Annotated in this window: 105 protein-coding genes, 1 pseudogene and 2 riboswitches (2 of these 108 cut by a window edge); of the genes and pseudogenes, 67 read left to right on the top strand and 39 right to left on the bottom strand. The window is 72.2% G+C overall.

From position 1 onward, the window contains the following. From BJ981_RS11990 to BJ981_RS37985, 10 genes and pseudogenes are all read left to right on the top strand, one after another. A protein-coding gene (locus tag BJ981_RS11990) for an ABC transporter permease (RefSeq protein ID WP_184610815.1) crosses the window boundary here: on the top strand, positions 1-1,596 show its 3' portion. 207 nt of this gene lie to the left of the window's left edge; 1,596 of the gene's 1,803 nt are visible here — the last part of the coding sequence; its start codon lies off the left edge, out of view; its stop codon occupies positions 1,594-1,596. Continuing rightward, entirely contained in the window at positions 1,593-2,666 is a 1,074-nt protein-coding gene (locus tag BJ981_RS11995) for an arginase family protein (protein ID WP_184610818.1), read from the top strand. Before BJ981_RS11990 ends, BJ981_RS11995 begins: the two co-directional genes overlap by 4 nt. Continuing rightward, the gene (locus BJ981_RS12000) at positions 2,645-3,736 is read left to right on the top strand and encodes an alcohol dehydrogenase catalytic domain-containing protein (protein ID WP_184610820.1); all 1,092 of its coding nucleotides are present in this window, start codon (positions 2,645-2,647) and stop codon (positions 3,734-3,736) included. The genes BJ981_RS11995 and BJ981_RS12000 overlap by 22 nt, the downstream gene beginning before the upstream one ends. A gap of 76 nt (positions 3,737-3,812) precedes the next feature. Beyond that, the gene (locus BJ981_RS12005) at positions 3,813-4,691 is read left to right on the top strand and encodes a sugar phosphate isomerase/epimerase family protein (protein ID WP_184610821.1); all 879 of its coding nucleotides are present in this window, start codon (positions 3,813-3,815) and stop codon (positions 4,689-4,691) included. After that, complete coding sequence (locus BJ981_RS12010; protein WP_184610823.1) at positions 4,688-5,710, top strand: Gfo/Idh/MocA family protein; 1,023 nt, start codon at positions 4,688-4,690, stop codon at positions 5,708-5,710. Before BJ981_RS12005 ends, BJ981_RS12010 begins: the two co-directional genes overlap by 4 nt. Positions 5,711-5,768: 58 nt before the next feature. Further along, positions 5,769-6,647 (top strand): beta-keto acid cleavage family enzyme, encoded by an 879-nt coding sequence (locus BJ981_RS12015; protein ID WP_184610825.1) that lies wholly within the window; start codon positions 5,769-5,771, stop codon positions 6,645-6,647. Further along, on the top strand, positions 6,644-7,534 hold the full coding sequence (locus tag BJ981_RS12020; protein WP_204070391.1) for a fumarylacetoacetate hydrolase family protein: 891 nt from the start codon (positions 6,644-6,646) through the stop codon (positions 7,532-7,534). Before BJ981_RS12015 ends, BJ981_RS12020 begins: the two co-directional genes overlap by 4 nt. 47 nt (positions 7,535-7,581) lie before the next feature. Further along, positions 7,582-8,751, top strand: a complete 1,170-nt coding sequence (locus BJ981_RS12025) for a glycerate kinase (protein WP_184610827.1) — start codon at positions 7,582-7,584, stop codon at positions 8,749-8,751. A 130-nt stretch (positions 8,752-8,881) separates the two neighbouring features. After that, the gene (locus BJ981_RS12030; RefSeq protein WP_184610829.1) at positions 8,882-9,529 is read left to right on the top strand and encodes a S1 family peptidase; all 648 of its coding nucleotides are present in this window, start codon (positions 8,882-8,884) and stop codon (positions 9,527-9,529) included. Between the two features lie 159 nt (positions 9,530-9,688). After that, positions 9,689-10,729 (top strand): annotated as a pseudogene (locus tag BJ981_RS37985) (AfsR/SARP family transcriptional regulator); the annotation flags it as partial. A 2,034-nt stretch (positions 10,730-12,763) separates the two neighbouring features. On the opposite strand, the gene BJ981_RS12040 reads toward BJ981_RS37985, so the two are convergent. From BJ981_RS12040 to BJ981_RS12070, 7 genes are all read right to left on the bottom strand, one after another. Continuing rightward, positions 12,764-13,600, bottom strand: coding sequence for an ABC transporter permease (locus BJ981_RS12040; protein ID WP_184610831.1), 837 nt, complete (start codon positions 13,598-13,600; stop codon positions 12,764-12,766). After that, positions 13,597-14,622 carry an ATP-binding cassette domain-containing protein gene (locus tag BJ981_RS12045; RefSeq protein ID WP_184610833.1) on the bottom strand — a complete coding sequence of 342 codons (1,026 nt, stop codon included), beginning with the start codon at positions 14,620-14,622 and terminating at the stop codon, positions 13,597-13,599. The genes BJ981_RS12040 and BJ981_RS12045 overlap by 4 nt, the downstream gene beginning before the upstream one ends. A gap of 92 nt (positions 14,623-14,714) precedes the next feature. Beyond that, positions 14,715-15,047, bottom strand: coding sequence for a YnfA family protein (locus BJ981_RS12050; RefSeq protein WP_184610835.1), 333 nt, complete (start codon positions 15,045-15,047; stop codon positions 14,715-14,717). Between the two features lie 93 nt (positions 15,048-15,140). Continuing rightward, on the bottom strand, positions 15,141-16,175 hold the full coding sequence (locus BJ981_RS12055; protein ID WP_443729009.1) for a cation efflux transmembrane domain-containing protein: 1,035 nt from the start codon (positions 16,173-16,175) through the stop codon (positions 15,141-15,143). Further along, positions 16,172-16,504, bottom strand: coding sequence for a Cd(II)/Pb(II)-sensing metalloregulatory transcriptional regulator CmtR (cmtR, locus tag BJ981_RS12060; protein WP_275422311.1), 333 nt, complete (start codon positions 16,502-16,504; stop codon positions 16,172-16,174). The genes BJ981_RS12055 and cmtR overlap by 4 nt, the downstream gene beginning before the upstream one ends. Before the next feature lie 193 nt (positions 16,505-16,697). After that, a complete protein-coding gene (locus tag BJ981_RS12065) occupies positions 16,698-17,477 on the bottom strand; it encodes a hypothetical protein (RefSeq protein ID WP_184610837.1) in 780 nt (259 codons plus the stop codon). After that, positions 17,474-17,989 (bottom strand): sigma-70 family RNA polymerase sigma factor, encoded by a 516-nt coding sequence (locus tag BJ981_RS12070; protein ID WP_184610839.1) that lies wholly within the window; start codon positions 17,987-17,989, stop codon positions 17,474-17,476. The genes BJ981_RS12065 and BJ981_RS12070 overlap by 4 nt, the downstream gene beginning before the upstream one ends. Before the next feature lie 616 nt (positions 17,990-18,605). Between BJ981_RS12070 and BJ981_RS12075 the strand changes: the two genes are divergently transcribed. Continuing rightward, positions 18,606-20,744 (top strand): prolyl oligopeptidase family serine peptidase, encoded by a 2,139-nt coding sequence (locus tag BJ981_RS12075; protein WP_275422312.1) that lies wholly within the window; start codon positions 18,606-18,608, stop codon positions 20,742-20,744. Positions 20,745-20,768: 24 nt separating this feature from the next. Here BJ981_RS12075 and BJ981_RS12080 read toward each other — a convergent pair whose 3' ends face one another. The 3 genes from BJ981_RS12080 to BJ981_RS12090 all read right to left on the bottom strand — a co-directional run bounded on the left by BJ981_RS12080 (position 20,769) and on the right by BJ981_RS12090 (position 24,223). After that, on the bottom strand, positions 20,769-21,290 hold the full coding sequence (locus BJ981_RS12080) for a hypothetical protein (protein WP_184610843.1): 522 nt from the start codon (positions 21,288-21,290) through the stop codon (positions 20,769-20,771). 120 nt (positions 21,291-21,410) lie between these two features. Continuing rightward, positions 21,411-22,250, bottom strand: coding sequence for an SMP-30/gluconolactonase/LRE family protein (locus BJ981_RS12085; protein ID WP_184610845.1), 840 nt, complete (start codon positions 22,248-22,250; stop codon positions 21,411-21,413). A gap of 131 nt (positions 22,251-22,381) precedes the next feature. Further along, positions 22,382-24,223, bottom strand: coding sequence for an asparagine synthase-related protein (locus BJ981_RS12090; protein ID WP_184610847.1), 1,842 nt, complete (start codon positions 24,221-24,223; stop codon positions 22,382-22,384). A gap of 275 nt (positions 24,224-24,498) precedes the next feature. On the opposite strand from BJ981_RS12090, the gene BJ981_RS12095 reads away from it, so the two are divergent. From BJ981_RS12095 to BJ981_RS12135, 9 genes are all read left to right on the top strand, one after another. Beyond that, on the top strand, positions 24,499-25,644 hold the full coding sequence (locus tag BJ981_RS12095; RefSeq protein ID WP_184610849.1) for a sensor histidine kinase: 1,146 nt from the start codon (positions 24,499-24,501) through the stop codon (positions 25,642-25,644). After that, a complete protein-coding gene (locus tag BJ981_RS12100; RefSeq protein ID WP_184610851.1) occupies positions 25,641-26,312 on the top strand; it encodes a response regulator in 672 nt (223 codons plus the stop codon). Before BJ981_RS12095 ends, BJ981_RS12100 begins: the two co-directional genes overlap by 4 nt. An 81-nt stretch (positions 26,313-26,393) precedes the next feature. Further along, positions 26,394-27,110: an ABC transporter ATP-binding protein gene (locus BJ981_RS12105; protein ID WP_184610853.1), complete on the top strand. Its 717-nt coding sequence runs from the start codon at positions 26,394-26,396 to the stop codon at positions 27,108-27,110. Further along, positions 27,107-27,907 (top strand): ABC transporter permease, encoded by an 801-nt coding sequence (locus BJ981_RS12110; protein WP_184610855.1) that lies wholly within the window; start codon positions 27,107-27,109, stop codon positions 27,905-27,907. The genes BJ981_RS12105 and BJ981_RS12110 overlap by 4 nt, the downstream gene beginning before the upstream one ends. Next, positions 27,904-28,656, top strand: a complete 753-nt coding sequence (locus BJ981_RS12115; protein ID WP_184610858.1) for an ABC transporter — start codon at positions 27,904-27,906, stop codon at positions 28,654-28,656. The genes BJ981_RS12110 and BJ981_RS12115 overlap by 4 nt, the downstream gene beginning before the upstream one ends. Positions 28,657-28,721: 65 nt before the next feature. Then, positions 28,722-29,873: a phosphotriesterase family protein gene (locus BJ981_RS12120; RefSeq protein ID WP_184610860.1), complete on the top strand. Its 1,152-nt coding sequence runs from the start codon at positions 28,722-28,724 to the stop codon at positions 29,871-29,873. Next, on the top strand, positions 29,870-30,940 hold the full coding sequence (locus BJ981_RS12125) for a phosphotriesterase family protein (RefSeq protein ID WP_184610862.1): 1,071 nt from the start codon (positions 29,870-29,872) through the stop codon (positions 30,938-30,940). The genes BJ981_RS12120 and BJ981_RS12125 overlap by 4 nt, the downstream gene beginning before the upstream one ends. Positions 30,941-31,072: 132 nt before the next feature. Continuing rightward, positions 31,073-31,429 (top strand): hypothetical protein, encoded by a 357-nt coding sequence (locus BJ981_RS12130; protein ID WP_184610864.1) that lies wholly within the window; start codon positions 31,073-31,075, stop codon positions 31,427-31,429. A gap of 113 nt (positions 31,430-31,542) precedes the next feature. Beyond that, positions 31,543-33,132, top strand: coding sequence for a choice-of-anchor I family protein (locus tag BJ981_RS12135; RefSeq protein WP_184610866.1), 1,590 nt, complete (start codon positions 31,543-31,545; stop codon positions 33,130-33,132). Positions 33,133-33,145: 13 nt separating this feature from the next. On the opposite strand, the gene BJ981_RS12140 is transcribed toward BJ981_RS12135, so the two are convergent. Further along, positions 33,146-35,620 (bottom strand): ATP-binding protein, encoded by a 2,475-nt coding sequence (locus BJ981_RS12140; protein ID WP_184610868.1) that lies wholly within the window; start codon positions 35,618-35,620, stop codon positions 33,146-33,148. A gap of 253 nt (positions 35,621-35,873) precedes the next feature. On the opposite strand from BJ981_RS12140, the gene BJ981_RS12145 reads away from it, so the two are divergent. Together BJ981_RS12145 and BJ981_RS12150 are read left to right on the top strand one after the other, a co-directional pair. Beyond that, positions 35,874-36,278 carry a hypothetical protein gene (locus BJ981_RS12145; protein ID WP_184610870.1) on the top strand — a complete coding sequence of 135 codons (405 nt, stop codon included), beginning with the start codon at positions 35,874-35,876 and terminating at the stop codon, positions 36,276-36,278. A gap of 170 nt (positions 36,279-36,448) precedes the next feature. Next, positions 36,449-37,222 (top strand): isocitrate lyase/PEP mutase family protein, encoded by a 774-nt coding sequence (locus tag BJ981_RS12150; protein WP_184610872.1) that lies wholly within the window; start codon positions 36,449-36,451, stop codon positions 37,220-37,222. A gap of 23 nt (positions 37,223-37,245) precedes the next feature. Here BJ981_RS12150 and proS read toward each other — a convergent pair whose 3' ends face one another. Continuing rightward, positions 37,246-38,667, bottom strand: coding sequence for a proline--tRNA ligase (gene proS / locus BJ981_RS12155; protein ID WP_204070394.1), 1,422 nt, complete (start codon positions 38,665-38,667; stop codon positions 37,246-37,248). A gap of 256 nt (positions 38,668-38,923) precedes the next feature. Between proS and BJ981_RS12160 the strand changes: the two genes are divergently transcribed. Continuing rightward, positions 38,924-39,880, top strand: a complete 957-nt coding sequence (locus BJ981_RS12160; protein WP_184610877.1) for a DUF2218 domain-containing protein — start codon at positions 38,924-38,926, stop codon at positions 39,878-39,880. Positions 39,881-40,022: 142 nt separating this feature from the next. On the opposite strand, the gene BJ981_RS12165 is transcribed toward BJ981_RS12160, so the two are convergent. Genes BJ981_RS12165 through BJ981_RS12175 form a run of 3 tightly spaced genes read right to left on the bottom strand, consistent with a single transcriptional unit; the run spans position 40,023 to position 43,230 of the window. Continuing rightward, positions 40,023-41,630: an ABC transporter permease gene (locus BJ981_RS12165; protein ID WP_184610879.1), complete on the bottom strand. Its 1,608-nt coding sequence runs from the start codon at positions 41,628-41,630 to the stop codon at positions 40,023-40,025. Further along, complete coding sequence (locus BJ981_RS12170) at positions 41,627-42,535, bottom strand: ABC transporter ATP-binding protein (protein ID WP_184610881.1); 909 nt, start codon at positions 42,533-42,535, stop codon at positions 41,627-41,629. The genes BJ981_RS12165 and BJ981_RS12170 overlap by 4 nt, the downstream gene beginning before the upstream one ends. Continuing rightward, on the bottom strand, positions 42,532-43,230 hold the full coding sequence (locus tag BJ981_RS12175) for a TetR/AcrR family transcriptional regulator (protein WP_184610883.1): 699 nt from the start codon (positions 43,228-43,230) through the stop codon (positions 42,532-42,534). The genes BJ981_RS12170 and BJ981_RS12175 overlap by 4 nt, the downstream gene beginning before the upstream one ends. Positions 43,231-43,447: 217 nt before the next feature. Between BJ981_RS12175 and BJ981_RS12180 the strand changes: the two genes are divergently transcribed. Beyond that, the gene (locus BJ981_RS12180) at positions 43,448-43,978 is read left to right on the top strand and encodes a DUF1697 domain-containing protein (RefSeq protein WP_184610885.1); all 531 of its coding nucleotides are present in this window, start codon (positions 43,448-43,450) and stop codon (positions 43,976-43,978) included. A 224-nt stretch (positions 43,979-44,202) separates the two neighbouring features. Here BJ981_RS12180 and BJ981_RS12185 read toward each other — a convergent pair whose 3' ends face one another. After that, positions 44,203-44,583, bottom strand: a complete 381-nt coding sequence (locus BJ981_RS12185; protein ID WP_184610887.1) for a hypothetical protein — start codon at positions 44,581-44,583, stop codon at positions 44,203-44,205. Positions 44,584-45,001: 418 nt separating this feature from the next. On the opposite strand from BJ981_RS12185, the gene BJ981_RS12190 reads away from it, so the two are divergent. After that, a complete protein-coding gene (locus BJ981_RS12190) occupies positions 45,002-47,416 on the top strand; it encodes a terpene synthase family protein (RefSeq protein WP_221314695.1) in 2,415 nt (804 codons plus the stop codon). A 4-nt stretch (positions 47,417-47,420) separates the two neighbouring features. Here the strand turns inward: BJ981_RS12190 and BJ981_RS12195 are convergent, their stop codons facing one another. Then, a complete protein-coding gene (locus BJ981_RS12195) occupies positions 47,421-47,789 on the bottom strand; it encodes a winged helix-turn-helix transcriptional regulator (protein WP_239139389.1) in 369 nt (122 codons plus the stop codon). Between the two features lie 109 nt (positions 47,790-47,898). Here BJ981_RS12195 and BJ981_RS12200 point away from each other — a divergent pair, with 109 nt between their 5' ends. Both BJ981_RS12200 and BJ981_RS12205 read left to right on the top strand, forming a co-directional pair. After that, positions 47,899-48,729: an NAD(P)-dependent oxidoreductase gene (locus BJ981_RS12200; RefSeq protein ID WP_184610889.1), complete on the top strand. Its 831-nt coding sequence runs from the start codon at positions 47,899-47,901 to the stop codon at positions 48,727-48,729. A 253-nt stretch (positions 48,730-48,982) separates the two neighbouring features. Continuing rightward, positions 48,983-49,690 carry an MBL fold metallo-hydrolase gene (locus BJ981_RS12205; RefSeq protein ID WP_184610891.1) on the top strand — a complete coding sequence of 236 codons (708 nt, stop codon included), beginning with the start codon at positions 48,983-48,985 and terminating at the stop codon, positions 49,688-49,690. A gap of 23 nt (positions 49,691-49,713) precedes the next feature. On the opposite strand, the gene BJ981_RS37475 is transcribed toward BJ981_RS12205, so the two are convergent. Then, positions 49,714-50,655, bottom strand: coding sequence for a LysR family transcriptional regulator (locus BJ981_RS37475; RefSeq protein ID WP_307837836.1), 942 nt, complete (start codon positions 50,653-50,655; stop codon positions 49,714-49,716). Positions 50,656-50,742: 87 nt separating this feature from the next. On the opposite strand from BJ981_RS37475, the gene metE reads away from it, so the two are divergent. Beyond that, positions 50,743-53,010, top strand: coding sequence for a 5-methyltetrahydropteroyltriglutamate--homocysteine S-methyltransferase (gene metE, locus BJ981_RS12215; RefSeq protein ID WP_184610893.1), 2,268 nt, complete (start codon positions 50,743-50,745; stop codon positions 53,008-53,010). Here metE and BJ981_RS12220 read toward each other — a convergent pair. Beyond that, positions 52,980-53,237, bottom strand: a complete 258-nt coding sequence (locus tag BJ981_RS12220) for a hypothetical protein (protein WP_184610895.1) — start codon at positions 53,235-53,237, stop codon at positions 52,980-52,982. The two genes, metE and BJ981_RS12220, sit on opposite strands and share 31 nt — an antisense overlap. 110 nt (positions 53,238-53,347) lie before the next feature. On the opposite strand from BJ981_RS12220, the gene BJ981_RS12225 reads away from it, so the two are divergent. The 6 genes from BJ981_RS12225 to BJ981_RS12250 all read left to right on the top strand — a co-directional run bounded on the left by BJ981_RS12225 (position 53,348) and on the right by BJ981_RS12250 (position 60,271). Next, entirely contained in the window at positions 53,348-53,959 is a 612-nt protein-coding gene (locus BJ981_RS12225) for a TetR/AcrR family transcriptional regulator (protein ID WP_184610897.1), read from the top strand. A 69-nt stretch (positions 53,960-54,028) separates the two neighbouring features. After that, complete coding sequence (locus BJ981_RS12230; RefSeq protein ID WP_184610899.1) at positions 54,029-55,639, top strand: ABC-F family ATP-binding cassette domain-containing protein; 1,611 nt, start codon at positions 54,029-54,031, stop codon at positions 55,637-55,639. A gap of 92 nt (positions 55,640-55,731) precedes the next feature. Then, complete coding sequence (locus tag BJ981_RS12235) at positions 55,732-56,556, top strand: hypothetical protein (protein WP_239139390.1); 825 nt, start codon at positions 55,732-55,734, stop codon at positions 56,554-56,556. 98 nt (positions 56,557-56,654) lie between these two features. Further along, complete coding sequence (locus BJ981_RS12240) at positions 56,655-57,761, top strand: saccharopine dehydrogenase family protein (RefSeq protein ID WP_184610901.1); 1,107 nt, start codon at positions 56,655-56,657, stop codon at positions 57,759-57,761. 281 nt (positions 57,762-58,042) lie between these two features. Beyond that, positions 58,043-59,605 (top strand): RNA polymerase sigma factor, encoded by a 1,563-nt coding sequence (locus BJ981_RS12245; RefSeq protein ID WP_184610904.1) that lies wholly within the window; start codon positions 58,043-58,045, stop codon positions 59,603-59,605. A 15-nt stretch (positions 59,606-59,620) separates the two neighbouring features. Next, the gene (locus BJ981_RS12250; protein ID WP_184610906.1) at positions 59,621-60,271 is read left to right on the top strand and encodes a hypothetical protein; all 651 of its coding nucleotides are present in this window, start codon (positions 59,621-59,623) and stop codon (positions 60,269-60,271) included. A 60-nt stretch (positions 60,272-60,331) separates the two neighbouring features. On the opposite strand, the gene BJ981_RS12255 is transcribed toward BJ981_RS12250, so the two are convergent. Beyond that, positions 60,332-60,877, bottom strand: a complete 546-nt coding sequence (locus tag BJ981_RS12255; protein ID WP_184610908.1) for an inorganic diphosphatase — start codon at positions 60,875-60,877, stop codon at positions 60,332-60,334. Positions 60,878-60,975: 98 nt separating this feature from the next. On the opposite strand from BJ981_RS12255, the gene dacB reads away from it, so the two are divergent. The 11 genes from dacB (at position 60,976) to BJ981_RS12310 (ending at position 71,024) form a co-directional block, all read left to right on the top strand. After that, positions 60,976-62,385, top strand: coding sequence for a D-alanyl-D-alanine carboxypeptidase/D-alanyl-D-alanine endopeptidase (gene dacB / locus BJ981_RS12260; protein WP_184610910.1), 1,410 nt, complete (start codon positions 60,976-60,978; stop codon positions 62,383-62,385). A gap of 28 nt (positions 62,386-62,413) precedes the next feature. Further along, a complete protein-coding gene (locus BJ981_RS12265; protein WP_184610912.1) occupies positions 62,414-63,505 on the top strand; it encodes an Rv3626c family coenzyme F420 biosynthesis-associated protein in 1,092 nt (363 codons plus the stop codon). A gap of 53 nt (positions 63,506-63,558) precedes the next feature. Next, positions 63,559-64,545 carry a tRNA lysidine(34) synthetase TilS gene (tilS, locus tag BJ981_RS12270; protein WP_184610914.1) on the top strand — a complete coding sequence of 329 codons (987 nt, stop codon included), beginning with the start codon at positions 63,559-63,561 and terminating at the stop codon, positions 64,543-64,545. A 13-nt stretch (positions 64,546-64,558) separates the two neighbouring features. Next, entirely contained in the window at positions 64,559-65,116 is a 558-nt protein-coding gene (gene hpt / locus BJ981_RS12275; RefSeq protein WP_184610916.1) for a hypoxanthine phosphoribosyltransferase, read from the top strand. Positions 65,117-65,390: 274 nt separating this feature from the next. Continuing rightward, positions 65,391-67,406, top strand: a complete 2,016-nt coding sequence (gene ftsH / locus BJ981_RS12280) for an ATP-dependent zinc metalloprotease FtsH (RefSeq protein ID WP_184610918.1) — start codon at positions 65,391-65,393, stop codon at positions 67,404-67,406. Positions 67,407-67,409: 3 nt separating this feature from the next. After that, the gene (folE, locus tag BJ981_RS12285; protein WP_184610921.1) at positions 67,410-67,997 is read left to right on the top strand and encodes a GTP cyclohydrolase I FolE; all 588 of its coding nucleotides are present in this window, start codon (positions 67,410-67,412) and stop codon (positions 67,995-67,997) included. Between the two features lie 155 nt (positions 67,998-68,152). Then, positions 68,153-69,004 carry a dihydropteroate synthase gene (folP, locus tag BJ981_RS12290; RefSeq protein ID WP_239139391.1) on the top strand — a complete coding sequence of 284 codons (852 nt, stop codon included), beginning with the start codon at positions 68,153-68,155 and terminating at the stop codon, positions 69,002-69,004. Then, complete coding sequence (locus tag BJ981_RS12295; protein WP_184610923.1) at positions 69,001-69,438, top strand: nuclear transport factor 2 family protein; 438 nt, start codon at positions 69,001-69,003, stop codon at positions 69,436-69,438. Before folP ends, BJ981_RS12295 begins: the two co-directional genes overlap by 4 nt. A gap of 109 nt (positions 69,439-69,547) precedes the next feature. Then, positions 69,548-69,916 carry a dihydroneopterin aldolase gene (folB, locus tag BJ981_RS12300; RefSeq protein WP_184610925.1) on the top strand — a complete coding sequence of 123 codons (369 nt, stop codon included), beginning with the start codon at positions 69,548-69,550 and terminating at the stop codon, positions 69,914-69,916. Then, on the top strand, positions 69,913-70,419 hold the full coding sequence (gene folK, locus BJ981_RS12305; RefSeq protein ID WP_184610927.1) for a 2-amino-4-hydroxy-6-hydroxymethyldihydropteridine diphosphokinase: 507 nt from the start codon (positions 69,913-69,915) through the stop codon (positions 70,417-70,419). Before folB ends, folK begins: the two co-directional genes overlap by 4 nt. 146 nt (positions 70,420-70,565) lie before the next feature. Then, positions 70,566-71,024 (top strand): DUF3180 domain-containing protein, encoded by a 459-nt coding sequence (locus tag BJ981_RS12310; protein ID WP_184610928.1) that lies wholly within the window; start codon positions 70,566-70,568, stop codon positions 71,022-71,024. Positions 71,025-71,176: 152 nt separating this feature from the next. Here the strand turns inward: BJ981_RS12310 and BJ981_RS12315 are convergent, their stop codons facing one another. Continuing rightward, positions 71,177-72,349 (bottom strand): NADH-quinone oxidoreductase subunit D, encoded by a 1,173-nt coding sequence (locus BJ981_RS12315; protein ID WP_184610930.1) that lies wholly within the window; start codon positions 72,347-72,349, stop codon positions 71,177-71,179. Between the two features lie 18 nt (positions 72,350-72,367). Continuing rightward, positions 72,368-73,609, bottom strand: coding sequence for an aminotransferase class V-fold PLP-dependent enzyme (locus BJ981_RS12320; protein ID WP_239139395.1), 1,242 nt, complete (start codon positions 73,607-73,609; stop codon positions 72,368-72,370). Between the two features lie 155 nt (positions 73,610-73,764). Next, positions 73,765-73,880, bottom strand: a riboswitch (SAM riboswitch). Positions 73,881-74,051: 171 nt separating this feature from the next. On the opposite strand from BJ981_RS12320, the gene BJ981_RS12325 reads away from it, so the two are divergent. Together BJ981_RS12325 and BJ981_RS39105 are read left to right on the top strand one after the other, a co-directional pair. Further along, positions 74,052-74,819, top strand: coding sequence for a TerC family protein (locus tag BJ981_RS12325; RefSeq protein WP_184610935.1), 768 nt, complete (start codon positions 74,052-74,054; stop codon positions 74,817-74,819). 75 nt (positions 74,820-74,894) lie between these two features. Next, positions 74,895-76,097 (top strand): cytochrome P450, encoded by a 1,203-nt coding sequence (locus BJ981_RS39105; protein ID WP_184610937.1) that lies wholly within the window; start codon positions 74,895-74,897, stop codon positions 76,095-76,097. 69 nt (positions 76,098-76,166) lie between these two features. On the opposite strand, the gene BJ981_RS12335 is transcribed toward BJ981_RS39105, so the two are convergent. Continuing rightward, a complete protein-coding gene (locus BJ981_RS12335) occupies positions 76,167-77,126 on the bottom strand; it encodes an SAM-dependent methyltransferase (RefSeq protein WP_307837837.1) in 960 nt (319 codons plus the stop codon). A 144-nt stretch (positions 77,127-77,270) separates the two neighbouring features. Here BJ981_RS12335 and BJ981_RS12340 point away from each other — a divergent pair, with 144 nt between their 5' ends. From BJ981_RS12340 to BJ981_RS12360, 5 genes are all read left to right on the top strand, one after another. Then, positions 77,271-78,161: a Rossmann-like and DUF2520 domain-containing protein gene (locus BJ981_RS12340; RefSeq protein ID WP_184610939.1), complete on the top strand. Its 891-nt coding sequence runs from the start codon at positions 77,271-77,273 to the stop codon at positions 78,159-78,161. A gap of 43 nt (positions 78,162-78,204) precedes the next feature. Next, positions 78,205-79,092: a pantoate--beta-alanine ligase gene (gene panC, locus BJ981_RS12345; RefSeq protein ID WP_184610941.1), complete on the top strand. Its 888-nt coding sequence runs from the start codon at positions 78,205-78,207 to the stop codon at positions 79,090-79,092. Positions 79,093-79,216: 124 nt separating this feature from the next. Further along, on the top strand, positions 79,217-81,757 hold the full coding sequence (locus BJ981_RS12350; RefSeq protein ID WP_184610943.1) for an L-aspartate oxidase: 2,541 nt from the start codon (positions 79,217-79,219) through the stop codon (positions 81,755-81,757). Next, positions 81,757-82,539, top strand: a complete 783-nt coding sequence (locus BJ981_RS12355) for a type III pantothenate kinase (protein ID WP_184610945.1) — start codon at positions 81,757-81,759, stop codon at positions 82,537-82,539. Before BJ981_RS12350 ends, BJ981_RS12355 begins: the two co-directional genes overlap by 1 nt. Positions 82,540-83,244: 705 nt before the next feature. Then, complete coding sequence (locus BJ981_RS12360) at positions 83,245-83,409, top strand: helix-turn-helix domain-containing protein (protein ID WP_307837838.1); 165 nt, start codon at positions 83,245-83,247, stop codon at positions 83,407-83,409. 47 nt (positions 83,410-83,456) lie between these two features. On the opposite strand, the gene BJ981_RS12365 is transcribed toward BJ981_RS12360, so the two are convergent. Beyond that, on the bottom strand, positions 83,457-84,530 hold the full coding sequence (locus tag BJ981_RS12365; protein ID WP_184615967.1) for a C40 family peptidase: 1,074 nt from the start codon (positions 84,528-84,530) through the stop codon (positions 83,457-83,459). Positions 84,531-84,535: 5 nt separating this feature from the next. Further along, positions 84,536-84,730: riboswitch (cyclic di-AMP (ydaO/yuaA leader) on the bottom strand. Positions 84,731-85,112: 382 nt separating this feature from the next. Between BJ981_RS12365 and BJ981_RS12370 the strand changes: the two genes are divergently transcribed. The 6 genes from BJ981_RS12370 (at position 85,113) to BJ981_RS12395 (ending at position 93,135) form a co-directional block, all read left to right on the top strand. Next, complete coding sequence (locus BJ981_RS12370) at positions 85,113-85,685, top strand: amino-acid N-acetyltransferase (protein ID WP_184610950.1); 573 nt, start codon at positions 85,113-85,115, stop codon at positions 85,683-85,685. Positions 85,686-85,887: 202 nt separating this feature from the next. Further along, positions 85,888-87,177, top strand: coding sequence for an RDD family protein (locus BJ981_RS39110; RefSeq protein ID WP_184610953.1), 1,290 nt, complete (start codon positions 85,888-85,890; stop codon positions 87,175-87,177). A gap of 1,163 nt (positions 87,178-88,340) precedes the next feature. Next, entirely contained in the window at positions 88,341-88,484 is a 144-nt protein-coding gene (locus BJ981_RS12380) for a hypothetical protein (protein ID WP_184610956.1), read from the top strand. 119 nt (positions 88,485-88,603) lie between these two features. Further along, a complete protein-coding gene (locus tag BJ981_RS12385) occupies positions 88,604-88,936 on the top strand; it encodes a histone-like nucleoid-structuring protein Lsr2 (protein ID WP_184610958.1) in 333 nt (110 codons plus the stop codon). 306 nt (positions 88,937-89,242) lie between these two features. Beyond that, entirely contained in the window at positions 89,243-91,798 is a 2,556-nt protein-coding gene (locus BJ981_RS12390) for an ATP-dependent Clp protease ATP-binding subunit (protein WP_184610961.1), read from the top strand. Positions 91,799-92,190: 392 nt separating this feature from the next. Further along, positions 92,191-93,135 carry a sugar phosphate isomerase/epimerase family protein gene (locus BJ981_RS12395; protein ID WP_184610963.1) on the top strand — a complete coding sequence of 315 codons (945 nt, stop codon included), beginning with the start codon at positions 92,191-92,193 and terminating at the stop codon, positions 93,133-93,135. Between the two features lie 58 nt (positions 93,136-93,193). Here BJ981_RS12395 and BJ981_RS12400 read toward each other — a convergent pair whose 3' ends face one another. After that, a complete protein-coding gene (locus BJ981_RS12400; protein WP_204070397.1) occupies positions 93,194-94,060 on the bottom strand; it encodes an HhH-GPD family protein in 867 nt (288 codons plus the stop codon). A 155-nt stretch (positions 94,061-94,215) separates the two neighbouring features. Between BJ981_RS12400 and BJ981_RS12405 the strand changes: the two genes are divergently transcribed. After that, positions 94,216-94,914 carry a hypothetical protein gene (locus BJ981_RS12405; protein WP_184610964.1) on the top strand — a complete coding sequence of 233 codons (699 nt, stop codon included), beginning with the start codon at positions 94,216-94,218 and terminating at the stop codon, positions 94,912-94,914. A 29-nt stretch (positions 94,915-94,943) separates the two neighbouring features. On the opposite strand, the gene disA is transcribed toward BJ981_RS12405, so the two are convergent. The 5 genes from disA to BJ981_RS12430 all read right to left on the bottom strand — a co-directional run bounded on the left by disA (position 94,944) and on the right by BJ981_RS12430 (position 99,083). Continuing rightward, positions 94,944-96,032: a DNA integrity scanning diadenylate cyclase DisA gene (disA, locus tag BJ981_RS12410; RefSeq protein ID WP_184610965.1), complete on the bottom strand. Its 1,089-nt coding sequence runs from the start codon at positions 96,030-96,032 to the stop codon at positions 94,944-94,946. Between the two features lie 77 nt (positions 96,033-96,109). Then, complete coding sequence (radA, locus tag BJ981_RS12415; RefSeq protein WP_184610967.1) at positions 96,110-97,540, bottom strand: DNA repair protein RadA; 1,431 nt, start codon at positions 97,538-97,540, stop codon at positions 96,110-96,112. A gap of 58 nt (positions 97,541-97,598) precedes the next feature. Continuing rightward, complete coding sequence (trxA, locus tag BJ981_RS12420) at positions 97,599-97,913, bottom strand: thioredoxin (RefSeq protein ID WP_184610969.1); 315 nt, start codon at positions 97,911-97,913, stop codon at positions 97,599-97,601. After that, entirely contained in the window at positions 97,910-98,290 is a 381-nt protein-coding gene (locus BJ981_RS12425) for a MerR family transcriptional regulator (RefSeq protein WP_184610971.1), read from the bottom strand. Before BJ981_RS12425 ends, trxA begins: the two co-directional genes overlap by 4 nt. Before the next feature lie 94 nt (positions 98,291-98,384). Then, positions 98,385-99,083: a class I SAM-dependent methyltransferase gene (locus BJ981_RS12430; protein WP_184610973.1), complete on the bottom strand. Its 699-nt coding sequence runs from the start codon at positions 99,081-99,083 to the stop codon at positions 98,385-98,387. A 106-nt stretch (positions 99,084-99,189) separates the two neighbouring features. Between BJ981_RS12430 and BJ981_RS12435 the strand changes: the two genes are divergently transcribed. The 6 genes from BJ981_RS12435 to BJ981_RS12460 all read left to right on the top strand — a co-directional run bounded on the left by BJ981_RS12435 (position 99,190) and on the right by BJ981_RS12460 (position 105,447). After that, positions 99,190-100,005 (top strand): sugar phosphate isomerase/epimerase family protein, encoded by an 816-nt coding sequence (locus BJ981_RS12435; protein WP_184610975.1) that lies wholly within the window; start codon positions 99,190-99,192, stop codon positions 100,003-100,005. Between the two features lie 57 nt (positions 100,006-100,062). Then, positions 100,063-100,650: a TetR/AcrR family transcriptional regulator gene (locus BJ981_RS12440; RefSeq protein WP_239139393.1), complete on the top strand. Its 588-nt coding sequence runs from the start codon at positions 100,063-100,065 to the stop codon at positions 100,648-100,650. A 174-nt stretch (positions 100,651-100,824) separates the two neighbouring features. Then, a complete protein-coding gene (locus BJ981_RS12445) occupies positions 100,825-102,999 on the top strand; it encodes a (Fe-S)-binding protein (protein ID WP_184610979.1) in 2,175 nt (724 codons plus the stop codon). A gap of 138 nt (positions 103,000-103,137) precedes the next feature. Next, entirely contained in the window at positions 103,138-104,001 is an 864-nt protein-coding gene (locus tag BJ981_RS12450) for a hypothetical protein (RefSeq protein ID WP_184610981.1), read from the top strand. Then, positions 103,998-105,101, top strand: a complete 1,104-nt coding sequence (locus tag BJ981_RS12455) for a glycosyltransferase (protein ID WP_184610983.1) — start codon at positions 103,998-104,000, stop codon at positions 105,099-105,101. The genes BJ981_RS12450 and BJ981_RS12455 overlap by 4 nt, the downstream gene beginning before the upstream one ends. Before the next feature lie 64 nt (positions 105,102-105,165). Beyond that, positions 105,166-105,447 carry a metal-sensitive transcriptional regulator gene (locus BJ981_RS12460; protein ID WP_184610985.1) on the top strand — a complete coding sequence of 94 codons (282 nt, stop codon included), beginning with the start codon at positions 105,166-105,168 and terminating at the stop codon, positions 105,445-105,447. A 129-nt stretch (positions 105,448-105,576) separates the two neighbouring features. Here the strand turns inward: BJ981_RS12460 and BJ981_RS12465 are convergent, their stop codons facing one another. The 3 genes from BJ981_RS12465 to BJ981_RS12475 all read right to left on the bottom strand — a co-directional run bounded on the left by BJ981_RS12465 (position 105,577) and on the right by BJ981_RS12475 (position 107,951). Next, positions 105,577-105,738, bottom strand: a complete 162-nt coding sequence (locus BJ981_RS12465) for a hypothetical protein (RefSeq protein ID WP_184610987.1) — start codon at positions 105,736-105,738, stop codon at positions 105,577-105,579. Between the two features lie 230 nt (positions 105,739-105,968). After that, on the bottom strand, positions 105,969-107,354 hold the full coding sequence (locus BJ981_RS12470; RefSeq protein WP_239139803.1) for a hypothetical protein: 1,386 nt from the start codon (positions 107,352-107,354) through the stop codon (positions 105,969-105,971). 48 nt (positions 107,355-107,402) lie between these two features. Beyond that, entirely contained in the window at positions 107,403-107,951 is a 549-nt protein-coding gene (locus BJ981_RS12475; RefSeq protein WP_184610992.1) for a gamma carbonic anhydrase family protein, read from the bottom strand. A gap of 180 nt (positions 107,952-108,131) precedes the next feature. Between BJ981_RS12475 and BJ981_RS12480 the strand changes: the two genes are divergently transcribed. After that, positions 108,132-109,469, top strand: a complete 1,338-nt coding sequence (locus BJ981_RS12480) for a coiled-coil domain-containing protein (RefSeq protein WP_184610994.1) — start codon at positions 108,132-108,134, stop codon at positions 109,467-109,469. A gap of 150 nt (positions 109,470-109,619) precedes the next feature. Here BJ981_RS12480 and BJ981_RS12485 read toward each other — a convergent pair whose 3' ends face one another. The 6 genes from BJ981_RS12485 to BJ981_RS12510 form a co-directional block, all read right to left on the bottom strand. After that, the gene (locus BJ981_RS12485; protein WP_239139802.1) at positions 109,620-109,904 is read right to left on the bottom strand and encodes a hypothetical protein; all 285 of its coding nucleotides are present in this window, start codon (positions 109,902-109,904) and stop codon (positions 109,620-109,622) included. 119 nt (positions 109,905-110,023) lie between these two features. Beyond that, a complete protein-coding gene (locus tag BJ981_RS12490) occupies positions 110,024-110,776 on the bottom strand; it encodes a GntR family transcriptional regulator (protein ID WP_184615972.1) in 753 nt (250 codons plus the stop codon). A 151-nt stretch (positions 110,777-110,927) separates the two neighbouring features. Further along, on the bottom strand, positions 110,928-111,407 hold the full coding sequence (locus tag BJ981_RS12495; protein WP_204070771.1) for a VanZ family protein: 480 nt from the start codon (positions 111,405-111,407) through the stop codon (positions 110,928-110,930). A gap of 142 nt (positions 111,408-111,549) precedes the next feature. Beyond that, positions 111,550-112,104 (bottom strand): hypothetical protein, encoded by a 555-nt coding sequence (locus BJ981_RS12500; RefSeq protein ID WP_184610998.1) that lies wholly within the window; start codon positions 112,102-112,104, stop codon positions 111,550-111,552. Positions 112,105-112,132: 28 nt separating this feature from the next. Continuing rightward, positions 112,133-112,510, bottom strand: a complete 378-nt coding sequence (locus tag BJ981_RS12505) for an MmcQ/YjbR family DNA-binding protein (RefSeq protein ID WP_184610999.1) — start codon at positions 112,508-112,510, stop codon at positions 112,133-112,135. Between the two features lie 5 nt (positions 112,511-112,515). Then, positions 112,516-113,160 carry a hypothetical protein gene (locus BJ981_RS12510; protein WP_184611001.1) on the bottom strand — a complete coding sequence of 215 codons (645 nt, stop codon included), beginning with the start codon at positions 113,158-113,160 and terminating at the stop codon, positions 112,516-112,518. Between the two features lie 179 nt (positions 113,161-113,339). Between BJ981_RS12510 and BJ981_RS12515 the strand changes: the two genes are divergently transcribed. Beyond that, a protein-coding gene (locus tag BJ981_RS12515; protein ID WP_239139801.1) for an MSMEG_6728 family protein crosses the window boundary here: on the top strand, positions 113,340-113,589 show its 5' portion. It continues 185 nt past the right edge of the window; only the first 250 of its 435 coding nucleotides appear in the window; it begins with the start codon at positions 113,340-113,342; its stop codon lies beyond the right edge, outside the window.

Consider the following 113,589-nt stretch of genomic DNA (forward strand, 5'->3'; position numbering starts at 1 on the left):
CCGGTCTTCTGGCGCGCGATACGCCGCACTCTGGTCATCGCCGCGCTGTCGACCGCCATCTGTGTCGCGCTCGGGTACTGCATGGCCTACGCGCTCACCCGTATGCCGAAGCGTCTGCGCGGCGTGCTGATGGTCGTGGTGCTCGTGCCGTACTTCACGAGCATCCTGATCCGCTCCTATGCGTGGATCGCGATCCTCGCGCCGAGCGGGCTCGTCGCGCGGGCGTTGGAGCTGGTCGGCGTCGGCACTCCTCCCGACCTGGTGTTCAACCAGACCGGCATGCTGATCGGCACCGTGCAGATCCTGCTGCCGCTGGCGCTGCTGCCGATCTACAGCGTGATGAGCGGCATCGACCGCGCCGCGGTACGGGCCGCGCAGAGCCTCGGGGCCTCGCCCGCCGTCGCGCACTGGCACGTGTACCGGCCCGCCACGTCGTCGGCGGTCCTGGCGGCCGCCGCCCTGGTCTTCATCAGCACGCTCGGCTTCTACGTGACGCCCGCGCTGCTCGGCGGCCCCGGCGACACGCTGATCGCGCAGTCCATCCTCGTGCAGTTCTCCAACCTCGTCGATCCGGCCGGGGCCGCGGCGCAGGCCGCGCTGCTCCTGCTGATCGTCCTGGCGTTGTTCGCCGTCCTGTTCCGCTACCTCGCGCCCTCGCTGTCGGTGGGGGCGGCGGACACCGTACGGCCTGGTCGGCGTCGCGGCGGCGCGGACCCCGCCGGACGGGGCGAGGCGCTGCGCGACGCGCGGGCGCGGACGCTGGACACCGGCCTCGACATCCTCGGGCGGCTGCGCCTGCCCGCCCTGGTGGGCGGCTGGGTCGTGGGCGCGGCGCTGCTCGTCACGCCGCTGATCGTCGTGGCCATCTGGTCCTTCAGCGACGCGACGTACCTGACGTTCCCGCCGGGGGAGTACTCCACCCGGTGGTTCGCCGACTACTTCGCCGACGAGACGTGGATCGGCTCCACGTTCCTCAGCCTGGGCATCGCCTCGGCCTCGGCCGCGATCGGCGTCGTCATCGGCGGCTTCGGGGCCTTCGGCCTGGTGCGGGGCCCGCGGCGCCTTCGGGGGCCGGTCGCGATCCTGGTCGCGATGCCGATGATCGTCCCTCCGATGATCTACAGCCTCGGATTCTTCCTGCTGGTGGCGCCGCACGGCCTCGTCGGCACGAGTGTGGGCCTGATCCTGCCCTACCTGGTCCTGGGACTGCCCTTCTCGGTGTCCATCACGGCGGCGGCGCTGCGCAACCTGGACGTGCGGCTGGAGAACGCCGCGCGCAGCCTGGGGGCGGGGCCGTTCTCCGTGCTCCGGCACGTGCTGCTCCCCGCGCTTCGCCCGGCGCTGGTCAGCGGCTTCGTGTTCGCCTTCCTCGCCGCGTTCGACGACGTCGTCGTCGCCACCTTCATGTCCGGGCCGACGGCGGTGACGCTGCCGCTGCGCATGTTCCAGGACATCAAACTCGAAGTGAGCCCGAGGACGGCCGTGGTCGCCGTCGTCCTGCTGGCAGCAGGCGCGGCCGCGGTACTCCTTCGGTTCGTAACGGCTTGGCTCGTGCGCGCCGTACGGGTGGCGCTGAGCCGACAGGGGGCCTCATGAACAGCACAGAGAACAGCACACAGAACAGCACAGAGAACAGCACGGTGAACGACGACGCGGTCATCGCGGAGATGACCGACCCCTATGTGGAGACGCAGGAGTTCCCCGGCATCATCTACCCGACCTCGGTCACGGCCACGCTGGCGGCCTTCCGGCGGGCGTTCCCGGCCGCGGCGCGGCTCGTGCCGGAGGAGGACGACGGGGCGGCGGCGCTCAGCGTGCACAGCCGCGACTACGTCGACTTCGTCAAGGAGGGCACCCGGCGGCCGGAGGGCGCCACCAAGTTCCCCCTGAACGTCATCGCGCTCCCCGAACTGCGGGTCTCCGAGCCGCGCACCTTCGAGGGCCGGCACGCGGGGTACTTCTTCGACGAGGTCACGCAGGCCAGGCCCGCGGTGTGCGAGGGCGCGCTGCGGAGCGCGGCGGCCTCGCGGCAAGGGGCCCGCAGGCTCGCCGGCACGGTGGCGCGTGACGCCGGGCGGCCGGCGCTGGTGCTCGTGCCGTCCCGTCCCCCGGGACACCACGCCCTGCCCGGCGTGGGCGGCGGTCTCTGCCTGTTCGCCAACGCCGCCATCGCGGCGCGCGAGCTTTCTCGCGGCGGCCGGGTCGCCGTGCTCGACATCGACCAGGACCACGGCAACGGCACCCAGGCGGTGTTCTACGACGACCCCTCCGTCCTGACGGTCTCGATTCACGCCGAGGGCTGGCCGCACGTCGCCGGGTTCGCCGAGGAGACCGGAGGCCCCGGCGCGCCCGGGAGCAACCTCAACCTCCCGCTGCCCACCGGCTCGGGGTTCGACGCCTACGAGCCGGCGCTGGAGACCGCGCTGGAGGCGATCGTCCGCTTCGACCCTGCCTACCTCGTCCTCGCCCTCGGCTATGACGCCCAGCGGGAGCAGGGGTTCGGCGCGCTGCGCCTGGAGTCGGAGCACTTCGGTGTCCTCGGGCGCCGTATCGCCGGGCTGCGCCTGCCGACGCTCGTGACCACCGAGGGGTGCTACGGGTACTACGAGTCGACCGCCGAGGCGGCGGGGTTCTTCTTCGATGCGTGGGCGGAGCAGTGGCGGTGACCGCCACCATGCGCGCCGCGCTGCTGACCGGGATCGGCCGGCCGCTGGAGATCCGGGAGGTGCCCGTCCCGCGGATCGGACCCGACGAGGTGCTGCTCCGGACGCTGTCCAGCGGCGTGTGCCGGACGGACCTGCACATCCAGGACGGCCTGGCGTACGTGCCCGGACTGCCGCACATCATGGGCCACGAACCCGCGGGCGTCGTGGTGGAACGGGGTTCGGCGGTGTCCGAGGTGGACGTCGGCGACGTGGTCGTACCGCATCTGTTCGTCGCGGACGCCGATTGCCGCTTCACCCGGGCCGGCGCGGCCGCGCAGGCGCTGCACCTGCGGGGGATCATCGGCGTGACGCTGCCCGGCGGCTTCGCGGAGTACTTCAGCGCACCCGCCCGGAACCTGCTGAAGGTTCCGGAGGGGCTCGATCCGAGGATCGCCGGGCTGTCGAGCTGCGCGGTCGTCACCGCCGTGCACGCCTACCGGCGCGGCACGGTGACCCCGGCGGGGACCGCCGTCGTGATCGGCGCGGGCGGCATCGGGCAGATGGTCGTCCAGCTTCTGGCGGGCGCCGGCGTGCCGGCCGCGGTCGTCGACGTGTCGGCGGACAACCTGGCGCTCGCGGCCCGCAACGGGGCCGGCCTCACTGCCCTGGCGTCCGCGGCGGACCGCGTGCCGGCTGTTCGCGCCTGGGCCGAGTCCCGGGCCGGCGGCGACGGCGCCGACGGCGTGGACCTGGTGATCGACCTGGTGGGCACCTCGGCGACGCTGGCCGACGCCGCGGGATACGTGCGCCGCCGGGGGCGGATCGTCGTCGTGGGCGAGGAACCCGACTTCCCCGGCATCAGTTCGACGACCATCGCCCAGCGTGAGCTGGAGATCGTCGGCTCGCGCAACGGCGACCGCGGTGACCAGCAGGACGCGCTGCGGCTGCTCGCCGAGGGGGTCGTCACGCCGCCGCTGGACGAGGAGTACCCGCTGGAGCGTGCCAACGAGGCGCTCGCCCGTCTGCGGAGCGGTGAGGCGCGCGGCCGGGTCCTCATCACGCACGAGGCGCTGCGCCGGGGCGGCCGGTGAGCGTCCGGCGGCGCCGTGCGAGACCCGCGGGACCGACAAGCCTTCGTAGCCAGAACAACGATCGAAGAGGAGCAGAATGAAGATCGCGACCGATACGTGGATGCTGCGTCCGCAGCCCATCGACAAGGTGTTCTCGACCGTACGGGAGGCGGGCTTCGAGTACCTGGAGCTGTCGCCGAGGCCCGACGTGATGCCGAGCTACGGGGGCAGGCGGGCGTCCAAGGGCAAGATCGCCGAGATCGCGGCGGCGTCGAAGGCCCACGGCGTCGAGATCGCGTCCATCTTCATCGAGCAGGCGTGGGGAAGCTCGGAGGAGGACATCCGGCGGGCGGCGGTCGGCTACTGGAAGCAGACCGTCCAGCTGGCCGTCGACCTCGGCTGCGACCGGATCAACTCCGAGTTCACCGGGCACCCGAGCGCCCCGCAGGCCGGCGAGGCCGCGATGCGCCGCTCCCTGGAGGAGGTGCTGCCGCTGGCGGAGTCCGAGGGCGTCACGCTGGCGCTGGAACCGCATCCGGGCGACTGGGTGGAGTCGGGCGTCGAGGCCGTCGACTTCATCCGGGGCCTGCAGAGCGACCACGTCACCTACCTGCACTGTGTGCCGCACACCTACTACCTCACCGGGGTGGAGGACGAGCGCGGCCACCTGGAGGGCGTCAACCGCGACATCATCACCTACGCGGGCGACACCATGGAGCACATCCACCTGGCCGACACGCTGCTGCCCGGACGTACCTTCCTCAACCCCTCCAGCCCCGGGGTGCGCAACCACCAGCACCTGGACATCGGCCAGGGCGACATCGACTGGGACGAGGTCTTCGCCGTGCTGCGCGAGGTCCGGTTCGACGGGATCGTGTCGGTGGCCGTCTTCCGGCACGAGTCGCGGGTGCTGGACTCGCTCACCCACAACCGGCGCGTCATCCGCGAACGCCTCGAAGGGGGCGGTGACCAGTGACCGGATCGGTACGCTTCGGCGTCGTCGGTCTCGGAGAGATCTACCAGCTCGCCCACCACCTCGCCTACCAGCGGGCGGACGGCCTGGAGGCCACGGTCGTCTGCGACCTGGACCAGGACGTCGCCGCGCGGACGGCGGAGTCGCTCGGCGCGGAGGCGTGCACCGACTACCGCCGGCTGCTGGAGGACGAGCGGATCCAGGCCGTCGACCTGGTGCTCCCCCACAACGTGCACTACAAGGTCGCCCGCGAGTTCCTGGAGGCGGGCAAGCACGTCCTGATCGAGAAGCCCATGACCGTCGACGCCGCGCACGCCCGCGAACTCGTGGACCTCGCGGCCGCCAAGGGTCTCAAGTTCACCGTCAACGAGAACACGCGGTTCATCCCCGCCTATCAGGCGGCGCTCGACGTCATCCTCCGCGGCGAGATCGGGGACGTGACGCTGGTCCGCACCCTGATCAGCGGAAACGAGTTCGAGCGGCTCGGCAACCCCAAGCTGTGGAAGGGACGCCAGGACGGCTCGGGCGGCGGCACCATCATCGACGCCGGCGCGCACTCCTTCTACCTGCTGAAGTGGATGTTCGGCGAGATCGCCTCGTTGCGCGCCCTGTCCGACCGCCTCGTCGACGTCAGCCAGGTCGAGGACTGGTCGATCGTGTGCGGCCGGACGCGCTCGGGTGCGCTCTTCTCCGTGGAGTCCAGCTTCACCTCCGGGGGGCCGTGGAACGAGCGCCTGGAAGTGCACGGCACCGAAGGGCTCATCGTCGTCGACCAGCACCAGAACCCTCCGGCCATGCTGTTCCGGGGCAAGCGCGACCATGAGGGATCGCCGCTGCCCGGCACGGCCTACGAGCCGCGCACCTGGAAGTACAACTCGATCGCGGCCGGGATCGAGAGCTTCGCCCGTTCGATCGCGAACGACGAGCCGACCGCCGTCGCGCCCGAGGACGGCGCGTACGCGGTGCGCGTCATCGAGCTCGCCTACGAGTCGGTGGCGACGGGCTCGCCCGTCACGCTCTGAGCCCACCATCACCCCTGAGCAACACCTCACCCTGCACATGAAGCGACTAGGAGACCTCATGGATCCGCTCATCATCACCGTCACGGCCGACAGCACGATGTCCTATCCCGGCTACAAGGGCATGCCGCCCATTGAGGACACCGACAAGGTCGGCCAGGAGTACATCGACGCGGTGAACGCGGGTGCCACCCTGTGCCACCACCACGGTGTGCACTACTTGGAGGACGCCATCCAGGCCGACGGCAAGAAGTTGTCCAAGATCGACTTTGACGGCTGGAAGGATCTGACCGACAAGATCCGGACCGTGGGCACCGATCCGATCATGCAGTTCGGGATCGCCAGCGCTCGGCTTCCCGAGAAGGTCGAGTTGATGTCGCTCAAGCCGGACATGATGTCGTACGCCTTCAACGTGCACGACGAGTACTTCCAGCCCGACCCGGCCTACCCCGCCAACGAGATGTACTCCCTGCACCCGCGCGACGAGCTCGTCGAGTTCGTCACCGCGGCGGAGGCCAACGGTGTGAAGCCGGAGATCGAGTGCTTCTACACCGGAGCGTTCTGGAACCTCGAGTTCGTCCGGCGGCAGGGCCTGCTGAAGGAGAAGGCGTGGGCCACCCTGTTCTTCGGCTGGCAGGGCGGCGCGTGGACGCCTCCGACCCCGGACGCGCTCATGTACATGGTCAAGCACCTCCCCCCGAACACGAACTGGAACATGAGCGTGATGGACCCGGTCGAGCAGTGGAAGCTGATTCCGCTGGCCATCGCGCTGGGCGGCCACGTCCGCGTCGGCTGGGAGGACAACCCCTACCTGCCCGGCGGTGAGCCCTCGCGCAGCAACGCCGAGCTGGTGGAGGTCGTGGTGAAGATGGCCGAGCAGATCGGCCGTCCGATCGCCACCGTCGAGGAGGCGCGGCGCATCGCCGGGGTGAGCCGATGATGGCGTCCTCGACCTCGGGCGTCTCGGCCCCGCCCTCGGTGCGGGGTCTGGCGCGTGCCCGTCTCGACGGCCGCGTGGTGCTCGTCCGGATCGCGCAGGGACAGGCGACGGTGCTCGCGACCGAGTCCGGGCATCCCGCCGCCGACGTCCTGCGGGAGGCGCTGGGGACCGGCGCGTGGCGCGCGGACGGCGACGCCGGTGGCGCGACGGTTCCGGTCGGTGACCTGGAACTTCTCGCTCCGGTCGCGAACCCCTCGAAGATCCTGTGCGTCGGCCTCAACTACCTGGACCACGCGGACGAGTCAGGAGTGCAGGCCCCCGCCAAGCCGCTCCTGTTCGCGAAGTTCCCCAACGCGCTGCGCGCGGACGGGGCCGTGGTCGAGGTGCCGAAGGACATCTCCGGGGAGCTGGACTACGAGGGCGAGCTGGCCGTCGTGATCGGGCGCCGGGCGAGCCATGTCGGCCGGGACGAGGCCCTGGACCATGTCCTCGGTTACGTCGCGGCCAACGACCTGTCGGCGCGGGACGCCCAGTTCTCCGACGGTCAGTGGCTCCGCGGCAAGTCCGCCGACGGTTTCTGCCCGGTCGGGCCGGTCGTGGTGCCCGCCGAGGACGTCGCGGACCCGCAGGCGCTGCGCATCGTCACCCGGCTCAACGACCAGGTCGTCCAGGACGGCTCCACGGCTGAGATGATCTTCTCGGTGGCGGAGATCATCTCCTACGCGTCGCACTACATGACGCTCGAACCGGGGGACCTCATCCTGACGGGCACTCCGCCGGGCGTGGGCTTCGCGCGCAAGCCCCCGCTCCTGGTCCAGAACGGCGACGTGGTGACGGTGACCGTGGAGGGCATCGGCAGCGTCGCCAACCGGGTGCTCGTCGTCTGAGACGACGGGGAAGGACTCTGGGCGACGATCGACGGGAGAGGCATCGGATGAGCCGAGACAGGACAGGGACGACGGCAGGGCCGGTCGTCGTCGCCCCCGACAAGTTCCGCGGGTCGCTGACCTCTCCCGAAGTGGCCGCGCACGTGGCCGCCGGGCTGCGCTCGGCCGTTTCCGAGCGACTGCCCGTTGTCCGGATCCCGGTCGCCGACGGAGGGGACGGCACCGTCGAGGCGGTGGTCGCCGACGGGTTCACCCGGGTCGAGACGCAGGTGACCGGCCCGGCCGGCGCGCGCGTCCTCGCGGCCTACGCCGTGCGCGACGAGCCGGACGGCCGGGTCGCGGTGATCGAGCTGGCCGAGGCGTCCGGCCTGCGGCGGCTGCCGGAGGGCACTGCGCCGGTGCCACTGACGGCCACGAGCCGCGGCACGGGCGAGCTCGTCGCCCACGCCGCGCGGCACGGCGCGACGCGGATCGTGCTCGGCCTCGGCGGCAGCGCCTGCACCGACGGCGGCGCCGGCATGGCGCAGGCCCTCGGCGTCCGGCTGCTGGACGCGGCCGGGCACGACCTGCCGCCCGGCGGGGCCGCGCTGCGCGACCTTGACGCGATCGACGTCTCCGGCCGGCTGCGCGGCTTCGAGGTCGTCGTGGCGAGCGACGTGGACAACCCGCTGCTCGGACCGTACGGCGCCGCGGCCGTGTACGGCCCGCAGAAGGGCGCGACCCCGGAGGACGTGGCCGTGCTGGAGGCCGGCCTGGCCCGGCTGGCGGCCGTCGCCGCGCGCGGCGGCGCCGGGAGCGGGACGGATGTGGCCGGGAGGCCGGGCGCGGGAGCCGCGGGCGGGGTGGGGTTCGGCGCGCTGACCTTCCTGGACGCGGAGATCCGGCCGGGCATCGGCTATCTGCTGGACCTGGTGGACTTCGACCGGCACGTGGCGGGCGCCCGGCTGGTGATCACCGGCGAGGGCTCGATCGACGAGCAGACGCTGCGCGGCAAGGCCCCCGTGGGCGTCGCGGCGGCCGCGGCCAGGCACGGTGTGCCGGTCGTGGCGGTCTGCGGGCGGCGCTCGGTGGGCGACGAGGAGCTGCGGGCGGCCGGCATCCAGGCCGCGTACGCGCTGACCGACATCGAGCCCGACGTGCGGCGGTGCATGGCCGAGGCCGGACCGCTGCTCGAACGGCTCGCCGGGCGGATCGCCGCCAGGTTCATCACCCCGTGAAACCGGGCGTGACTGGGGCGAACCACCCCGCTGCCGAAACCCGTGAAGCCGGGCGTGACTGGGGCGAACCACCCCGCTGCCGAGGAAGTTGACCGTTGGCAGTTGGCTTTGTGAAATCTACCGTTAATTCATGATGCGACGGATATCTCTTCTGTTGATCACCAGCTTCCTCCTCCTGAACCCCGGAGTCGCGTCCGCCGGAACGGCCGGGCTCCCGGGCACCCCCATCCGCGTCGGAGACTCCTTCGGGGTCAACGGTCGCTGCCCGGTCGGAGCCACCGTCCAGGGCGGTTTCGTCACCTCCGGAGCCTGCGGCGCCCAGGGCGAGATCCTGCGCGGGCCGAACGGGACGATCGTGGGGACCATCCGCGGCTCGACCTACCCCGACCCTTCGAGCGCCTGGGTCGCCGTGACCCCCGCCTGGGAACCGCTCGGCGTCGTCCGAGGCTTCGGCGGCGACATCCCGGTGCACGGCAGCACCCCGGCCCCGGTCGGCTCCTCGGTCTGCGGCTCCACCGGCACGACCGGGTGGCAGTGCGGCACCGTGATGAACAGGAACGCCACGGTGACCTATCCGCAGGGAACCGTGTCCGGCCTGATCATGACGAGCGTCTGCGCCGAGCCGGGCAGCAGGCCGGGATCCTTCCTCATCTCCGCCGATCACCTGCAGGGAATCCTCCTCGGCGGCACCGGCAACTGCACCACGGGCGGCCGCTCCTACTACGTCCCCATCAACAAGATCCTGCAGACCTACGGCCTGACCCTGCTCACCTCCTGACCCGGTCGCCGCGACGGGATCGCGCGGTCGCGCCTGCCGGCCGGGACTCGTCCGTAAGCTGAGGGTGTGTCCCCCGTACTGGTCCTGCTCGACGGCGTCCGCTGGCAGGGTGAGCGCGTGATCGGCGATCGCGCGCGGAGCCTGCTGGCCGTGCTCGCCATGCACGGGCGCGCCGGGGTCGGCGACGAGCGCCTGATCGAGGAGCTGTGGCCCGACGAGGCGCCGGCCAACCCGACCAAGGCGCTGCAGGTGGTCGTCTCGCGGACCAGGGCGGCGACCGGCGCCGAGGTCGTGCTGCGCATCCCGCGGGGCTACCGGCTCGGGCTGCCCGCCGATCAGGTGGACGCGCTGCTGCTCGGCGCGCTGGTGGAGCAGGCGCGGGCCGCGCTGGGCGAGGACGACACGGCGCTCGCGCGCCGCCGCGCCGAAGAGGCCATGGCCCTGCTCGCCGGCGGCCTGGACGGCACGACGGGCCCGCGCGACGAGATGACCACGGGCCCGCTCGCCGAGCTGAGGGGCGTCGCGGCGGGGTGGGCGGCCGAGGCGCGACGGGTGGCGGCGCTCGCACGGGGCCGCAGCGGCGCGCACGAGGGCGCGCTGCCGCTGCTGGAGGAGGCCGCGGCGGATCGGCCGCACGACGAGGAGCTGCTGGCCTGCCTGCTGCGCAGCGAGGCCGCCGTACGGGGCGCCGCCGCCGCTCTGGAGCGCTACGAGCGGTACCGCACGGGCGTGATCGCGCGGCTCGGCGCCGAACCGGGGCCCGAGCTCGCCCGCGTGTACGCCGAACTCCTCGCCGCCGACCGGCCGGTGCGCAAGGGCATCCTGTTCGACGGCTCCTCGCTGCTCGGCCGCGACGGCGACATCCGCGCGGTGCACGCCCTGGTGCGGACCAACCGGGTGGTCTCCATCATCGGCCCCGGCGGGCTCGGCAAGACGCGGCTCGCCCACGTCATCGGCAGGAACGCCGCGCAGCCCGTCGCGCACTTCGTCGAGCTCGTCGGCGTCTCCTCGCCGGAGGGCGTGGTGGGCGAGGTGGGCTCGGCGCTCGGCGTTCGCGACTCGGTCAGCACGCGCCGTGCCCTGACCGCCGCGCAGCGCTCCGACGTCCGCGCCCGGATCGCCCAGCACCTCGACCAGGCCCCCGCGCTGCTGATCCTGGACAACTGCGAGCACGTGATCGAGGCCGTCGCCGACCTGGTGGCGTTCCTCACCGTGACCACCCGCGACCTGCGGGTGCTCGTCACCTCGCGCGCCCCCTTGTCGATCCCCGCCGAACGCGTCTACCTGCTCGGCGAGCTGCCCACGGGCGACGCGGTCGAGCTGTTCCGCCAGCGCGCCACGGCCGCCCGCCCCGGGGTGCGGATCGACGGGGCGGTGGTGGAGCAGATCGTCGCCCGCCTCGACGGGCTGCCGCTGGCGATCGAGCTGGCCGCGGCCAAGGTGCGGGTGATGTCGGTCGAGGAGATCGCGCGGCGCCTGGCGGACCGGTTCGCCCTGCTGCGCGGCGGGAACCGCACGGCCCCCGACCGGCACCAGACGCTGCTCGCGGTCATCGACTGGTCGTGGAACCTGCTGGACGAGCCGGAACGGCGGGCGTTGCGGTGGTTGTCGCTGTTCGGCGACGGTTTCACGCTGGCCGCGGCCGAGCACGTCCTCGGCCCGCGCGCCCTGCCCGCCGTGGACGCGCTGACCGAGCAGTCGATGCTGAGCGTCCGCGAGACGGCGTACGGCCTCCGCTACCGGATGCTGGAGACCGTCAGGGAGTTCGGGCGGATCCGGCTGAAGGAGGCCGGCGAGGAGGCGCCCGCCCGGGCGGCGCAGCGGGACTGGGCGACGGCCTACGCCCTGGAACACGCCTTCGGGCTGTTCAGCCTGGCGCAGTTCGCGGCGGTCGACGCGTTGCGCGCCGAGGAGGGCAACCTCGCCGACCTGCTGCGGCAGGCTCTCGCGGAGTCCGACCAGGTCACGACGGTCCAGTTGGTGGCCGGCGTCGGCGCGCTGTGGTCGATCCGCGGCGACCACCCCCGCATCCTCGTTCACCTGGACGCGATCAGTCAGGTGATCGTCGGCTGGACGCCGCCGCCGCACCTCGTCGAGGTGACCAGGGCCGCCCTGCTGATCACGCTGATGAACATCGTGGTCATCATCGACCGCCGAAACGAGCCCCTGCGCGACCTCCTCCGCTCGCTGCCCACGAGCGACGAGACCGATCCCCGGGTGGCGGCGATGGCCACGGTGCTGCTCGCCTGCGACGCGGCCGACGGGGCCGAGGTGCGCCGCCGGCTGGAGGAGCTGAGCCGGAGCACCGACCCCGAGGTGGCCTTGGCGGCGACGCAGACGAGGGTCCACGTCCTGGAGAACGCGGGCGACGTGACGGGGGCGATCGAGGCCGCCGAGCGGACCCTCACGATGCTCCACGAGAAGGAGGGGCCGTGGTTCGCCGCGGTCATGCACGCCGTGCTGGCCCACCTGGTCATGCAGCGCGGCGACCGGCGGCGGGCCGTGGGGCACGCGCGTACCGCCATCCCGGTGCTGAGCCGGATCGGCGCCACCGACGACGAGACCCAGCTCCGCGCGCTGCTGCTGGTCGCCGCGCTCGCCGACGGCGACCTCCGCGCCGCCGAGCGCGAGTTCGCCGAGATCATCCGGATCAACGACAGCGAGGCGGTGCTCGGCGGCGGGGCGATCGCCTCGCTGGCCGCGGCCGAGATCGCCCTGGCCCGCGGCGAGACGGCCGCCGCGCTCGCCGAGTACCGCGTGGCCGTGCAGCGGGCGCGCGACCTGCGCCTGCCGGGGCTCGCGCACGCGGAGTTCACGCCGTGGTCGATCGTCGCGGTGTCGGTCACCCTCACGGCGTACGCCTACCACGCCACGCCGGAGGACGTCCCGTACGGCGAGGAGTTGTTCTTCGCCGTACGGCGCTACGACCTGCTGGCCATGCAGAGCCCCGTCCTCGACTACCCGCTGTGCGGTTCGATGCTCTTCGGGCTCGGCGTGTGGGGACTGCTGCGGGGAGCCATGGCCCCCCGCGACGCGATCGAGCTGCTCGTGCTGGCCGAGCGGTTCGCGTACCAGAACAGCATGCCGAGCATGGCCTTCGCGCGGATCGAACCGCACGCGGAGCGGGCCGCGCCCGGGGCGATCGCCGCCGTGCGGACCGCGTACGGCGATCGGCGCGGCGACGAACTGCTCGGCGAGGCCCGGACCCTCCTCGACCGGATCTCCGGGCGGAGCTCACATGTGCCGCTTGTAGCTGCGCACCGACAGCGGCGCGAAGATCACGATGACGATCAGGCAGGCCAGGAGCGTCCAGGCCACCTCTCCGCTGACGAGGGCGCTGTTGGCGAGGTCGCGGGTCGCCGTGACCAGGTGTGAGACCGGGTTGACCCGGACGAACGCGGCCAGCCAGTCGGGCAGCGTCTCCACGCGGACGAACGCGTTCGACACGAACGTCAGCGGGAACAAGATCATCATGGAGATGCCCTGCACCGCCTGGGCGCTGCGGGCGATCGTGCCGACCCAGGTGAACACCCACGCCAGCGACCAGCCCGTGAAGATCGCCAGCAGGATCGCGGCGAGCACGCCGCCCGCTCCGCCGTCCGGGCGGTAGCCCATCACCAGGCCCATGCCGAAGGTGAGGACGGCGGCGATCGTGTAGCGCACCAGGTCGGCCACCATCGGGCCGGCGAGCGGCGCGATCCTGGCGATCGGCAACGACTTGAACCGGTCGAAGACGCCCTTCTCCATGTCCTCGCGGAGCTGCGTGCCCGTGGCCATGCACGTCGTCAGCACGGTCTGGGCGAGGATGCCGGGGATCATCAGGGGAAGGTAGCTCTGCACGTCGCCGGCGATGGCGCCGCCGAAGACGAAGGCGAACATCGCGGTGAACAGGATCGGCTGCAGCGCCACGTCGAAGAACTGCTCCGGGTTGCGGCGCATCTTCTTGAGCGCCCGCCACGCCATCATCAGCGTCTGGCCGAGCGTCTCCCCCATGGAGACGCGCCGCCGGGCGGACGCCACGCGGTCGGCGGCCAGGACCGCCTCGCGGGTGGGTGCGATCATGGTGGTCATCGGTTCTCCTCCGTGCGGTTCTGGTGGTCTCCGTCCGTCTCGTGGCCGGTGAGGGCGAGGAACACCTCGTCCAGGCTGGGCTTGGCCACGCTCACCGAGGAGATCGACACCCCGGCGGTGCGCAGCGCGATCAGCACCTCCCCGGCCAGGTCGGCCTGGTCCAGGGCGACGTTGAGGCGGCCCTGCTCCGGGCTGAGGATCGGGTCGGAGCCGAGGACGCGCCGCACGACCTCCACCGCGGAGGGCAGCTCGCCCGGCTCGGCCAGCACCAGCTGGAGGGCCGAGTTGCCGACCGCGGTCTTCAGCTCGTCGGGGGTGCCCTCGGCGACCTTGCGGCCGCGGTCGATGACGGCGACGCGGTCGGCGAGCTGGTCGGCCTCGTCCAGGTACTGCGTGGTCAGCAGCACCGTGCAGCCGTCGGCGACCAGACCGCGGATGGTGTCCCACATTTGGCCGCGGGTGCGCGGGTCCAGACCGGTGGTGGGCTCGTCGAGGAAGATCAGCGGCGGCCTGGTGATCAGGCTGGCCGCCAGGTCGAGGCGCCGGCGCATGCCGCCGGAGAACTGCGAGATCGGCTTGTCGGCGGCGTCCTCCAGGCCGAACTGACCCAGCAGTTCGGTGGCGATGCGCCGGGCGCGCGGCGCGGCGACGCCCTGCAGGCGGCTGAAGAGCCAGAGGTTCTCGCGCCCGGTCAGGTTCTCGTCGACCGAGGCGTACTGCCCGGTGACGCCGACGAGCTGCCGGATCACGTGCGGATTGCCGGCCACGTCCACCCCGAAGATCTGGGCACGGCCCGCGTCGATCTTCAACAGGGTGGCCAGCATCCGGAGCATGGTGGTCTTGCCGGCGCCGTTCGGCCCGAGCACGCCGAAGATCTCCCCCGGCCGGACCTCCAGATCGATCCCGTCGACGGCCCGGTGCTCGCCGAACGTCTTCACGAGCCCTTCCGCACGCACGGCGAGACCGGCGCCCCCATCGGAGGCCGAGCCGCCCCCGGTACGTCCGAGTTCTGTGATACTCATGCCCCCACTCTCGGGGCCCTCGGTTTCACGCCACCCTCGCCCGGGTTTCACCCGGTTGCGGCAGCGGCATCCGCCTGGGCGGCGGGCCGGGGTCAGCCGCGCGGGGCGTACATGATGATCAGAACGCCGGCGAGGCAGATCGCGGCGCCGATGACGTCCCAGCGGTCGGGGTGGAACCTGTCGACCACCATGCCCCAGATCAGGGAACCGGCGACGAACACGCCCCCGTAGGCGGCGAGGATGCGGCCGAAATGGGCGTCCGGCTGGAAGGTCGCCACCAGGCCGTACAGGCCCAGGGCGACGAATCCGGCGCCGGCCCACAGCAGGCCGCGTTGCTCTCTGACGCCCTGCCACACCAGCCAGGCCCCGCCGATCTCGGCGAGGGCGGCGAGGACGAACAGCAGGAGAGAACGCACGACGGTCACGGCTGTGACCTTAAGGGACGCGCTCTCCCCGCCGGTGAGCCCCCTTCCCGTGGCCGCCGCAGCCGGCCACGTCCGCCCTCCCGGCACACCTGCTCATCGCGCGATCCGCGCGGCCGCCCTGGCCGCCAGTCCGTCGAGCACGTCGGCGTGAACCGCGGGCACCTCGACGTCCAGCGCCAGGTCCTCCGCGCCGGGGGTGAAGGTGAAGGCGAAGAACGAGCAGCATTCGCTCTCCTTGGCCGTCAGGTCCCGTGCGGTGCTCTCCACCTGTGCGCCCGCTGCCAGGGTGAGCCGCAGGCGGGTCGGCCGCACCCGTTCCAGACCCAGCAGGGACGAGGCGAACAGGTCGTCGAACTCCGCGACCCGCGACGGCCGGTCCTCCGTCGGAAGCGTGCACGCGGCCGGCGCCCACTCAGAGGGCTCCTGCCGAACCTGGCCGGGCGTGCAGCAGGAGCACCCCGGTGCGCAGCCGCAGGCGTCGTCCGCCTCCGGCGAGGGCGGCGGCGGAGCGCAGCAGGCGTCGCCACGCCAGGCTTCCCGGCCCTCCTTGACCGCCACGGCGGCGATGACCAGGGCGGCGACGGGATCCGCCCACGACCAGCCGAGCAGCGTGTTGAGCAGGAGCCCGGCCAGGAGCACGCCCGACAGGTAGGTGCACAGCAGGGTCTGCTTGGAGTCGGCGACCGCGCTCGCCGAGCCGAGTTCCCGGCCGGCGCGACGCTGGGCTGCCGACAGGAACGGCATGACCATGAGGCTGAGGGCGGCGAGCACGATCCCCGGCGTGGAGTGCTCGGGCGCGCCGACGCCGGTGAGGGTTAGCGCCGAATCGACCGTGACGTAGGCGGCGAGCGCGAAGAACGACACGGCGATGATCCGCAGCGTGACCCGTTCTCGCGCTCGCGGGTCACGGCTGGAGAACTGCCAGGCGACGGCGGCGGCGGAGGCGACCTCGATCACGGAGTCGAGGCCGAACGCGACGAGCGCTCCCGAGGAGGCGACCGTGCCCGCGGTGATGGCGACGGCCGCCTCGACCACGTTGTACGTGATCGTCGCCGCGACGAGGAGCCTGATCCGGCGATGCAGCGCCGCCCGGCGTACGGGGCTCGGGCCGAGCCCGACGGTGGTCACGGGCAGCCCTGTTCGTCGTTCAGACACCGCTCGCCGGTGTCCACCGCCAGCACCACCCCGAGCAGGTCGTCTATCGCGTGCGCCAGCCGCGGGTCGGCGATCTCGTACCGGGTCTGGCGGCCTTCCTCGGCCCCGACCACGAGGCCGCAGCCGCGCAGGCAGGTCAGGTGGTTGGAGACGTTGGACCTGGTGAGGCCGAGGCGTTCGGCCAGTCGCGCGGGGTACTCCGGCCCCTCAAGCAGGGCGATCAGGATGCGGCATCGGGTCGGGTCGGCCAGCGCCTTGCCGAGGCGGGCCATGGCGTCCATGCGTGTGGCGGCGGTCAGCACGCCCCAACGGTACAGCGACCGCTGTACTACAGTCCAGACTGAATTCACTCCCCGCTGACCAATGACGCCGACGCGCGAAGCCGTGCGAACGGGACCGCCGAATGAGGGGTACGCGGCCCGGCCGGGCCGGCCCCGCGCCGCCGGAGGACGTGCCAGGTGACACCTTGGGCCACCTGGCACGTGCCTTCGGGGTCTAGGACTTGGGCGGCCTCGGCTCGCGCGGCGGGGCGGCCGGGACGTCCGTGGTGCAGGTCAGCGGGGCGTCGGCGGGGACGAGGACCATCGAGACCGCGACCCGGCTGGGGGAGTCGGGCTGGTAGTCGTCGGTCCTCATGCCGATGACCAGCTTGGTCGCCGGGGGCATCGCGGACGGCCTGATGACCATCCAGGTGGCCGCCGGGGGTTCCTCGCCCTGGTCGGCAGGGGTCTTGCCGGGCCCCTTCTCCTGTCCGGCGGTGGTCTTGCCGGGCGGCTCCTCCTGCCCGCTGGCGCCGGGCTTCTTCTCCCGCCGGTCGACGATCTTGCCGTGGTGGGGATCCTGCCGGACCACCTTCTCGATGTCGGCCAGGTCCTGCGCCGGGTTCGACGGCTCGCACCACTTGTTGATGGTGATCTGCGCGGGGACGCCGGCCTGGGCGAGCGTCCGCCGCATGATCTCCGGATCCAGCGACTGCCGCTTGGTCAGCTTCACGGTGACCGTGCCGTCGGGGTTGGTGTCGACGGAGAAGGCGGCCAGGTGCACGTGGACCTCGTCGCCGGCGGCCACCGGCGGCGCGTTCACCCGGGGGCCGGTCAGGACCGGCAGCCCCAGCGCCGTCACCAAAGTGGTGCCCACCACGGTGCCCGCCACCACGCCGCCGACCCTGCGGCGGCGGCGCGACCGGCCCGCCGCCACGAGCTCCCGCACGGGCGTGCGCATGCGCACCCCGGCCATCGCGTCGCGCACCGTGCCCAGTACGTCATCGTCGTTCATCGTTCGCCCTCCTGGCTGTTGACTGTCGCGAGATCTCCGCGCAGCGTCGCGACGGCGCGCGACAGGTGCGTGGTGACGGTTCCGGGAGCGATCCCCAGGGTCCTGGCCGCGGTCTCGGTGTCCAGATCGAGGAAGACGCGCAACGCGACCACCTCCCGCTGCCGCCGCGGCAACCGCCGCAACGCCGCCAGCAGGGCGGGGTCCACGTCGTCGTCGCCGGTCGCCGTGCGGTCCACGGCTTCGTGACCCGCCAGGGCGACCTCGTGGCGGCGCCGTCGCCACCAGGTGACCCGGGTGTTCAGCGCCACCCGGACGATCCAGGCGTGCGGCGCCGGATGCCGGCCGACCTTCCGCCACGACGTCCACGCCCGCGTGAACGCCTCGGCGACGAGGTCCTCGGCCAGCTGCCGGTCACCGGTGGCGGCCAGCACCGCCCGGAGGCAGGCATCCCGGTTTCCCTGGTAAAAGTCCTCGAACTCCAGATGCTCCACGTCCCCTATACGCACGGGCATGGCGACACGCTTACGTCTTCTCCACCGGCGTCCGGGCTCCGGTCGCCGAACCGGTCCGCACGGGTGCCGGCGGCTGCTCGCCCGCGGCGACGCCGCCGAGGGCGTCCTGGGGCGGCGATCGCTGACGTGTTCCTTGCCGTCGGTCTCACCGGAGGTGGGGCGCGTACACCCGGGAATCTATCTCGCTGGCCTGTGAATTACCTTTCGGCGGGATCGATCTTCGATTCGCATTCCAGTGTGCTTTCTTCTTTTGCGGGAAATTTTGACGGGAGATGGCTGATATGCCGGGCCGGTTTGACGGCCCGAATGTGCCGTGGGGCCGGGGATATCGGCGCGCGGCGCCGAGGTCACGGGCCGTGTTTATGGATCGCGGGCCTGGGGATGGTTGTCGCGTAATCGCCCATTTCAGGGCGAAACCCCGAATCCGGGAGGCTCTCATGAACGGATTCCTGCCGTATCGCGACTCCACTCCGGCTGCCCGCGTCGGCGGCGTCCGCGGCTGGCAGGCGGACATTCTCCGCGGCGAGTCGTAACCCAGTAAGCCGAGGTACTGCGGCGCGTAAAGGCCGCAGTACCTCGACCTGTAGCAGGCGGGGCGATACATCCGGAGGGATTTGTGGCGCGATTGTCGTACCCTGCCGCCCGGCGCGGCGATACGGTGGACGATCTGTTCGGATTCTCGGTTTCCGATCCCTACCGGTGGATGGAGGACGCCGAGGACGCGCGCGTGCGCGACTGGGCCGCGGCGCAGGATCGCCTCTTCCACGTGTGTCGCGCCGGATGGCCGGAGCGCCGGCTGTGGGCGTCCCTGCTGGACGAGGTCTCCTCCTTCGGCGTCACGGAACCCCCGACGGTCCGTGGTTCCGTCATGTTCCTCGCCGAGCGAGCGCGTGGCGACGAACAACGCCGCCTGCTGGTCGTCGGCGCCGAGGGCGACACGCGGGTGCTGGTGGACCCCGTCGAGATCGACCCCTCCGGCAACACCGGGCTGTACGCCTGGTGGCCGTCGCGCGAGGGCGAACGGGTCGCCGTCCAGCTGGAGGTCGCCGAGCGGCCCGGCAGCGACATCATGGTGCTCGACGTGCGCACCGGCGCGACGGTGGACGGGCCGTTGCCGCGCGCCCGCAACACCTCGCTCGCCTGGCTGCCCGGCGGCGAGGCGTTCTACTACGTCAGCCGTGTCCCCGACGAGGAACTGGCCCCCGGCGACACGCGCCTGCAGCGGCGGGTGCGGTTGCACCACATCGGTTCACCCTGGCAGGACGACATCGTGGTGTTCGGCGGCGAGGACGCCCCGGACCACTACTACGGGCTCACCGTCAGCGCCGACGGCCGTCATCTGGCGATCACCGCCATGGCCGGGCCCACCTCGTACAACGACGTGTACATGGCCGATCTGGACGATCCGCGATCCCCGCGCTTCGTCCGGATCGTGGACGGGCGCGCCACCCGCGCCCGCGTCCTGCCGCGCTTCCTGGCCGGCGACGATCTGCTGCTGGTCACCGATCACCAGGCCCCGTGCGGCCGCGTCTGCGTGGCCCGCCGGGACGGCGCCGGCCCGGCCGCGTGGCGGACGCTGGTCGCCGAGGATCCCGATGCCCCCTTGGACGAGTGCGCCGTGCTGGACGACCCGGCACTTCCCCGGCCCCTGCTGCTGGTCGCGCGCACCCGCCACGGCGCCTCCACCCTCACCCTGCACGACCTGGCCACCGGCCGCGACCTCACCACCCTGCCCCTTCCCGGCGCGGGCGTGGTGTCATCCCTGCGCGCCGGCGCGCCACACGGCCGCCACGCCTGGTTCGGCTACTGCGACGCGACCACACCTCCCACGATCTACCGCTACGACGCCCTCACCGGCGAGATGGAACAACGCGCCGGCGCCTCGATAGCCGGGCACCGCCCGCGCATCCGCAGCCGCGGCGTCCGCTATCGCGCCGGAGACGGCACCGAGATCACGATGTTCCTGTTCACCCCGGCCGGAGAAGACCAGGGCTCCCGTCCGACGCTGCTCTACGGCTACGGCAGCTTCGGCATGCCGATGCGCCCCTGGTTCTTCCCCATGGCGGCCGCGTGGGTCGGCGCCGGCGGCGCCTACGCGGTCGCCTGTGTCCGCGGCGGCGGCGAAGAAGGGCAGCGGTGGCACGACGCCGGCCGCGGGCCGCGCAAGCATCGCGCGGTCAGCGACTTCAACGACGCCGCGGCCTGGCTCATCGACACGGGCCGGACCACGCGCGACCAGTTGGCGATCTTCGGCCAGTCCGCCGGCGGCCTCCTGGTCACCGCCGCCGCCGTACAGCGACCGGAGCTGTACGCGGCGGTCATCGCCGAAGGCCCGCTGTGCGACATGGTGCGCTACGAGAGCTTCGGCCTGGGCCGCACGTGGACCGACGAGTTCGGCACCGCCGCCGACCCCCGGCAGCTCCCGTGGCTGCTCCGCTACTCCCCCTACCACGCCGTCACCCCCGGAGTCCCCTATCCCGCGTTCCTGTTCACCGGAGCGGTCACCGACCTGCAGACCGGCGAGGCCCACGTCACCAAGATGTGCGCGGCCCTGCAACACGCCACCACCGGCGACCGCCCGATCCTCATGCGCCGCGACCCCGACACCGCCCACGCCGCCTTCCCCGCCGGCAAGGAACACGCCCTGTCCACCGACATCCTCACCTTCGCCGCGGAACACACCGGCCTGTCCCTGACGAAGGCCGCACCCATGCCCCCGCACCTGACCACCGCGGACGCGGGCGACGTCAATTAGCCGCCCGGTGGGCATGCCTTCGCGTTACGGCAGGACCAGCTCCTGCACCTTGACCGCCACGAGGCGGCCGGACGGTGCGGCGTTGTATTCGACCCGGACCGGCAGGGCGCCCTGCTTCAGGCGTGTCAGCAGGTGGCTCGGGAGGCACTTCTTGGTGCCCAGGGCCTGCTTGTCGGAGGTGTCGTAGGGGTAGCCGGCCGGGGGCTTGCCGCACTTCTTGTTGACCTGGCGGAAGTCGAGCCTGCCGGTGTAGCGGATCTTCAGCTTGGCGCCGGTCTTGCCGCCGAGCTCCCAGGCGAGCTGGCCGCTCTCGCCGAGTTCCGTCCGGCGGGCCTTGCGCGGGGTCATGGACAGGGCCGAGTCGCCGGAGCGTACGGCCCAGCCGTAGACGACCTTGGCCTTGGCCGCCGACGCCGCGGCGGGCCGCGCGATGGCGGCTTGCGCGGCGGCGGGCCGCGCGGTGGTGGCTTGCGCGGCGGTGGGGGACGCGGTGGCGGTGAACGCAAGGGCGAGGCCGGCGGCGGCGCCGGTCAACGTCGATCTCATCACTGTCTCTCCTCGTCGAAAGCCGATGGTCTACGGGGCGACTATGGCCGACCCGGATTGCAGGACGAGCGCAACGGTGTCGCAACGGCCGTCATCCGGCGGATGGGCGTCGTGGTGGCGCTACGGGCGGACCGCCGCGGGGACGGCGACCTCGGCGGAGAGCACCTGGCCGGTGCCCGGCGGGACCATCTCCGGGAGGCGCCATCGGGCCGCCAGGATGAACAGCGTCCTGCCGTCGGGGCCGCCCAGCGCGCAGGCGAAGCAGCCGCGGTCGACCTCGATCGTCTGGAGGACCTCGCCGCCCTCGCGGACACGGACGCAGCGCTGGGTGCCGACGTCGGCGTACCAGACGGCCCCCTCGGCGTCGAGGCAGACGCCGTCCGGGTGGTCGTCGCCGGTGTCGGCCCAGACGCGGCGGCCGGACAGGGAGCCGTCGGGCTCGATGGCGAAGGCGGTGAGCCTGTTGCCGTAGGAGTCGGCGACGATCAACGTCGCGCCGTCCGGTGTGACGGCCATGCCGTTGGGGAAGGCGATGTCGCCGGCCACCTGGCGCGCCGAGCCGTCGGGGGCGACGTGCACGACGGTGCCGGGGGCGAACGCCTCGCCGGTGCCCATGGCGAAGCCGATGCGGTTGACGTAGACGTGGCCGCCCGGGGCGACGGCGATGTCGTTCCAGTGGCGGCCGAGCCCGCTCAGGTCGGCGCGGGTGACCAGGGAGCCGTCCGGTTCCTGACGCAGCAGCAGGCCCCGCGCGGAGTCGACGATCAGCAGCCGCCCGTCGGCGTCCCGGGCCGTGCAGAGGGGGAGGGAGCCGACGCGGGCCACCACCTCGTGCGTGCCGTCGAGGGCGAGCGCGATCACCTCGCCCGCCGTCCAGTCGGAGAAGTACAGGCGCCCGTCGTGCCAGTGCGGCGACTCGACCAGGCCGAGACCGGTGAGCCGGGTACGTGGTGGGGACATCGCGGGCTCCTTCGTCGACGGGCTGATCGGCGGGCCGACGCGGGTTCCGGCCGTGCAGCACGGTACGCGACCGGTGCGACAGTTCCGGGCCGGCGCCGCGACCGGGCGGGGCGGCCCCGTGGGGAGGCGGATCACGCGACGCCTCCGGGTGGGGGCACGGGGATGCGCAGGGGCGGGAGGTCGGGAGGGGCCGGGGTCGAGAAGGCGTTCGTCAGCATCTCCGAGATCGTGTACAGGTGCCAGAGGACGTCCGTGCGCGCCTCGGGAAGCCAGGCCACGGCCGCCCGGTCGACGATCTCGGCGAGTCCGCCGGCCCGCAGCTCGCCGCGCGTGTCGACCAGCCCCGCGTACAGCAGGCGGGTCAGTTCGGGCGAGGGGTTCATCCGCCAGTTCCAGGGCTTCCCGGCGGGCGGGCCGCCCGGCGCGGGCTTCTCGGCGCGGCGCCGCAGCCGGTCCAGCAGCGTGCGGTGGCGACCTTCGGCCGCGAACCGCCACGGCCTGCCTTCTATGGGGATGTCCCGCAATCGCGGCGCGAAGGCGACGATCACCCCGTGGACCAGCGCCTCCGACCGCCGCCACACCGGGTCCACGCGGAGCGCCGTCCGTACCACCAGGTTGTCGAGGAACGGCGGAAGAGGGTTCTGGGCGCGCAGCAGCGACGCGCGGGACGCGGCGTGCCAGCGGCCCACACGGTAGGCCAGGTACAGGTGGTCCAGCGCCCGCGCGCCGTCCTCCCGGCAACGCTCCCGCCACGGGGCCGCCAGGGCGAGGGCGTGCTCCCTGGCCCGCTCGGTGAGCAGGTCGTCGTTCCTGCCGAAGAGGCCGTCCACCCGGCGCCTGAGGGCCTTGACGTCCAGCCCCGCCTGGTTCTGCAGGAAGCCGCCGCGCAGGATCTCACCGCCGTGGCCGGACATCCGCGGCGTGGGGTCGAACCGCCCGCCGGCGGGGATGTTCTCGTACGCCGAGATCATGCCCTCGCACGCGAACAGCACGTTGTGGCTGCGGACCCGAGGGTGCGGGACGACCAGGTCCGTCCCGCTCTCCGCGCGTTTGGGCCGGGCGACCTTGTGCGGGACGCCGAGCGCCTCCGCGACGCGCGCGGCCAGCAGCACGTCGGGGCTGTCGTCCTGCCCCGAGGTCGCCGTCACGAAAGGTATCTCCGCCTTGTGGAGCAGCGCGGCGAGCAGACGGCTGTCGCGGCCCCCGGTGAGCGACAGACGTACCGGCTCGTGGCCGTCCCGCAGCGGGCGTACGGCGGCGAGCAGCGCGCCGGCGAGTTCGTCGACGTGGGCGCGCGCCGCGCGCCTGGACGACGGGGGAGCCTGCGCCTCCGGGAGAGGGAGCACCGTGATCGTACGGCGGCCGTCCGCGACGACGATCTCGGAGGCGGGCGGGAGGACGCCGACCTCGCGGAACGGCGTCTCGTCCGAGAGGAAGTACCCGGCGCGCGCCATCGATTCCAGCGCGAGCAGGTCCCAGACGATCTCCGGCCTGCTCGACCCCGTCTCGGCGGCCCTGGCCGTGAGGTGGACGAGCAGCGCGCGGCTGCCGAGGACGTGGACGTCGGAGGTCTCGGCGTAGAACACGGGGCACGCGCGGGTGAGCCCGGTCGCGGCGCTCACCTCCCCCTCGCCGGCCCGGAAGATCGAGAAGACGCCCCCGGTGCCGGCCGTGGTCTCGGCCGGGCGGTCGGTGGCGAGCAGCCGGTCCACGTCGGCGGGATCGGCCAGGTGGCCGGTGAGGCCCGCCACCCGTCCCGCACCCGAGGACAGCACCGGCGGCCCGTGCCCGTCCGGCTCGTTGGACCACGACAGCAGCGCCGTGTCGCCGGCCGCCGACCGCCACGCGCGCGCGGTCACGTCCGCGGCGGGCACCGGCAGGACCCGCCCGGCGGCCTCCTGGGCCGCGGCGAGCGCCACGGGCGGCAGCGGGACGCCCGGGCGCTTGGCCGCGATCGCTAAATGGACGCGCAACCGGAACTCACCGCCGCTCTGTTTCCGCACGTCGGACGCCGGTCGCCCCGGCCGGAGACGACGTGGCGCGCGGCGGCGGGACGGGAGGGCCGGTCACGTTCGGTGATGCGGGCATACAACGGTTTCCCTTCGATGGGTTACACCCGTTGGTTTGCCGATCACCGGATTTTGTTCGCGGTCATCCCGATCCGGCATCCGGGCTGCGGCGTTCGGACGGCGCGGCCGCGTGGCGCATCGCCGGGCCGTGGGGCCGGTGGTGGGGCTACGGTGCTGGCGTGCGGACTCGGGGCCAGGGGAAGGCACGGCCGTTGACGGACGTCGCCGCGGCGGTCGCCGTCGTGGGCATGTTCTGGGTGTGGCCCGCGGACGGCGGCGCGTGGCCGCGCGTCGTGGCGGCGGCGACGCTGGCCGCGGCGACGGCCGGGGCGATGACGCTGCGGTGGCGGGCGCCGGTCGCCGCGACGGTGACCGCCGCGGTCGCGACCGTGCTCGGCGTCGTCCTCGGCGCCTGCGAGGACCCGATGCTGGCCACCGCCTGGTGCCTGTACCCGCTCGCGGTCGAGCGCGCGGCGCGTGCCCGCGTCCTGGTCGCGGCGCCGGTCGGCGTGCTCGCCGCCCTGGCGCTGGTCACCGGCGTGCCCGAGGGGGACGCGCGTGAGTCCGGACGGCGGCTTCTCATCGCGGTGGCCGCGCTCGGCGGGGCGTGGCTGCTGGGCGTGACGGTCGGCAGGCAGGTCGCGGTCGCGCGGGAGGCCGAACGGGCGGGCGTGCGGCTGCAGGTGGCGCGCGACGTCCATGACGTGGTCGGGCACGCGCTCGGCGTCATCGTCGCGCGGTCGGGGGTCGTCCTCGCCCTCCCGGACGCCGACGAGCGGGAGGTGCGCGAGACGCTCGCGGAGGTCGAGACCCACGCGCGCCGGGCACTGGAGGAGATCCAGGGGCTGGTGCGCACGCTGCGCGGCGGCCCGGCGCCGGGGCTCGGCGGGCTTCCCGCGGTCATCGCCGCCACCCGGGCCGCCGGAGTGGACGTCGACGCGCGTGTTGACGGGCGCATCGACGGGGACGCGCGTATCGGCGACGGGGTGGGCGCGGTGGCGTTCAGAATCGTGCAGGAGGCGTTGAGCAACGTGGTACGGCACGCGCCCGGCGCGGCCTGCGCGGTGGACGTCCACGAGGAGGGAGGCACGGTGGTGGTGCGGATTCGCGACACGGGTCCGCGTGACCCCCGTTACCGCGACACAGGTTCGCGTGACACCGGTCCCCGCGGGCGCGGTGCGGGGGCGGGGACGGCCGGTGCGGGGGTCGGTCTGCGGGGCATGCGGGAGCGCGCCCGCCTGGTCGGCGGGACGGTGGCCTGGGGCGCGCGGCCGGACGGCGGGTTCGAGGTGGAGGCCCGCCTGCCCGTCGGAGGCGCCTCGTGACGGGACCGGCGTCCGGGACCGTCTCGGTGTTCCTCGCCGACGACGACGCGGGCCTGCGCGGCGCGTACCGGAAGCTGTTCGAGCGCACCCCGGGCTTCCGGTTCGCCGGGGAGGCCGCCGACGGCGCGGAGGCCGCCCGGCTGGTCGGCGCGCTGAGACCCGACGTGGCCCTGCTGGACGTGCAGATGCCGGGCACCGGCGGCCTGGAGGCCGCGCGGCGCGTGCTGGCCGCCACGAGCACCCGGGTCGTCATGCTGACCACCTTCGACCTGGACGAGTACGTGCACGAGGCGCTGACGCTCGGCGCGTCCGGCTTCCTGCTGAAGAACGCCGCCCCGGCGGAGGTGCTGCACGCCGTCCGCACGGTGCACGCGGGCCACGCCATGCTCGCCCCGGAGGTGACCGCGCGGCTGCTGGACCGCTTCGCCCCCCGGCGGCCTCAGGCGCGGCACGCCTTCGCCGGGCACGTCCTGTCCGAACGGGAGTTGCAGGTCGCCCGGCTGGTCGCCCGCGGCCACTCCAACCGGCGGATCGCCGACGAGCTGTCCCTGAGCCCGGAGACGGTCCGCACGTACCTGCGCCGCATGTTCGCCAAGCTCGGCGTCAACGACCGCACCCATCTGGCCGTGCTCGCGTACGAGGCGGGGCTGCTGCACGACCCGCGGTAGGTGTCCACTTTCGGGGGACGCGGCCGTAAGCCGTCCCGCTTCATGCTGGGCGTCCGCGCACAGGAAGCACGAGGCGGCTTGATGATCGAGATTTCGCGGCTGAGCAAGCGGTACGGCGGGAAGGTCGCCGTGGACGACGTCACCTTCACCGTCCGGCCGGGCCGGGTCACCGGGTTCCTCGGGCCGAACGGGGCGGGCAAATCGACCACGCTGCGGGTGCTGCTCGGCCTGGACCATCCGTCCGGCGGCGCCGCGCTGATCGACGGGCGGCGGTACCGGGAGCTGCGCCATCCGCTGCGCACGGTCGGGGCGCTGCTCGACGGGGCGGGGCCGGTGCCCGAGCGCCGCGCCGTGGACCATCTGACCTGGATCGCGCAGAGCAACCGGATCCCGCGCCGCCGGGTCCGCGAGGTGCTCGACCTGGTGGGGCTCGGCGACGCGGCCGGGCGGCGGGTCAAGAAGTACTCGCTCGGCATGGGGCGGCGCCTCGGCATCGCGGCGGCGCTGCTCGGCGACCCGGAGATCCTGGTGCTGGACGAGCCGGTCAACGGGCTGGACCCGGACGGCATCCGCTGGGTGCGCGCCTACCTGAGGGAGTACGCCGCGTCCGGCCGCACCGTGCTGCTCTCCAGCCACCTCATGGCGGAGGTGGCCGGGACCGCGGACGACGCGGTGGTCATCGCCCGCGGCCGGATCGTCGCGCGCGGCCCGCTGGACGACATCACCGCGGGGCACGGCTCGCTGGAGGCGGCGTTCTTCGCGCTCACCGGCGGCGACGCGGGCCGGGGAGGGTGGTGAGCGCCATGACGGCCGCGGTGCGGGCGGAGCTGACGAAGATCGTCTCCTTGCCCGCGGTGTGGATCGCCACCGGCGTCATCGTCGGCCTGCACCTGCTCCTGTCGGCCGTGAACGTGGACCTCACCGCGGACGCCGTCCACAAGATCACACCGGCCGGGACGATCGAGATCTTCGCCGGCGACCCGCGGCCCGCCCACCGGGCGCTCGTCGGCTTCCTGGTCGCGTCGTCCTTCCAGATGGCCGTGTTCCTCCCCGTCGTCGGCGCGATCATCGCCGGGCAGGAGTTCCGCGCCGACCAGCTCGGACGTTCGCTGCTCGCGGTCCCCCGGCGGGGACGGCTGGTGGCCGCGAAGGCGCTCGCCGCCGCCGTCCATCTGCTGGCCACGTCCGTCGTCATCGCCGCGATCAGCGCGGTGTTCATGTACATCGCCGTCAAGGACTGGGACCCGGGGTTGCCGGTGAGCGCCGGCGCGTGGCTCGGCCAGGCGAAGTTCGCCGCCTTCGCGGTCCTGACCGGCCTGCTCGGCCTCGCCGTCACGATGATCGCCCGCGGCGCGCTCGCCGGTGTCGGCGTCACCGTGGCGCTCACCGCGGCCACCATGACCCAGGCACTGACCGCGGTGTCCCCTGCCCTGGACGCGCTGCTCCCCGTCAGCGCGGGCCGCAACCTGCTGCTCGACCCGGCCGGCGACGACCTCACGGCCGGCCCGTGGCACGCCGTGGCGGTGCTCGTCGCCTGGCCGCTGGCCGCCACGCTGACGGCCGCGATCCTCCTCGCCCGCCGGGACGCCCGGTGACCGGCGGTCCGCCGGCGATCCGGCTCGCCGACCTGCTGCGCGCGGAGCTCACCAAGATCCGTACGTTGCCCGCGGCCTGGATCGCCCTGGCCGTCGCCCTCCTCGGCGGCACGCTGCTGGGGCTGCTGAGCGCCACCGACGCCGTCCGCGTCGCCGGCCGGCAAGGGACGGTGGCGATCGCCCAGCTCGGCACCGTGATGCTCGCCCCGGCCTACGTGGTCCTCGCCGTCCCCGTGTTCGCGGCGGGCGGCGAGTACCGCGGCGGCCAGCTACGCGTCACCCTCGCCGCCACACCGGACCGTGGCCGCCTCTTCGCGGCCAAGCTCCTGGCGACCTGCGCCGCGACGGCCCTCGCGGCGACCGTGGTCGTCCTGTCGGGCCGCCTCGTCCGGCTCGCGGCCGGCGGCGGGCTTCCGGGGGCGGACGGTGGTCCAGGCCGCGCCGTCGCCGAGGTGACGGCGTATGTGCTGCTCGGCCTGGTGGGCCACGGGCTCGCCGTCGCGGCGAAGGGCGTCGTCGTCCCGCTGGCCGTGCTCGCCGCGCTGCCCGTCCTGGTGTCCCCGCCGCTGGGCGGATCGCTGCCCGCCGTCGTACGGCTGCTCCCTCACGAGGTGACCCTGAGCTTCCTCGCCACGTCCGCCACCCCCGCGCTCACCGTCCCCCGCCCGGCCGCCCTGCCGCTCCTGGTCTCCTGGGCCGCCCTCTCCCTCACCGTCGCCCGGCTCCTGACCGCCCGTCGCGACGCCTGACCGGGACGGGGAGACAGGGGAGCTCTCCCTGAATCGTATATGATCTTGTATGTTAAGTTGCCTGGGTGTCCAGTATCGACTCCAGTGCAGAAGCCGTGCGGACGGATGCGCCGCAGGGAGTGGTCGTCACCGTCACCGGTGAGGTCGCGCCGGGTTCGCTCGGCGTCGTGCTTCCCCATGAGCATCTTCTGAGTGATTTCGGCACACCCGGCGATTCGGCCGAGGCGTGGGAGGCCGTGGGGCGGGTCCGGCCCACCGCCGCGAGCCGGCTTCGGCTGTACGAGGCGCCGCTGACCATGGACCTGCTCGGCGAGATCGGCCTGGGCGCGCCCAACAGGGACGACTGGCTGCTCGGGGACGAGGAGCTCGCCGCGCGCGAGCTCGCCGCGTTCAAGACGGCCGGCGGCGGCACGCTGGTGGACGTCACCAGCGCCGGGCTCCGGCGCAACCCTGCAGGGCTGCGCCGCGTCTCCACGGCGAGCGGCGTGGCCGTCGTCATGGGCACGGGGTGGTACCACCCGGCATGGGTACGGGGACGCCTGGAGGCCGGCGGCCCTGACGCGGACTCCGGGCCGCTCACGTCGGGCGCGCCGGACGCCGAGCGCCTCACCGAAGAGATCGTCCGGGACCTCACCGTGGGCGTCGACGGCGTACGGGCCGGGATCATCGGGGAGATCGCGGCCCTCGATCCGGACGAGCCCGCCGGGCGCGCGGTGCTGGTCGCGGCGGCGCGGGCGTCGGCCGCCACCGGCGCGGCGATCTCGATCGACCGCTGCGAGAACGCCGCCACGCAGCAGCGCGTGCTCGACGTGCTGGCCGGCGAGGGCGCCGACCTGACCCGCGTCGCGGTCGGGCACTGCGACGCCCTGTCCCCCAGCCCTGACGCGCTGGAACCGCTCCTCGCGCGCGGGGTGTACGTGCAGTTCGACCAGCTCGGACGGCTTCCCACGGTGCTGAGCGCGTCCGATGACCAGGACGTCGCCGCCGCCGTGGTGGAGCTGGCCCGCCGCGGCCACGCCGGCCGCCTCCTGCTGTCGCAGGACGTGTCCGCCAAGTCGCACCTCTACGCGTACGGCGGTGGCGGCTACGGCTTCCTCCTGCGGCAGTTCGTCCCGTACCTGAAGATGCTCGGAGCCGACGACGCGCTCATCGAGGCCGTCACCATCGGCAATCCGAGGCGACTCCTCACCATCCCGACCCCGAAGGCAGACTCGTGAGCCGCTACTCCTTCGAGATCCCGGACCTCTCCGGCAAGGCTCTCACCGTCACGGGCCCCGTGGACCCGTCGACGCTGGGGGAGACGCTCATGCACGAGCACGTATTCGTCGACCTGCGACGGCCGCCGCGCTTCCGCCGCCCCGGCGAGGACTCCACCGAGGCCGCGGAACCGCTGGCGCTCGCCTCACTCGCGCGCACCCGTCACGGCACGCCGAACGCCGACAACGACATGATGGGCGACTTCGACGAGCTGCTCCCGGAGGTGCTGGCCTTCGCGCACGCCGGCGGCGGCACGATCGTCGAGGTCTCCTCCATCGGGATCGGCAGGGACCCCGAGGGCCTTCTGCGGCTCTCCCGGGCGAGCGGCCTCAACATCGTCATGGGCGGAGGCTGGTACACCCCCGTCTTCCACCCGGTGGACATGGACGCGCGCGGTGTGGACGAGCTCGCCGACATCATCGTGCGGGACATCGTCGTCGGCGCCGACGGGACCGGCGTACGATCCGGCATCATCGGCGAGGTCGCCGCGGAGACGGCGCCGCTGACCGACAACGAGCTCAAGAGCGTGCGCGCGAGCGCGCGGGCCAGCCGGATCACCGGCGCTCCCATCACGTTCCACGTGGGGGGCAGGGGCGAGGACAAGTTCCAGGTGCTCGACATCGTGGAAGAGGAGGGCGTCGCGCCGTCCAGCGTCGTCTTCGGGCACGCCGGGGAGATCCTGACGAACCCGTCGCTCGCCGAGCGCCTCCTCGCGCGCGGCGTCTTCGTGGAGTTCGACTTCCTGGCCTCGCCGGGCAGCCCGTGGGGGCACCTGTTCCTCACCAGCGACCACAAGACCGCCCGGGGCATCGCGGACCTGGTCGAACAGGGCTACGCCCGCCAGATCGTGCTCGGCCACGACGTGTGCATGAAGATCCAGCTCAAGAAGTACGGCGGCAAGGGGTACGACTACATCTCCCGATACTTCCTGCCGGAGCTGCGCCGCCTCGGCGTCTCCGAGGAGGCCGTCCACACGATCATGGTGGAGAACCCCTCCCGGGCCCTGACCTTCGCCAAGCCCGCCTGACCCGGGCGGTTCCTTCCCGGCCTCGGCGACGTCATGACAGTAGTGGAGCGCGTCGCCGAGGTGCGGAGGCGTCGCTGACACCCCGGGCGGAATCCGCGTGCCGGGAGCGGCGCCGTCGCTATCTTGAGGCCCATGAGCGTGAGGACGCGGGCGTACTGCGAGCGCGGGGACAGCGTGGAGGACCCGACCTCGGAGGACCTGGGGCGGCTGGTGAGCGGGCTGACGCGGGGCAACCGCTTCGTCATCGTCGAACGGCTCGACGCCGCGAACTCCGAGTACTACATGCAGGCCTACCTGCGCGACGACGGCGCGTACTGGCTGGAGTACCGCAACGGCGGCGCCGACGCCCACTTCCAGACCACGTGCCTCACCCCGCAGGTCCTCAAGCGGGTCTTCACGATGTGGCGCTACAGCATGCCGGGCTGGCTGGACTGGTTCGTCTGGCAACCCTGGCCCCACGATCCGGACGCCCGTGACACCGAGGTCTGACCGCGTCGCACGGAACCGTGGTCAAATGGGGGAGCGATTCGGGTAACTCCGTGTTCACCGGGCCGTCATCGCGGAGAGGAAGTAGCGTCGTGCGCGGTCACGAGGATGGGCGCATGCACCCCAGGAACCTTCTTCGGCCGGCCGTGGCCACGACGACGGCACTCTCCCTCGCCCTCGCGGCCGCCCCCGCGCGGGCGGACGCCCGGGACGGCGACCACGACCGGCGGGGCGGCCGCGACTCGGCGATCAGCCTGAGTCTCCTCGGACGGTTCGCCACCGGCGCGGTCGGCACCGGGGCTTCGGAGATCACCGCCTACGACGCCGCGACCCGGCGGGTCTTCGTGGTGAACGCCCAGGACGGCACCATCGACGTCCTCGACATCCGCGACCCGCGCGCCCCGCGCAAGGTCACCTCGCTCGCCGCCTCCGGCGCCAACAGCGTCGCGGTGCGGGACGGCCTGGTCGCCGTGGCGCGCCAGGCGGAGAGCAAGACGGCCCCGGGCACGGTCACGCTGTTCCAGGCGCGCACGGGCCAGAAGCTCAAGGACTTCACCGTCGGCGCGCTGCCCGACATGCTGGCGTTCACCCCGGACGGCCGCCGGATCGTCGTCGCCAACGAGGGCGAGCCCGCGTCCTACTGCCAGGGCGCGGCCGACGACCCGGAGGGGTCGGTCAGCGTCATCGACCTGCGGCGGGGCGTCGTGCGCACCGCCGGCTTCGGCGCCTTCGACGGCCAGGCGGACCGGCTGCGCGCCGCGGGGGTGCGTATTTCGGGCCCGGGCGCGAGCGTGGCGCGGGACCTGGAGCCCGAGTACGTCACGATCGAGGGCGGCACCGCGTGGGTGACGCTGCAGGAGAACAACGCGGTGGCGATCGTCGACCTCGACCGCGCGAAGGTCGAGCGCATCGTGCCGCTCGGCCTGAAGGACTGGGGCGCGGCGGGCATCGACGCCTCCGACAAGGACGGCAAGATCGACATCCGGCCCCGCCCGGGACTGAAGGGCCTGTACATGCCCGACGCGATCGCGCACTTCCGCGCGCGGGGCCGCACCTACCTGGTCACGGCCAACGAGGGCGACGGGCGCGACTGGCCCTGCCACGCGGACGAGGCCAGGGTCAAGAGCCTGACCCTGTCCGCGGCCGCGTTCCCCGACGCGGCCCGGCTCAAGAAGGACGAGGAGCTCGGCCGTCTCAACGTGCTCACCGACTCGCCCAAGGACGCCTCCGGCGCCTACACCGAGCTGCACGCCCTGGGCGGCCGGTCGATCTCCGTGCGCTCCGAGAGCGGCGCCCTGGTGTGGGACTCGGGGGACGAGCTCGAACGCCTGATCGCCCGTGAGCTGCCCGCCGAGTTCAACGCCGACAACGAGAAGAACGGCTCCTTCGACAGCAGGAGCGACAACAAGGGACCCGAGCCCGAGGGCGTCGCGGTCGGCGAGGTCGGCGGGCGGACCTACGCGTTCGCCGGGCTGGAGCGGGTGGGCGGCGTCGTCGCCTACGACCTGTCCGACCCGCGCCGCCCCGTCCTGGCCGGTTACCTCAACACCCGCGACTTCGCCGGCTCGGTCGAGGCCGGCACCGCGGGCGACGTCGGCCCCGAGGGCGTCCTGTTCGTCCCCGCCGCCGACAGCCCGACCCACCGTCCGCTGCTCGTCGTCGGCCACGAGGTGAGCGGCACCACCGCCGTCTACGAGATCCGCTGACCGCCCGCGCCGCTCACGGGCCGCCGCCGTCCGCCGGAGGCGGCCCGTGACCGGCGCAGATCTTGTCGATCAGGTCACGGGCCGCGTCGGCCCGCGGATCGCCGAGCTCGTCGAAGACGGCCATCGCCTCGGACAGCACGCGGTACGCCTCCTCGGCCTGACCGGCGTGGAAGAGGCTCTCGCCGAGGTGATAGAGGGTCCGCACCTCGTCGCCCCGGCTGCCTCCTTCGTGGCTGCTGGTCAGGGCCTGGCGGTAGTAGTCGATGGCGCGGTCGTGCCGTCCGAGGCTCCGGTGGACGTCGCCGAGGCCGATCAGCGCGGCTCCGTTGCCCACCAGGTCCGGCCGGGTGTCGCGGTAGGTGGTCAGCGCCTCGTTGAGGTAGGCGATGGCTTCCTCCGTCCTGCCCGCGCTCTTGCACAGGTTCCCGAGGCTCACCAGGACGTTGCCGCGACCCCACCGCTCACCGAGCTCCTCCGCGGTGGCCAGAACCTTACGGAACAGGCGTTCCGCCTCCTCGAAGCGCTGCTGCAGCGCGTAGGTCTCCGCCAGTTTGTGCAGGGCGCTGCCCTCACCCCAGCGGTAGCCGGTGCTCCGCCACAACCCGGCCGCCTCCTGGAAGCAGGCGACGCTCTCGTCGAACCGATGGGCCTGCCAGTGGACGAGGCCGAGGCTGAAAAGGATCACCCCTTCGGCGTTCGGCTCGCCGGCCCGCCGTACGGCGGGGAGCGCCGGCTCCAGCAGGGCCATCCAGTCGGCCACCACGTACGCGCCCAGGTAGCAGGCGAACATCAGCGTGGTGGGGATCTGCCAGGCCTCGTTCCCGCCGCTCTCGGCGGCCCGCCGGGTCGCGGCGACGAGGTTGGCGCGTTCGGCGTCGCACCACCGCAGCGCGTCGGCGTGGCCGGCGAAGCGTTCCGGACGGCACCCGGCCGGCGGCGGGGCCGGCACGGGCTGGTAGGCGGAGGGGGAGGGGGCCAGCATGCGGCTGACCGCGGCCGCGGAGTGCGCGTACCAGGCGATGAGCCTGTCCTCGGCCCGCCGGTGCTCCTCGGCCGCCTCGGCCGCGCGCTCGCGCTCCTCGGCCAGGACCTCGCGGGCGTAACAGCGCAGCAGGTCGTGGAAGCGGTACCGGCCCTTGCCGGTCTCCTCCAGCAGATGGGCCTGGGTCAGCCTGTCGAGGCGCCGCCGGGTCTGGGCCGGGCCGAGCCCGGCCAGCGCCTCGGCCGCCCGCGTGCTGATGTCGGGGCCCGGGTGGAGGGCGAGCAGCCGGAACAGATGGGCGGCCTCCTCGGGGAGGTCCTGGTAGGACAGGGCGAACGCGGTGCGCACCGACACGTCCTCGGTCTCCAGCACGCCGAGGCGTTCGTGTTCCACGCCAAGCTCGGCGGCCAGGTCGGCGAGCCCGTCGTGGGGGTGGATGGCGATGCGCTCGGCGGCGATGCGCAGCGCGAGCGGCAGGCAGGCGCACATCCGGGTGATCTCGGCGACGGCCTCCGGCTCGGCCGCCGTCCGGTCGGCGCCCACGACCTGCCGCAGCAGCTCGTGCGCCTCGGCCGCCGGCAGCAGGTCCACGGGAAGGGGGTGCGCGCCCTCCTGGACGATCAGCCCGGTCAGCCGGGTGCGGCTGGTGACGATCGCCATGGACCCGGGGGACGCCGGGAGCAGCGGCCGCACCTGCTGGACGGAGGCCGCGTTGTCCAGCACGACGAGGGTGCGGCGTTTGTCCAGGACCGAGCGGTACAGGCGCGCCCGGTCGTCCAGCAGGGGCGGGATGCCGTCCTTGGCCACGTTCAGCGCGCGGAGGAACCCTTCGAGGACGTCCTCGGGCGCGAGCGCGTCCCGGTCGCCGCCGCGCAGGTTGACGTACAGGCTGCCGTCGGGGAACGCGTCGCGGACCAGGTGCGCCCAGTGCAGCGCGAGCGCGGTCTTGCCGACGCCCGGGCTGCCGGAGACCGCGGCGATCACCACCGACGGCGGGCGGGCGTCCTCGGCGCTCAGCAGGGCCGTGAGCTCGGCCATCTCGCGGCTCCTGCCGACGAACCCGCCGATGGCCGGGGGGAGCTGGCGGGGCACGGGAGCGGGGGACGCGGCGGCGGGCGGGCGTCCGGCCTGGCGGGCCCGCCGCGTGCTCAGCTCGGCGTAGCGCCGGCCGAGCCCCTTCTCGTCGCCCAGGTGCGTGGGCAGGTTCCGGCCGTGCGCCCGCGCGTGGGTGAGGCAGGTGTCCACGAAGGCGTCGAACTGCTCGCGGGTGGGCCAGGTGGGCTTCTCCTGGTGGATCAGCGCGCTGACCGTGGTCTTGGACAGGCCGGGGACCACGCGGCCGTTCCCGCCGCGGCGGTCGCGGCTGCGCCGTTCCATCTCGCGGACGCTGATGCCGGCCTGGTCGCGCAGCGCGCGGAGCAACCGCGCCATTTCAATACCGGGATCGGTTCTGCTGCCCCTGACCATCGCGATCTCCAGGTCTCGGTACGTGCCGCGTCCGGACATTCCCCCTTTTCTCAGCGTAGATGAGATTTAAATTCTCGCGAGTCCTATCGGAAATATGGCAGGCGCTGGAAAAGATCGATATTTCGCCGGTCGTTCGCCCCGGTGTCCCGGCGAAGTGGCGGCGGGACGCGCGTCCGGGGCCTTTCACCTGCGCGTGCGCGAAAAGTGTCCGGAAGTGTCCGTGAACGTATCCGGACGCGGGTGCGCTGGGGCTCCCTTGTAGTCCCGGACCTCCAGGAAAGGACGCGAGCCCGTGAACCTCCCCGCGAAGACGTTCGCCGCCGTGATCATGAGCGCGGCACTGCTCGGCACCGCCACCCCGCCCGCCCACGCCGCCGTCCCATCGGTACGCCATGTGTGCGCGAGCCTGTCCTGCGCCTTCTACTTCAACCAGAAGATCACCCGGTCGATGGACGCCAAGCTCGACCGGCTCGGGTGGGTCGCCGACACGGCCGCGGGGCTCATCTGCGCGCCGCTGCGCAGCCGCCTGCTGGGAGCCGCCTGCTCCGCCGCGGTCGCCTACAAGTTCGACAGCGCCAGGCGGAACCTCGACGCGGCGGCCGGGAGCGGCGGATGCTTCGTCGTCACGGCCAAGGTGGGGCTGCGCAAGGTGATCACCTTCGGCAGCGTCTCGTCCGGCCACCCGAGCTGCGGCTGAGCGCGTGAGCCCGGTTCCGGACGATCTGGGCTCACGACCGGCCCGTGCGGCGTACGTTTCGGCGGCGGTCGAAACGAGCCGGGCCTAGCCTGGCCCCGTACCACCGGTGACGCGCCCGTCCGTGCAGGGGCCGGCCGGGCGACGTGATCACACAGGGGGACGACGGGCGCATGACCTTCCATGAACTCCACCACGGCGACCGGCCGCTGATCCTGCCCAACGCCTGGGACGTGCCGTCCGCGCTCGCCTTCCTGGACGCCGGCTTCCCGGCCGTCGGCACGACCAGCTTCGGCGTCGCCGCCGGTCTCGGCCGCCCGGACGGCGAGCGGGCGACCGCGGGGGCCAACCTCGCGCTCGCCCGCGCCCTCGGCCGCCTGCCCTGCCCCGTCAGCGTGGACATCGAGGACGGCTACGCCGACGACCCCGGCCAGGTCGCCGCGTACGCCGCCGAGGTGGCGCGGGCCGGCGCGGCGGGCGTCAACATCGAGGACGGCGGCACGACAGGGCTGGTCGCGCCGGCGGCGCACGCCGCGAAGGTGGCCGCGATCAAACAGGAGTGCCCGAACCTGTTCGTGAACGCCCGCGTCGACACGTACTGGCTCGGCGAGGACGCCACGGTCGCCGCCACGCTCGACCGCGCGGCGGCCTACGTCGCGGCCGGCGCGGACGGGATCTTCGTCCCCGGCGCGGTGGAGCCGTCCGTCATCGCGTCGTTGGCGGCGGGGATCCCCGTGCCGCTCAACGTGCTGGTGGTTCCCGGGCTCTCGGCCGACGAGACGGCCCGGCTCGGCGTCCGCCGCGTGAGCACGGGCTCGCTGCCCTACCGCGCCGCCCTGGACGCGGCCGTCGGCGTGGCCACCGCCGTCAGGGACGGCCGGCCCGTGCCCGCCGCGACCCCGTACGCCGACGCGCAGGCCCGTCTCGTCCGCTACGCCCGCACGTAGCGGCGCGGCTCAGTAGGCGCGGCTCAGTAGGCGCGGCCGAACAGGACGCGCTTGCCGTACGCCGACGGCTCGCCGCAGTGCACGCAGCGGCCCGTCTCCGCGGCGCCGTCGAGCGGGATGCAGCGCGGCGTCGCGGCGGTCTTCGCCTTGATGTCGTCCTCGCACGCGGGCGCGCCGCAGTGCAGGGCCGACGCCCAGCCCGAGGCCACGACCTCGACGAAGACGTCCCAGGAGTCGGCGGCGGCGGTGTGCCCGTCCCGGAAGGCGGTCGCCCGGCGCAGCAGGAACTCCTGGAACTCCTCCAGCAGGCCCGGGATGACGTCCGGCGCCGAGGAGACCGGAATGCTCTGCTTGCCCTCGTCCCCGAGCCTCCTGACCATGACCACGGTGCCGGACTCCAGGTCGCGCGGGCCGAGCTCCAGGCGGACGGGGACGCCGCGCAGCTCCCAGTCGTTGAACCGGAACCCGGGGGAGAGCTGGGCGCGGTCGTCGACGTGCGCGCGGACGCCCGCCGCCTTCAGCCGGTCCGCGAGCTCGCGCGCGGCCGCCGACGTGCGCTCCAGCTGGTCGCCGCGCCCGATCGGCACCACGACGACCTGGTAAGGGGCCAGCCGGGGCGGCAGCACCAGGCCCTTGTCGTCGCCGTGGGTCATGATGACCGCGCCGATCATGCGGGTGGTCATACCCCACGACGTCGTGTGGCACGGTTCGAGACGGCCGGTGCCGGAGGTGTAGCGGATGTCGAAGGCCTCGGCGAAGTTCGTGCCCATGTAGTGGGAGGTGCCGGCCTGCAGCGCCTTGCCGTCCCGCATCATGCCCTCGATGGTGTAGGTGCGCACCGCGCCCGCGAAGCGCTCCCCGGGGGTCTTCTCGCCGGGGACGACCGGGATCGCCGCGATGTCGCGGGCGACCTCCGTGTACAGGTCGAGGGCGAGCATCGTCTCGCGCATGGCGTCGGCCTCGTCGGCGTGCGCGGTGTGGCCCTCCTGCCAGAGGAACTCGGTGGTGCGCAGGAACATGCGCGGACGCAGCTCCCAGCGCACGACGTTGGCCCACTGGTTCAGCAGCAGCGGCAGGTCGCGGTGGGAGGAGACCCACTTGGCCATCATCTCGCCGATGATCGTCTCCGACGTGGGCCGGACGATCAGCGGCTCTTCCAGCTCCTTGCCGCCCGCGTGCGTCACCACGGCCAGCTCGGGCGAGAACCCCTCGACGTGCTCGGCCTCGCGCCGCAGGTAGCTTTCGGGGATGAGCATCGGGAAGTAGGCGTTCTCGTGGCCGGTGTCCTTGATCCGGCGGTCGAGCTCGGCCTGGAGAAGCTCCCACAGACGGTAGCCGTACGGTCGGATGACCATGGTGCCCCTCGCCGGGCCCCGGTCCACGAGCTGGGCCTTGGCCACCAGCTCGTTGTACCAGGCCGAGAAGTCCTCGCCCTGAGGCGTCACACCGCGCTCATCACGTCCGTCGCGTCCCATGCAGGGAGAATAGCGTCGAGTCGCCATCCTCCGAGTGCGGTCCGGGCACCGGCGCCGGGCCCTGGCCGCCCGCGCGCGGTGTGCGCGCAACGAATGTCCATGAATTGATAAAGCCGGATTAGTGCGCGCGGCACTGCCGTTATTGGAGTATTGACTGTTTTCCGGCGCCGGGCGGGGCGTGCCCCTGGCCCGGCGCGGAGTCGTCGCTCTAGACAAAGGACCGCGATTGCCTTCCTCGACGGCGTATGTCGCCACACCCCGTCCGGCCCGCTATATCAAGCAGCTCGTCGCGCACCTGGGCAACAAGATTCCCACCGAGCTGGCGGACGACGGCAGGGGGACGCTCACGTTCGGCGCCCATGACCTGTGCGTGCTCACCGTCTCCGAGCACCAGGACCACCTGGTCATGATCGCCGCCGCCGGGGACGAGGAGGCGCTGGCGCGCGTGCGGGACGTCGTCACGCGCCACCTCGTGCGCTTCGCCACCCAGGAGGAGCTGACCGTCGAGTGGACGCCGTTCGTGACGGCGGACACGATGCACATCGTGGACCCCGTCCTCGGCGACTACGCGTCGACGCACTCCACGCCGCCGGACGACGTGCTGCGGGACCTGATCGTCAGGACCCGGGACATCGCGGGCGGCAGGGCCGCCATGCAGGTGTCCCACGACGAGGGCACCCTGCTGACCATCCTGACGCGCATGGTGGACGCGCGGAACGCGGTCGAGGTCGGCGTGTTCACCGGCTACTCCTCGATCTGCATCGCCCGGGGGCTGGCCGAGGGCGGGCGCCTGCTCGCGTGCGACGTCAGCGACGAGTGGACGGCCGTCGCCCGGGAGTTCTGGGAACGCGCCGGCGTCGCCGACCGTATCGACCTGAAGCTCGGCCCGGCCGCCGACACCCTGCGCGCGCTGCCCCCCGACCCGGTCATCGACATCGCCTTCATCGACGCCGACAAGGGCAACTACCCGGTCTACTACGAAGAGATCGTCACCCGCCTGCGCCCGGGCGGCGTCATCCTCCTGGACAACGTCCTCCTCGGCGCCCGCGTGGCCGACCCCGCCTACCAGGAGGACCACCACCGCGCGATGCGCGTCCTCAACGACCACATCGCCCACGACGACCGCGTCGACGCCGTGATGCTCCCCTTCCGCGACGGCCTCACCATCGCCCGCAAACGCTGACCGCGCCCCTCGGCCACCGCCCGGCACGGGAAGCCAGGCCGGCTCGCGCGAAGACGTCGCGCGAGCCGGCCTGCGGTCTGCCGGCGCCCGTCGCCGAAGCGCACTCTACGAGGGGCCACCGACGGTTTCGCGAGGTGAGGGTTCAGCCGACGGGGACGTCCCTGCGGCGGAAGGCGGTGAGGCCCGCCGCCGTCAGGAGCGCGGCGATGGCCGTCAGCCACACCAGCGGCGCCGCGCTGACCTCGCCGCCGGGCAGCTTGGGCAGGTGCGTGAACGGGGAGATCTCCAGGACGCGCTCGTCGAGGCCGAGCGCGCTGCCGACCAGCCCGGCCAGCAGGCAGATCACCAGCCCGCCCCAGCTCGCGGCCGAGAAGCGGGGGAGCAGGCCGAACAGCAGGACCGCGATCGCGGCCAGGATCCACACCGCGGGGAGCTGGACGAGGGTCCCCGCCAGTGCCCGGGGCACCTCGCGGCCGACCGCGCCGGTGTTCAGGCCGTGGGTCAGGCCGACGGCGAGGCCGGCGACGGCCAGCAGGGCGGCGGGGCCGAGCAGCGAGAACACCAGGTGGCCGCCCATCCAGCGGACCCTGCCCACGGCGGTGCCGAGCACCGGCTCGGCGCGGCCCCCGGACTCCTCGGCGCGGGCGCGCAGCGTGGCCTGGATGGCGTATCCGGCCGCGACCAGCCCGAAGAGCTGCGTCATCGCGGCGAGATAGCTGTCGATGAGGCCGGACGCGCCGCCGAGCTTGGCGAAGATCTCGGTCATCTGCGCGTTGTCGCGCACCAGGTCGCCGACGCTCCCGGCCAGGTAGCCGAGCACCACGCCGAGCACGGCGAACCCGGCGGCCCATCCGGACAGCAGGCCCCGGTGCAGCCGCCAGGCCAGGGCCAGCGGCGAGGCCAGGCCCGGCGCCGCGGAGGCGGGGCCGAGCCGGGGCGGCAGGAGACCCGCGCCGACGTCGCGGCGCGCCGAGAGCGCGACGGCCGCCGCCGCGAGCAGCCCGGTGAAGGCGACCGCCGGCAGGGCGGACCACCACTGCTCGCCGCCGTAGGGGCGCAGGTGCTCGGCCCAGCCGAACGGCGACAGCCAGGCCACCCACGACAGGGCGCCGTCGCCGATGCCGCTCATGTCGCCGACCACCCGCAGTACGTACGCGACGCCGAGGACGATGATCGCGGCGCCGCGCGCGCCGCCCGCGCCGCTGGTGAGCTGCGCGGCCACGCCGCCGACCGCGGCGAACACCCACCCGGTCAGGGTGAGCTGCAGTCCGAAGGCCCACGAGCCCGAGGCGGGCATGTCCTGGCCCAGCATGCCCACCGCCAGCAGCAGGCCCATGACCAGCGACGCGACGAGCGTGGTGAGCAGCGCCGCGGCCAGGCCCGCGTGCCGTCCCGCCACGGTCGAGGCGAGCAGCTCGCGCCGGCCGCTCTCCTCCTCGGTGCGGGTGTGGCGGATGACGGTGAGGATCGCGAACAGGCCGACCACGATCGGGAGGAACCCGGCGCGCCAGGCGACGAGCTGGCCGAGGTCGTCGCCGAACAGGCGGCCGTAGAGCGCGACGAAGGCGGCGTTGTGGGCGCTGGCGGTGAAGTACTGGTGCCGCCCGGCGGCCGTGGGGAACAGCTCGTTGATCGAGGCGACGTAGGAGAGGGGGACGAGGCCGAGTAACAGCACCCACAGCGGCATCAGCACGCGGTCGCGCCGGAGGATCAGCCGGGCGAGCCCGCCCGTGCCCGTCAGGGTGTTCATCGCGACACCTCGGCGGCCTGGCCGCGGTCGTAGTGGCGGAGGAACAGCTCCTCCAGCGTGGGCGGCCTGCTGACGAGGCTGCGCACGCCCACGGCGGTGAGGTGGCGCAGCGCGGGGTCGAGGGCCTCGGTGTCGACGTCGAAGCGCACCCGGCCGTTCTCTGCGCGCAGGTCGTGGACGCCGGGCAGGCTCGCCAGCCCGTCCACGGGCCCGGCCAGCTCGGCCTGGATCGTGGTGCGGCTCAGGTGACGTAGGTCGTCCAGGGTGCCGGTCTCGACGGCGCGGCCGTCCCTGATGATGGTGAGCCGGTCGCACAGCGCCTCGACCTCGGAGAGGATGTGGCTGGACAGCAGCACGGTGCGGTCACCGCGCCGCTGCTCCTCGCGGACCGCGTCCCGGAACACCTCCTCCATGAGGGGGTCCAGGCCGGAGGTCGGCTCGTCCAGGAGCAGCAGTTCCACGTCGGACGCCAGGGCCGCGATCAGGGCCACCTTCTGCCGGTTGCCCTTGCTGTAGGCGCGGCCCTTCTTGCGGGGGTCGAGGTCGAAGCGCTCGAGAAGATCGGCCTTGCGCCGCTTGTCGAGCCCGCCGCGCATCCGGCCGAGCAGGTCGATCACCTCGCCGCCCGACAGGCCCGGCCACAGCGTGACGTCGCCGGGCACGTAGGCCAGCCGGCGGTGCAGCGCGGTCGCGTCGGCCCAGGGGTCGCCGCCGAGCAGCCGGGCCGTGCCGGCGTCCGCGCGCATCATGCCGAGGAGGATCCTGATGGTCGTGCTCTTTCCCGCGCCGTTCGGGCCCAGGAAGCCGTGCACCTCGCCGGTGCGTACGGCGAGGTCGAGGCCGTCCAGCGCCCGTGTGGGGCCGAACGTCTTGACCAGCCCTGCCACCGCGATGGCGTCAGTCATGGTTGTCGCTCCTTGAACGCGCGGAGCGTGGCGTCGCGCTCCGCTGGGGTTTGGTCCCGGACCTTGTCCAGAGCGACGCGCGCCGCGGCGGCGTCCTCCGGGCTCATGAGAGGGTGCGAATAGATGTCGAGCAGCGCCATGGCGAGGCGGTGGTCTCCCTCCGGCGTCAGCGTGTCGACGCCGAGCCCCCGCGAGACGTGCTCGTGCAGCACCGGGACGGCCAGCGCCATCGCGGTGAGCACGGTCGCGCGGGAACGGCGGTCCGCCGTGAAGGTGACGTCACCGGTCTCCTCGAAGGTGGCGAGCCACCCTTCGGTCATCTCGACCATCTGGTCGAACAGCGCCGCGGCGGATCCGTCGGCCAGCTCTCGCGCCAGGTACCGCTGGTAGGGGATCAGGGCGGCGCGCGCGGCGGCGATGTGGTCGATGTCGCCGAACGTGCCGTTCCTGAGCCCTTCGCGGGCCTGGTCGTTCAGTTGCCGGACCGTCTGGGCCATGTAGTCGTCGCACGCCTCGCGCAGCGCCTGTTTGGAGCCGAAATGGTGGCGTACCAGACCTGAGGAGACTCCTGCGGTCTTGGCGATCCCGCGGATGGTCGCCCTCTCGAATCCGTGCTCTCCGAAGTGCAGCAGCGCCGCGTCTCGGATGCGGGCACGGGCGGTGAGGTCCTCGGGGTTCGGCTGGGTCGTCGCCACGATCTCTCTTCCTGTCCAGGCGTGTAGCCGACTACACCTGCGTGCAGCAAGCTATACGCGCGTGTAGTCGGTGTCCAGGTTTCCCTACGCGTTCTTGACGCCAAGGCTCTCACCTCGGCGCGGAGCGTCCCGATGGCCGCGGGGAAAGCTGACGGATCCTGACGGGTACGGGCGGTAGCGTCGCCGTGCACTCTCGAACGGGAAGCAGGTGAGATCGATGCGCTACGTGGCGCTGCTGCGCGGCATCAACGTCAGCCCCCGCACCCAGATCGCCATGGCGGATCTCCGGGCGCTGCTGGAGGGCCTCGGGTACGGCGATGTCCGCACGCACCTGCGGAGCGGGAACGCCCTGTTCACGGCCGGCGCGGACGATCCCGCCGGCATCGCCGGCCGTATCCGGCGCCGATGCGCCGAGAAACTGGGCGTCGGGCCCGCGGTCATCCTGCGGACGGTGCCGGAGCTGCGCGCCGTCGTCGAGGAGAATCCCCTGGAGATCCGGGACCCGGCGAGGTTCATGGTGGCGTTCCAGGCCGAGGTCCCCGATCGGGGCGTCGTGGACGGCATCGACCCGGCGCTCTACGCGCCGGAGGAGGTCGCGATCGGCAGGCGGGAGCTGTACATGTACTTCCCCGACGGCCTCAGGCGGACCAAGCTGCCGGCCCTGCTGGAGGAGCGGTCCGGCGTCCTCGCCACCATGCGCAACTGGAACACGGTCACGCGGCTGCTCGAACTCGGCGAAGGCCCATGACCGTTCTTGTGAGCGGGGCGACGGCCACCGTCGGACGCCATGTGGCGGACGAGCTGATCAGAGCCGGACGACAGGTGCGCGTCCGAGCACGCCGATCGCTTCCGGGCCGACCGGGCGGTGACAGGTCGCGGGTGAGGGCGGCTTTTGTGCGGGGGCATTTCGGTGACCCGGCCTGATCCGGCCTTTTCTGTGAAGAAGGGCCGGATCAGGGGAACGCGGGATGTTCAGCCCCCAGTGGTGTTCTTGCGGATATGCGGTACGTTCTGTCGTATCTTGATGTTACAGACGCGGTGCCTTCTCTTGCAGTTGGCTATTCCTATCGCCGAGTTCCCGTGCTGCAGCTCGATCGACAGGCTCTGAGTGCCGATGTTGTAGTTCGGACTGCTCGTTTCCAGGATGGCGGAGATGTATCTGCCGTTCCCCACCCTGCTTATACGGTTGTAGGAGCCTCTCCCGTGATCATCTGAAACGGTGATCGTGGGAGAGGCCGCCTCGGCCGGCGACGCCGCGACGGCCCCGGCGAGACCGAGGACGATCACGGTGGCCATGAGCCGTGTCACGGCTCCCGTCAGGTATACGAGCGGATGGTCCGCGCGGTGACTCATGCGTCGCGCACCTGCCTTCAAGTAGATCGGTCGGCGGGTCCTTACGTTCGCCTCGCCTCGGCGACACCGCCTGCATACCCGTCCACCAGCTCCGAGTCTCCTTTCGCGTGATCGGCGGCCTGGATGATTGCCTCCTTTTTGTCCTGGCGTCGCCGAGACCGCCTTCCTCGTGCTTTTCGTAAACCGTCTCTCGCCCGATTCTCGCCCCATTTTGACCTGATCGGAGGTGTGGTGAGGCTATTGAGGTGAATGCCGAAGATGATGGTCTTAGTGTGGTTGGCCGGAATCGTCCGAGGAGGGCGGCCGGACAGAATTCCGTGGGGTATCGCTCGCGGCGAAGTTACGGCAAACTACTCCAGGTGTCAGGGTCGTCACCGGTGGTGAAGGCCGTGGTCGGCTCACGAGAGTAGGCGCGCTCATGCAGGCTTTCACGCTGCCGAACTTCTACTTGGCCTATCCGGCGCGGCTCAACCCGCACCTGGAGCGCTCACGGGCGCACAGCGAGGCGTGGGCCGAACGCATGGGCATGCTCGACGAGCCGAAACCGTCCGGCGACGTCATCTGGGACGCCCCGGCCCTCGCCCGCATGGACTACGCGCTGATGTGCGCCTACACCCACCCCGACTGCGACGGCCCCACCCTCGACCTCATCACCGACTGGTACGTCTGGGTGTTCTACTTCGACGACCACTTCCTCGAAATGTACAAACATCCCCGCGACCTCGCGGGAGGCAAGGCGCACCTCGACCGCCTCGAACTGTTCATGACCCTGGACGGCGAGGTCTCGCCCGAGCCGGGGAACGCCGTCGAGGCCGGGCTGAAAGACCTGTGGGGGCGCACGGTGCCCGCCATGTCGCCCGCGTGGCGCCGGCGCTTCATCGCCGGCACCCACAACCTCATGGTCGAGTCGATGTGGGAGCTCGACAACATCAACCGAGGCCGCATCGCCAACCCCATCGAGTACGTCCAGATGCGGCGCAGGGTCGGCGGGGCTCCCTGGTCGGCCAACCTCGTCGAGTTCGCCGCGCACGCCGAGATCCCCGGCGCCATCGCCGCGACCCGGCCGATGCGCGTGCTCTCCGACACCTTCTCCGACGCCGTCCACCTGCGCAACGACCTGTTCTCCTACCAGCGCGAGGTCCGCGAGGAAGGCGAGAACTCCAACGCCGTCCTGGTCTTCGAGCGGTTCTTCGGCTGCGCGACGCAGGAGGCGGCCGAGATGGTCAACGACCTGTTGACGTCCCGCCTGGAGCAGTTCGAGACCACCGCGCTCACCGAGGTCCCCGCGCTGCTCGCCGACCACGCCATCCCCCCGCACGAGCAGGCCGCCGTGGCCGCGTACGTCAAGGGCCTCCAGGACTGGCAGGCCGGCGGCCACGAGTGGCACGCCCGGTCCAGCCGGTACATGAACGAGGGCGCCGTCTCGGGTCCCGGCGGCCTCCCGCCCGGCCCCACCGGCCTCGGCACCACCGCCGCGCTCCTCACGCGCTCGCCGCTCGCGCCGGGGCTGCGCCGCCGGGCGCGTCAGCATTCTCACGTCCCCTTCGTCCCCGTGGGCCACCTTCCCCCGCCCGATCTCCTGATGCCCTTCGCGCTGCGCACCAGCCCCCACCTGGAGGCCGCGCGCGCCCACGGCATCGCGTGGGCGCGCGAGGTCGGCCTCTTCGACTCGCTGCCCGGGGTCGAGGCGGGCGGGGTGTGGGACGAGCGGTGGTGCCGGGTCAGCGACCTCGCGCACTGCGCCGCCATGATCCACGCCGACGCCACACCCGGCGGGCTCGACCTCTCCACCGACTGGCTCACCTGGGGAACCTACGCGGACGACTACTACCCGCTCGTCTTCGGCAGGTCCCGCGACCTGCCGGCGGCCAAGCTGTGCACGGAGCGGCTGTCGTCCTTCATGCCGCTCGACGCCGGAGCCACCCCGGAGCCGGCCAACCCGCTCGAGCGCGGCCTTGCCGACCTCTGGCGGCGCACCGCCGTCCTCATGTCGCCCGACGCCCGGCGCCACCTTCGCGGGGCCGTGGACGAGATGACGGCGAGCTGGCTGTGGGAGCTGGCGAACCAGGCCGAGCACCGCATTCCCGACCCGATCGACTATGTCGAGATGCGGCGCAGGACCTTCGGGTCCGAGCTGACCAAGAGCCTCGCCCGGTTCGGCGAGGGCGACGCCGTACCGTCCGAGATCTACGGCACCCGCGTCATGCACGAGCTGGAGACCGCCGCGGAGGACTACGCCTGCTTCACCAACGACCTCTTCTCGTACCAGAAGGAGGTCCAGTTCGAGGGCGAGTTCTTCAACCTGGTCGTGGTCGTCGAGAACTTCCTCGGCGTCGACCGCTACACCGCGCGCGACATCGTGGCCGATCTCATGGCGGCCCGGGTGCGGCAGTTCGAGCACATCGTCGCCAACGACCTGCCGGTGCTGCTCGATGAGTTCGGCCTGGACGAGCGCGCCCGCGGCGCGGTGTACGGCTACGCCGGCAAACTCCAGGACTGGATGTCCGGCATCCTCGAATGGCACCGCGAGTGCGCCCGCTACACCGAGGCCGAACTGGCACGCCGCCACCTCCCGGCGATCCGCCCCGACTTCACCCTCCACCCCACCGGCCTGGGCACCGCAACCTCCCGCACGCCCGTCGGCGCGCCGCTCCCCGCGCCCGCGGCCACCACGGCTTCCGCGCCGGTCGCCTCACCGGTCGCCGCGCCGAGCACGGGTCTGGAAGCCGCCGCGTATCGGGGAGCCGCGTACCCAGCCGCCGATATGAGGGCCGCCCCCGCGTGGACGGGTATGGCCGCCGACCTGACCCGCGATCCCCGGCCTTCTGCCTGAGAGATCAGGAAAGGGCTCGGGTGTCGTAGGACTCCCGGGCGTGGAGCAGCTCGGACAGGTGCTCGCGATTCCAGGCGCATCCTGCCGCCATGGGCACCAGGAGGGACCGGCCGAGGGGCGTCAGCTCGTACTCCACACGCGGCGGGATCTCGTCGAACGCCGTGCGGGTGATCATGCCGTCGCGCTCCATGGAGCGCAGGGACTCGGCCAGGACCTTCGGCGTGATGCCGCGCAGCGGAACGCGCAGCTCGGAGAATCGCCGGGGGCCGTCCTTCAGGCAGTGAATGATCTTCGCGGTCCACTTGCCGCCGACCATGAGCGGGGTGAACGGGGCGCATCCGGCGAACATCTCAGCGTCAAGAGGCTCCGGCACGCGAACCACCCTACGCAGGTACCGTTGCGGAAACCAATGCCCCCACGGCTACCGTCTGCCGCACCGGACCGCACAACGACGGTCCGGCCCGGATCGGCAGGAGAGTCCCATGAGCGAAATCAGCAGAGCACCCGAGACCACGGACCAGGGCGAACCTCGCGGGGTCGGGGGCCAGGCGGGATCCGGCGAGGCGGGGGAGCAGGACGGAGGCCGCGAAGCCAGGGGACGGCACGGAAGTAGCGCTCCCGACGCGGCGGGGTCGGGTGAGGCGGGTGTGCGGCGGAGTGTGGTGGTGTTCGGGGCCGGAGGGCGGGCGGGCCGGCGTGCGGTCGCGGAGGCCGTCGCACGCGGGCATCGCGTCACCGCCGTCGTCCGTGACCCGGACCGCTACCGTGCGGCACACGGTGAGCCGGACGCGGGCGTGTCGCTGGTGGCGGGCAACGTGACGGACGCCGGGAGCGTGGCGGCGGTCGCGGCCGGGCACGACGCCGCCGTCAACGCCGCGGCCCGCATGGACGTGCCCGCGCCGGAGTTCTTCGGCGCCGCCGCGCGCGCCCTGCTGACCGGCCTGGAACGGGCGGGGGTGCCGCGGCTGGTCATGGTCGGCATCGGCACGACGCTGGAGACCGCGCCCGGCGTCCGCGTGATGGACGCGCCCGGCTTTCCCGAGGAGGCGCGGAACTTCTCCGAGGGGCACGCGGCCGAGCTGGCGATCTTCGAGGCGGAGGGAGGCGGGGTCGACTGGGTCATGATCGTGCCACCACCGACCCTGCTGGACGACGAGGCTCCCCGGACCGGCCGTTACCGAACCGGCGGCGACCAGGTGCTGCCCACGACCGAGGACACGGGCACGTTGTCCTACGCCGACCTCGCGGTGGCCCTGATCGACGAGGCCGACAACCCGAAGCACCACCACCGCCAGATCGCCGTGGCCCCGTAGCCCGCTGTTCCCCATCCGTGAAACGCCCCCGCGACGCTCAGCTCGCGCGTTTCCCACGCGATGGGGCCGTCGTGCTCATCGAACCAGCGGAGCGGTTGTACGGACAGCACCCCAAGGAGAGCGGTGCTCTTGATAAGGATCACCTCTCCGTGAGAGCATTGCTCTCATAAAAGAGCAAAGATCTCTATAAAGAGCATCATCCGGCCGGGACTCTCCGCAGTGAGAGCCATTGACCTCAAACCTTGGGAAGCTCATGAAGCTCGCACCCCACCTGCACCGCCTCGGTAACGATGTCGTGGCGTGCTACCTCATCGACACCGACGAGGGCATCACCCTGATCGACGCGGGGCTGCCCGGCCACTGGCGGGATCTGCAGGTCGAACTGCGGTCTTTGGGCAAATCCGTCGACGACATCCGCGGACTTGTGCTGACCCATGGCGACTCCGATCACATCGGCTTCGCCGAACGCCTGCGAAGCGAACACGGCGTTCCGGTGTTCGTGCATGCCGCCGACGCGGTCCGCACCCGCACAGGGGAGAAGCCCAAGACCGCGGTGGGCCCCATGCGTCTCGGCCCGACGCTCGGGTTCTTCGGTTACTCCATCCGCAAGAACGGCCTGCGCACCCGCTACGTCGCCGAAGTCACCGAGATCGGCGACGGCGACGTGCTGGACCTGCCGGGGAAGCCGGTGATCGTGGGCATGCCAGGGCACTCACCGGGCAGCGTGGCGGTGCACGTCCCCGTCGCCGACGCGGTCTTCGTCGGTGACGCCCTGACCACGCGGCACGTCCTCACGGGACGTTCGGGCCCGCAGCCCGCGCCCTTCACCGACGACCCGGCGACAGCCCTGTCCTCCCTGGACCGGCTCGCCGGCCTGTCGGCGTCCTGGGTGCTTCCGGGCCACGGCGCCCCCTGGCGCACCTCGCCGGCCGAGGTGAGCGAGGCGGTCAGAAAGGGCTAGAGCGAGGGCCGGGCTTTGCGGACTCAGCGGGTCCACAGGGCTTCCTGGGTGGAGCGGACCAGGGCCATCAGTTCGGGGGAGGTGTGGGCGGGGGGCCAGACCAGGCCGAACGTCAGGCGGAGGTCGTCGGCGTCGAAGGGGACGAAGGTGATGTCGGGCCTGCGGATCGCGGAGATGAGCAGGTGGGGGACCGGCAGAAGGCCGGCGCCCGCGGCGACGAGGTCCAGGGCGGCGGCGAAGTCGTCGATCTCGTCGGCCACCACGTGGTGCTGGTGCGGGCCGCGCAGCCGGGCGGCGAGCCGTTCCCACATGCCGCCGGGCGGCCGGTCGCGCGGCATCAGGATCTTGTGGCGGGCCAGGTGGGCGGGGCGCAGCGGCCCGCGTGCCGCGAGCGGGTCGCCCGCGGGCACGGCCAGGTGGCCGACGGTGACGTGGAACCGGGTGCCCGCCGTCATGCGCAGCGGGAACGGCGAGCCGAGGATCGCCGCCGACACCTCGCCCCGCTCCAGGGCCGCCGTGGCCGCGCGCCGCCCGAGCGGGGTGAGTTCGACGGCGATCGGCGGCGTGCGCCGGGCGAGCCGCCGCGCCACGCGCGCCGCCAGCACTCCGACCAATGGCGCATAAGCCAGACGAATAGCCGGGCGCTCGGGGACGGTGAGCCGCGCCGCCTCGGTGGTGAGCGCGGCCAGGGTGTCCAGGACGGCCTCGGCGTGCGGCAGCAGCGTCTCGCCCGCGGGGGAGAGCCGTACCTCGCGGCTGGTACGGCCGAACAGGCGTACGCCGAGTCCGCGTTCCAGACGGGATATCGCCTGGCTGACGGCGGGCTGGGACATGCCGAGCTCGGCGGCGGCCCGCGAGAAGCCGCCGTTGCGCGCCACGCTCACAAAGCAGCGGAGGTCGCGCGGGTGCGGGCCGTGATCCATGCTCCAGTATGAGCCTCCGCACGGCCGGGGACGGGCATCCATCCATAAGCGAACGCAATCGATCGGCCCGGCGCACGGGGAATCAGGGCACGATGCCGTCCGACCGATCTTCCGCAGGAAGGAGCCCGCATGCCCGCCGTACGCACCTCTCCGTTCCCCGCCTCGACCGTCCTCGGCTACCCGAGGATCGGGCCGGACCGGGAGCTGAAACGGGCGCTGGAGCGGTACTGGGACGGCCACGCGACCGCCGACGAGCTGCGGCAGGAGGGCGCGCGCGTCCGCGAGCGGACCTGGCGCCGCCTGCGCTCCCTGGGGCTGGACGCGCTCCCGTCCAACACGTTCTCCTACTACGACCAGGTGCTGGACACGGCGGTGGCGCTGGACGCGATCCCGGACCGGTACCGGGGGGCGTCCCCGCTGGACACCTACTTCGCGATGGCCCGCGGCGCCCCCGACGTCGCGCCGCTGCGGATGACCAAGTGGTTCGACACCAACTACCACTACATCGTCCCGGAGATCGGCCCGGACACCGTCTTCCGCCCCGTGCCGGACAAGGCGGTGGCGGAGGTGCGTGAGGCGAAGGCGCTGGGCCTGGACACACGGCCGGTGCTGATCGGGCCGGTGACGTTCCTGCTGCTGGCCCAGGCGCCGGCGGGCGCCCCGAAGGGGTTCCGTCCCCTGGACCGGCTGGGCGACGTGCTCGACGTCTACGGGCGCCTGCTCGCGGCGCTCGCCGCCGAGGGCGTGGGCTGGACGCAGCTCGACGAGCCCGCCCTCGTCGCCGACCGCACCGGCGCGGAGCTGGACGCGGTCCGGCGGGCGTACGAGTACCTGGGCACCCTGACCACGCGCCCGGGGCTGTTCGTCGCCTCCTACTTCGGCGACCTCGGCGAGGCTCTGCCGGTGATCGCGCGCACGCCGGTCGAGGCCGTCGGCGTGGACCTCGTGCGCGGCCGCACGCCCGTCCAGGCGCTCGGCGAGGAGCTGGCGCTCAAGACCGTGGTGGCGGGCGTGGTGTCCGGGCGCGACGTCTGGCGCGCCGGCCGCGAACGGGCGCTGGCCACGCTGCGCGCCCTCCGCGTCCGCGTGGACCGGGTCGTGGTGAGCACCTCCTGCTCGCTGCTGCACGTCCCGCACAGCCTGGAACGCGAGACCGGCCTGGACCCGGCGCTGCTGCGGCGGCTGGCGTTCGCCGACGAGAAGGTCGCCGAGGTGGTCGAGCTGGCCCGCCTGCTGGAGGCCGCCCCCCGCGTCGAGCCGTTCCCCGCGCCGGACGTCCACGGCGACACCGAGGCCGGCCTCCCCGTCTGGGAGACCCGCTCGCCGTACCCGGTGCGGGCCGCCGCGCAGGCCGGGCGCCTGGGGCTGCCCCCGCTGCCGGTGACCACGATCGGCTCCTTCCCGCAGACGGATGAGCTGCGCGCGGCCCGCGCGGCGCTCGCCCGGGGCGAGCTGCCGGTGACCGGCTACGAGGACCGGGTCCGCGTGGAGATCGAGCGCGCCGTGCGCGTGCAGGAGCGGCTCGGCCTGGACGTCCTGGTGCACGGCGAGCCCGAGCGCAACGACATGGTGCAGTACTTCGCCGAGCACCTCGACGGCTTCGCGGTGACCCGCCACGGCTGGGTGCAGTCGTACGGCTCGCGGTGCACGCGCCCGCCGATCCTGCACGGGGACGTCCACCGGCCCGCGCCGATCACGGTCCGCTGGGCGGAGTACGCGCGGTCGCTGACGGACCGGCCGGTCAAGGGCATGCTGACCGGCCCGGTGACGATCGTGGCCTGGTCGTTCCTCCGCGACGACCTGCCGCTGCGCGAGGTGATGCTCCAGGTCGCGGACGCGGTGCGCGCCGAGGTCCTCGACCTGGAGGCCGCGGGCGTGCCGGTGATCCAGGTGGACGAGCCGGCGCTGCGCGAGCTGATGCCGCTGCGCCGGGCCGCGCAGGACGCCTACCTGGCGTGGGCGGTGGCCGCGTACCGGCGGGCGACCTCGGGCGCGGGGGACCGGACGCAGATCCACACGCACCTCTGCTACTCCGACGCCGACCAGATCATCGCCGCCGTCGACGCCCTGGACGCGGACGTCACGACCGTCGAGTCGGCCCGGTCGCACGGCCGCGTCCTGCGGGAGCCCGCGGTGCGCGACTTCGGCCGGGGGCTCGGGCCGGGGGTGTACGACATCCATTCGCCGCGCGTGCCGGCGGCAGAGGAGGTGGAGGAGCTGCTGGAGGCGGTGCTGCGCGTCCTGCCCGCCGAGCGGGTGTGGGTCAACCCCGACTGCGGCCTGAAGACGCGCACCTACGAGCAGGTGGAGGCGGCGCTGGCCACCATGGTGGCCGCGACGGGCCGCCTGCGCGAGAGGCTCGCGCGTCAGCCCTCGTCTTCGTCGTCGTCGGTGTAGGCGTCGAGGAGTTCCCGGCGCAGCAGGTCGGTGCGGACCATCAGCGCGCCGAGGAGCTCCTCGTCGTTCAGCCCGTCCGTGCGCCGGAACGCCCACGAGGAGCGGCCCTCGTCGTCGAAGCACTTGACGAGGATGATCGCCCCCAGCGCCGTCCACCCGTCGGGGAGCGGCGAGACAGTGAGCCCCGACAAGGCATCGCCCACCGGGACGTAATCGTCGTCTTCCACCGTCGCTTCTCCCAGAGTCCGCAGGTCGAAGACCTACTTTATGGTCACAGGATCTCCGCGCGCGCGTCCGGGCCCACGTCAGGGGCCTGATTCGCCGATAAGATCGGCTCATGACCCCGGAAGCGCCAGACGGGCCCGGCGGCCCGCCCGGGGTCGCGGCCGAGCGTCCCCTGCGGGCGGACGCCCGGCGCAACCGGGCCCGCGTGCTGCGGGCGGCGGACGCCGTGTTCGCCGCCAAGGGCGCCGGCGCCTCCACCGAGGAGGTCGCCCGCGAGGCGGGAGTGGGCATCGGCACGGTCTTCCGCCACTTCCCCACCAAGGAGGCCCTGCTGACGGCCGTCCTCGTCGACCGGCTGCGCAGGCTGGCCGACGAGGCCGAGGCCCTGGCGGACGCGGAGGACCCGGGCGGCGCGTTCTTCGGCTTCTTCGCGCGCGTGGTGGAGCAGGGCCGCACGAAGACCACCTTCATCGACCTGCTGCGGCAGGCCGGTGCGGACGTCAGGGCCGAGACCGCGGCGTACGGCGCCCGCGTCACCGCCGCGGTGGCCGGTCTGCTCGTCCGCGCGCAGCGTGCGGGGGCCGTGCGCGAGGACGCCGGGGTGGCCGAGGTGCTGGCCCTGATGGCCGGGTCCGCGCGCGCCGCCGAGCACGCCGCGTTCGACGACGAGGTGCGGGCCCGGGCCCTGGCCATCGTCTTCGACGGCCTGCGCCCGGCGCGCTGACCCGATATCCGGATGCGGGCCCGGCCCCGCTCTGGGTAACCTCCGCGGGGAAGGCCGGGAGGGATCGTCGTGGGTCATGTCGAGGTGGGTCGCCTGACCTACGTGTTGCCCGATGGGCGTCCGCTGCTCAACGAGGTGTCCTTCCGCGTCGGCGAGGGCCTGAAGGCGGCGCTGGTCGGCCCGAACGGGGCGGGCAAGACCACGCTGATGCGGCTGATCGCCGGCGACGCGCGGCCGGTGGAGGGCAGCGTCGCGTCCTCGGGCGGGCTCGGCGTGATGCGCCAGTTCATCGGCAGCATCCGGGACGGCCGCACCGTCCACGACCTGCTGCTGTCGGTGGCGCCCGCCCGCGTCCAGGAGGCGGCGCGCGCGCTGGAGGCGTGCGAGCTGGCGATGATGGAGCGCGAGGACGAGAAGACCCAGATGCGCTACGCCCAGGCCATCACCGACTACACCGACGCCGGCGGCTACGACATCGAGGTGCTCTGGGACACCTGCGCGATGGCCGCGCTCGGCGCCCCGTACGACCGGGTCAAGTACCGCGAGGTGGACACGTTGTCCGGCGGCGAGCAGAAGCGCCTGGTGCTGGAGGCCCTGCTGCGCGGCCCGGACCAGACGCTGCTGCTGGACGAGCCGGACAACTACCTCGACGTCCCCGGCAAGCTCTGGCTGGAACAGGCGCTCAGGGAGACGCAGAAGACCGTCCTGCTCGTCTCGCACGACCGCCAGCTCCTGGCCAACGTCGCCGACCGCATCGTCACGGTCGAGGGCGGCAACGTGTGGATCCACGGCGGCGGGTTCGCCACCTACGCCGAGGCCCGCAGAGATCGCAACGCCCGGCTGGAGGAGCTGCGCCGCCGCTGGGACGAGGAGCACGCCAAGATCAAGCGGCTGGTCGTGATGCTGAAACAGAAGGCCATGTACAACGACGGCATGGCCCCGGCCTACCACGCGGCCCAGACCCGCCTGCGGCGCTTCGAGGAGGCCGGCCCGCCCGAGCTGGCGCCGAAGGACCAGTCGATCACGATGCGCCTGCGCGGCGGGCGCACGGGCAAGCGCGCGGTGATCTGCGAGCACCTGGAGCTCACCGGCCTGATGAAGCCGTTCGACCTGGAGGTCTGGTACGGCGAGCGGGTGGCCGTGCTCGGCTCGAACGGTTCGGGCAAGTCGCACTTCCTGCGGCTCATCGCGGGCGAGCAGGTCCGGCACACGGGCGTGGCCCGGCTCGGCGCGCGGGTCGTCCCCGGCCACTTCGCGCAGACCCACGCCCGCCCCGAGCTGCGGGGCAGGACTCCCTGCGAGATCGTCATGACCGAGCACGCCAGGCTCAAGAACGAGGCGATGAAGGCCCTGGCGCGCTACGAGCTGGCGGGCGCCGTCGCCGAGCAGCGGTTCGAGACGTTGTCCGGCGGCCAGCAGGCCCGGCTGCAGATCCTGCTGCTCGAGCTCTCGGGCGCGACGCTCCTGCTGCTCGACGAGCCGACCGACAACCTCGACCTCGCCAGCGCCGAGGCTCTGCAGGACGGCCTGAACGGGTTCGACGGCACGGTGCTCGCGGTCACGCACGACCGCTGGTTCGCCGCGGACTTCGACCGTTATCTGGTGTTCGGCGCGGACGGCCGCGTCTACGAATCGCCGGAACCGGTGTGGGACGAGACCCGGGTGGCGCGCGAGCGCTGAGCGCGCGGCCCGGGTGTGCCGCCGTTAAAGAATCCGTACGGGTTGCGCGTGTCGGAGGAGTCACGCCCGACTAACCGGGCTATGACGGCCTTGTGACCCAGCGTAGTCGAAACTCGACAGCACTCGGACTCGCTCTCGGCGTGGCGGTCTCGCTCGCCGGGCTGGCCGGGTGCGGTGGCGAGGAGCCGCGGCGCGAGCGGCCGCTGAAGCCGCTCGTGCTCAAGGAGCAGACCTCGTCGGTCGCCCAGGGGACCGGCGGGTACGTGGTGACGTGGGCCGGCGTGATCAGCAACCCGAACCGGTGGCACTTCGGCGAGAACGTCGCGGCGACCGTGGTGGGCAAGGACGCCTCCGGCAAGGAGGTGGTCCGCATGCAGCAGCCTCTGGACGCCGTGCCGCCGTGGGGCTCGCTGAAGTTCACCGGCCAGGCCACCGCCGCCTCCGCGCCCGTGGACGTGAAGGTGTCGTTCCGTCCGGCCCAGTGGCGGCGCGCGGCGCGGATCCCGTCCGCGTTCGTGCCGTTCCCCGTCTCCGGGGCCAACACCGAGAAGCTCGGCAACGGCACCTACCTGGTCACCGGCGCGGTCGGCAACCCGTACGCGAAGGCGGCGACGAGCCTGGTCGTGACCGCGCTGCTGCGCGACCAGGCCGGCAGGCTGGTCGGCGGCGGCAGCACCTACGTGGACGACGTGCGCGCCGGGTCGCCGCGCCGGTTCGTGCTGACGGTGGACAGCCTCAGCGGCGGCGGGCAGGTGGCGCGCACGGACATCGCCGCGCGGACCTGGGGGTCCAGCGCGCGGCCGTACGAGGAGCTGGCCATGAGCGGCGCGGTGCCGCCGAGCACGGTCAAGCCGAGGACCCCGCCGTTCGTCAGGGACCGCGGGTATCAGGCGATGCCCGTCGACAGCCGGCCGTGAGCGCCGGGCTGACCGCGTCGACCTCCGGGTCCGCTTCAGGCGGAGACCGGCCAGCCCCGCTATGGATCTTGAAATCCCCCGCGGGTTACGGTACTTACATGACCTCCCCCCGGATAGTCATCTTCGGCGCCACCGGTTACACGGGCAGGCTCACGGTCGAGGCGCTGCTGGCCCGCGGCGCCCGTCCGGTCCTGGCGGGACGCGACCCGGCGCGGCTGGAGTCGCTGGCCTCCTCGCTGCCGGTGGAGCTGCCGACCGCGGTGGCCGACGTGACCAGGCCCGCGACGATCCGGCGGATCATCGAGCCGGGCGGTGTGCTGATCTCGACCGTGGGGCCGTTCGCCCGGTGGGGGGAGCCCGCGGTCGAGGCGGCGATCGAGGCCGGGGGCGTCTACCTGGACTCCACCGGGGAGCCGATGTTCATCCGCCGCATCTTCCAGCGGTACGGCCCGGCGGCGGCTGCCTCCGGGGCGACGCTTCTCACCGCGTTCGGATATGACTACGTGCCGGGCAATCTCGCCGCGGGGCTCGCGCTGCGCAAAGCGGGGCCCGAAGCCGTACGCGTGGATATTGGGTATTTCGTGCAGGGCAATATGGTGCGGCGGTCGAGCGCGGGCACGCGGGCGTCGATCCTCGGAATGCTCCTGGACCCTATGTACGGCTTTCGTGAGGGCCGTATTCTCCGCGAGCACGGGCGTACCCGCGTTTTCTCGGTGAACGGCAGGCGCAGGCAGGCGTTGTCGGTCGGCGCCTCCGAGCATTTCGCGCTCCCGAGGACGCACGCCGGGCTCCGTGAGGTGAACGTCTACCTGGGGTGGTTCGGCGCGCTCACCAGGCCGGCGGGCGCGGTCGCCAGGGCGACGCCGTTCATCGCCGCGATCCCGGGCGCCAAGCGGGTCACCGAGCTCGTCGCCGACCGCGTGCTCCAGTCGGGAGGCAGGGACGGCTCTTCGACGGCGCCCGCCGAGGAGGTCTCGTCCCAGGTCGTCGCGGAGGCGTTCGACCGTGACGGGGTGCGGCTGGCCTCGATCGAGCTGCACGGCGGCGATCCGTACGACTTCACCGCGCGCGTGCTGGCGTGGGGCGCGATCACGGCCGGGGTCGAGGGCGTGGCGGCCCAGGGGGCGGTGGGGCCCGCCGAGGCGTTCGGGCTGGAGGGCCTCGTGCGCGGGTGCGACCAGGCGGGGCTGCACGCCATCGCCTGACCGGGTACCGGGCTTTTGTGAATATGTTTCATATAGGCCGGGGGAATTCGCCGTGCCGTGAGGCCGATGTCGCGATATGTGAATGACTTTTCATACCGGCGCGCCGTCGTTCGCCGTATTGTTCTGCCTGCTCATCTGGTGATATATCGAGTCTGATGGCGGCATGGGGGGCGCGCCGTCCCGAACAATCTTCCTGACTTTCATTACGGTATTAATACAAGGCAGGTCATTGTCCGGGAAACGGTGGAGCGAGCAGTTACCGAGCCTTTACTGTCGGTTACATGAATGACCGCGACCTGGTCGAGGCACTCCGCGCCCGCGATCCCGGTGCCCTCGCTGCCCTCTACGACACCTACGCGGACGACCTCTACGCGTACGCGTCGGCCATGCTCGGCAGCCCCGACAGCGCGCAGGTCGCGCTGCGGGACACCTTGATCGCGGCCGAGGCGCACATCGAGAGCCTGGCGGACCCCGGGCGGATGCGGCCCTGGCTCTACGCCCTGGCCCACGGCGAATGCCTGCGCCGGCGCGCCGTGCCGCCGGACTTCTCCGCCCAGGACACCGCGGAGTCGGCCGCGGTCCCCGACGGCGACCTGCGCCGCGTGGCCGTCGCCGCGGTCGGCGCGCTGCCGGACGACGAGCGCGAGGCCCTGGAGCTCCTCGTCCGCCACTCCATCGCCGAGAGCGATCTCGCCGCCGTGCTCGGCCTGCCGCCCGCGCGGGCGGACGAGCTGCGCGAGGCAGCCCGCACCCGCCTGCAGGACCTCGTCACCGTCGAGATCCTCACGAGCGGCACCGCCCAGGACTGCCCCGACAGGACACGCATCCTCGCCGCCGGCCCGGACGAGGAGGCCCGCGAGCGGCTGGTCGAGCACGCCGGGCACTGCCCCGTCTGCGGCCCCTACCGCGAGCGCCAGGTGTCGGTGGCCAAGGTGTTCTCGCTGCTGCCCCGGCCGGTCCTGCCGCAGACCCTCCGCGTGCGGGTGATGAGCTGCTTCATCGACCCCGAGCTCGTGCCGTACCGCAGGCTGGTGGCCAGGCGCACCGGCCTGCTCGACGGCGACGGGTTTCCCGTACCGGAGATCAAAGGGGGTGGGTGGCGGCCTCGGCTTCTTGCGGGCGCTGTGGCGGCGGTCGCGATGGCCGTCGCCGCACTCGTCCTGGTGAGCGCGCTGAGCCGGGGCGAGGGGCTCTCCCAGACCGCGTACGGCGTCCTTCCCGCGTCCTCTCCGGCGGAGGCCGCCGCGCGGATCACGGCCACGGCCGCCGGCACGCCGCCCTCCACCACGCCCCCGGATCCCTCGCCCAGCGGCCGCGAGCGCCTGCCCGGCCGCGAGCGCCTGCCCGGCGGCGAACACGTCCCCGGAGCCACGCGGCAGGCGGTCGCCCGGCAGGACGCCGCCGTGCCCGTCCGCCCCGCGACGCCTCCGGGGCCGGCCGTCCGCACGCCGCGCCCGGCCCCCGCGCCGCGCACGCCGTCGCCCCGCCCCGCCCCCACGGCGCCGGCCCCGCCGGTCCCCACCGCGCCCGCTCCCACTCCGCCGGTCACCACCGCCCCGCCCGTTTCTCCGCGGCCGACCGCCGCGCCGACCGTGCCGCCGCCAGGGCACCGCCCCCGGCCGCCGCGCCGCCGCCCGCAGGACCGCCCCGCGCCCCCGGCCGGCCACCGGCACCGTCCGGCGCCGGAGCCCTGCCGCCGCACGCCGCCCCCGGCCGCCACCGCGCCCGCCCCGCCCGCCCAGAGCTCGTCCACGACCGCCCCGGCCCCGCAGGCCCCGGACAAGGATGAGCACCCCTGGCCCGAGGGGCGCCGCCGGGGCGGCGAGGCGCGAGCCGGCCGCTGACGGCGGCCCGCCGCCGTGTTCACCGCCCGCGACGACTCCCACCTCGGCCGCCGGGTCTTCCCGCACCCGGTGCCCGCCGAACTGGCCGCGCTCGTGCCGCGCGCCCACCACGCCGCCTGGCCCGTCTGGCTGGACCCGGGCCCCCGCATGCTGCGCGACGTCCTGGAGCTGTGCCGCCTGCAGACCGCGCGCGGCCTCACCGTGCTGTCCTGGCTGGCCGCGGGCCACCGCCCCGAGGAGGTGGCGTGGCTGTGGCCGGGGCGACGCCTGACCGGCCCGCGCCAGCGGCTCATGTACGCGGCCGCCGACGCGATCCCGGGAGCCGCGCTCGGCCTGGTCGTCGCCGACTGGACGTGGATCATGGGCACGCGGTTCGCCGGCCAGGTCATGGCGCCGTACCTCGCCGGCACCGCCTACCCCGACGACGGCTTCGCGGCGGCGCAGGCCACGGTCACCCTGATGCGCGTCTGGGACCGCCAGGCCGAGGCCCGCGCGGCGCTCGGCGCCGCCTGGGCGGCCTGCCGCACGATCGCCGACTGGTGCAAGGCGGCGGAGTTGCACGCCTCGTACGGGCACGAGGTGCCGGTCTTCACCTACCCCCGCGGTCCCATGCCCCAGATGGCGGGCGTGCGGCCGTGGATCTCCCGGCTGTTCCGCCTGGGCTGATCACGCCGTGGTGACCGTCCCCGCGCCTGCCTGATCCACGTGCCGCCCGGCGGGCGGAGGTCAGTGCTCGCCGTCCTCGGCGGGCCCTTCGACCTCGACCTCGACCTCGGGCTCGGCGTGCGCCTCGTGGTCGAGGTGGCGCTTGGCCGAGCGCTGGATCTCCATCTCGGCCTCCACGCGGCCGACCCAGTTGGCGCCCTCGACCGACTTGCCCGGCTCCAGGTCCTTGTAGACCTCGAAGAAGTGCTGGATCTCCAGCCGGTCGAACTCCGGGACGTGGTGGATGTCGCGGATGTGCTCCATGCGCGGGTCCGTGGCCGGCACGCAGAGCACCTTGTCGTCGCCGCCCTTCTCGTCGGTCATCCGGAACATGCCGACCGCGCGGCATCGGATCAGGCAGCCGGGGAAGGTAGGTTCCTGCAGGAGGACGAGCGCGTCGAGGGGGTCGCCGTCCTCTCCCAACGTGTCCTCGATGAAGCCGTAGTCGGCGGGGTACTGCGTGGAAGTGAAGAGCAGGCGGTCCAGGCGGATCCTGCCCGTCTTGTGATCAACCTCGTACTTGTTGCGTTGCCCTTTCGGGATCTCAACGACAACGTCGAACTCCACCGCGGTTCCTCCGCTCAGCCGTCCGGACGCTCCGGACGGGCGTTAATGTCTCGTAGGCGTATTTCCAGGATGACGCATGTGAGAAGGGGGCCGGCGAGGTGGTACGACACGAGCGCGTGGCCGCGGTGGCGACACTCGCCCTGCTGCAGGCGTTCGTCTGCGCCGTGGGCGCGTACGTCCTCGCGGCCGGAGGGGTGGGCGCTGACGCCGCGAGCCCGCCGGTCAAGGCCGCCACGCCGACGCGGGCACCCGTCGCCATCGTGACCTCGGGCCCCGTGCTCGCACCGGCCCCTGATGGATCTCTCCCGGGAAAGGGTACTTTGGCGGCCCGGCTCACCCGCGCGATGGGTGACGCCGCGCTCGGCCGCAGCGTGGGCGCGGTGGTCGTCGACATCGCCGGGGGGAGCGTGCTGTACGGCAGCAAGGCCGACACCGGCATCACCCCCGCCTCCACCACCAAGGTCGTCACGGCCGTCGCCGTGCTCTCCGCCGCCGGTCCCGACGCCAGGATCGCGACCCGCGTCGTCCAGCCCAAGCCCGGCGTGGTGACGCTGGTCGGCGGCGGCGATCCCACGCTGGCGAGCCCCAAGGCCGAGCGCGGGCCCGGCCGTCCCCGATTCGCCTCCATGGCGACGCTGGCCGCCCGCACCGCCCGGACCCTGAAGGCGGCGGGCGTCACCTCGGTCACGCTCACCTATGACGACTCCCTGTACTCGGGCCCGCGCACCGCGCCCGGCTGGAAGCCGGGGTACGTGCCCGAGGGCAGCGTCGCGCCGGTCTCCGCGCTGACCATGGACGAGGGGCGGGAGAACCCCGGCCACGAGAACTCCCCGCGCTTCGCCGACCCGTCGAGGACGGCCGCCGGTGCCTTCGCCGTCCTGCTCGCCCGGGAGGGTGTCAAGGTCGGCAAGTCGGTCAAGCGGCTGCCGGCTCCCGCCGGGGCCAAGGAGGTCGCCCGGGTGGAGTCCCCGGCGGTGTACGAGCTGGTCGAGCACATGCTGACCGAGAGCGACAACGACCTCGCCGAGGCCCTCGCCCACCTGGTGGCGCTCAAGCAGGGGGCGCCGGGCAGCTTCGCGGGCGCGTCCAAGGCCGTGACGTCCACGCTGGGGCGGCTCGGCGTCGCCGCGGGCGTCCAGGTCAGCGACGGCAGCGGCCTGTCGGTCCGCAACCGGATCACCCCGGCCGCGCTGGCCCGCCTCGTCGCCTTGGCCGCGTCGCCGGCCAACCCGCACCTGAAGGCCGTGATCAGCGGCCTGCCCGTCGCCGGGTTCACCGGCACGCTCGGCGGCCGGTACGACAAGGGCGTGGCGAAGGCCGCGGCGGGAGTGGTGAGGGCCAAAACGGGCACGCTGAACGGAGTGAACACCTTGACGGGTCTCGCCAGGACCATCGACGGCCGGCTCGTGGCCTTCGCGTTCATGGCCGACGACGTCCGGGATCCCGCCGGCGCCGTGCAGGCTCTGGACAGGCTGGCCGCGACCGTCTCCGGGTGCGGGTGCTCATGACGCGGCCCGACGACGTACGGTGGTGAACATGCAGGTGATCGACTGGGATCTTGCCGTTTCGACCGGCGTCCGCCTCGTCCGCCCGGGCCCTCAGGTCAGCCGCGAGGAGGCCAGGCACGCCGTCAGTGAGCTCCGGCGGCTGTCGCGTGAGGCCGAGGGCCACGTTCAGGAGTTCGCCCGCATCGACGGCGCGGCCGAACCGGAGGCCGCGACCATCGTGGACCGCCCGGGGTGGATCCGCGCCAACGTCGACGGGTTCCGCGTCGTGCTCGAGCCTTTGACCGAGCGCATGAACGCCCGCCGCTCCCAGATCCCCGCGATCGTCGGCGCGGTCGGCTCGCGGGTGACCGGCGTCGAGGTCGGGGCGGTGCTCGCCTTCCTGGCCACGCGCGTGCTCGGCCAGTACGAGCTGTTCCTCCCACCGGACCCGAGCGGCCGCGCCCCCACGGGCCGGCTCACGCTCGTCGCCCCCAACATCGTCAACACCGAGCGTGAGCTCGGCGTGAACCCTCGCGACTTCCGCCTCTGGGTCTGCCTCCACGAGGAGACCCACCGGGTGCAGTTCACGGGCGTGTCGTGGCTGCGCGAGTACGTCCGGTCGCAGATGACCGAGTTCCTGCTCGCCTCCGACCTCGATCTCGGCACCCTGCTCGACCGCATGCGCGCCGCGTCCGACGCCGTCGCCGACGCCATCAAGGGCGGCGAGGGCAACCTGATCGACGCCATCCAGACCCCCGAGCAGAAGGAGATCCTCGACCGGCTGACCGCCGTGATGACGCTGGTCGAGGGGCACGGCGACTACGTCATGGACGCCGTAGGGCCCGCGGTGGTGCCATCGGTGGCCGAGATCCGGTCCCGGTTCCAGCACCGGCGCGAGGGCGGCTCCCGCTTCGACAAGACGCTGAGGCGTCTGCTCGGCATCGACCTCAAGATGAAGCAGTACGCCGAGGGCGCGGCGTTCGTCCGCAAGGTCGTCGCCGAGGCGGGCATCGACGGGTTCAACCGCGTGTGGGGCTCGCCCGCCACGCTGCCCACCCATGCCGAGATCCGCGAGCCCGAGCGGTGGATCTCGCGCGTGCTCCACGCGCCCGAGCTGCCCGCCGCCAACGGGCACATCTGACCTTCCGCGGGCGGCGGTGATCCGGCGGCCCCGCACGCCGCCAGACTAGGAACATGGGGCCTCATCCCGCCGTCGCGGAGATCCGCCGCGCCGTACGCCTGTCGCTCGCCGGCCTGCCGTCCGGCGCCCTGGTGCTGGCCGCGTGCAGCGGCGGGGCCGACTCGCTCGCGCTCGCGGCGTGCCTGGGTTTCGCCGCGCCGCGCATGGGGCTGCGCGCGGGGCTCCTCACCGTGGACCACGGCCTGCAGGAGGGCTCCGCGCGGCGCGCCCGCGAGGTCGCGGAGCTGGCCGCCTCGCTCGGCCTCGAGCCGGCCGAGGCGCTCACGGTCACCGTCGGCCGCGCGGGCGGCCCCGAGGCGGCGGCGCGCGAGGCCAGGTACGAGGCGCTGACGCGCGCCGCCGACCGGCTCGGCGCCGCCACGGTGCTGCTCGGCCACACGCGTGACGACCAGGCCGAGACCGTGCTGCTGCGGCTGTCACGGGGGAGCGGCACGCGCTCGCTCGCCGGGATGCCCGCGGCGGCGGGGCTCTACCGCAGGCCGCTGCTCGGCGTCGGCCGCCGCGCGACCCGGGCGGCCTGCGACGCGCTCGGCCTGTCCCCGTGGGAGGACCCGCACAACGCCGACGCCGCCTACGCCCGCGCGCGGGTCCGGCACGACGTGCTGCCGGTGCTGGAGCGGGCGCTCGGGCCCGGCGTCACCGAGGCGCTCGCCCGGACGGCGAGCCTGTGCAGGGACGACGCCGACGCGCTCGACGCCTGGGCCGAGGAGGCGTACGCGGCGTGCGCGCGGGTCACCGGCGCCGGCGTCGAGCTGGACGTGGGCGGTGTCGAGGACCTGCCAGGGGCGGTGCGCCGCCGGGTGATCCAGCGGGCGGGGCTGGCGGCGGGGGCGACGGCGTCGGCGCTGGCCGCCGTGCACATCGCGGAGGTGGACCGGCTGGTCACGCAGTGGCGCGGCCAGCGCGTCGTGGAGCTGCCCGGGGGGGTCGGAGTGGTCCGGCGGTATGGCACCCTGGTGTTCGCCAGCACCCTCTTGTGAAGGAAAACCCCTGGTGGACGCAGCCGACATGGGCACGGACCTTGAAAAGGTCCTCATTTCCGAGGAAGAACTTCAGGCGAAGGTCAAGGAGCTAGCCGGCAAGATCGACGCGGACTACGCGGGCAAGGAGCTTCTGATCGTCGGGGTGCTCAAGGGGGCGGTCATGGTCATGGCCGATCTGGCGCGCGCGCTGCACATCGACGTCCAGATGGACTGGATGGCCGTGTCCTCCTACGGCGCGGGCACCAAGTCCTCGGGCGTCGTCCGCACGCTGAAGGACCTCGACACCGACATCGCCGGGCGGCACGTCCTGGTGGTGGAGGACATCATCGACTCCGGGCTGACGTTGTCGTGGCTGGTGCACAACCTGCGCTCGCGCAACCCCGCGTCGGTCGAGATATGCACGCTGCTCCGCAAGCCGGACGCGGTGAAGGTGCCGATCGACGTCAAGTACGTCGGCTTCGACATCCCCAACGAGTTCGTGATCGGGTACGGCCTGGACTACGCCGAGCGGTACCGCAATCTGCCGTTCATCGGCACGCTCGCGCGGCATGTCTACGGTGGCGAGTAAGCCCTGAGCGAATTTCCGGGCCCGCAACCGGAGAGTCGGCCCCTTATTGGGACTCGTCGTGGGGAACACCGGGCGGCCTGACGTACGTTGGTAGGACAAAGCCGGTGTCGCCGGAGCAGTGACCCTGCGCGGCGCCCCGGTGTACCTTCGGATGTCTCGGAGGGATCATCCCTTCGGGTCGTCAGTAGGAGCGGTTGGATGCCGCTAACCCCGGGTCCGCCCGGGGGCCAGGCCGTGTTCAGGAAGGGACGGGCCCGCAGGGGTTCCGCATCGGATGGATCTCAAGCGATTTACACGTGGGCCACTGCTGTGGATCCTGGGCATCGTCGTGCTGCTCCTGCTCGCCTCCACATTCTGGAGCGGCAACAGCAACTATGCCCAGCGAGACACCTCGTTCGTCATCACCCAGATCGAGAACGGGGCCGTCGACAACGCGGTGATCGTCGACAAGGACCAGCGCATCGAGATCAAGACCACGCAGAAGATCCGTGGTGAAGATCGCTTCTACGCGTACTGGGTCCAGGGGCAGGGCGTCGAGCTTCAGAAGATGCTCCAGACGCAGGTGAAGGCGGGCAAGCTGCCCGGTGGCTACAAGATCACCGTGCCGACGGAGAACTTCCTCGTCGGCCTGCTGGTGAGCTTCCTGCCGATCGTCGTCATCGTCCTCATCTTCTTGTTCATCATGAACCAGATGCAGGGCGGCGGCTCCCGCGTCATGAACTTCGGCAAGTCCCGGGCGAAGCTCATCACCAAGGACACGCCCAAGACCACGTTCGCCGACGTCGCCGGCGCGGACGAGGCCATCGAGGAGCTCCAGGAGATCAAGGAGTTCCTGCAGGCCCCGGCCAAGTTCCAGGCCATCGGCGCCAAGATCCCCAAGGGTGTGCTGCTGTACGGCCCGCCCGGCACCGGCAAGACGCTGCTCGCCCGCGCGGTGGCCGGCGAGGCGGGGGTCCCGTTCTACTCGATCTCCGGTTCCGACTTCGTCGAGATGTTCGTCGGCGTCGGCGCCTCCCGCGTCCGCGACCTGTTCGAGCAGGCCAAGGCGAACGCCCCGGCGATCATCTTCATCGACGAGATCGACGCCGTCGGCCGGCACCGCGGCGCGGGCCTCGGCGGCGGGCACGACGAGCGCGAGCAGACGCTGAACCAGCTCCTGGTCGAGATGGACGGCTTCGACGTCAAGGGCGGCGTGATCCTCATCGCGGCGACCAACCGTCCCGACATCCTCGACCCCGCGCTGCTGCGTCCCGGCCGGTTCGACCGGCAGGTCGTCATCGACCGCCCGGACCTGGAGGGCCGCAAGGGCATCCTGCGCGTCCACGGGCGCGGCAAGCCCTTCGCGCAGGACGTCGACCTCGACGTCATCGCCCGCAGGACTCCCGGCTTCACCGGCGCCGACCTCGCCAACGTCATCAACGAGGCCGCGCTGCTCACCGCGCGCCAGGACCAGAAGCTGATCTCGATGAACACCCTCGAGGAGTCCATCGACCGCGTCATGGCGGGCCCGGAGCGCAAGAGCCGGGTCATGTCCGACCAGGAGAAGAAGATCATCGCCTACCACGAGGGCGGCCACGCCCTGGTGGCGCACGCCCTGCCGAACTCCGACCCCGTGCACAAGATCACGATCTTGTCCCGCGGCCGGGCGCTGGGCTACACGATGACCCTCCCCATGGAGGACAAGTTCCTGGCCACCCGCTCGGAGATGATGGACCAGCTCGCCATGCTGCTCGGCGGGCGCACGGCCGAGGAGCTCGTCTTCCACGAGCCCACGACCGGCGCGGCCAACGACATCGAGAAGGCCACCTCCATCGCCCGCCGCATGGTCACCGAGTACGGCATGAGCGAGCACCTCGGCGCCCGCAAGTTCGGCACCGGCAACAGCGAAGTCTTCCTCGGCCGTGACATGGGCCACGAGCGCGACTACTCCGAGAAGATCGCCTCCACGATCGACGAAGAGGTCCGCCGCCTCATCGAGTCCGCGCACGACCAGGCGTGGGAGATCCTCGTCCAGTACCGCGACGTGCTGGACAACCTGGTGCTCGAGCTCATGGAGAAGGAGACGCTGTCGCGCGAGCAGGTCCTTGAGATCTTCGCGCCGGTCGTCGTCAAGGAGAAGCGCCCGTCCTACTCCGGGTACGGCAAGCGGCTCCCGTCCGACCGTCCGCCGATCCTCACGCCCAAGGAGGTCGCGGGCAATGGCAACGGCGCCGCGCTCCCCGCGGGCAACCAGGCCGGCTCCGGCGCTCTGATCAGGAACGATCACCCGGCGCCCAAGGACGAGGCGTAACGGGTGAGCGTGGAACCATTGAAGGTCGACTCGGACCGGATCGAGAAGGCCGTTCGCGAGATCCTTCTCGCGATCGGCGAGGATCCGGACCGGGACGGCCTTCTCGACACCCCGGCCCGGGTCGCCCGCGCGTACGCCGAGCAGTTCGCCGGCCTCGGGCAGTCCCCCGAGGACGTGCTGACGACGATCTTCGACGCCGACCACGACGAGATGGTGCTCGTCAAGGACATCGAGGTCTTCTCGACCTGCGAGCACCACCTCGTGCCGTTCCACGGCGTCGCGCACGTCGGTTACGTCCCGAACGACAAGGGGCAGATCACCGGCCTGTCCAAGCTGGCCAGGCTCGTGGACGTCTACGCCCGGCGCCCCCAGGTCCAGGAGCGCATGACCTCCCAGATCGCCGACGCGCTGATGGACGTCCTCGCCCCTCGGGGGGTCATCGTGGTCATCGAGGCCGAACACCTGTGCATGACCATGCGGGGCGTGCGCAAGCCGGGCGCCAAGACCATCACCTCGGCCGTGCGCGGCGACTTCCGCGACAGCGACAAGACGCGCGCCGAGGCCATGGCGCTCATCCTCGGCCACCGCTGACGAGCCGTCCGGGTGCCCGGTCGCGCGAAATCGCCGGTCGACCTGTGCCGGGTTTTGCCGGATATGAGATCTCACGCGCAAGTCGGGCTGATTCGTTATCCACAACCCGGACCCATGGCGCAGATCGTCATCGGCAACCGCCTAGGCTGGACGCCATGACCACATGGACGGTGCCGGGCCTGCCCGATCCGGGGCGCTGCCTGGTGATGGGCGTGGTCAACGTCACCCCCGATTCCTTCTCCGACGGCGGCCAGTGGTTCGACCCCGAGGTCGCGGTGCGCCACGGCCTCGACCTGGTCGCCCAGGGCGCCGACATCGTCGACGTCGGCGGCGAGTCCACCCGGCCGGGCGCCGCGCGGGTCTCGCTGGACGAGGAGCTGCGCCGCGTCGTGCCGGTGATCCGCGCCCTGGCCGGGCAGGGCGTGGTCGTCAGCGTCGACACGATGCGGGCCGAGGTGGCCGAGGCCGCGGTGGCCGCGGGCGCCCGCCTGGTCAACGACGTGAGCGGCGGCCTGGCCGACCCGGCGATGTCCCGCCTCGTGGCGGCCTCCGGGGTGCCCTACGTCGTCATGCACTGGCGCGGCCATAGCCACGACATGGACACGCGCGCGATGTACTCCGACGTGGTCGGCGAGGTCACCGAGGAGCTGCGCAAACGGGTCGACGCGGTCCTGGCCGAGGGCGTCGCGGAGAACCAGATCATCATCGATCCCGGCCTGGGCTTCGCCAAGAAGGCGGAGCACGACTGGTCCCTGCTCGCGAACATCGGCGAGCTGAACCGGCTGGGCTACCCGATCATCATCGGCGCGTCGCGCAAGCGCTTCCTGGGCCGCCTGCTGGCCGGCCCGGACGGCACGCCGAGGCCGTTCAGCGGCAGCGACGACGCCACTCTGGCCGTCACGGCGCTCGCCGCCCAGGCCGGCGCCTGGTGCGTCCGCGTTCACCATGTGCGTCCCAACGCCGACGCCGTCCGCGTCGCTGCGGCCTGGAAGGGCGGGAGACGATGAGCACCACAGCCGCGGAGATCGAGAAGCTCAACGAGGCGTTCTACACCGCCATCGAGAGCGGCGACCTGGACCGCATGACCGAGATCTGGGCCGAGGACGAGAACGGCCGGGTGGCGATGTGCGTCCACCCCGGCTGGTCGATGGTCACCGGCAGGGCCGAGGTGCTGCGCTCCTGGGCGCTGATCATGGCCAACACCACCTACATCCAGTTCGTGCTGACCGACGTCCGCACCACCGTCGCGGGCGACGTCGCCGTGCTGACCTGCGCCGAGAACATCCTCACCGCCGCGGACACCGAGGACGCCACCTTCGCCGCCGGCCGCGTGGTCGCGACGAGCACTTTCATCCGCACCCCCGCGGGCTGGCGCCTCTGGCTGTACCACGGTTCCCCCGTCCTGCAGGCCGATGACGACGACGAGCAGGCGGATGAATGACCGCTGCCCGCCTCCGCGCGCACGTGGTGAGGTTCGAGCACGTCCCGGGCCTGGTTAGCGTGGTAGCTGCTCCGGAGGTTCCGGGGCGCGTCGGAACGGGAGCGGTTCGATGAGTGGGGACGACACGATCAGCCTCGTGGGGCTGCGTGCGCGGGGCAGGCACGGCTGCCTGCCCGCCGAGCGCGAGCTCGGCCAGGAGTTCGTGGTGGACGTCACGCTGTTCCTGGACACCGCCCCCGCGGCCGCCGCCGACGACCTGTCCAAGACCGTCGACTACGGCGAGCTGGCCCTCCGGCTGGCCGCCATCGTCGAGGGGGAGCCGGTCGACCTCATCGAGACCCTGGCCGAGCGCCTGGCGGACGCGTGCCTGGCGAGCGGGCCGGTCGAGGCGGCCGAGGTCAGCGTGCACAAGCCCGCGGCGCCGATCCCGCTCCCGTTCGGCGACGTGGTCGTGACGATCAGGAGGATGCGCGGATGAAGGTGGTCTTGGCGCTCGGCAGCAACGTCGGCCGCCGCTTCGACACGCTTCAGGGCGCCATCGACGCGCTGTTCGACGCCCCCGGGCTCGAGTTCGCGGCGGTGTCCCCGGTGTACGAGACCGACCCGGTCGGAGGTCCGCCGGACCAGCGCCCCTATCTCAACGCCGTGGTGATCGCGAACACCATGACGCTCGGCCCGAAGGCGCTCCTGGAGCGCGCGCTCGGCGTGGAGAGCGCGTTCGGCCGGGTGCGCACCGAGCCGTGGGGCCCGCGCACGCTGGACGTCGATCTGATCATGGTCGGCGACCTGCTCTCCGACGACCCCGAGCTGACGCTCCCGCATCCCCTGGCCCACGAGCGGGCGTTCGTCCTGGTGCCATGGTCCCAGGCCGATCCCGGGGCGGTGCTGCCCGGCCGCGGCTCGGTGGCCGGGCTGCTCGCCGACCTCGACCAGGGGGGCGTGCGCCTGCGCGCCGACCTGGCGCTCCAGCCGCCCAGCTGACCGCCCCCACCCCCCGCGTGGCCGTGTCCGGAATAGGTCTCGCCACGATGGGCTTTACTCTCACGATGACGCCGCCGGAGCCGTCCGCCGGGGGCCTCGCACGTGAAGGAGGCCGGGGTGCCGGTGGCAACGATGAGGAGGATCACGTGAGACCGAGCCGTCCCGGCGTGCTCGTCGTGCTGGTGGTCGCGTTCGCCCTGGTGACGTGGCTCGTGCTGCGGCAGGTCTACTCGCGGCTGCCGACCGTCCCGTGGACGGCCATCCCCACGGTGCTCCTGCTCGCCGTCGGCGAGGCGTACAGCGGATGGATGACCCGCGCGCGCATCGAGCGCAAACCCGACACCAAGCCGGTGGAGCCGCTCGCGGTGGCCCGGCTGGCCGCCCTGGCCAAGGCGTCGGCGTACGTGGGGGCGGCCTGCGCCGGGGTCTTCGCGGGCTTCGTGTTCTACGTCCTGCCGTTGCTGGACCAGGACACCCCCCGGCGCGACTTCTTCCTGGCCGGCGGCTCGCTGATCTCCTGCGTCGTGCTGGTCTGCGCGGCCCTGTTCCTCGAACACTGCTGCCGCGTGCCGAAGGGTCCCGAGGACGACGAGAAGCGTTCCTGAGCCCGGACATGCGACGGGGCCCGGTCCGACCGCCGGGCCCCGCCACCGCAAGGAGTCACCCTTGTCTCTTCCACCCTGTCCCTTTACGCACAGGTCTTCTGCGCCACAGCGGGACGTCTAAACCTGCGATTCGCGCCGGGCCTGGTGAACGGTCACTTGTCGATGTCGCCGACGACGAAGAACATCGACCCGAGGATGGCCACCATGTCGGCGATGAGGTGCCCCGGCAGCATCTCTCTGAGCACCTGCACGTTGTTGTAGGAGGCGCTGCGCAGTTTGAGCCGCCACGGCGTCTTCTCGCCGCGTGACACCAGGTAGTAGCCGTTGAGCCCGAGCGGGCTCTCGGTCCAGGCGTAGGTGTGGCCCTCGGGCACCTTGAGCACCTTGGGCAGCCGCTGGTTGATCGGTCCCGGCGGCAGCGACCGCAGCCGGTCGACGCAGGCGTCGGCCAGGTCGAGGGAGTGCTTGACCTGGTCGAGCAGCACCTCGAAGCGGGCGTGGCAGTCGCCGGCCGTGCGCGTGGCCACCTTCACGGGCAGCTCGCCGTAGGCCAGGTAGGGCTCGTCGCGGCGCAGGTCCAGGTCCACGCCCGAGGCGCGGGCGATCGGCCCGCTCACCCCGTACTGCAGGATCGTCTCGCGGTCGAGCACGCCGACGCCGCGGGTGCGCGCGAGGAAGATCTCGTTGCCGTAGATCAGGTTCTCGATGTCGGACAGCCGCCCGCGCGTGTCGCCGACCGTCGCGGCGACCCGGTCCAGCCACCCGTACGGCAGATCCTCCTTGAGCCCGCCGACCCGGTTGAACATGTAGTGCATGCGGCCGCCGGAGATCTCCTCCATCACCGCCTGCAGCATCTCGCGCTCGCGGAAGGCGTAGAAGATGGGCGTGATCGCGCCGAGCTCCAGGGGGTAGGAGCCGAGGAACATCAGGTGGTTGAGCACGCGGTTCAGCTCGGCGAGCAGCGTGCGCGCCCAGACCGCCCGCACCGGGACCTCCATGCCGAGCATGCGCTCGACGGCGAGCACGACGCCGAGCTCGTTGGCGAAGGCCGACAGCCAGTCGTGCCGGTTGGCCAGCACGATGATCTGCCGGTAGTCGCGCACCTCGAACAGCTTCTCGGCGCCTCGGTGCATGTACCCGACGATCGGCTCCGCCGAGGCGATGCGCTCGCCGTCCACGGTGAGCCGGAGGCGCAGCACCCCGTGGGTCGAGGGGTGCTGGGGGCCGATGTTGAGGATCATGTCCTCGGTGGCGAGCTCCTTGGCCCCGGCGCCGATGCCCACGACCCGTTCGATGGGCCCTCCGGTGGCATGAGGTCCGGTCATGGACCCCATGCTGTCATGTCACCGCCGGGAGACGAGATCCGACAGGGCGGCGACCAGGCGGCGCACGTGCTCCTCGGTGGTGCCGATGCCGATGGAGGCCCGCACGGCGCCCGCGGTGCCGTCCGCGCACGTGCCCTCGTCGAGCCGGCCGGCCTCCTCGAGCAGGTGGCGGACGAAGGGGTGGGCGCAGAACCTGCCGTCGCGGACGCCGATGCCGTACTCCGACGACAGGGCCTCGGCGACCTCGCGCGCGCTCCAGCCGTCCACCACGAACGAGACGATGCCGACGCGCGGGTGCCCGGGGCCCCACAGCGAGAGCTCGTGCACGCCGCCGATCTTCGCGAGCCCCTCGCGCAGCAGGCCGATGAGGCGCTCCTCCTCCTTGATCAGGGAGGTCCAGCCGGTGGCGGACAGCGCGTCGCAGGCGGCGGCCAGCGCGACCGCGCCGAGGACGTTCGGGGTGCCGGCCTCGTGCCGCTGCTCGGCGTCGGGGCTCCACTCGGTGGCGAACGGCGCGTCCCCCGCCGTGCCTCCGTTGACGTTCCTGGACGCCCCGCCGCCGCGCAGGTACGGGTCGGCGGCGGCGAGCCAGTCGGCACGGCCGATCAGCGCGCCCGCGCCGAACGGGGCGTACAGCTTGTGCCCGGAGAAGGCGACGTAGTCCAGGTCGAGGGCGGTCAGGTTGAGCCTGCGGTGCGGGACGAGCTGGGCGGCGTCCACGAAGATCCGCGCGCCGTGCCGGTGCGCGATGTGCGCGAGCGCGGCGATCGGCCACAGCTCGCCGGTGACGTTGGAGGCGGCGGTCACGACGAGCAGCTTGGGCCCGTCGATCGCCGCGAGGGCCTCGTCGGCCGCGCGGACGGCCTCGCCGGGGAAGGCGGGCGGCGCGAGGCGCACGGCGTCGGCCCAGGGGAGCAGGGACGCGTGGTGCTCGGTCTCGAAGACCACGACGGTGGTGCCCTCGGGCAGGCACCGGGCCAGCAGGTTCGTCGCGTCGGTGGTGTTGCGGGTGAACACCACGGCGTCGCCGGGGCGGGCGCCCGCGAAGGCCCGGACGGTGTGGCGGGCCTGCTCGTAGCGGGCGGTGGTGAGCTGGGAGGCGTACCCGGCGCCGCGGTGCACGCTGGAGTAGGCCGGGAGCGCGGCGGCGACGGCGGCGCTCACCGGCTCCAGACAGGGGGCGCTGGCGGCGTAGTCGAAGTTGGCGTACCGGACCAGCCTGCCGCCCTTGACGGGGACCTCCAGGTCGTCGCCGAGCACCGCGGGGACGCCGGGACGGGAGCGCGCGTCGAGCCGGGACTCGGAGTCGCCGGGGGGAACGGGGGACGAGCTGGAAGGGGTGGTCAGGTCGGTGACGACGGACAACGCCGGCCTCCTCGGGTCAGGGGCCCCCGGTCATGGCGTTGAGATGACGGAGCCCGCGCTTGCCTGGCACACCACGTGCCGGACCTGGTCTTCACCCGGGGCACCCCGCCGCGAGCGCGAGGGTTGCCGGCCAGCGAGCCGGGGCTTGGCGCTGGCACTCATGACCTACACCGGGACTATAACCCACGCCCCGGCCGTCCTCGCAACCTCTGACACCCCGGTGTAGGGGTGGCGATTGGGGCGAACTCTGGCGAACCCCCGTCCGTTGGACAGGGAACGGTCCGCCCTCGGGCGGACCGAAATTCGGGCACGGAGCGACCGCTGGAGGAGTTCTCGCATGGATTGGGTCGCCGACCCCACGATCTGGATCGGGTTCCTGACCCTGGTCGCCCTGGAGATCGTTCTCGGTATCGACAACATCATCTTCATCTCGATCCTGGCGGGGAAGCTCCCCGCCGAGCAGCGGGACAGGGCGCGCAAGCTGGGTCTCTCGCTGGCGCTGCTCAGCCGCCTGGCCCTGCTGCTGGGCCTGTCCTGGGTCGTCCGGCTGACGGAACCGTTGTTCGAGGTCTTCGGGCACGGCATATCCGGGCGAGATCTGATCTTGATCCTCGGTGGGCTGTTCCTGCTGGGCAAGAGCGTGTTCGAGATCGGCGACAGCATGGAGGGCTCTTCCGGCCACTCAGCCGGGCGGGCGGCGGCCTCCTTCGGCGCGGTGATCGTGCAGATCATGCTGCTGGACGTCGTGTTCTCCCTGGACTCGGTGATCACGGCGGTGGGCATGGTGGACGAGCTCGGCGTCATGATCGCCGCGGTGATCGTCGCGGTCCTGGTGATGCTGGTGGCGGCGCGGCCGATCGGTGAGTTCGTCGAGCGGCACCCGAGCATCAAGATGCTGGCGCTGTCCTTCCTCGTCCTGATCGGCGTCGTGCTGATCGCCGAGGGCTTCGACCAGCACATCTCCAAGGGCTACATCTACTTCGCGATGGCGTTCTCGCTGGTCGTGGAGCTGCTGAACATCCGGGTGCGCAGGAAGGCGGGGCGGCGGCCGGTGGAGCCGCGGGAAAGCCCCGAGGAGTCCGCGGAACCGGACGCGGTGCGCTGAGACCGGCCGGCCCCGCCCGGGAGGTGTTCTCCCGGGCGGGGCACCGGCCCGACATCTGGTGCATACGATGACTTTGTGCACTTCGACCCATGGAACCCCGCCTTCGTCGCGCACCCCTACGACGTGTACCGCGAGCTTCGCGACCGCGCGCCGGTCAGCTTCTTCGAGCCCACCGGCCAGTGGCTGGTGGCCCGGCACGCCGACGTCAACGCCGCCCTGCGCGACCGCAGGCTCGGCCGCTCATACCTGCACGTGGCCTCGCACGAGGACTTCGGCCGCGCGCCCGAGCCCGCCTTCCAGGAGCCGTTCTGGCGCGTCATCCGCGCCGGCATGCTGGACGTCGAGCCTCCCGTCCACACCCGGCTGCGCCGCCTCGTCTCCAAGGCGTTCACCCCGCGCATGGTGGAGGAACTGCGTCCCCGCGTACGGCGCGTCGCCCGCGAGCTGGTGGCCGCGTTCGTCGAGCGCGGCGGCGGCGACCTGATCGGCGAGGTGGCCGAGCCGCTGCCGGTGACGGTGATTGCCGAGATGCTGGGCGTGCCCGAGTCCGACCGCCACCTGCTGCGCCCCTGGTCGGCCGACATCTGCGGCATGTACGAGCTGAACCCCTCGGTGGAGGTCCAGCACACCGCGGTGCGGGCCGCGTCGGAGTTCTCGGACTACCTGTCCGGGCTCGCCGCCGCCCGCCGCGCCGACCCCGGCGACGACCTGATCAGCGCGCTGGCCCAGGTCGCCGACGAAGGGGACAGGCTGACCGAGGAAGAGCTCATCGGCACGTGCGTGCTGCTGCTGAACGCCGGGCACGAGGCCACGGTCAACGTCACCGCCAACGGCTGGTGGGCGCTGTTTCGCAACCCGGCCGAGCTGGAGCGGCTGCGCGCCGACCCCTCGCTGCTGCCCACGGCGGTGGAGGAGCTGATGCGCTACGACACCCCGCTGCAGATGTTCGAGCGGTGGGCGCTCCAGGACGTCACCATCGGCGGGGTGGACATCCCCAAGGGGGTGGAGGTGGCCCTGCTGTTCGGCTCGGCCAACCACGACCCCGAGGTGTTCGACGACCCGGAGCGGCTGGACGTGGGCCGTGCGGACAATCCGCACATCTCATTCGGGGCGGGCATCCACTTCTGCCTGGGCGCGCCGCTGGCCCGGGTGGAGCTGATCGAGTCGTTCGGCGCCCTGCTCGCCGCGGCGCCCGGACTCGAACTCGCCGAGGAGCCGTCCTGGAAGCCCAACTTCGTGATCCGCGGCCTGGAGTCGCTGAAGGTCACCACGGGCTGACCCGCGCGTCCCCGAAGGCGCGGCTCACGTCATGGCCGGACGGGCGGTGGTGGTGTGCCCTGGGCCGGCTCACGGCCTGCCCTGGGCGAGCCAGCCGAAGCCGCCGAGGCCCGCCGGGTCGATCAGCTCGGCGTCCTCGGACGCCCGCGTCAGCGCCCTCAGGTAGCCGCCGGGATCGGTGGACGCCAGGCTCAGCGGCGGACGCCGGCCGGTGACCCCGAGATCGCGCAGCGCGCGTCGTTGCGTGGTCAACGTTGTGGATATCGCGCCCGCCCGCTCGCCCGCCGCCGCGCACGCGTCCAGCGCCACGTGCGCGGTGATATCGCAGGATCCGTCGGGTATCGGCGGCACCCAGGTCCCGTCGCGGTACCCCGTCAGCGTGCCGTACGGCGGCCGGTTATCCACAGGGTGTGCATAATCGGCCGCCACCGCCACCCCCCGCGACAGCCGGGAGATCACCCCGGCCCACGCCTCGTCGCGCGGCCTGCCGATCTCGGCGCGCAGGCCCGTCGCGGCGAGCGGCCACCAGCGCTCCAGCCACCGCAGGTCGGGCTCCTCCGGCGGGCCGTCCAGCCGCTCCTCGCCCGTCCCGGGATCGACCAGGACCAGCCGCGGCCCCTCGGGCGTCTGCTCGGCGACGTCGAGCGGCACGTTGTCCAGCCACTCGTTCGCCACCACCAGCCCGGTGATCTCCTCAGGGAGCGCGGGCGTCCAGGCGACGGCCTCGGGCAACCCCTCGGGGCGCGGGGACAGATCGACGGCCGTCACCCGCAGCCGCCGCGCGAGGCCGGGCTCGCACGCGCGCAGCACCTCGGTCACGAGCGCGCCGTCGCCCGAGCCGACGTCCACGAGGTCGAGCGGGTCGGGACGGCCCAGGTCGTCGTCCACCCGGGTCAGCAGGCGCAGCACCGCGGCGGCGAACGCGGGGGAGGCGCCGACCGAGGTGCGGAAGTGGCCGGAGGGCCGCTCGCGCATGTAGAACCCGTCCGCGCCGTACAGCGCGCGCCGGAAGGCCTCCCGCCAGGTCACCCACACGGCATCGGACGTTACCAACCAGGACGCCGGGCGCGGATCGAGCGGCCGGGGGAGCCGGGCGGCGATGACCGGAGGGGCGCCCGTTACGCTGGGGCGTCTGAGGCTGATACGTCGAACGTGAACGGGAACGGGAACGTGATGCGGACAAGCGACCGCCCGGGGCGCCTCGCGGTCGGCGTCGTCGGCGCCGGGCGGGTGGGCTCGGTGCTCGGCGCGGCGCTCGCCCAGGCCGGGCACCACGTGACGGGGGCGGCCGGGGTCTCCGAGGCCTCGGGCCGCCGGGCCGCCGACCGTCTCGGCGTCTCTCTCTCCCGGCCGGACGACGTCATCCGCGACGCCGAGCTCGTGCTGCTCACCGTGCCCGACGACGTGCTGCCCGGCCTGGTCTCCGGCCTCGCCGCGACAGGCGCCGACCTGCGCGGCAAGATGCTCGTGCACACCAGCGGCGCCTACGGCCTCGGCGTGCTCGACCCCGCGACGGCCGCGGGCGCGGTGCCCTTCGCGCTCCACCCCGTGATGACGTTCACCGGCAGGGACGACGATCTGCGCCGCGTCGAGGGCTGCTCGTTCGGCGTCACCGCGCCCGAGACGCTCAGGCCGGTCGCCGAGGCCCTGGTCATCGAGATGGGCGGCGAGCCGGTGTGGATCCCCGACGAGGACCGCCCGCTCTACCACGCGGCCCTGGCGGGGGCCGCCAACCACATGGTCACGCTGATAGCCGAGTCCCAGGAACTGCTGAGGAAGATCGGGGTGGAGCACCCGGGCCGCATGCTCGGCCCGCTGCTCGGGGCCGCCCTGGACAACGCGCTGCGCCTCGGCCTGTCCGGGCTCACCGGGCCGGTCGTGCGCGGCGACGCGGGCACCGTGCGCAAGCACGTGGACGCGCTGATCGTCGCCGCGCCCGAGGCCGCCGACGCCTACATCGCCCTCGCCAGGCTCACCGCCGACCGCGCGCTCGCGGCCGGGCTGCTCAAACCCGAGACGGCCGAGCGGCTGCTCGACGCCCTCGGCGGCAACACGTGGACATGACGGCCGGGCCCGGCGCCCGGCCCGCGTACCGAGGAGGCGACGCGTGGACGTGATCGTCGCGCATGACCGCTCCGAGCTCCTCGCGGCCCGCGCCGCGCTCGGCATCGGCGAGGACGGCGCCTCCGCGCGGCCGGGTGGCCAGGACGCCCTCGCCCTGGTGCCGACCATGGGCGCGCTGCACGAGGGGCATCGCGCGCTGATCCGCCTGGCCCGCGAGCGGGCCGAGCACGTCGCGGTGAGCATCTTCGTCAACCCGCTCCAGTTCGGGCCGAACGAGGATCTCGCCCGCTATCCCCGGACGTTCGACGCCGACCTGGAGGTGTGCGCGGCCGAGGGCGTGCGCGTGGTCTTCGCCCCCTCCGCCGGCGAGATGTACCTCCCCGACCGCCAGGTCGGCGTCTCGGCCGGCCAGATGGGCACGATCGTGGAGGGCGCGTTCCGCCCGGGCCACTTCGACGGCGTGCTGACGGTCGTGCTGAAGCTCTTCAACCTGGTCGCGCCGGACGTCGCCGTGTTCGGGCGGAAGGACGCCCAGCAGCTCGCGCTGATCCGCCGCATGGTCGCCGACCTGAACCTGCCGATCACGATCGTCGGCGCGCCGACCGTGCGCGAGCCCGACGGGCTGGCCCTGTCCAGCCGGAACCGCTACCTGTCCGAGGCCGACCGCGTCACCGCCCTGTCGCTGTCGGCGGCGCTGCGCGAGGGCGCGGCACACAGGCGCCCCAAGGACATCCTGCACGCCGCGCACGCCGTCCTGGACGCCGCGGCCGAGGCCGACCCTCCGCTCGCGCTGGACTACTGCAGCCTGGTCGATCCCGCGACGTTCGCCGCCGTCGGCGACGGGCACCAGGGGGAGGCGGTGCTCGTCGTGGCGGGACGGGTCGGCGCCACCCGCCTGATCGACAACGCGGTGCTCACCCTGGCCCCGTAAACGGGGGCGCCGCGGGTCGGGTACCTTGGGCTCTCACCTGCGACAACACCGTTCGTCCCACCCCTCTCCGCCCCACCTTCGCCTCATCGTTTATCGTCATCTTGACGAAATGAGGGGAGTATCCATGTCCCACCCGCCCATCCCCCGGCGGCTCACCGCACCCGCGCCCGGCTGGACCGCGCGCGCCGACGTCGTCGTCGTCGGGTCCGGCGTCGCGGGCCTCACCGTGGCCCTGCGCCACGCCGAGCTCGTCCCGGACGCCAAGGTCCTCGTGGTCACCAAGGACGTGCTGTCCGCCGGATCCACGCGCTGGGCCCAGGGCGGCATCGCCGCCGTGCTCGACCCGGCGGACTCCCCGGAGGAGCACCTCGGCGACACGCTCGTCGCCGGCGCCGGCCTGTGCGACCTGCCCGCCGTCCGTACTCTGGTCACCGAGGGGCCGCCCGCGCTGCGGCGGCTCATGGCGCACGGCGCCCGCTTCGACAGGGACCCCGCCGGCGACCTCCAGCTCACCCGGGAGGGCGGGCACCACCGCAACCGCATCGTCCACGCCGGCGGGGACGCCACCGGCGCCGAGGTCCAGCGCGCCCTGATCGAGGCCGTGCGCGCCACGGGCCGTATCGAGATCATCGAGCACGCCCTGGTCCTCGACCTGCTCAAGGACGCCGCCGGCGCCGCCTGCGGGATCACCCTGCACGTCATGGGCGAGGGCGCGCGCGACGGCGTGGGCGCGGTGCGCGCGGACGCCGTCGTCCTCGCCACCGGAGGCATGGGCCAGGTCTACGCGGCCACCACCAACCCGCTGGTCTCCACCGGGGACGGCGTGGCGCTCGCCCTGCGCGCCGGGGCGGTCGTGCGCGACCTGGAGTTCGTCCAGTTCCACCCCACCGTGCTGTGGCTCGGCCCCGGCGCCACCGGCCAGCAGCCGCTCGTCTCCGAGGCCGTGCGCGGGGAGGGCGCGGTCCTGCTCGACGACGCCGGCGAGCGGTTCATGCGCGGCGTCCACGAACTCGCCGAACTCGCGCCCCGCGACGTCGTCGCCAAGGCGATCATGCGCAGGATGCTGGAGACCGGCGCGGAGCACGTCCACCTCGACGCGCGGCACTTCGGCGAGGAGATGTGGCGCACCCGCTTCCCCACCATCTACGCCGTGTGCCGCGAGCACGGCATCGACCCGGTCCACGAGCCGATCCCCGTCGCGCCCGCCGCCCACTACGCCAGCGGCGGCGTCCTCACCGACCCCCGCGGCCGCACCAGCGTCCCCGGCCTGTACGCCTGCGGCGAGGTCGCCTGCACGGGCGTGCACGGGGCCAACCGCCTCGCCTCCAACTCCCTGCTGGAGGGCCTGGTCTTCGCCGAGCGCATCGCCGCCGACCTCGCCGCCACCCGGTGGACCCCCGGCGAGCCGGTGGACGACGGCCGCCCCTCCGGGCTCGTCGACCCCCGGGCGCGGGCGCGCGTCCAGGGCCGGATGAGCGCGGGCGCGAGCGTCCTGCGCGGCGCCGAGAGCCTGTCGGAGGTCGCCAGGGGCCTGCTGGACGCCCGCTGGACCCCGGTGGCCGTGGAACCCTGCATGGAGGCCTGGGAGGCCACCAACCTGCTCACCGTGGCCACCGCGCTCGTCGCGGCGGCCGGCGCCCGCCAGGAGACCCGCGGCTCCCACTGGCGCGAGGATTTCCCCGAGCGAGACGACGCCCGATGGCTCGGGCACCTGGACCTGACCCTGGGCGAGGAAGGACTGACCATGACCTACCGGCGGCACGACGACGGCAGGGCGGCGAGCGCGCTCGGCGAGAACCTGGAGGCCGACCTGGCGCTGGCGGGCCTCGACCCCGAGGCGGTGGCCGCGGTGGTCGCCGCCGCACTCGCCGAGGACCTCGCGGAGGAGGGCGACGTCACCACGATCGCCACCGTCCCCGCCGGCAGGACGGCCGTCGCCGACGTCGTGGCCCGCGCCGACGGCGTGGTGGCCGGCCTGCCCGTCGCCGAGGCGGTGTTCGCCGCCGCCTCCTCGGGACGGCTGAGCGCCGAGCGTCACGTCAAGGACGGCGAGCGGGTGGCGCGCGGCGACGTGCTGATGACGGTCACCGGCCCGGCCCGCGACCTGCTGACCGCCGAGCGCACCGCGCTCAACCTGCTCACCCACCTGTCGGGGATCGCCACGCTGACCCACCGCTGGGTGCGGGCCGTGAACGGCGCCAAGGCCCGCGTGCGGGACACCCGCAAGACCATCGCGGGGCTGCGCGCCCTGGAGAAGTACGCCGTCAGGTGCGGCGGCGGGACCAACCACAGAATGTCCCTTTCGGACGCGGCCTTGATCAAGGACAATCACGTGGTGGCGGCGGGTGGGGTCGCCGAGGCGTTCCGCGCGGTACGGCAGGCGTACCCCGGACTGCCGATCGAGGTGGAGATCGACCGGATCGACCAACTCGAACCCGTGCTGGCGGAAGGGGCGGAGGAGATCCTGTTGGACAACTTCACCGTCGAGGACCTGGCGCTGGCCGTACGCCTGGTGGACGGCAGGGCGCGCCTGGAGGCCAGCGGCGGTCTCACGCTGGAATCCGCGCGTGAAGTGGCGGAAACCGGTGTTGACTACCTAGCCGTGGGGGCTCTGACCCACTCCGCCCCCGCGCTCGACCTCGCTCTGGACCTTCGGGGGGCTTGATGCTGCTCACGATCGACGTCGGCAACACCCACACCGTGCTGGGACTCTTCGAGGGTGAAGAGGTCATCGAGCACTGGCGCCTCGCCACCGACGCGCGGCGCACCGCCGACGAGATCGCGGTCGTCCTGCAGGGGCTGCTCGGCCAGAGCCCCCTGCTCAAGGGCGCCGACATCAGCGGCATCGCCATCTGCTCCACCGTCCCGTCCGTGCTCAACGAGATGCGCGAGATGTGCCGGCGTTATTACGGCGACGTGAACGCCGTCATCGTCGAGCCGGGCGTGCGCACCGGGGTCCCCGTGCGCATGGACAACCCCAAGGAGGTCGGCAGCGACCGCATCGTCAACGCGCTCGCCGCCATCACCCTCTACGGCGGGCCCTGCGTGATCGTCGACTTCGGCACCGCGACGTCCTTCGACGCGGTTTCGGCCAAGGGCGAGTACGTCGGGTCCGTCACCGCCCCCGGGATCGACATCTCCGTGGACGCCCTGGCCGCGGCGGGCGCGCAGCTGCACAAGGTGGAACTGGTGCGCCCCCGCTCGGTGATCGCCAAGAACACCGTCGAGGCCCTGCAGGCCGGCATCATCTACGGCTTCGCCGGCCAGGTGGACGGCATCGTCGAGCGCATGGCCCCCGAGCTGGCCACCGACCCCGACGACGTCACGGTGGTGGCCACCGGGTCGCTCGCCTCGCCGGTCGTGGACGAGGCCCGCTCGATCGACGTCCACGAGCCGTGGCTGACGCTCATCGGCCTGCGGCTGATCTACAACCGCAACACCAACTGACGTTCCGGCCGGGCGCCCCGGCCCGGGGCGCCGTGCCTCCCGGGATTCGACGCGTCGACGATGCTTTCGGTCGGTCGCGCGCCGATAACGAAGACCCGCCCGTTCGCGGCGCGCCGATGACGTGCGCGTGATGATCGGCCGCCTGGTGGAGATCGATATCGAAGCCGCGCCCCAGGGTCGCGGGCCGATTACGCCGCCGGTGACCCAGAGGGGAATGACCCCCGTGACACCGCGCGCACGCCTCCGTGTCCAGCCGAAAAAGGTGGGAAAGGACCTGTGATTTCACGCGGAATTATGGCTGGAGAGGCGTTGATCTTATATGCCCGGCGTGGGGTGATCCGGCGTGTCCTGCCCGCCGACCTGCCACGGACCAGCGCCGCGGGGCCCTCGCCGCGTCCCGGCGCCGGTGCCGTCCAAGATCGTTTTGCGGGTCGACCTCCGGCTATGGGTTCGCGAACATGTCATGAGTAGTTCACATATGCACTGGTATGTCAATCGTGGTGGTAACGACTATGCGGGGCCGGTGCTTGACGACCTTTGAACGTGGCGTTTACCGTTCCTGACGGGCGGGCTAGAAGCATTCGAGTATGTTGCCGAGTTCGTCGTGGGGGAGGACACCCGATGGCGTATCCGGATCTGGTTTCCCGAGGGAATGACATTCACCCGGGATCAGACGGCGTGGGATTGAGCGATGATGATCTTCTCTTGCTCGCCGAACTGGCCAAGGGCGTCACCGTCGACCGTGTCGGCCGGCGGCTGGACGTGAGCGGCAGGACGGTCCGGCGCCGCCTCCGGGGCATCTGCGACCGCATCGGCGTGGCCACCGCCATCGAGGCCGTGGCCTGGGCGGCGCGCCGGCGGCTGATCTAGCCCCCGGCGCCCCCGGCCCGCCCGCCACTTCCCGCGCCGTCGCCGTGTCAGTCGGCGATGCGCACGGCCCCGGCGAACGGACGGTTGCCGAGCGGGGCGACCCTCACCACGTCACCTGTGCGCGGGGCGTGCACCATCATGCCGCCTCCGATGTAGATGCCGACGTGGTGCAGGTCGCTGTAGAAGAAGACCAGGTCACCCGGGCGCATATCCTCGCGCGAGACGTGGGTGCCCGCGGTCCACTGGTCGCCGGTGTAGTGCGGCAGGCTGATGCCCACCTTCTGGTAGGCCCACATCACCAGGCCGGAGCAGTCGAAGGTGCTCGGGCCCGCGGCGCCCCAGACGTACGGCCTGAGCTGCTGGGTCAGCGCCCACTTGGTGGCCTCGGCGGCCTTGCCGGTCCCCGGGATCGGGATGTCGATGCGGGTCGCCCTGCCGCCCGACTGACCGGTCTGCGCGAGGGCGCGCTTGAACAGCGAGCTCTCGGTCTTGGCGATCAGCCCGCGGATCTTGTCGCGCTGGGTGGACAGGCTGGTGACCAGCTTCTTGACCTCGACCTCGCGCGCCTTGGCGCTCGCCTTCGCACGCTCGGCGATCTCCATGGCCTTGGTGATCTGCGCGACCTCCTCACCCTGCTGCATCTGCAGGGCGTAGGTGGTCGCCGCGCGGTCCAGATAGCCGTCAGGATCGCCGGACATGGCCAGCGCCAGGGAGGAGCCCACCCCGCCCGTCATGTAGGCGTCCTGGGCGAGCAGGCCCGCCCTGCGGCGCTTCTCCTCGAGGTCGGTCTGGCTCTTGGTGAGCGTCTTCTTGGCCAGGTCCGCCGAGCGCTGGGCCTGCTTGAGCCGCTCCTTCTGGCCGTTGTACTGCTCGGTGAGCGACTCGATCTGGTCGTACAGGTCCTCGACCTGCTTCTTGAGCTGGCTGAGGCTCGGCTTGGGCTCGGCGGTGGCCGCCACGAGCGGGGTGCCGAAGGTGAGCACCGTCAGGGCGGTGGCGATGAGCGCGATGCGGCGTGTCAGCCGCCGGGGCATCGCGCCGGCGAGCCGGGCACGCGTCGTGTGTTCGCGGGGGCGGGCGTGCCTGCCCGCGCTCTTTCCAGGCGTGCGCCTAGGCTGCACCAACAAGCTCCTCTCCTCGGCCGCTTACCGGGTTAGCTGACGGGTTCGGGCCGGAGCAGCCCTACCGAGTTCGCGATCATGGAGAACCTCCATGCCTCCCTCTCGGATTCACCCCAGGAACGACGGCTCGCGTGGGCTCGGCCCGCGCGCCGGTTGGGTCCCCGGCTCCCTGCCGCACGGGGACGCGGCCGGGATTAGGCGGCGCGGCCACCGCGGGGGCGATGACCGGCATCGACGCTGGACACTAGTGCAGCGCGGGTTCCTGCTCAACCAGAACTGCGGATTCTGTTGAGCTTTCACAACTGAGCCGTCACAGGACGATCACGCCCGGACGGCTGACCGACCCACTTTACCGTGCGTTTACGGCTCTTCGGCCGTGTCTTGGCGTCGGCGCCCGCAGGTGGGCGACTGTGCGGAACCTCAAACGATGCCCAGGTGGATCCCATGGGCACCAAGTGTGCGCAACCTCACCTGGGGTCACCCGCGTGCGCACACGCCCCCGGTTTCGGACGGCCCGTTATGCGCGGCTGTGGGACGGCACGGCAGGCGGGCCGCTCGCCGGGCCGGATACGCTGGCGCTTCATGGAGCAGGTCGTGGAGTTCGTGCCGTCCGGCGGCACGCTCGTGGTGCGACGCGCCCGCACGCCCGACGTCCGGCGGATCAGGCGTCTGGTCGACGCCTATTCCGGCGACGGCCCCCGTCTGCTGCGCAAGTCGACCGTCACCCTTTATGAGGACGTCCAGGAGTTCTGGGTGGCCGAGCGGGACGGCGTGGTGGTGGGCTGCGGCGCCCTCCACGTCCTCTGGGAGGATCTCGCCGAGATCCGCACCGTCGCGGTCGACGACTCCTGCCGCGGCCTGGGCATCGGGCATATGATCGTCTCCGCGCTCATCGAGGGGGCGCGCGAACTCGGCTTGCGGCGGGTGTTCTGCCTGACCTTCGAGGTGGATTTCTTCGCCAAGCATGGGTTCATCCCGATCCAGGGCACTCCGGTCTCTCCTGAGGTGTACGCCGAGTTGCTCGACTCCTACGATGAGGGCGTAGCCGAATTTCTCGATCTTGAACATGTCAAGCCCAACACCCTCGGCAACACGCGCATGCTTCTCCATTTGGTCCCACGCTCTGACCAGCGTGGTGACCTGATGGAAAGGTGACTGTTGATGCCGCTGTCGCTACGTTGGGCAACACCACAGCATGCGTGTCTGACATATGTCGCATGCGAAGCCGAAGTGAGGTGACACGGTGAGCACCGGACAGCCGCCGTACCCACGCGATGAGCCGGGGGGCAACGCGTCCTCCGGCTCCCCGTATGGGCAGCACAACGCAGATCGGTCGCTCCCCGGCGCCGATCCGGAGGTGACGGTCGTCCACCGTCCCCAGCCGACATCGGAACACCCCAACCAGTCCAGCCAGTCCAACCAGTACGGCCAGCAGTCCTATGGCCAGCAGGGCTACGGGCAGTCGCAGTACGGCCAGGGCCAGCAGGGCTATGGCGACCAGGGATACGGCCAGCAGCAGGGCTCTGGCCAGCAGTACGGCCAGCAGCAGGGTTACGGGCAGCAGGGGTACGGCCAGTCCCAGGCGAGCTCGGGCTACGGCCAGCAGGGCTATGACCAGCAGGGTTATGACCAGCAGCAGGCGTCGTACGGTCAGTCCGGCCAGCAGGGCTACGGCGACCAGGGATACGGCCAGCAGCAGGGCTATGGCCAGCAGTCCCAGTACGGGCAGCAGGGTCAGCAAGGCCAGCAGGGTCAGCAGGGTTACGGCCAGCAGTCCCAGTACGGCCAGCAGGGCCAGGATTACGGGCAGCAGGCCCAGTACGGGCAGCAGAGTTATGGCGAGCAGGGCTATGGCCAGCAGTCCCAGTACGGGCAGCAGGGTCAGCAAGGCCAGCAGGGTCAGCAGGGTTACGGCCAGCAGTCCCAGTACGGCCAGCAGGGCCAGGATTACGGGCAGCAGGGCCAGTACGGGCAGCAGGGTTACGGCGAGCAGGGTTACGGCCAGCAGGCGCAGTACGCCCAGCCCGGTTACGGCCAGCAGCCCGGCTACTCCGCCCCGGGGTACGGTCAGGCGGGGTACCCGCAGACCCCCGGCGGCTACCAGCAGCCTTACGGCGTGGCGGGCGCGGTTCCCCCGGGCGCGCCGGCTCCTCTGGCCGAGTGGTGGCAGCGGCTCGTCGCCCGCCTCATCGACGGCGTGATCCTGGCGATCCCCACGTTCATCCTCAGCGCCATCGTCACCGCGATCCTGGTCACCAGCGCGTCGATGGATCCCTCCACGGGCCTCTCGGTCGTGGAGAGCGGCGTGTTCGTCGCCTCCCTGGTGAGCGCGCTCCTCATCGGCGTCGCCTACGTGGCGTACGAGTTCCTCATGCTGAAGCAGCGCGGCCAGACGCTCGGCAAGATCGCCATGGGCATCAAGGTCGTCCCGGTCGGCGGCGCGGTGGACTCGCGGCTCGCCACCGACGTCGTCGGCAAGCGGGCGGTCGTCATGATGGGCCCGCAGCTCATCCGGTGGATCCCCGTCGTCGGCTGGCTCGCCAGCATCTTCGCCCTCGTGAACGTCCTGTGGCAGTTCTGGGACAAGCCGCTGCAGCAGTGCCTGCACGACAAGGTCGCGAACACGATCGTCATCAAGGTCAAGTAAGGCCCGGCAAGCGGGTCACGTCCGGGGCCGGAGGCGCGTCCTCCGGCCCCGACGCATGTCCGGAGACCTTCGGGGCAGTGCCGCCGGAGCGCGGGGTACGGCCGTCGTCCCCGAATCGTGATGCCGAGCTTGGCGAATCGGTAACGGACAGACCTGTATGTGCGATAGGACCTTGCACGAACCAGAACCACCTTCGCTTGCCGCGAAAGGCGATGAGATGACCGCAGAACCGTCCCCGCCGGCCGGTCACCCCAACATGCCGCCCTTATCCCCTCAAGAGGCGCACGGAGCCCCTCAGGGCTTCTCGTGCGGCCATCCCCGTACCCGAAGGCCCGTTTCCCCTCCCGCGGGTGTCGCCACGCCGCCCGCCTCCGTAGCGCAAAGGCGCGGCGGCTCGCCGCGCGGCCCGTCCGGGACCATGTTGCAAGGGTCCCAAGGCTTCCAAGGGTTCCAAGGAAGGTTCGTGCCCTCCCGCAGCCGGCCCTGACGCCCGCCGGCCTTACTTCTCTCCCGCGATTCCCCCGCCGGCAAAGGCGGAACCGATCGCGCCCGCGCGTCCCGCGACGGCGCCAATGCGTTCGGCGCGTATACCGCCTACGACTATGCGTCGCATTCCACGGGCCGCCCGGCTCGGGGAAGAAGGTGATGAAGATCCGTCTTGCCGGGATCGGCGGCGGCGCCCGCACGATTCCGCGGCGCCGCGAAGCACCCCGCCGACTTCCGCGTGGCGGCGCTTCTCCGCCACATTCCCATGCCCGGATGGCCGGTCTCACTTCGCCCACGCGGTCGTGGTGCTAAAGAACGGACAAGCCACCGCCTCCGGTGCCGCGCGGTACGCCCGCGGGCGCCGTTGTCGTCATGGAGGCCCGATGGGATCGGCATTTTCGGCGTGGGCGGGCGTACCGCGGGCGCCGCGTCCCTGTTTTCAGGGGATCGTCATTACGCGGACATCCGGTAAGACGGCTGACGAGATCGGGAAAGCCCTGGAACGGTCCTTCGGAGGGCTTTGGGCGCCGCCCCGCAACCTGCCCTGACCTCCTGTGGGGATAGAGTCGGATCCTGACTCCCCGATCAGGCGACCGTGGTACAGGACCACGGGGCACCGTGTGACAATTAGCGTAGGGGACAGGTGAATGCCCGCCCCCCGCGTGGAGCGAGGATCAATGAGCGATGTATTGTCCGCCTTGATACCGCCCGGCGTGGTCGCTGCGGTGGTCATCGCAGCCGTCGTCAAGCTGATGCGTTCCGAAGGCGCGGGCCGGCGGGAGGCGGCGGAACCTCAGGAGAAGTCCGAGCCTTCCGGCTGACCCCGTGGGGGCCCGGTCCGCCTTCCCTTCAATCGACACGGCTCTTGAATTGTCAACAAGGGTTTGTGGGTATATGTTTAGCTGGCGAATCGAACAATGCTCTGCGAAAGGATTGCCAGATGGCCACGCAGATCCAGAAGATACTCATCGACGACCTCGATGGCGGCGAGGCCAATCAGACTGTCTCCTTCGCGATTGATGGCTCCGCCTACGAGATAGACCTGAGCGACGACAACGCCAAGAAGCTGCGCGACGCGCTGTCCGCTTTCGTGTCCGGTGCCCGTAAGGCCGAGGCCGCACCGGCACGGGGCCGTAAGCGTGGCGGCGGGCAGCGGCCTTCGAGGGAAAAGAGTTCGGAGATCCGGGCCTGGGCCAAGGCCCACGGCATCTCCGTGAGTGAGCGCGGCCGTATTGCCTCCTCCGTGGTGGAGCAGTACGAAGCGGCACACTGACGGTGTTTGCGATCAGTCGGCTGTGGCGGTGACGGCCAATCACCGCCATGGCCGCATGATCGCGTTTACCTGAGAGTGATCGTCCGGCACGTGCTCCAGGGGTCCACGGATATCCGTGGTGTTAAACGTCGTTCGCTTCCGGCGTAGTGGGAACACGTAGCCCCCCAACAGTAGTTGGATGGAGCGTGAACGCCCTGCTCTCGGGGAACGTCTGGTGTATAGAGCGGTCACCGGTCGGGGCTAGCATGCGGATGCGGCGGGCCCGGATATCCCGAGCAGCCTGACCGCTCTGTGAGGAGCGACGAGATGTTCGAAAGGTTCACTGACCGCGCACGGCGGGTTGTCGTCCTGGCCCAAGAAGAGGCTCGGATGCTCAACCACAACTACATCGGCACTGAGCACATTCTTCTTGGCTTGATCCATGAGGGCGAAGGCGTTGCCGCCAAGGCTCTTGAGAGCCTCGGCATCAGTCTTGAAGGTGTGCGTCAGCAGGTCGAGGAGATCATCGGCCAGGGCCAGTCTGCGCCGTCGGGGCACATCCCCTTCACCCCGCGCGCCAAGAAGGTCCTTGAGCTGTCGCTCCGCGAAGCCCTGCAGCTGGGCCACAACTACATCGGCACGGAGCACATCCTCCTCGGCCTCATCCGTGAGGGCGAGGGCGTTGCCGCTCAGGTGCTGGTGAAGCTCGGCGCCGATCTCAACCGGGTTCGTCAGCAGGTCATCCAGTTGCTCCACGGCTATCAGGGCAAGGAGCCCGCGGCCGCGGGGGGTCCCCAGGAGTCCGCTCCGTCGACCTCGCTTGTGCTGGACCAGTTTGGCCGCAACCTGACCCAGGCCGCCCGTGAGGGCAAGCTTGATCCGGTGATCGGGCGTGACAAGGAGATCGAGCGGGTCATGCAGGTCCTGTCCCGCAGGACCAAGAACAACCCCGTTCTGGTCGGAGAGCCCGGCGTCGGCAAGACGGCCGTGGTGGAGGGGCTGTCCCAGAAGATCGTCAAGGGCGAGGTGCCCGAGACCCTGAAGGACAAGCAGCTCTACACCCTCGACCTCGGCGCGCTGGTGGCCGGCTCGCGTTACCGCGGTGACTTCGAAGAGCGCCTGAAGAAGGTCCTCAAGGAGATCCGCACCCGCGGCGACATCATCCTGTTCATCGACGAGCTGCACACGCTGGTCGGCGCGGGCGCCGCCGAGGGCGCGATCGACGCCGCCAGCATCCTCAAGCCGATGCTGGCCCGCGGCGAGCTCCAGACCATCGGCGCCACCACGCTCGACGAGTACCGCAAGCACCTGGAGAAGGACGCCGCCCTTGAGCGCCGCTTCCAGCCGATCCAGGTCGCCGAGCCCTCGCTGAGCCACACGATCGAGATTCTCAAGGGTCTGCGCGACCGTTACGAGGCCCACCACCGCGTGACGATCACCGACGCCGCCCTTGTCGCCGCCGCCCAGCTGGCCGACCGCTACATCAGCGACCGGTTCCTGCCGGACAAGGCGATCGACCTCATCGACGAGGCCGGCTCGCGCATGCGCATCCGCCGCATGACCGCCCCGCCGGACCTGCGCGAGTTCGACGAGAAGATCGCCCAGGTGCGCCGCGACAAGGAGTCCGCGATCGACGCGCAGGACTTCGAGAAGGCCGCGGCCCTCCGCGACCAGGAGAAGCAGCTCCAGCTCAAGCGCGACCGGCGCGAGAAGGAGTGGAAGGCCGGCGACATGGACGTCGTCGCCGAGGTCACCGAGGAGCTCATCGCCGAGGTCCTCGCCACGGCCACCGGCATCCCGGTCTTCAAGCTCACCGAGGAGGAGTCCCAGCGGCTGCTCCGCATGGAGGACGAGCTCCACAAGCGCATCATCGGCCAGGACGACGCCATCAAGGGTCTGTCCCGGGCGATCCGCCGCACCCGCGCGGGTCTGAAGGACCCCCGCAGGCCGGGTGGCTCGTTCATCTTCGCCGGCCCCTCGGGCGTCGGGAAGACGGAGCTGTCCAAGGCGCTCGCCGAGTTCCTCTTCGGCGACGAGGACGCTCTGATCATGCTGGACATGTCCGAGTTCATGGAGAAGCACACCGTCTCGCGGCTGTTCGGCTCCCCGCCCGGCTACGTCGGGTACGAAGAGGGCGGTCAGCTCACCGAGAAGGTCCGACGCAAGCCGTTCTCCGTGGTCCTGTTCGACGAGATCGAGAAGGCCCACCCGGACATCTTCAACTCGCTGCTCCAGATCCTGGAGGACGGTCGCCTGACCGACGCCCAGGGCCGCGTCGTCGACTTCAAGAACACCGTCATCATCATGACGACCAACCTCGGAACCCGGGACATCTCCAAGGGCATCGGGGTCGGGTTCGCGAAGACGAACGACGTCGAGGGCAACTACGACCGCATGAAGGCCAAGGTCCAGGAAGAGCTCAAGCAGCACTTCCGGCCCGAGTTCCTGAACCGCGTCGACGACACCGTGGTCTTCCACCAGCTCACGCCGAACGAGATCATCCAGATCGTCGATCTGATGCTCGCCCAGGTGGACGCCCGGCTGAAGGACCGCGACATGGGCCTGGAGCTCACGCAGGAGGCCAAGCAGCTGCTGGCCGACCGTGGCTACGACCCCGTCCTCGGCGCGCGGCCGCTGCGCCGCACCATCCAGCGCGAGCTGGAGGACGCCCTGTCGGAGAAGATCCTGTACGGCGACCTCCGCCCGGGCCAGATCGTGAAGATCGCGATCCAGGGCGAGGGCGAGGCCGCGACGTTCACCTTCACCGGTGAGCAGAAGGCCCAGCCGGAGATCCCGGACTCGGCGGCGGCCATCGCCGACGCCGCGCCCGCGAGCAGCCGCGCCGGGGCCTCGGCCGGTCCGGCGGACCGCACGCGCCCGTAGGGACGTCCCGAGTCCCTCCCGCAGGGATCCGAGACTCGCGAAAGACCCCTCGTGAGCACCACTCACGAGGGGTCTTTCGTATTTCATGAGATCACTTTGGTGTGATTCGCTATGACACCACCGAAGGTAGTACTACACTCCGTAGAGCGAATCAGGCCAAGTCTCGACCAAGTGGTTCACAAGATCCACTCAGTACGGTGCGGCTCACCGGGATCCACCCGCTGTCGTAGCGGCGGATCACCTGCCGGGCGGACGCGCCCGCCGGCCCGTGCCGGACAGACTCGGGCGGGCCAGGCCGGATTCCCGGCAGAAAGAGACCTCCGCCGCGCGGGCCCGAGTCCCGCGCGGAGCCCCGGGGGCCGCAAAGAGTAGTACGTCTGGGAGGCACCCACATGCGTCTGTGTCATGAGGACGGCACGCTCGTTCACGTGTCCTACAACGCGGGCGTGCACCCCGCGGAGGACCTGGAGAACCTCATCGCGCACCTGACCCGCTACGCCGTCCCGGTGCGCCGGCGCCTCGGCGTCGAGCGGCTCGGCATCGGCCTGTGGCTGGCCCCCGCCGTCGCCGACCATCTCACCGCCGACCGGATCGAGCTGGTCCGGCTGCGCCGCTCCCTGGAGGAGCGCGGGCTCGAGGTCGTGAGCCTCAACGGCGCGGGCGGCCGGGGCATGGGCCAGGACAGCCCGGGCCCCGACTGGGCCAAGCCCGAGCGCTACCGGTACACGATGGCCCTGGCGAAGATCCTCGCCTTCCTGCTGCCGGAGGACGTCAGGTTCGGCAGCATCTCCACCATTCCCATCGGGTGGCGGCGCGACTGGCCCGCCGACCTGCACGCCATCGCCTCCCGTCGCCTGGACCGCCTCTCCCGCGAGCTGCGCGGCCTGCACAGCGTCACCGGCAAGACCATCAGGGTGGGCTTCCAGCCCTGGCCGGGATGCGTGCTGGAGACCACCGAACAGGTGGTGCGGCGGGTGTGCGGCATCGACTCCGAGTACCTGGGCGTCTGCCTGGACGCCTGCCACCTGACCTGCGGCGTCGAGGAGCCGGGCGCGGCGCTGCGCGGCGTGGCCGCCGCCGGGGCGACCGTGGTCAAGCTCGGCCACGTCCACAACCACACCGGCGAGGCGCCCGGCACCGAGTCCATCCTGGAGAACACCCTGGCCACGATCCTGGCCGGTCCCGGCAGCGGCGGCGCCCACATCGAGGTCGAGGCGCACGGTCTGGCCGTCCCCGCCAAGGACAAGGGCCCCGCGGCCCTGGTGGCCACCCTCGCCGACGAACTGGACTGGACCCGCCGCAACCTCACCGCCCTGGGCCTGAAACTCGCCGCCTGACCCTCCGGCGCCCGGACGCCGGCACCCGCGGGAGCCTTGTTCCCGCGGGCCGATCGCCTCAGGCCGGCAGGCGGTAGGTGTCGTCGGGGAGCGGTTCGGCCAGGCCGTCGGTGACCAGGCCGTCCAGGGCCCGTTCGCGTTGGACGGCGTCGTCCCAGACGGCGTCGAGCGCGGCCTTCGGCACGGGGCCGTGGGCGTCTCTGAGCACCGCCAGCAGGCGGCCGCGGCACTGGCGGTCCGTCCCGGTGTAGGTCTGTCCCCGCCGCTCCGGGCCCTGGTAGGCCGGCCGGCCCGCGAGGCGCCAGGCGCAGCGCGCCGCCACGGGGCAGTCGGCGCAGCGCGGGGCGCGGGCCGTGCAGACCAGCGCGCCGAGCTCCATGACGGCGACGGCCCACCGGGGGGCGTCCACGGCCGGGATCAGCGACTCGGCCAGCCGGCGCTCGGCGGCGGTGGTCGCCGTGGGCGGGTACTCCTCGCCGCGTACGGCCCGCGCCAGCACCCGTCGCACGTTGGTGTCCAGCACCGCGTGGCTGCGCCCGAACGCGAAGCTCGCCACCGCGGCGGCGGTGTAGTCGCCGATGCCGGGCAGCCGGCGAAGCTCCTCGTACGCCGAGGGCACCTCGCCGCCGTGGTCGGTGGTGATCGCGCGGGCGCAGGCGTGCAGGTTCAGGGCGCGCCGCGGGTATCCGAGGCGCCCCCAGTGGCGCACGGCCTCGCCGGGCGGCTCGGCCGCGAGCGCGGCGGGCGTGGGCCAGCGCGCCATCCACTCCGCCCAGATCGGGAGGACCCTGACGACGGGCGTCTGCTGCAGCATGATCTCGCTGACCAGGACGGCCCAGGGGCTCGCCTCGGGCCGCCGCCACGGGAGATCGCGCGCGTTCGCCGCGTACCAGTCGAGGATGGGCTGATGCAGTCCGATGGCCACGCCGCCGAGCCTAGAACCTCCCCGCCCCGCCCGCGTCCGTTCTCCTGCCAATCATGAGCGCGGCGCGGGGGGATATGTCGGGCGTGGCGCGGGCGGCCTTTCCCGGATCGGCGGGTTGACACGCCCGGCGAGCCACAACTCACCATACTGTCAGTATGGATCCGGACACGTTCCGTGGTGACGTCGGCGTAGAGGGCCCCGAGGTCTACTGGCGCCGCAGGGTTTCGGTGCTCACCGGCGCCCTCGTCGTGGTCGCCGTCGTCGCATGGGCCTGCACGAGCGCGTCCAGCGGGTCGGGGTCCGACGCCCGGCGCCGCCACGACGGCGCCGTACCGAAAGGCGGGCCCGCGGGCGTCACGGCGACGCCTTCGCCGTCCGTCACGGCGGCGCCTCCCGCCAAGGCCGCCGCGCCCCCGCACCCGTCGGCGACGCCCGCCCCCACCCGCGTCCCGCGGCCCGGGGACCCGTGCGAGCGGGCCGACCTGGTGCTCAGCCTGCACGGCGAGTCCGAGGTCTACACCGGCAAGGGGGCGCCGGCGTTCATGCTCACCCTCGTCAACACCGGCCGCGTCGACTGCGCGGTGGACGTCGGGCCGCGGGCGATGGAGGTCCGCATCACCTCCGGCGACGACCGCGTCTGGTCCACGGCCGACTGCCTGAGCGGCGAGCGCAAGGAGATGCGCCGGCTCCGGCGCGGCGTCCCGCACCTGCGGGCGATCCGCTGGGACCGCCACCGCTCCGCCCCCGACTGTCACGCCGCGCGCCCGAAGGCGCGCCCGGGCACGTACGTCGCCCAGGCGCGCCTGGGCGTCCTGAGGAGTCCCAAGGTGGTGTTCCACCTTCGCCGCGCCTGACGGCGGGCCAGGCCGCGCTTGGGAGCGTTCTAGACGTACCGCTCCAGGATGGACGCCTCGGCGAGGCGGGAGAGGCCCTCGCGGACGCTGCGCGCCCGGGACTCGCCCACGCCGCCCACCGACTGCAGGTCGTCGATGCCGGCGGCCAGGAGCTTCTGCAGGCCGCCGAAGTGGTCCACGAGACGGTCCACGACGGTCGCGGGCAGCCGGGGCACCTTGGCCAGCAGGCGGAACCCGCGCGGGCTGACCGGCCGGTCCATGGCCTCGGAGCCGGCGTGGCCGAGGACGTGCCCGACCGCCGTGAGGTCGAGCAGGTCGCCGGGGGACAGCCGGTCCAGCTCGGCGAGCGAGTCGGCCACCGAACGCGACCGGCGTCCGGCCTCGGCGGGCAGGTAGTCGCGCATGATCAGGTCGCGGTCCTCCTCGACCCCCGCGACCAGCTCGGCGAGCTGCAGGGACAGCAGCCGCCCGTCGGTGCCGAGCTCGACGACGTAGCCCTCGATCTCGCCCGCGATGCGGCGCACCATCTCGAGCCGCTGGACGACGACCGCGACGTCGCGCGCGGTGACGAGGTCCTCGATCTCCAGGGCCGACAGCGTGCCGGAGACCTCGTCCAGGCGCATCTTGTAGCGTTCGAGCGTCGCCAGGGCCTGGTTGGCCTTCGACAGGATCGCCGCGGACTCCTCCAGGACGTAGCGGACGCCGTCCAGGTAGAGCGCGATGATCCGCATCGATTTGCTGATGGAGACCACCGGCGAGCCGGTCTGCCTGGCCACCCGCTGGGCCGTGCGGTGGCGGGTGCCCGACTCGTTGGTGGGGATGGACGGATCGGGCACGAGGTGCACCGCCGCCCGTACGATCTTGTTGGCCGCGGAGTCGAGTACGATGGCGCCGTCCATCTTGGCCAGCTCGCGCAGCCGCGTCGCGGAGAACTCGACGTCGAGCGTGAACCCGCCCGTGCACACCTCTTCGACGCCTTTGTGATAGTTGAGGACGATGAGCCCGCCGGTGTGCCCACGGAGAATACGCTCCAGGCCGTCGCGTAGTTCGGTGCCTGGAGCGAGGGCGGCAAGGGTGGATCTCCGGCGGTCGTCGATGCCCTTGGAATTGTTCGCCACATGACCCCCGCTGGTCGCTGACGCGCCCAGTTTAGCGGCGGCGCGCGGACACCGGTCCGGGCCGCGCGCCGTACGGCTCACGTGACGTGCGTCAGCGCGTCCCAGACGTTCTCTGCCTCTGTGACGTCGAAACCGTGCGCGAAGTTCGTCGTGCGGAGAGGGGACCTGGCCACGGGCACGGGTTTGCGGCCCTCGCGGCCCTCCGGAGAGGCGGCCGCGGTGTCCTGTTCGAGGGAGCCGGTGGGGACCAGGGCGTGCGAGAAGCCCAGCCGCGCGGCCTCGGCCACCCGGCGCCGGACGTCCCGCACCGGGCGCAGCTCGCCCGCCAGGCCGACCTCGCCGAGGACGATCAGCCCCGGGGGAAGGGGACGGTCGCCCGCCGCGCTCGCGACCGCGAGCATCACCGCCAGATCGACGGCGGGGTCGTTGAGACGGATGCCGCCCACGGTCGCGGTGAAGACGTCGCAGCCGCTCAGGCGGGCGTTCAGCCGGCGCTCCAGCACGGCGAGGATCATGGTCACGCGGAACGGGTCGAGGCCGGAGGTGGAGCGGCGGACCTGCTGCGCCTCGGTGGGGCCGACCAGCGCCTGCACCTCGGCCGGAAGGGGACGCGTGCCCTCGACGGTGACGGTGACGCAGGTGCCGGGCACGGGCTCGGCGCGGCGCGAGACGAACAGGCCGCTCGGGTCGGGCAGCCCCTGGATGCCCCGCTCGTTGAGGTCGAAGCAGCCGACCTCCTCGGTGGGCCCGAACCGGTTCTTGATGCACCGCACCATGCGCAGCCGGGAGTGGCGGTCGCCCTCGAAGTGGAGCACGACGTCGACCAGGTGTTCCAGCACGCGGGGGCCCGCGATCGAGCCGTCCTTGGTGACGTGGCCGACCAGGACGGTGGACAGGCCGCGCTCCTTGGCCAGGCGGACCAGGTTGCCCGTCACCTCGCGGACCTGGGTGACCCCGCCCGGCACCCCGGTGGCCTGGGCGGAGCCGATGGTCTGCACGGAGTCGACGATCAGAAGGCGCGGCTGGACCCGCTCGACGTGGCTGACCAGGGCGCCCAGATCGGTCTCCGCGGCGAGGTAGAGACGGTCCTGGATGGCGCCGATGCGGTCGGCGCGCATGCGGACCTGGGCGGCGGACTCCTCGCCGGTGACGTACAGGACGGTCTCGTGGCGGGCCATGCTCGCCGCGGCCTCCAGCAGCAGGGTGGACTTGCCGATGCCCGGCTCGCCGGCGAGGAGCACGACGGCGCCGGGCACCAGGCCGCCGCCGAGCACCCGGTCGAGCTCGCCGACCCCGGTGGTGCGCGCGCGGGCGAACTCGGCCTTGACCTCGCCGATCGGGAGCGCGGGGGCGGTCACGGCGCCGCCCTGGACGACGTGGACGCCGGACCGGCCGCCCTCTTCGCCGACCGAGCCCCAGGCCTGGCACTCGCCGCAGCGGCCGACCCACTTGGGCGTGCGCCAGCCGCACTCCCCGCAGCGGTACCCGGCCTTCTGCGTCTTGGTCATGGGGGCACGTTAGCGGCCCGCACCGACATTTCCCATCGGCACGGGCCGCGTCAGCCGGTCAGAACCCGCCGTCCAGCTCCGCCAGCAGCAGGCGCTTGGGCTTGGCGCCGACCACCCGGCGCACCACCTCGCCGTTCCGGTAGAGGTTCATGGTGGGAAAGCCCATGACCCCGTAGCGGGAGGCGATCTCGGGATGGTCGTCGGCGTTCAGCTTGGCCACGGTCAGGCGGCCCTCGTACTCCTTGGCGATCTCTTCGAGGATCGGGGCGACCATGCGGCACGGCGGGCACCATTCGGTCCAGAAGTCCACGAGCACGGGCTTGTCGCTCTCCAGGACCTGCTCGGCGAAGTTCTCCGCGGTCAGCGTGATCATCTTGTTCCTCCGGTTCTGAGCGCGCATCCCGGGCACGCCTCGGCGAGTTGGGCCGCCACCTCGGCGCGGCGGCCGAACAGGGTGCGGATCTGCTCGTCGATCTCGGCGAGCTTGCGCCGGTAGACCTCCACGGACTCCGGGCAGGCGTTCCCCGACTCGTTGCCGGCGCGCAGGCAGTTCACGAACGGCCGCGCGTCCTCCAGCGTGAAGCCCACCGTGAGCAGCGAGCGGATCTCCGCCACGAGCTTCAGGTCGGCCTCGTCGTACTCCCGGTAGCCGTTGGACGAGCGGCGGGCGCTCAGCAGCCCCTGCTGCTCGTAGTAGCGCAGCGCCCGCGTGCTCACCCCCGCGCGCCGCGCCAGCTCCCCGATGCGCATAAGGCCCTCCCTGATCCGCGCTCACGCTAACCCTTGACGTCAACGTCAAGGTCAAGCCGGAACGTCCCGGCCGGCGGAAGGACAGGGCGAGGGGTCAGTAGAGACGCCAGCGCAGGATGTTCGGGTAGGCGACCTCCAGCCCTTCGGTGCGCGCGATGGCCTCCTCGGCGACGGCGGGGGCGAACTCGATGCGCAGCACCGCCTCCAGGTCGGCGCGGGAGGAGAACACCATGCGCAGGTCCAGCTCCTTCCGCTCCCATCCCTGCCGCGCCCAGAAGGCCTCCACGGCCGGCGCGGAGTAGCTCGGCACCGTACGGCTGAACCAGGCCCCGAAGTCGCCGCGGCCCGCGTCCAGGTCGATGACGAACGCGGCGCCGCCCCGCCGCATCACCCGCGACAGCTCGCGCAGGCCGGGCTCGCAGCCGGGTCCGAAGAAGTACGCCCACCGGGCGAAGGCGACGTCGATCGAGGCGTCGGGGACGGGCAGGGCCTGGGCGGCGGCGGTGCGGACCGTCACGTGGGGCAGCGCCCGGCAGCGGTCGGCGGCGAGGGCCGCGAGCCCGGCGTGGGGCTCGATGCCGACGACCTGGGCGGCGGTCGCGGCGAGACCGGGCAGATGGAAGCCGGTGCCGCAGCCGATGTCGAGGACGGCGCCGCCCGTCCACGGCCGGATCGCCGCCATCGCGGCCTCGGCCGCGCCGTCGGGGTCGACGGCGCGGTTCTCCAGCTCGTAGGTGCGGGGGGAGTTCCAGATGTTGGGGCTGGGAATGGCCCCGTCGACGATCCTCGCCATGGGACATACGCTAGACCAGGCATAACGCCGAGCACGCGACTGTGATCTGCGCTGCATCCGGGTTGCGCAACGCGACCTGGGCGCGACCCGGCTTAGGCTGGCAGATGTGACCGACGTCATCCGTGTCCCCAACGCCAAGATCGCACTGTCCACCGCGTCGGTGTATCCCGAGCGCACTCCGGACGCCTTCGAGCTGGCCGCGCGCCTCGGTTACGACGGTGTCGAGGTCATGGTCGGCGCCGACCCGGTCAGCCAGGACATCGACGTGCTCGAACGCCTCTCGGACCACTACGGCGTGCCGGTGCTGGCCGTCCACGCCCCCTGTCTTCTCGTCACCCAGCGGGTGTGGGGCCGTGACCCGTGGGCCAAGCTCGTCCGGGCGCGCAAGGCCGCCGAGCGGCTCGGCGCCCGCACGGTCGTGGTGCACCCGCCGTTCCGCTGGCAGCGCGAGTACGCCCGCGACTTCGAGACCGGCCTCGCCCGCATGCGCGACGAGACCGACGTGGTCTTCGCGGTCGAGAACATGTTCCCCCTGCGCGCCCGCGGCGCCGAGGTCGTCCCCTACTCCCCGGGGTGGGACGTCGTCGACTACGACTTCCCCCAGGTCACGCTGGACCTGTCCCACACCGCCGTGTCGGGGTCCGACGCTCTGCAGATGGCGGAGAAGCTCGGCGACCGTCTCGCGCACCTCCACCTCGCCGACGGCGTGGGCACCACCAACAAGGACGAGCACCTGGTGCCGGGGCGGGGGAGCCAGCCGTGCGCGCGGGTGCTGGAGCGCCTGGCCACCGCCGGGTACGGCGGCCTCATCGTGCTGGAGATCAACACCCGCAAGGCCGCCGGGCGCACCGAGCGCATCGACGACCTCGCCGAGGGCCTCGCCTTCGCCCGCCTTCACTTCGCCGCCTCGTCCTCGACATGATCGGGTCTTGCGGGCATGATCCGATCGGTCGGTGACGACGGCGCGGAAGGCGGAGGGGTGACGGGGGAACGACGGCGTCCGGGGCGGCGCCCCGGCTCGGCGGACACCCGCGGCGACATCGTGACCGCGGCCCGCAAGATCTTCGCGGAGAAGGGGTTCGACAAGGCGACGATCCGGGGGATCGCCCGCGAGGCCGGGGTGGACCCCGCCCTGGTGCACCACTACTTCGACACCAAGGAGGGCATCTTCGTCGCGGCCCTCCAGCTCCCCGTGGACCCGTCCAAGGTGCTTCCGCTGGTCATGGAGGGGCCCCGCGAGCAGATCGGCGAACGGGTCGCCCGGTTCGTCCTCACGATGACCGCGGACGCCCAGGCGCGCGAGCCGATCCTGGCGCTGATGCGCAGCGCGATGACCAACGACAAGATCGTCGCGATGATCCGCGAGTTCATGACCCACGCGCTGCTCCGCCGGGTCGCCGCGGGGCTCGGCGTGCCGCTGGTCCGCATGGAGGCGGCGTTCGCGCAGATGTTTGGCGTGGTCCTGATGCGGTACGTCCTCCGGGTGGAGCCGGTGGCGTCCGTCGACGTCGAGGAACTGGTCGCCCTGCTGGCGCCGACGATCCAGCGCTACCTCGGCGAGGCGTGATCGCCCCCGCCGCCCGGCCTTCGTAGAGCATTGTTCTAATATCGGACCGTCCGGCGGGTCGAAGCCCTGGTCAACCCACAAGTTACCTGCGGGTACCATTCGCAGTGGTTTCACCGTCACGCTGGATGACCGGCACGTCTACGCTGGGCGACCAACGCACACTTTGGAGGACCCGTGCTCCTGGTAGCGATCATCGGGCTCGTGATGACGGCGGTGGCCGTCGTCCTCGCCGGTCGCCGCGCGCACTGGCTCTACGGTCTCGCGACGAGCGGCCAGCCGGCCCCCGAACGCGTGCGCTACGCCAGGGACAACGCGGGCGCGGAGCTCAAGGCCCAGGTCGTCGAGGTGTTCGCGCAGAAGAAGCTGCTGAAGTGGACGCCGTCGGGCGTCGCTCACTTCGTGGTGTTCTGGGCGTTCGTCATCCTGATCACCGTCTACGTCGAGGCGTACGGCGCGCTGATCCAGGGCGCGATCACCGGCGAGCCCGACTTCCACATCCCGCTCATCGGGACCTGGCCGGTGCTCGGGTTCCTCCAGGACCTCATCGCCGTCGCCTGCGTCCTCGGCCTGGTGTCCTTCGCGGCCATCCGCCTGAAGAACTCGCCCAAGAAGCTCGGCCGCGACTCCCGGTTCTCCGGCTCGCACCTGGGCGGCGCCTGGCTGATCCTTTTCATGATCTTCAACGTGATCTGGACGCTGTTCCTGTTCCGCGGCGCGTCGATCAACACGGGCAACTTCCCCTACGACTCCGGGGCGTTCGCCTCCGAGGCCGTCGCCGCCGCGCTGCGCCCGCTCGGCGTGGGCGTCAACGAGGCGCTGGAGCCGGTGGGGCTGCTGCTGCACATCGGCGTGATGCTGGTGTTCCTGGTCATCGTGGTGAACTCCAAGCACCTGCACATCTTCACCGCGCCGCTGAACGTGCTGTTCTCCCGCCGTCCGGACGGCATGGGGGCGGTGCCGGAGATGCGCAGCCATGGCAAGGTGCTGGACTTCGAGGAAGCCGACCCCGACACCGACGTCTTCGGCCGCGGCAAGATCGAGGACACCACGTGGAAGGGGTTCCTCGACTTCTACACCTGCACCGAGTGCGGCCGGTGCCAGTCGCAGTGCCCCGCCTGGAACACCGACAAGCCGCTGTCGCCCAAGATGCTGATCCTCGACCAGCGCGACCACGCCTTCGCCATCGCTCCATACCTGCTGGCCGGTGAGGAGGAGCGCGCCAAGCTTCCCGAGGACGTCCTCGCCCTGGCGGGCAAGCCCTTGGTCGGCGAGGAGGGTGTGATCCATCCGGATGTGTTGTGGTCGTGTACCAACTGCGGGGCGTGTGTGGAGCAGTGCCCGGTGGACATCGAGCACATCGATCACATCATCGACATGCGCCGCTACCAGGTCATGATCGAGTCGAGCTTCCCCTCCGAGGCGGGGGTGATGCTGAAGAACCTGGAGAACAAGGGCAACCCGTGGGGCCTGCCGGAGGGCAAGCGCGCCGAGTGGATCGAGGAGCTGGCCTCCCGCGAGGTCGACCCCATCGAGGTCACGATGGTCGACGACAAGATGCCCGAGGACGTGGAGTACCTGTTCTGGGTGGGCTGCGCCGGCGCGCTGGAGGACCGGGCCAGGAAGACCACCAAGGCCGTGGCCGAGCTGCTGCACATCGCGGGGGTGAGGTTCGCGGTGCTGGGGCCGAGCGAGGCGTGTACCGGGGATCCGGCTCGCCGGCTTGGGATGGAGTTCGTGTTCGACATGCTGGCCCGGCAGAACATCGAGACGTTGAACGAGGCGGGGGTGAAGAAGATCGTGGCGACCTGCCCGCACTGCTTCAACACCCTGGCCAACGAATACCCGCAGCTCGGCGGTCACTTCGAGGTGGTACACCACACCCAGCTGCTGGCGCACCTGGTGGAGGCGGGCAAGCTGACGCCGGTGACGCCGATCGAGGAGAAGATCACCTATCACGATCCGTGTTTCCTGGGGCGGCACAACAAGGTGTACGCCCAGCCGCGCGACATCATGGCCACGGTGCCGGGGGTGCGGACCCAGGAGATGCACCGCTGCAAGGAGCGGGGGTTCTGTTGTGGCGCGGGTGGGGCGCGGATGTGGATGGAGGAGCGGATCGGTAAGCGGATCAACACCGAGCGGGTGGATGAGGCGCTGACCACCGATCCCGACACCGTGTCCACGGCGTGCCCGTTCTGCCTGGTGATGCTGGGGGACGCGATCAACGAGAAGAAGAACACCGGCCAGGCCAAGGAAACCCTCGAAGTCGTCGACGTCGCCCAGCTCCTGATCACCTCGGTGAAGGGACAAAAGGACCAAAAGGGGCAGCAGGGCGAGCCTGTCGGAGCCTGACGGAACCGGCCAGGGCGGGCGGGACGGCCTGTGACCAATGTGGCCAGATTGAAATGGCCTGGAAATCCTTTCTCCTCATAACGGACGGATTACGGTAACCTCAACGTCGCGCGGCTCAATCAACGGGGAGGGGGCCCGGTGCGCGTTGTCGTAACCGACGCCGAGGTCACGATGGCGGATGTCCTCTCGCTCAGGCTCGCCATCAGCGATCCTCTGGCCGAGGGCACCCGGCTCGTCCTGCGCCAGCGAGGCGGCGGCGCCGAGGTCGCGGTGGCGCTCGGCGCCCCGGGCGCCGAGGTGCGCGAGGCCTCCGTCGCGGTGTCGCTCGCGCCGCTCGCCCTGACCCCTGGCCGCTGGGACGCCTATCTCGAACACGACGACCCGCCCGGCGGCCCCGAGGGGGTCGCGCGTGCCCCCGTGCGGGAACGGTCCCCGGACCGCGGGCCCAGGCGCACGCGGGTGCAGTGCGTGGACCCGGGCTTCTCGCTGGACCGCCTGGACGCCTACGCCCTCAGCCGGCGCACGTTGGCCTACCGCGCCTACCGGACGCGCAACGGCTACCTCGCGGTCAAGGTCGCGCACGTCGAGCCGGGGGCGGACGTCCGGGCGGTGTGGTTCCGCGAGGGCCGCTTCGAGGTCACCGGCCTGCTCGCCTACACCGGCTTCGTGGACGACGACTCCCACCACACCGCGCGCCTCGCCCTGCGCCGCGCGGAGGGCCCGGAGACGGCCGTGACGGCCACCGCGACCGTGAAGGGCGTCCGCTTCCACGCCGCCCTGTCGTTGTGCGACGTGCTGGCCGCGACGCCCGAGTACGAGGGGTTGTGGGAACCCTCGCTGGAGGTGGACGGCCTGGAGGCCCCGCTGCCGCTCGGGGCGCGCATCGACGACGTGGACGGCAAGGGGCGCAGGGTCCAGTATCCCGACACCCGGGTGGACGGCGTCCCCGTCCGCCCGTGCTACACCTCCGACGACGAGCTGCGTCTCGAGGTGGGGGGATGAAGATCTGCTTCCTCGTGCCCTCGGCGTACGGCATGCGCGGTGACACCCGGGCGGTGCTCAACCTCGCCGCGGGGCTGGCGTCCCGGCACGAGGTCGAGATCATCAGCGTCAGGAGGGTCCGCGAGACCCCGTTCTTCCCGGTGGACCGGCGTCTGTCGATGCGCTGGCTGATCGACGCGCGCCCCGGTGTCCGGCACATCCTGCCCGGCGGCCAGATGCGCACCGAGATGGCCCTGTGGCGCGCCCTGCGCGGGCTGCGCGCGGACGTCCTGGTCACCACCCGGGCGGCGCTGAGCGTGCAGGCGGCGCGGCACGTTCCCCGGGAGATCCTGCGGCTGGCCAGGGAGTGGACGCGGCCGGCCGTCCCCGCGCCGGTCCGGCGCTTCTACCCCAAGCTGGACGCCGTGGTGACCTCGACGGAGACGGCCAGGGACGACTTCGCCCGCGTCTTCGACGGCGTCGCGCGCCCGCGCCTCGAAGTCGTGCCGGACGCGCTGCCCCAGGGCCCGTGGCCGCGCTCGCGCATGGACAACCGCATCGTCTCCGCCGGCGGCAGATGGCTGCCCGGCAAGGCGTTCGACCAGCTCGTCCACGCCTTCGCGATCGTCGCGGACAAGCGTCCCGACTGGCGGCTGCGGCTGTACGGCGGCGGGCCGGAGGAGAAGCGGCTGCGCGCGCTCGTCGGCCGGCTGAACCTGCACAACAACGTGTACTTCATGGGCACGACGCCCGACCTGCAGGGCGAGTTCGCCAAGGCGTCGCTGGTGGCGGTGACCTCGCTGGCCGAGAGCCCGGGCATGACGGTGATCGAGGCGCTGGGCTGCGGTGTCCCCGTGGTCGGCTTCGCGGGGGCGCGCGGCGCGGGCGAGTTCGTCACCCCCGGCCGCGACAGCGTGCTCGTGCCGCGGGGCGAGGACGAGGTCGAGGCGTTCGCGCGCGCGATGCTGACGCTGATCGACGACGAGCGGCGGCGCATGGTGCTCGCGGCGGGGGCCCTGGAGTCGGCGGCCAGGCACGCCGGGTCGGTGGTCGCGGCGCAGTGGGAGTACCTGGCCGACGACCTGCGGGGACGCGGTGCCAAGGTGGCATCGGGACGGTGAGGGCACCCCGGCCGTCCGGCGCGCGCACCGCTGTGGTATACCCCGAACCGGTATGGTAGATGCTATGCACGGGTACAGCGGAGACAAGCAGGCGTATCTGACCAGACTTCGGCGGATCGAGGGACAGATCCGCGGCCTGCAGCGCATGGTCGAGGAAGACTCTTACTGCATCGACGTCCTCACGCAGGTGTCGGCGGCCACACGCGCCCTGCAGGCGGTGGCCCTGGGCCTTCTGGAGGACCACATCGGCCACTGCGTCACGGACGCGATCGCGGGCGGCGGCCCCGAGGCCGAGGCGAAGGTCAAGGAGGCGTCGGCGGCCATCGCGAGGCTAGTGCGCTCGTAGGGCCGTACGACCGTCCGGCGGCCCGGCCGGACTAGTCCCGTCGGGTGGTATGGGGTGGGGTGGTAAGGGGCCTTTTCACAAAACCGTCCCGAACCCCCGAGGAGTCCGGGACCAGTTCTGTGAGCTTCTTCAGCGACTTACCGAAGTACGCAATCCGAGCGCGTTGTCGAGCTCATCCAAGGTCAGCTGTCGCTCGCTGACGGCGACGGCGCTGAGCACCTCCGCGTAGAGCGCGATCTCGTCCAACGCGACACGGTCATGGACCCGTGAGTCCAGGTTGTCGTGCCCCACCGCGTCGTCCTTCCTTCCGCAGCCCACACCCACTTCGAGGTTACGACCGGGCGGCTTTCGACGACATGGCCCATCGGGACCATTCGCCGGGGCCGCCCGTGTACTCGGGGAACCATTTCCAGGATCGTAGATCACAATTCGGTCAAAGCCGCCGATAGGGGGATGGGGAATGATATACGAGAGGTAAGTATCAAATAGCTGGTTTTAACGTTTAGATCATGACACCCCGGTCAGGTGTGGTGAATCCATTCGTCTGAGGTCTCTGTGGCGCCGGACGACGCGTCCGTGCTCTCGGGGAGCACCGCGGGCAGCGGGTCGTCCCGCTGGCCGATCAGGCAGCTCACCGTCGCCGCCGACGCCGGGAACCCGCGTGCGGGCGGCTCGGTGCCGGTCAGCCCGCACCACGCCAGCCCCGTCGCGTACCCCGCCCCCAGCAGCGCCGCCGCCGACGCGCGGTCGGGCGGGCGCAGGGCGTCGGCGGGTTCGCCCTCCTCGGGCCAGCAGCCGCGCAGCGGGTGGTCCGGCTCGACGAGCGCCAGATAGTACGCCCGCCGCAGCTCGGGGTCCAGGTAGGGGTACAGCCGGGCCGCCGCCTCCGGTGCCACCTCGTGGACGTCGGCGGCCAGCAGCGCCGCCGCCACCGCGCGCGGATCGGCGCCGTGGCCCGCGGCGAACGCCAGCGCCTCCACCAGGTCGTACAGCGTGTGCCGGAAGTGGTCCTCCGGCGAGGTCTCCGCCAGCACGCCCGCCGCGAGGCCTCGCGGGCAGCGGGCGAGCCAGGCGTCCCTGAGCGCCGCCGCGTCCCGGGCCGCGTGGTCCAGCCATGGGCGGGCCAGCAGCGGCTCCAGCATCGCGATCAGGGCGCTCGCGCGCGGGGTGAAACGGCCGTCCGGGAGCAGCACGCGGGCGGTGTCGGCCATCAGGGCGGCCAGCCGCAGCGCCGCGCCCTGGGCGCCGCGCCCGAGCGGCTCGCAGTAGAGGGCGGTCAGCGCCTCCAGCGGCGTGGGCGGCAGCCACCGCACCCAGTCGTCCCCGGGCAGCGGACGCCTCAGGAACTCGCCGAACATCGACAGCAGGACCTCGTTGCCGTCGAACGCCGGGGCGTAGGCGCACCACATGACCGTGCCCCAGATCGCCGCGACCCCCGCCGTGACGTCCCCGTAGAAGAGGTCGCGCAGCGGCCCCGACACCAGCGGCGCGTCCTCCCGCGGGCGGCAGGCCTCGGTCAGCAGCCCCCGCACCCGCTCGGTGATCTCGCGGGAGACGTCGGGCCCCACGAACGCCTGGGTGGAGCCGCGGCCGGCGGTCACGTCCGCGGGGCCGGGCAGCAGCCCCTCGGGGATCGGGACGCCCGGCTGGGGCGGGCGCGCCGCGGCGCGGACGGCGGGCGCGGCCGGAGGGGCCGACAGGTGCCAGGCCGCCTCGGAGTCGTCGGCGCGGTACCAGCGGGCGTGCGCGCCGAACATCCAGCAGGCGCCGTCCTCGGTGCGCAGCAGGCGCGCCGCCATCGCCTGGAGCTGCGTGGCAGGGGGGACGTCGGCCCACCGCGGGTCCGCGACCATGGCGCGGACATCCCGCTCGATCGCCGCGAAGGGGTCCCACTGCACGGCGGCCATGCTACTGGTGGCGTGGAAACGGCTCCCGGACGGCGGCCGCGCCCGGCCTCACGCCCCCCGCACCGGGGAGGCGGCGCGGTGGCGGGCGGCCTTCGCCATGTAATTGTCCGGCGTCCGTGCGAACGTGGCGCGGTCGGCGTCCGTCAGCTCCCGCACGACGCTCCCCGGCACCCCGGCGAACAGCACCCCCGCGGGGACGCGCCGGCCCGGCGGCACCACGCACCCGGCCGCGATCAGCGACCCCGCGCCCACCCTCGCGCCGTTCAGCACGATCGCGCCGATGCCGACCAGCGCCCCGGCCTCGACGTGCGCCCCGTGCACCACGGCCCGGTGCCCCAGGCTGACCCGGTCCTCCAGCACGGCCGGCAGCCCCGGGTCGGCGTGCAGGCAGCACAGGTCCTGGATGTTGCACTCCTCGCCGACCTCGATCGCCTCGTCGTCGCCGCGCAGCACGGCGCCGTACCAGACGCTCGCGGCGCGCGCCAGCCGCACCCGGCCCACCACGACGGCGGTCGGCGCGACGTACGCCTCCGGGTGGATGGACGGCGTGTCGGCGTCCAGCGACGCGATGTACGGCGGGAAAGGGGGCTCGTTCATGCCTTCGAGGATCTCATGGGGGCATCCGCCGGTTTCAGGACCCTTGCTGCTGGTAGGCGGTCATAAGACCGCATGAGGCCATGCGTTCGGGTTGCGGACTTGGGCGGTTGGCAGGAAAGTCGTGTCCTGACGTGTCGTTTGCACGACCCCCACTCGAATCCAGACCCCCAGGGCTCAGCCATGACGAACCAGCACGACAGCTTCCCCGACATGATGCACGAGGACCTCGGCTTTGAGGTCGTGATGCGTGGATACAGCCGCAGGCAGGTCCACGATCACATGGTCCGAACGCGCAACCAGATCCGTGATCTTGAGGAACGTCTGGCGAGGGCCATCGATCAGGCCGAGCAGGGCCGCATCGAGCTCGCGGAGGCCCGGCGCCGCCTGGCCGAGGCCCCCCAGGACTATGACGAGCTGGGCCAGCGGTTGAGCGCGATACTGAAGCTCGCGGAGGAGGAGGCCAAGTCCAAGCGCGAGGCCGCCGACGCCGACGCGACCAAGACCCGTGAGGAGGCCACCGCCGAGTCCGAGCGCATCCTGTCGGCCGCGCAGGCCGAGGCGGAGCGCCGCGTCCACGAGGCCACCGAGTCCGCCGAGCGGCTGCTGGCCCAGGCCGGGGCGGACGCCGAGGAGACGCTCGGCACCGCGCGCGCCGAGGCGGAGGAGACGCTGCGCACCGCGCGCGCCGAGTCCGACCGCACGCTGACGGCCGCCCAGCACGAGGCCGAGCGCCTGGTGAACGAGGCCAACGCCCAGGCCGAGGCGACCCGCGAGTCCGCCTCCGCCGAGGCCGCCGAGACGCTGTCCTCGGCGCAGCGGCGTGCCACGTCGCTGGACGACCACACCGGCCGCCGGGTCACCTTCCTCACCGACACCCACAGCGAGGTCATGCGCCGCCTCAACGAGATGGGGTCCGTGCTCAGCGACCTGCTGCAGCGCGAGAACTCGGCGGGCCCGCTGATCGACGAGGCCGCCGTCCTGCCGCCGCGCCCGGTGATCACGGACGAGCCCGGCGCCACGGCGGAGGAGCGCGAGGCCGTCCGGGTGGTCCTCGACGACGCCGACGACAGGGCCGGCGCCGACGACACGAACGACACGGCCGACACGAACGACACGGACGCCGTGACCGACGCGGACGACCGGGCGGACCGGGTCACGGCGGAGAAGGCCGCGGGCGGGGACGATCAGGACGCGGCCGGCGCGCGTACGGGCGAGGACGCGCGCCGCGAGGGCGGTTCCCTGGCGATCTCCGACGCCAAGGCCGAGGACGACCGGGAGCACGAGGAAGAGTACGTGGAGTTCCGGCGGCACGACGCGGCCGGTACGGACGACACGGCCGGGGCGAACGGCCTGGCCCGCGGGCACGGGGCGAACGACACGCACCAGGCCAACGACCACGAGGGCCCGTCCCAGGGCCGCGTCCGCGGGTTCTTCGAGGTCAACGACGTCCACGACGTCCACGTCGTGACGGGCGCCGACCGCGCCGGTGAGGACGGCCTGACCGCGCACCGGCCGTAGGGCGGAGCGGGGCCCGGGGTGCCGAACTGAGCGGGAGTGCCCGGGCCCCGCGTCACGAGGCGACGGCCGGATCCGCGGCCGGCACGGAAACCTCCGCCCCCGATCGGGTCGGAGGTTTCCGTGCGTCCTGTCGGCCGGCGTCGCGGGCGATCAGGTCTCGGTGTCGGCCCCGGTGTCGGTCGCGGTGCCGGTCCCAGTGCCGGTCCCAGTGCCGGTCGCGGTGTCGTCCGGCGAGCCGCGCTCCTGCTGGTCGAGCAGCCGTTCGCGCAGACCCTCGGCGTCGTCGGCGTCGATGGTCATGGCGCACCCCGCGTCGCGTTCCTCCTCGGTGAGCAGGCGGTGCCGGGTGGCCCACCATCGCCCGGCGTCGCTCCGCCATATGGTCCAGTCGGGGAACTCCCGGGCGATTTCGGCGAGGTGCCGATCGAACGACATCCCGTCCACCCCTCACAGCGCCAGGTTTGTACCTTTCACCCTCACGTTGCGGGACATCTCTAGAGAAATCAATGTTCGGTGGGGACAGGTCAACCTAACGCTTGACGTGACGCCTTGACTCACGCGTCGAAGTCGTACTGAAGTACATACGACGCGGCGTCCATGATCATCTTGTTGAGCTCGACCGCCGCGCCGCCGGCCGCGAACGCCGTACGGCACACCTCGATCACCGGCGTCCCCGCGGGCAGGCGCAGCCGCGCCGCCTCCTCGGGCGCGGGCATGCGGGCCCGCACCTCCTCGGTGAAGTGCACGGGCGCGTGGCCGAGGTCGCGCAGCCGGGCGTAGACGCCGCCCGCGCCGGTGTCGGGCGTGGTCACCGGCGTGCCCTCCACCAGCGCGGCGGGGAAGTGCGAGGCCGCGAGCTGCACCGGCCTGCCGTCCACCGAGTAGCGCCGCCGCCGCACCCACACCTCGTCGCAGTCCAGCACCCGCCCGACGTCCTCGGCCACCGGTTCGCGCGCGATGAGCAGCTCGTCCACGGTGTACGGCCGGCCGCTGACGTCGGAGTCCCAGATCGCCCTGCCCGCGCCCCACTGCTCCCGCGCCAGGCGGCGCGACCCGTGCCGCCGGATCGGCCGGAACTGGCGTACGTAGACCCCCGACCCGCGTTTGGGCACGGCCACCCCTTCGTTGATGAGGACGGCCAGCGCCTGCCTGGCCGTGGCTCTCGCGATGCCGTACTCGGACATGAGGGCGTTCTCGCCCGGCAGCCGGTCCCCGTCCCGCAGCTCGCCGGACAGGATCGCCTGGCGTAGACGGTCGGCGATGCGGCGATAGATCGGGGGTTCATGTGGTACCGGGGATCCTTCAATCACGCTCTACCACCCTCAGTCACCAAAGCGGCCCGCGTCTCCAGAGAACTTGCCCCGCCTTGTCCACGATCGCACAGATACGGAGGTTGGTCCCGTGCTTCTTTTGCGCGGATCGTGCCTGTGTGGTGATCCGCGGGGCGTTCTGGGGTTGTTACCGTGGACCGCTTTCGGCAACCGCGGGTCGCGCGTGCCATCGCAGCGTGGCCAGACTCGCCAGCGCGGCACCCGCGGAGTTGAGCAGGACGTCGTCCGTCGAGGACACCCGGCCGAGGTCGAGGACGTACTGCGCGACCTCCACGGTCACCGAGAGAGCCGCCGCGAGCAGGGTCACCCGCCACACCCCGGCGAAGCGGGACGAGCGCACGGGCAGCAGCGCGCCGAGGGACGCGAACACCAGAAGGTTGCCCCCGACCTGCGCCGACACCGTTCCGGGCGGCGCCGTCGCGAGCTCCGCCAGATCGCTGAACGGGAGCAGCGTCACGCCGGAGGCCCTGCCGGGCGTCAGGATCATCCACAGCCATGGGATCGTCCCGGCGACGGCGAACACCTCCGCGTACGCCGTACGGTACGGATGCGGGTCACCCCGCCGCGCCCGCAGGACGGCCACCCCGTACGCGAGGAGCGCCGGCACCGGCAGGCACAGAAATGTAGCTAGAACGACATATCCCCAGATCTGTAATTCAAGCCGCACACCCCCATCCTTCCCAATGTCCCCACCGGCACGGGCAGGCCCAGGAGCAACAGTCATCGACCCGGCTCCCGCGCCGAGGGGGTCAGGGAGCCGGGACGGTCGTCCACAGGGTGAGGATCTCGCGGGCCACCTCGTCCACAGGGCGGCCGTCGTTGTGGACGACCGCGTCCTCCAGACCCGCGCGTTCGACCGCGTGCTGGAACGCCTCCAGCTCGGCCAGGTGCTCCTCAAGGGTCGCGCCCCGGTCGCGGGCGCGCAGGCGCTCGCGCGCGGTGTCCGGCGAGACGGCCAGGCGGACCACGGTGATCGCCGCACCGGGCAGCGCCCGGCGTACCGCGTCGAGGTGGGACGGCTCGAGCAGGCCCCGCGCCAGCACCAGCCGCCTGATCCCGGCGGCGGCGTAGGCCGAGGCCACCGCGCGGAGGTTCACCGTGAGCATCTCGTGCACGTCCGCGCCCGCGCACCAGCAGAGCCAGTCGAGATCGACGACGGCGTGCGGCACGTCCCCGAGCGACGCGCCGACCGCGATCGCCAGCGTCGTCTTGCCCGACCCGAGCCCCCCGGTCAGCACCAGCGCCTCGGCCGCGCCCTCGCCACCGGCGCCCGGCGCCGCCCCGGGGACGTGGTCGTTCCTCATGCCGCCCGACTTCCCCGCAGATGGGACGTCATCCGGCGCGGGAGGCGTCGAGCTCGGCGACGAGGCGTTTGGGGGCGACGATGCGGTAACTCTCCTCGACCCAGTCGTCCAGCACCTCGCCGTCCGGCATGTCGTCGGTGAACGGGACCGTCACCCACCCCGAGCGCCCGAGGCCGTGGCTGGTCGGCGCCGCGCCGGGGACGCTCAGCGCGTGGCCATGGGACCCGCCGAGCTTCACCGAGAACTGCGGCCGCCACTTCTCGGTGGGCTCCTCCAGCCCGAGGAACACGAAGACCTTCTTGTTGACCTTGACGACGCTCTCGCCCCACGGGAAGTCCTCGTGCGCCCCGGGAAGGCCCAGGGCGAACGCGCGCAGGCGTTCCCGCGTCTCCTGCCATTCGCTCATGAGTTCTATTCTGGTCCGTCGGAGGTAAGGCGTCGCCGGCCTTCGGCGAAGAAGCCGGGCACATCGGAGACCTCGCTCATCGGGCGCGCGGCCCCGAACGGGGCGTTCCAGAACTCCCCGCTCCGCGCCTCCCACGGCACCACGTAGGCGTACGGCACACCGAGGTAGGTGTCCCCGCACGACACGCCGTAGGCCACCTGGTCGAGCAGGATCCCGATGTCGAAGTGCTCCGGCCACAGCACCGGCGTCTCGCCGGGCGCGAACGCGCGCAGCGCCTCGTCCCCGAGGGCCAGGCACCGCTGCAGGTACCGGGCCGCGCCGGCCTCCACCCGCAGCACGTCGCCGGCGGACGCCCCGGAGCCGTCGTGGTAGAGCCCCTCGGGGGCGCCGGCCCCGGCCCCGGTGGCCGCGCCGAGCTCCTTCAGGGACCGTCCGTCCAGCGGCAGCCGCGTGGCGCCCGCGACCAGGACGTCCCCCTCGACCCGCAGATCCGGCGCCGCGACGGTCCCGAAGCCCTCTGGGGTGACCCGCAGCCTGATGGTCCCGCTGGTCCGGTACTGCGGCCCGGCCAGCAGCAGTTCGGCGACCGCGTGCAGGGACAGGCGCGTGGCGGTGTAGGCGCCGTCGTCCGGCGTCTCCTGGGCGTTCATGTGTCTCCTTCGCGGCGCTCGCGGCCCGGCGATACGCCCACATCCTGCTGGAACATCGTCCCGGCCGCCACTTCGCCTACTGTGGGTGAGGAACGCCACCGGTCCCGTGACGACCTTGACGGCCGGAGGGAATGATGCAGACATTCCTCCCTTATCCAGATTTCGCGGCCACAGCCCGCGTGCTGGACCCCCGTCGCCTCGGCAAGCAGCGGGTCGAGGCCCTCCAGGTCCTGCGGGCCCTCACCGTCCCCGGGTACGGCTGGCGCCACCACCCCGTCGTCCGCATGTGGGCGGGCTACGAGGAGGCCCTGGTCAGGTACGGCCTGGAGGTCTGCGCGCACTGGTGCTCGCTCGGCCGGGCCGACACCTGCGCCGCCAAGATGCTGCGCGAGCTCGCCGAATGCCACGCCGTCGCCGAGCCCCGCACCC

The sequence above is a fragment of the Sphaerisporangium krabiense genome, assembly GCF_014200435.1.
GTDB classification, from domain to species: Bacteria; Actinomycetota; Actinomycetes; order Streptosporangiales; family Streptosporangiaceae; genus Sphaerisporangium; species Sphaerisporangium krabiense.

Coding starts and splice junctions, on each gene's coding strand:
- BJ981_RS11995 (WP_184610818.1), top strand. CDS start 1,593: ATGAACAGCACAGAGAACAGCACACAGAACAGCACAGAGAACAGCACG.
- BJ981_RS12005 (WP_184610821.1), top strand. CDS start 3,813: ATGAAGATCGCGACCGATACGTGGATGCTGCGTCCGCAGCCCATCGAC.
- BJ981_RS12015 (WP_184610825.1), top strand. CDS start 5,769: ATGGATCCGCTCATCATCACCGTCACGGCCGACAGCACGATGTCCTAT.
- BJ981_RS12020 (WP_204070391.1), top strand. CDS start 6,644: ATGATGGCGTCCTCGACCTCGGGCGTCTCGGCCCCGCCCTCGGTGCGG.
- BJ981_RS12025 (WP_184610827.1), top strand. CDS start 7,582: ATGAGCCGAGACAGGACAGGGACGACGGCAGGGCCGGTCGTCGTCGCC.
- BJ981_RS12030 (WP_184610829.1), top strand. CDS start 8,882: ATGATGCGACGGATATCTCTTCTGTTGATCACCAGCTTCCTCCTCCTG.
- BJ981_RS12040 (WP_184610831.1), bottom strand. CDS start 13,600: ATGACCACCATGATCGCACCCACCCGCGAGGCGGTCCTGGCCGCCGAC.
- BJ981_RS12045 (WP_184610833.1), bottom strand. CDS start 14,622: ATGAGTATCACAGAACTCGGACGTACCGGGGGCGGCTCGGCCTCCGAT.
- BJ981_RS12065 (WP_184610837.1), bottom strand. CDS start 17,477: ATGAACGACGATGACGTACTGGGCACGGTGCGCGACGCGATGGCCGGG.
- BJ981_RS12070 (WP_184610839.1), bottom strand. CDS start 17,989: ATGCCCGTGCGTATAGGGGACGTGGAGCATCTGGAGTTCGAGGACTTT.
- BJ981_RS12080 (WP_184610843.1), bottom strand. CDS start 21,290: ATGAGATCGACGTTGACCGGCGCCGCCGCCGGCCTCGCCCTTGCGTTC.
- BJ981_RS12085 (WP_184610845.1), bottom strand. CDS start 22,250: ATGTCCCCACCACGTACCCGGCTCACCGGTCTCGGCCTGGTCGAGTCG.
- BJ981_RS12105 (WP_184610853.1), top strand. CDS start 26,394: ATGATCGAGATTTCGCGGCTGAGCAAGCGGTACGGCGGGAAGGTCGCC.
- BJ981_RS12130 (WP_184610864.1), top strand. CDS start 31,073: ATGAGCGTGAGGACGCGGGCGTACTGCGAGCGCGGGGACAGCGTGGAG.
- BJ981_RS12135 (WP_184610866.1), top strand. CDS start 31,543: ATGCACCCCAGGAACCTTCTTCGGCCGGCCGTGGCCACGACGACGGCA.
- BJ981_RS12140 (WP_184610868.1), bottom strand. CDS start 35,620: ATGTCCGGACGCGGCACGTACCGAGACCTGGAGATCGCGATGGTCAGG.
- BJ981_RS12150 (WP_184610872.1), top strand. CDS start 36,449: ATGACCTTCCATGAACTCCACCACGGCGACCGGCCGCTGATCCTGCCC.
- BJ981_RS12165 (WP_184610879.1), bottom strand. CDS start 41,630: ATGAACACCCTGACGGGCACGGGCGGGCTCGCCCGGCTGATCCTCCGG.
- BJ981_RS12170 (WP_184610881.1), bottom strand. CDS start 42,535: ATGACTGACGCCATCGCGGTGGCAGGGCTGGTCAAGACGTTCGGCCCC.
- BJ981_RS12180 (WP_184610885.1), top strand. CDS start 43,448: ATGCGCTACGTGGCGCTGCTGCGCGGCATCAACGTCAGCCCCCGCACC.
- BJ981_RS12185 (WP_184610887.1), bottom strand. CDS start 44,583: ATGAGTCACCGCGCGGACCATCCGCTCGTATACCTGACGGGAGCCGTG.
- BJ981_RS12190 (WP_221314695.1), top strand. CDS start 45,002: ATGCAGGCTTTCACGCTGCCGAACTTCTACTTGGCCTATCCGGCGCGG.
- BJ981_RS12200 (WP_184610889.1), top strand. CDS start 47,899: ATGAGCGAAATCAGCAGAGCACCCGAGACCACGGACCAGGGCGAACCT.
- BJ981_RS12205 (WP_184610891.1), top strand. CDS start 48,983: ATGAAGCTCGCACCCCACCTGCACCGCCTCGGTAACGATGTCGTGGCG.
- BJ981_RS37475 (WP_307837836.1), bottom strand. CDS start 50,655: ATGGATGCCCGTCCCCGGCCGTGCGGAGGCTCATACTGGAGCATGGAT.
- metE (WP_184610893.1), top strand. CDS start 50,743: ATGCCCGCCGTACGCACCTCTCCGTTCCCCGCCTCGACCGTCCTCGGC.
- BJ981_RS12225 (WP_184610897.1), top strand. CDS start 53,348: ATGACCCCGGAAGCGCCAGACGGGCCCGGCGGCCCGCCCGGGGTCGCG.
- BJ981_RS12240 (WP_184610901.1), top strand. CDS start 56,655: ATGACCTCCCCCCGGATAGTCATCTTCGGCGCCACCGGTTACACGGGC.
- BJ981_RS12245 (WP_184610904.1), top strand. CDS start 58,043: ATGAATGACCGCGACCTGGTCGAGGCACTCCGCGCCCGCGATCCCGGT.
- BJ981_RS12265 (WP_184610912.1), top strand. CDS start 62,414: ATGCAGGTGATCGACTGGGATCTTGCCGTTTCGACCGGCGTCCGCCTC.
- tilS (WP_184610914.1), top strand. CDS start 63,559: ATGGGGCCTCATCCCGCCGTCGCGGAGATCCGCCGCGCCGTACGCCTG.
- ftsH (WP_184610918.1), top strand. CDS start 65,391: ATGGATCTCAAGCGATTTACACGTGGGCCACTGCTGTGGATCCTGGGC.
- folP (WP_239139391.1), top strand. CDS start 68,153: ATGACCACATGGACGGTGCCGGGCCTGCCCGATCCGGGGCGCTGCCTG.
- BJ981_RS12295 (WP_184610923.1), top strand. CDS start 69,001: ATGAGCACCACAGCCGCGGAGATCGAGAAGCTCAACGAGGCGTTCTAC.
- folB (WP_184610925.1), top strand. CDS start 69,548: ATGAGTGGGGACGACACGATCAGCCTCGTGGGGCTGCGTGCGCGGGGC.
- folK (WP_184610927.1), top strand. CDS start 69,913: ATGAAGGTGGTCTTGGCGCTCGGCAGCAACGTCGGCCGCCGCTTCGAC.
- BJ981_RS12315 (WP_184610930.1), bottom strand. CDS start 72,349: ATGACCGGACCTCATGCCACCGGAGGGCCCATCGAACGGGTCGTGGGC.
- BJ981_RS12325 (WP_184610935.1), top strand. CDS start 74,052: ATGGATTGGGTCGCCGACCCCACGATCTGGATCGGGTTCCTGACCCTG.
- BJ981_RS12340 (WP_184610939.1), top strand. CDS start 77,271: ATGCGGACAAGCGACCGCCCGGGGCGCCTCGCGGTCGGCGTCGTCGGC.
- BJ981_RS12350 (WP_184610943.1), top strand. CDS start 79,217: ATGTCCCACCCGCCCATCCCCCGGCGGCTCACCGCACCCGCGCCCGGC.
- BJ981_RS12355 (WP_184610945.1), top strand. CDS start 81,757: ATGCTGCTCACGATCGACGTCGGCAACACCCACACCGTGCTGGGACTC.
- BJ981_RS12370 (WP_184610950.1), top strand. CDS start 85,113: ATGGAGCAGGTCGTGGAGTTCGTGCCGTCCGGCGGCACGCTCGTGGTG.
- BJ981_RS12380 (WP_184610956.1), top strand. CDS start 88,341: ATGAGCGATGTATTGTCCGCCTTGATACCGCCCGGCGTGGTCGCTGCG.
- BJ981_RS12385 (WP_184610958.1), top strand. CDS start 88,604: ATGGCCACGCAGATCCAGAAGATACTCATCGACGACCTCGATGGCGGC.
- BJ981_RS12390 (WP_184610961.1), top strand. CDS start 89,243: ATGTTCGAAAGGTTCACTGACCGCGCACGGCGGGTTGTCGTCCTGGCC.
- BJ981_RS12395 (WP_184610963.1), top strand. CDS start 92,191: ATGCGTCTGTGTCATGAGGACGGCACGCTCGTTCACGTGTCCTACAAC.
- BJ981_RS12405 (WP_184610964.1), top strand. CDS start 94,216: ATGGATCCGGACACGTTCCGTGGTGACGTCGGCGTAGAGGGCCCCGAG.
- radA (WP_184610967.1), bottom strand. CDS start 97,540: ATGACCAAGACGCAGAAGGCCGGGTACCGCTGCGGGGAGTGCGGCTGG.
- trxA (WP_184610969.1), bottom strand. CDS start 97,913: ATGATCACGCTGACCGCGGAGAACTTCGCCGAGCAGGTCCTGGAGAGC.
- BJ981_RS12425 (WP_184610971.1), bottom strand. CDS start 98,290: ATGCGCATCGGGGAGCTGGCGCGGCGCGCGGGGGTGAGCACGCGGGCG.
- BJ981_RS12430 (WP_184610973.1), bottom strand. CDS start 99,083: ATGGCGAGGATCGTCGACGGGGCCATTCCCAGCCCCAACATCTGGAAC.
- BJ981_RS12455 (WP_184610983.1), top strand. CDS start 103,998: ATGAAGATCTGCTTCCTCGTGCCCTCGGCGTACGGCATGCGCGGTGAC.
- BJ981_RS12460 (WP_184610985.1), top strand. CDS start 105,166: ATGCACGGGTACAGCGGAGACAAGCAGGCGTATCTGACCAGACTTCGG.
- BJ981_RS12470 (WP_239139803.1), bottom strand. CDS start 107,354: ATGGCCGCCGTGCAGTGGGACCCCTTCGCGGCGATCGAGCGGGATGTC.
- BJ981_RS12475 (WP_184610992.1), bottom strand. CDS start 107,951: ATGAACGAGCCCCCTTTCCCGCCGTACATCGCGTCGCTGGACGCCGAC.
- BJ981_RS12480 (WP_184610994.1), top strand. CDS start 108,132: ATGACGAACCAGCACGACAGCTTCCCCGACATGATGCACGAGGACCTC.
- BJ981_RS12485 (WP_239139802.1), bottom strand. CDS start 109,904: ATGTCGTTCGATCGGCACCTCGCCGAAATCGCCCGGGAGTTCCCCGAC.
- BJ981_RS12500 (WP_184610998.1), bottom strand. CDS start 112,104: ATGAGGAACGACCACGTCCCCGGGGCGGCGCCGGGCGCCGGTGGCGAG.
- BJ981_RS12505 (WP_184610999.1), bottom strand. CDS start 112,510: ATGAGCGAATGGCAGGAGACGCGGGAACGCCTGCGCGCGTTCGCCCTG.
- BJ981_RS12510 (WP_184611001.1), bottom strand. CDS start 113,160: ATGAACGCCCAGGAGACGCCGGACGACGGCGCCTACACCGCCACGCGC.